This window comes from Sporosarcina sp. P37 (genome assembly GCF_002109365.1).
In the GTDB taxonomy this organism is placed as follows: Bacteria; Bacillota; Bacilli; order Bacillales_A; family Planococcaceae; genus Sporosarcina.
This window is the reverse complement of record NZ_CP015349.1, coordinates 2,232,878-2,347,442: the sequence shown is the minus strand read 5'-3', so window position 1 is coordinate 2,347,442 and position 114,565 is coordinate 2,232,878. Positions and strand designations below refer to the sequence as shown.

The following is a 114,565-nucleotide window of genomic DNA, read 5'->3' as shown; positions in this document are numbered from 1 at the left end:
GAAGTTTTTCGGCGGGCTGTTTTTCGGCCGGAAGAGGTTCTTCTGCCGGCTCTTCCTGTTCGTTTGTTTCCATGTTTGTCATATCGGATTCAGACACTGCACCGGCTTCGATTGGCTCTCCTGGCTCGTCAGGAGCTGTTTTTGGCTCTTCCAGTTCAATCGGCGTTTCAATGTCCGTCGGGCCGTCTTCACTTGCTACAGACGATTCTGGTGATACGATTTCTTCAGAAGCTGCATCCTGTCCGGCCGGCACTCCCAGCTCTTCTGGCGTTGTTTCCTGCGCTTCCAGTTCAATCGGCGTTTCAATGTCCGTCAGGCCGTCTTCACTTGCTACAGACGATTCTCGGGGTGCGATTTCTTCAGGCGCTGCATCCTGTTCGGACAGTGCCTGTGGATCGAGCGGTTCCAACGATTCCACCGGCTCTTCGGTGTGTAATGGTTCTTTTATTTCATTTTCATTTGTATGTTTATCTGTCATAGTCAGTGCTCCTATTGCACGCGTTAGCGAATGCTGTTAATCAAGCCCATCATTTGATCCGCCATCGTTACAGAACGCGCATTAAATTGATAGGCACGCTGCGTCGAAATCAAGTCCGCCATTTCTTTTTCATACTGAACGTTGGATGTTTCGAGTGCCTGGTTTTGCAAGCCGATCTGCTCTCTGCCGGCTCCGGTCATTTCTGTCAATAAATCATTTGCCGTGACGCCGAGTGCCGCCAGATCTTCCGGCAAACCGAAGTTTGTTGCGGACAGCTGAACCATCGAATCCGGCTTTTCAAGAACGGTGATGCCAAGGTCAAACGTTTCGCTGCCCTGCGGTGTTGTAACGAGCAGCATTCCGTTTGGCTTCACCTGATAGTCTGTGGCCTGTCCCGAAAAGACAATCGGACGTCCTGCGCTGTCCGCCACTGCCAGTCCTTCTTCATTGACCAGCATATTATTGCCGTTAGCTGCAGGTGACAGATAGAAATTCCCTTTACGCGAGTAAATGATTTCTTCCCCGCCGTCCGTCTGCTGAATCAAATTAAAATGCTGCTTTGGTTCGGTCAGAGCAAAGTCCAGCTGCCGGCCTGTCACTTGAACGGAGCCCACTTTCCAGTTCATCTGCAGGCTGCCCAAATGCGAGCCGCTGCCCATGCGGATTCCAAGGTCCGAGCGCCGGTCTGCCCGATCCGCTTTATCGTTCGTCATTTGCTGATACAGCAGTTCCTGAAATGTGGCGTCGGCGGATTTATAGCCATGTGTGCCCACATTGGATAAGTTATTGCCGATCAAATCTAGACGCTGCTGCAGCTGATTCATCGTATTGGTGGCTGCAGTCATGGTGCGAATCATATGCGGTCACTTCCTTTTCGCAAACTTCTGTATGTAGTCATTAATTAACCCTTCCTACTTCATTGACCGCTTTTTCCATGCTGCGGTCGTATGCCTGCAGAACTTTCTGGTTCGCTTCAAATGCACGGTAAGCTGTCAGCATATCCGTCATGGAGCGCGCAGCATCGACGTTGGAATCTTCAAGATAACCCTGCTGCATGGAGTACGTGCCGCCAGCCGGCAAAGGTAGTCCGTCTGCCGTTGTGAACACACCGTTGTCCCACTTCGACAAAGTGTCCGGTTCGTCAGCGTAGGCGATGCCGAGCGTTGCCACTTCCGTCTCCCCTGCATAGATAATCCCTGTTTCCGTCACGCGTATATCGTCACTTGCCAGTTCAATCCGGTTCCCCGCGTCGTCCAGGACATACAGCCCCGACGGATTCGTCAAGTATCCTTCTGCATTGACAGCGAAATTCCCGTTTCGTGTGTAGTATCGGCCGCCGTTTTCGCCTTCAAGCGTGAAAAAGACGGTGCCTGCAACGCCTGTTTCTTCATTGATTTCCATCGGTCCGTCAATCAATGCAATGTCTGTCGTCTGCTCAGTTTCGCGCAACTGTCCCTGGGCAAATAAAGGCAGCGTCTCCTGCATATAGACACCCGTCGACAATCCGCCTACATTAGATAGCCCTCTGAAATTCAAGCCTTTTTCCGTCGGCACCCTCATCGAATCCAAACGGGACATGAACATCTCAGGGAACGCGCGGATGCTTGACTGCTCGGCCTTATAGCCCGGCGTGTTGGCGTTGGCGATGTTATTTGACAGCATTTCTGTACGGCGCTGCTGTGCGATCATTCCTGATCCTACTGTATAAAATCCACGAAACATTTCATTTCACTCCTTTGCATCATCGTTTCAGATAAATCATTCTTTTTAGTATACACTACTTGCCGATTGCATGGCAGGTCAATTTATGCGGGACATAGTTTTGCTCATCGTGTCCAGCAGCAGCAGGCCTGTGCCTTCTGCAATGCAAGTGAGCGGATTTTCGGCTATGAAGACGGGCACGTTGAGATGTTCGGACAGCAGATTGTCCATCCCCGGCAGCAACGCACCGCCGCCCGTCAGGATAATCCCCCGCTGCGTAATATCGGCAGCCAGTTCAGGCGGAATTTGTTCAAGTGCGTCTTTTGCAGTCTCCACGATTTTGCTGATTGGCACGCGAAGCGCCCGGTGAATTTCTTCCGCAGTCACTTCGATCGTTTTAGGAAGGCCGGTAGCCAAATCGCTGCCGTGCACGTTCATCGCACTGGGCTTTTCTCCGTTCATCTGCACGAGGCCGATTTCTTTTTTCACTTGTTCTGCCGTTCGTTCGCCTATATAGACATTATGTTTTTTCCGTATATGCAGGATGATGCATTGATCGAAATGAAGGCCGCCGATGTCCGTCGTCTCAAAAGATACGATATCACCCATCGAAAGGACGGAAGCATCTGTTGTGCCTGCCCCCAAATCAACGATCATGTTTCCGGCCGGCTTTGAGATATCGATGCCTGCACCAAGCGCCGACACTTTTGATTCATTTTCAATGATCACTTGTCTGACGCCCGCCTGTGTCAGCACTTGCCGGATGACACTCTGCTCGACACGCGTCGTATCCGCCTTACAGCAAACTGTTACACGCGGTCTCGCTAATTTGCCGAGCGCCTGCTGGAGAAAGTGACTGAGCAGCATTTGGGCCTTTCCGAAATCTGCAATGTTTCCGTGCCGCATCGGCCGGATCATCTCAATATTCTCCGGTGCTCGGCCGATCATCTGATAAGCCTCTTCACCAAATGCCGCCGGTTCACCTGTGCGTGCATCCATCGCAATCATTGCAGGTTCATTGATGACCAAGCCCTTGTCTTTCATGTAAATCAATACATTGGCAGTACCCAAATCTATACCGATTTCTTTAGAAAACATCGTGACCGAGTCCCCTTCCCCGAGCATGCTGTCTGATTCCACTCTTTAGCTGTCTATTATACCATATTTCTACATTATATTGCATCGTTCGCATGATTCTGCCAAAACAAAAAGCCGCCAGCGGGTGACTGACGGCCTGTCATTTATTTAAATGCGATCGTTGCGCGGATGGCTTTTTGCCAGCCTTTGTAGAGGTCTTCGCGGACTGATTCTTCCATCTCCGGCTCAAACGGCCGGTCCAGGCGCCAGTGCTCCGCGATTTCATTGCTGTCTTTCCAGAAACCGACCGCAAGTCCTGCGAGGTAGGCCGCGCCGAGCGCAGTCGTTTCATTGATGGTGGAACGCTCGACCGGCACATTCAGCAGATCCGCCTGAAATTGCATGAGGAAGTTATTTGCCACCACTCCGCCGTCAACACGCAATGTTTTCAATGAAATCCCCGAGTCCGCTTCCATCGCGTCGAGCACGTCTTTCGTTTGGTAGGCAAGCGATTCCAGCGTCGCACGCACGAAATGCTCTTTCGTTGTTCCGCGCGTCAGACCGAATACTGCTCCTTTGACATCGCTGTCCCAGTACGGCGTGCCGAGCCCGACGAACGCCGGAACGACGTACACGCCTTCCGTTGATTTGACGCGCTTCGCATAGAGTTCGCTCTCAGACGAGTTACGGAACATCCGCAAGCCGTCGCGCAGCCATTGAATCGCTGAGCCAGCAACGAAAATACTGCCTTCAAGTGCGTATTCCACTTTGCCGTTGATGCCCCAAGCAATCGTCGTCAGCAGTCCGTTTTCTGACGTCACCGCTTTATCGCCTGTATTCATCAGCATAAAGCAGCCCGTGCCGTACGTATTTTTCACCATGCCGCTTTCAAAGCAAGCCTGTCCGAATAAAGCCGCCTGCTGGTCACCCGCAATGCCGGCAATCGGTGCTTCGTGCCCGAAAAAGTGTCTGGCGTCGGTCTGGGTGTAGATATCGGATGACTGGCAGACCGCCGGCAGCATCGTTTTCGGGATGTCGAGAATCGCAAGCAGCTCTTCATCCCACTTCAGTTCGTGGATATTGTACATCAGCGTGCGGGATGCGTTGGAATAATCAGTGACGTGCGCTTTGCCTCCCGACAGTTTCCAGATGATCCACGTATCGATCGTGCCGAACAGCAAATCACCATTCTCCGCTTTTTCACGCGCCCCTTCCACATTGTCAAGAATCCATTTTACTTTTGTGCCGGAGAAATAGGAGTCGATCAGCAGCCCGGTTTTATTGCGGAATAAATCATCATGACCGCCTTCCTTTAATTGCTCGCAAATGTCTGCCGTCTGACGGGACTGCCAGACAATCGCATGATACACGGGATCGCCGGTATGCTTGTCCCAGACAACGGTCGTTTCCCGCTGATTGGTGATGCCGATCGCCTCGATCTGCGTAGCGGCAATATTTTTTTCCGAGATGACAGCGGCGATGACGGACAGAATGGAACTCCAGATTTCATCCGCATTATGCTCCACCCAGCCCGCGTGCGGAAAGTACTGCGTGAATTCCTGCTGCGCAGTGTGGAAGATTACCCCTTTCTTATCGAATAAAATAGCCCGTGAGCTCGTCGTGCCTTGATCCAGCGCTAAGATGTACTTTTCTGTCATGATTCATTCCTCCCGTTGACTTGTTGCTGTCTATTATACATGTTTTGGGTGGGGAGTATGAGCGGATGAGGGGCTTTGAGCGGTTGACTTGCTGGTATGAGCGCTTGCGCGGGGCTTATGAGCGGATAGCGGGCTGCTATGAGCGGTGGCGCGAGGCTTATGAGCGGATAGCAAGTTGCTATGAGCGGTGGCGCGAGGCTTATGAGCGGATAGCAAGTTGCTATGAGCGGTGGCAGGGTTTATTGAGCGCTTCGCGTGTGACTATGAGCGGATGAGGGGCTTTGAGCGGTTGACTTGCTGGTATGAGCGCTTGCGCATGGGGTATGAGCGGATGAGGGGCTTTGAGCGGTTGACATGCTGGTATGAGCGCTTGCGCGGGGGGTATGAGCGGATAGCGGGCTGCTATGAGCGGTGGCGCGGGGATTATGAGCGGTCAGCACGCTACTATGAGCGCTTGCGGGGTTTATTGAGCGCTTACCGTGTGACTATGAGCGGTGGCGCGGGGATTATGAGCGGATAGCACGCTGCTATGAGCGCTTGCAGGATTTATTGAGCGCTTGCAGGATTTATTGAGCGCTTGCCGTGGGACTATGAGCGGATGAGGGGCTTTGAGCGGTTGACATGCTGGTATGAGCGCTTGCGCGGGGGGGTATGAGCGGATAGCGGGCTGCTATGAGCAGTTGAATGGGGCTTATGAGCGGATAGCACGCCGCTATGAGCGGTGGGACGGGACGTATGAGCGCTTGCAGGATTTATTGAGCGCTTGAAGCGTGACTATGAGCGGATAACACGCCTCTTTGAGCGGATGACGCGTTGCTATGAGCGAATCCCCCCTGCCAATGAGCGCTTCCAAATTTTTCATTGCGCTTACATCAACTAAGGACTACCCGAAAAGTCGGACGAAGATGACTTTCCGGGCAGTCCTGTTCGTTTGTAGGCTGCTTGTATGGTTACAGTGCATAAACTGCTTCGTTTTCAGTGAGTTAGGCATCTGCTTTTTGTGCTTCGTTTTCATTTTTCCATTTTTGGCGGGTGGCTTCTCCTCCGCGCAGGTGGCGGATGGATTTGTGATAGGCCAGAATTTCAGCGACTTTCCGTGACAGGCCGGGATCGACGTTCGGGAGACGCTCGGTTAAATCTTTGTGGACCGTGCTTTTGGAGTAGCCGGTCGCATTGGCCAGCGCGCGCACTGTCAAGTTTGTCTCAATCAGCAGCTTGCCCAGTCGTACGCAGCGTTTTCTAATTTGCTCGTGCACGCCCTCTTCCTTTCTCTTTGTTGCTTTACTCTATGCGGAAACAAATCTTGATATGACGGGATTTCAATAGTCTTTATTGATATACATTGAGCATTCATTATTTATTGAATCTTCTTTCTCCCCAAACTGGAGAATGATATACTCGAATGAACAGACGGGATACATTAGAGAAGGGGGTCGGATCTTGTATAAATTTGTTATGCCTGAAGTAATTTTCGGCAAAGGGTCTATCGATCAAGCGGGAGACGGCTGTGCACGGCTTGGGGCTCAGCGGGTGCTGGTCGTTTCTGATGACGGCGTGCAGGCGGCAGGCTGGACGGAGCGTGTGATGGAAAGTTGCTTGTCTGCCGGCTTGTCAGTCTCGTTATTTACGGGCGTCAGCATAAATCCTACGAGTGAAGAAGTAGAAGCGTGTGCCGGTCAATATATTCATGATTCATGCGATGCTGTAGTGGGAGTGGGCGGCGGAAGTGTCCTGGATGTAGCAAAGGCGGCGGCTATCCTGGCAACGAACGGCGGACATATACGGGATTATGAAGGGATTGATCATATTCACAGACCGCTTCCGCCACTCGTCATGGTGACGACTACCGCAGGTTCGGGTTCAGATGTTTCGCAGTTTGCCATTATTCTTGACCCGGAACGCAAGAAGAAAATGACCATCGTGTCAAAGTCTTTAGTGCCGGATATTTCAATCGTCGACCCGGCTGTTCTCTCTACTAAAAGTGCACGTCTCACCGCTTCAACGGGGCTTGATGTTCTGACACATGCGATTGAATCTTATGTCAGTATCGCATCGACTCCCCTGACAGATGTGCATGCAAAAAGTTCAATTCAATTATGCGCCAAATATTTGCGTGAGTCAGTTGCTTCTGCGGATAACCAATATGCCAAGGAACAGATGGCAATTGCCAGTCTTCATGCGGGGCTTGCGTTTTCCAATGCAATTTTAGGTGCAGTTCACGCGATTGCCCATTCTATTGGCGGGCATTACCCTTTCCTGCATGGTGATATTAACGCCGTCATGCTGCCTCATGTTATGAAATTCAATGCGTCTGCAGCACCGGGCCGGTTCAAAGATATTGCACATTTATTAGGAGAAAATACAGATGGCCTTTCCAGCAGTGAGGCAAGTGATCTCGCGATTGCCCATGTAGAACGGCTGGCCGTAGATATCGGTGCTCCGCTTACACTGACAGGTATGGGGTTCAAAGAAGAGTCTATTCCCATCATTAGTGAAATTTCATTGGAAGATGCCTGCATGATTACGAATCCCCGGATGATTACTGCTGATGAAGTCGCTGCACTTCTCTATCAGGCACTGTAGGTGATGAAAATGGATAAACGAGAAATGTTAGATTTATTGACCGGCGTTCAGTCCTCGAAGAAAAACTATTACTCCGAATTAAAAATGACAGTCGCTCAGCTGACGAAGAAAAACAGCCAGTTGGAAATAATGAATACATTAATGAAGAATTTTGCGATTTATTCGTCGGTTCAACAGATGGTGCAGCAGACATTCTATGATTTACAGGGGATTTATCCTGTGGATCAAATTGGAATTCTGCTGAAGTCTGCGCCGTCATCCAGGCCGGATTATACCTATCCCTCTGCTGAGGATTCACATCTGCAGATGCCTGGAAGCGCATTATGCGCACAAGTGTATTCGACAGGGACCGGTTTTATCGATTCTTCGGGTGAACCGCCTGTTACCACTTGCTTAACCCCGTTAAAAAGCGGCAGTTCGATCATCGGCATTTTCTATTTGACGAGCTGCTCCGACTTTGCACCGTCGAATGAAGATATGGACTTTTTTCATCAGCTGGCTGGCCAAATTACGGTTTGTTTAGAGAATGCGCGGCTTTACAGTGAAGTATTGACCAGTAAGCAGCAATGGGAGGAAACGTTCCGGGCGGTGTCAGACGGCGTGCTGATCATATCTGCTGAAGGTGAAATCCAGCTTCAGAATGATGCAGCTCTTCATGCGTGGCAGCTTCAAACAGGCGAGAATATTGAAGCCTTCATGAACATTGCGGACCGGACAGGCACTAATCTGCTTGAAAGGACTATTGCCACCGGACTGCCCCAATCCGCGGATCTTCATTATCAGCGGCAGCTTTATGATTGTTCCTGTTTTCCTTTGATTGATGAAAACGGCAGATGTAAAGCGGCGGTCATGTACAGCAAGAATGTCACGAGTAAAAGGGAGATGGAAGTACAGCTCATGCACTCCAATCAGTTAGTGGCGATCGGAGAAATGGCGGCGGGCGTGGCACATGAACTGAATAATCCGCTGACTTCCATTCTAGGCAACACGCAGCTGCTGCTGAGGAATCTGGACCCCCTAGATGCAGATTTTCCTCTTTTGGAGGATATTGATCTATGCGGAAAGCGGTGCCGAACGACTATTCGCAGCCTGCTGGCATTCTCCAGGCAGGAAAACAGTCCGCATACGGTATGCTGTCTGAATGACGCAGTCCATCAAGCGCTCGCACTGACCAAAAGACAATTTGAGAGTCAGAGGATTACTATTCATACCGAGCTGCCTTCATTTCCGCCGATACTCGGGAACATCCAGCAACTGAGTCAAATTCTAATCAACTTGCTGATCAATGCAAAAGATGCCCACGGACAACGCGAGCAAACCGAACGATATATTATGATTAAAACGCAGAAAGTGCAGGATACGATTGAACTGACCGTGACTGATAACGCCCCTCCTATTGCCCCGCAGATAATAGATGATATTTTTCATCCGTTTTTTACAACGAAGGACAGTGAAAACGGAACGGGTTTAGGCTTGTCTGTGAGTCTTGGTCTGGCACAGGCACATGGCGGTGAATTAACTTTCAAGCAGCTGGAATCCGATGTAAAGGTATTCCGTTTAGCACTTCCCATTTTTTCTGAAAGGCAGTGATCTTTTGGTCCATTTATTACTCGTTGAAGATGAAGTGGAATTGGCCCGATTTTTGACACGGCTTTTTTCTCTGAAAGGCTTTGAAGTAACACATGTGAAAAGCGGAGCGGAGTTTGACAAGCTGCAGGATATTTCGGGGTTTGATCTGGCTTTTCTTGATGTTCGGCTGCCCGACCGCAATGGCATAGACATCCTGCAAGTGATGAAGGAAAAGGCGCCTGCCTGTCCGTGTGTCATTATGACCGGCTACAGCACAGTTAAGCTTGCCGTTGACGCCATGCGGTTTGGAGCCGCGGACTTCATTGAGAAACCGTTTGATGATATTTCAAAGATTGAGGAACTGGCAGACACTTTATTGCGCCCGTCAAAATCATCCGATCCATCCGGCCAGGCTGACTATGAACGTCTGGCCGGGGAGCTGGGGATTTTCCTGGGGCAGTCTGAAGATTTGCATGAAGTCTACCAACTCGCCTATCGTGTGGCAAACAAACATATTAACATTTTGATTGAAGGAGAAACTGGCACGGGCAAAGAGATGCTGACCAAGTTCATCCATGCTGCGAGTCACCGTTCTGCTGGGCCTCTAATCAGTGTAAACTGCGGCGCTTTGTCTGAAACTTTGCTGGAAAGTGAATTATTTGGTCATGTGAAAGGCTCATTTACAGGTGCCTTGGGAGACAGAATCGGTTATTTTGAAGCTGCTTCAGCGGGGACATTATTTCTAGATGAAATTGCGGAGGCTTCTCCATCGACGCAAGTGAAGTTATTGCGCGTTCTGGAAACGGGGGAATATACTAAAACAGGCGGAACAGTTTCTGAAAAAACGGAGACACGCGTGATTGCCGCCTCCCATGTGAATTTGAAGACTGCCGTGCAGGAGGGAGCTTTCCGCGAAGATTTATTATACCGATTGGATGTCGTCAAACTTATAATCCCGCCGCTGAGAGAGCGCAAGATGGACATCCCGCACCTGATCACGCGTTTTCTGAAACAAAATGAAGAAGAATTGGTCTTCTCCGATGAAGCCTTCTCTGTCCTGCAGCACTATGAATGGCCGGGAAACATGAGGGAGCTCGCCAATACCCTTCGCCACATCGGTGCTGTTTCGCAAAAAGGAGCAGTTATTACACCGGCTCATCTCCCCTCAAAATTCACTGATCAGCAGTCTGCTCTTCCTGAAAGGCTGCAGCCGCCGGATTTTTTAGATGAGTGGAAGGACTTCACAAAAGATATCAATGCCGTTTATACAGGCGAAATGAATGTTGACTTGGAATCTGTACTGAGCCATATGAAAGCGATGGAAAAGAAACTTGCCAAAGCACTAATCGAAAAAACTCTGGCTGAAACAATCGGCAACCGAAAAGAAGCTGCCCAAAAGCTCGGGATTACAGACCGTAAACTGCGCTACTACTTGAATGAAGTGTAATTCTCTATTCACACCAAGAAGGCAGAGAAGGGATTCCCCCCTCTCTGCCTCCATTTATACTTACATTGCATCCCGAATAATTTGCTTCACTTGCTCGAGTGTCGGCTTTCGAGGATTTGTGACTGCTGTTACGTCTTTCATTGCGTTTTCCGCCAGAATATCAATATCTTCCTCTTTTGCCCCCATTGCTTTAAAGCCGCTTGGTATGCCGAGATCGCGCGTGAAGCGTTCGAGTGCAGTAATTGCACTTTCAGCGGCATCTCTTGTGCTCATCCCTTCCGTACGAACTCCCAGGTAGCCTGCAATTTCCGCAAATCTCTCCTGTCTGGAAATTAAATTGAACCGGCAGACGTGCGGCAATAGAATCGCGTTACATTCTCCATGCGGATAATTATAAAATCCTCCCATTTGATGCGCAATGGCATGCACATAACCGAGCGAAGCGTTGTTGAATGCCATGCCGCCCAGGAATTGAGCGTAGACCATCTGCTCTCGGGCTTCAATGTCCTCTCCATTCGCGACTGCGCGCGGCAAATACTTCGGAATGATTTTCATCGCTTGAATCGCACAAGCATCTGTCAGCGGATTTGCATTCGTGGAGACAAATGCCTCAATTGCATGTGTTAACGCATCTACGCCTGTTGCTGCAGTTAAAGCAACTGGTTTCTTGACCGTTAAATCAGGGTCGTTGATAGAGATCAGCGGTGTAATATGCTTATCAACGATTGCCATTTTCACTTTTTTCTCACTGTCTGTAATAATTGTGAATTTCGTCATCTCACTTGCCGTTCCAGATGTCGTATTGATCGCAATAAGCGGTGTGCTCGCATTCTCTGATTTGTCGACACCTTCATAGTCATGAATCCTGCCGCCATTCGCCGCTACCAGGCCGATGCCTTTTGCTGCATCATGTGAGCTTCCTCCGCCTAACGAAACAAGGGCATCACATTTTTCAGATTCGAATACAGCCAGTCCCTCTTCTACATTTCGATCCGTCGGGTTTGGTTCAGCTTCAGCAAAAATGGCTGCATCAATGCCTTCTTTGCGGATAATTTCTGCCACTTGTTCGGACATGCCCAGTGCATGCAAACCTGCATCTGTCACAATTAATGCTTTGCTGATCCCTAAGTCTTTTAATCTGACGCCTACTTCATTGATCGTTCCTCTTCCAAATAGGTTGATAGCCGGCATGTTAAATTGTGTTTGTTTACTCATGTAAATTCCCCCTCGTCTAGTTTTTTAAAAGAATCCTTGTTTGTTTTCATCGTAGCTCACCAGCATATTTTTCGTCTGCTGGTAGTGTGCAAGCATCTGCAAGTGGTTCTCACGCCCGATGCCAGATGCTTTGTAGCCGCCAAACGCAGCGTGCGCAGGGTATGCATGATAGCAATTCGTCCACACGCGGCCCGCCTGGATACCTCGCCCGAAGCGGTACGCGGTATTCACATCGCGCGTCCACACACCCGCGCCCAAACCGTACAATGTATCGTTCGCAATATCCAATGCCTCTTCTTTATCTTTAAACGTGGTGACAGACAATACAGGCCCAAAAATCTCTTCCTGGAAGATACGCATTTTATTATGTCCTTTAAAAACCGTCGGCTTCACATAATACCCTTCCGTTAAATCGCCTTCGAGTTTGTTCTGCTCTCCGCCTGCCAGACATTCTGCACCTTCTTGTTTTCCGATATCCAGATAAGACAGAATCTTTTCCAGTTGTTCAGCAGACGCTTGCGCACCCATCATGACCGTTGGATCCAGGGGATTTCCAGTCTTGATCGCTTGAACACGCTTCAGGGCACGTTCCATGAACTGGTCGTAAATAGATTCCTGAATCAGCGCACGCGAAGGACATGTACACACCTCCCCTTGGTTCAAAGCAAACATGACAAAACCTTCAACTGCTTTATCGAGGAACGCATCATCTTTCGCCATCACATCTTCAAAGAAAATATTCGGGGATTTCCCGCCAAGCTCCAATGTAACTGGTATCAGATTTTCAGAGGCGTACTGCATGATCAGACGGCCTGTTGTTGTTTCTCCTGTAAATGCAATTTTGCTGATGCGCGGATTGGATGCCAGCGGCTTTCCTGCCTCTACTCCAAATCCGCTGACTACGTTCAATACTCCTGCCGGCAGCAAGTCTTCAATTAATTCAACCAGCACCAAGATCGATGCGGGCGTTTGCTCGGCTGGTTTTAATACGATACAATTTCCTGCAGCCAATGCCGGAGCAAGCTTCCACACAGCCATCAGAATCGGGAAGTTCCAAGGAATGATCTGTCCCACAACCCCCAGCGGCTCATGGAAATGATACGCCACTGTGCCGTTGTCAATCTGGCTGACTCCGCCTTCCTGCGCACGGATTGCCGATGCGAAATAACGGAAGTGATCTGCTGCCAGCGGAATGTCTGCATTCAATGTTTCACGTATTGCTTTTCCGTTGTCCCATGTTTCGGCTACAGCGAGCATTTCCAAATTCTCTTCGATACGATCTGCAATCTTCAGCAAAATATTTGCACGCTCAGTAACCGATGTCTTTCCCCATGCATCCTTTGCTGCGTGGGCTGCATCCAAAGCCAGCTCAATATCTTCTTCTGTACCTCTTGCCACTTGAGTGAACACTTTCCCCGTCACAGGCGTTGTGTTATCAAAATACTGCCCTTTTACAGGTGCTGTCCATTTCCCGCCGATGAAATGATCATATCTCTTCTTAAAATGAATCTTCGCATGTTCAGTATTAGGAAACGCATAAACAGTACTTTCTGATGTTTGCACCATATCGCTTCACACTCCAGACTTTCATAGTTAGATTTTCGCAGCGCTTACGTTTTCGTCTCCTTTCTTTTCAGCCACCAATGAAAACGCTTACTATTATCTATTGCAATTTCCGTGCCAAGTGCAAGAATCGCATACTATTACGTTTTTTGTTGTGAAAGTTTCTTTATTTAGCCGAACTTTCGGCTGATCTGCCATTTCTGCGGCTGTTCACGACGATAATTCGTCACGCAAAAAAGCCATTCCGGGGGCTGGAATGGCTTGGTTGCTGTCGTATTAAAATGCCAGGAAATCATGCGGATTGACTGATACGCCGTCTTGCTGGATTTCAAATTGCAAGTGAACACCGGCTTCAGGATTCCATTCATTCTGTGTAGTCGTAGCAAGCACTTGACCCTGCTGGACGGTGTCGCCTTCTTTTACAAGCACACCTGTCAATGAACCGTAGACTGTTGTCTTGCCGTCAGCGTGTTTAATTCTGACTTCTGTTCCTTTGAATGAATCCACGATGACTTCTTCCACGGTACCGCTCATTGCGGCTACAGCTTCAAACGGCTCGCCGTCCATCGAGAGGGACAGGCCTTTGCTTGTAACATATGTCTGTTTGAATACGAGCAGCGCTTTTTCACGTACTGCTTCTTCAGCATCAGGATCATAAAATTCCTGTAAAATGGCGACTTGATCTAGTTGATCTTCATGAAATGGATACTTGAGTGTTTCTTTTGTTGCATTTGTTTCTACTGTAACATCTTTCTTTGGCTGATCTACTTTTGCTACTTCAGACGGTGCTGCATCTTCCGTCGTCAATGCGGTGTATCCCCATACCATGCCGATGAATAAGAGCGCAACGCTCGTATAAATGGCAGGCCAGAACCAGCCGTTCTTCATTTTCTTTTTCTCCTGAGAAGGGGCCTTTGGTTTTTCTTCTCGCATATTCATCACCTCACTTGCATTCTTTGCAAGTTACGGGGATTTTAAACATCGGTCTTCAGGTAAATTTATTTTTTGGATTTTTGTGCCTGTATAATAGTGGGCCAGAATCTGATCCGCCGTCCATCCTTTTTGCGCAAACGCCTCTGCGCCGTACTGGCTCATCCCTACGCCATGGCCATAGCCAACGGTCGTAATATGGACGATTTGATTGTTGACGTCATAGGCGATATTGAAATCAGTGGAGGCTAATTGAAGCTTTTCGCGAATCTGGCGTCCGCTCGTTTCATATTTACCTGAGATGATTTTCTGAACCCGGCCTGTCTGATTGCGCACTAGCTTCAGTTCGCGGAATTCATTGGCATCCCAGTTCAGTCCGAGTTTACGGTTCCATTCCGTAAGTGTCAGTTGCTGCTTTCTTTCTACAGTGGGTGCGACGTCTTCCTCGCCGGGACTCTCAACACTTTGAAGGTATTCAACCGGATTGCCGCTGAAATTTTGGGCGGCTTCCGTTTTTCCATTAGATGTAGAAAAAAACATGGCGGAGATGATTTCTTCTCCGTGAACGATGATTTTACCTTTCGTTGATTCTACTGCCTGACGAACTTTCTTTTCATTGTCTTTAAATGATTTGCCCCAGCGCTCTTTGCGTTCGGCTTCTGTGCGGTATACTTGCGCAGACACATCCTTTGCAATCGGCTTGGCCCCTTTATCAGTGTTTCTTGCGGCGTATGTGCGGGCGGCGATCACTTGGGCTTTTAAAGCCTCTTCATGGAAGTCAGCCGGCATTTCTCCGGCTACAACACCCACCACGTATTCTTCCAGTGGAATCGGCTCGTCCACCCCTATGACCGAAATCATTACATCGCAATAGGTCTCCTCTCGTTGGTCTGCCAGCTGCAGCTCTGGCGCTTGTCTTACAAGAATTGGAATAAAAAATAAGCTAAGAATAATGAATAAAAGGAGTAGTTTTTTGTACATACTAGACTATATGTTGAGGATGAAGAGGGTATTCCAAGACTTTTTCAGTCAAAAAACCATGAACAGCAAGCTGTCCATGGTTCTGTAAGTTACACTAATTGAGATTCAGTAATTTCCTGTTCAGAAGAAACACGGGTAATGTCTGCGCCTAGAGCTTTAAGCTTCTTATCGAAGTTTACATATCCGCGGTCCAAGTGAATGAGTTCAGTCACACGTGTAACACCTTCTGCTACAAGTCCGGCCAGGATGAGTGATGCAGCGGCGCGCAAGTCTGTGGCTGCGACTTCCGCTCCCTGGATTTTTGAAGGGCCTGAAACAATAACAGAACGTCCTTCGATTTTCACATCCGCGTTCATACGGCGGAATTCTTCCACGTGCATAAAACGATTTTCAAATACAGTTTCCGTCAGCACACCTATGCCTGTAGCTTTTAACATCAATGCCATCATTTGTGACTGCATATCTGTCGGGAAGCCAGGGTGCGGCATCGTCTTCAGGTCAACTGCCTTCAGCGGATGCGTCGCTGTTACACGGACCCCTTCATCCAATACAGTAATAGTTACGCCCATTTCCGTTAACTTAGAAATTAACGCAGTAGAGTGTTCAGGTACTGCATTTTCAATCACGACGTCTCCGCCGGTGATTGCTGCAGCCACCATGAATGTCCCGGCTTCGATACGATCCGGAATAATATGATGAGTAGATGCATAAAGTGTCGGAACACCTTCAATACGAATATTATCTGTACCTGCTCCTACTACTTTACCGCCCATTTCATTGATGAAGTTCGCCAAGTCTACAATTTCCGGTTCTTTAGCGGCGTTCTCAATGACGGTCGTGCCTTCTGCCAATGCAGCAGCTGTCATAATATTTTCCGTTGCGCCTACGCTCGGGAAGTCCAAATAGATTTTCGCGCCTTTTAATCGGCCGTCTACTTTCGCTTCAACATGTCCATGACCAAATGTAATTTCCGCGCCCATTGCTTCAAAGCCTTTTAAGTGCTGATCGATTGGTCTTGACCCAATTGCACAGCCGCCTGGTAATGCGACACGCGCAAACCCGTTACGCGCCAGCAGCGGTCCCATTACTAAAATGGATGCGCGCATTTTACGTACAAATTCAAATTGTGCTTCATCTGCCAGTCTGCCGCGTGAATCTACGATGACTTCCCCTTTTTCAGGGTCATGCGTAATTTTTGCATTTAAACTTTTGAGCACTTCATTGATTGTCCGAACATCTGACAGGTTCGGAACATCACGAATGACATTCACTCCTTCAGATGCCAATAAAGCAGCAGCCAAGATCGGTAATACTGCGTTCTTCGCACCTTCTACACGTACGTTCCCTTTTAAAGTACGCCCGCCGTTAATAATAATTTTTTCCACCAGTAGCCCCTCCGAGTCCAATTTATCCTTCACCCACAGCCTATTTTTCAAAAGTCGTCTATAAACATTTTCAGTGTTGTGTCCAAGTCTTTATTATTTACCATAATTCACATATAAAACATATACTATTGTACCTTGTAAAACTTCACTAAACAAGTATCTTCCGGCGCAGTTTTGCGTTATTTCTTGCGTGCTGTAGTATATGTGAGGATCTGACACAAAGTGCTTACATATGACTGATCTTTTTAAGCCACATTACACGTAATACCCCATATTCCTACAGTTTACACGCTTTCGATGTTAAATTTGTTTCACATATATTACAGATTGACAGCAGCTAAAGTATTTAAAATGAATAGTTTGGGCTTTTTCTTCCCAATTCTTCGCTCGGACTCCAGCTGCCATTGTCTTGCTATCATTGTGTATTTATCTTTTTTTAACTCAGATCAGTAAGTACTTTCAAACGTTTAATTTCTTTCAGCCAGAGTTCTGATTCCTGCTGTTGATTCTCGTAGAGCTTCAGCTGAAGGAAATCAAAACCAGGTTGCCCATCTCCCTGACCAATAGGATATGTCTAAAAAGAATTTTGATACGGTAGATCCAATTGCAATACTTAGCAAAATAAACAAAAGTTGTGTTTGGAATACGCGGTTTTTTCGAATGATCGCTTCCGGCAGAATTGCCTGCAGTGCGTAGAAGCTGACGCCGATGAAGAAAATGTGAGATACAATTGCGAGCAGCGGATTGCTGCCTAGCATGCTGTCCATTTCTGACACTCCTCTTACTCAAGATAAAGAAAACGGGCGGACAGAAAATCGTCTGTCCGCCCATTTTTATAAATTAAATACGTTGTTCATACACTTGCATGCGGTTGATCGCACGCTTCAAATCAAGCTCATATAAGCGCTGACTAAGATCATCGGATTTATTCTTCAAATCTTGTTCTGCTTTTTCTGCAGCTCTTTTTGCACGCGCAATATCAATGGACTCAGCCATTTCCGCACTCTGTGCCAATACAGTAACCACTTCAGGACGGACCTCAATGAAGCCTCCGTGGACTGCGACAGTTTCTGTTTTACCGTCTGTTTTCAGGCGGAGTGCACCAATTTGAAGCGGAGCGACCATTGCGATGTGGCCGGGAAGAACCCCGATCTCACCAGCTTCGGTGACTGCAATCACCATGTTCGCGTCCATTTCACAAACAGGGCCGTCGGGAGTGACGATATTCACTTTGATTTTACTCATTTTTTTCCCTCCTGGTCCCTTTTCTTAGACTTCTACGCCCATGCCTTTTGCTTTTTCGATAACTTCTTCGATACGTCCGACCAAACGGAACGCGTCTTCAGGCAAGTGATCATACTTACCTTCCAGAATTTCAGCAAAGCCTTTGATCGTTTCAGCAACTGGAACGTAAGAACCTTTTTGTCCTGTAAACTGCTCAGCAACGTGGAAGTTTTGAGACAGGAAGAACTGAATACGACGAGCGCGGTCAACAACCTGCTTGTCATCTTCGTCCAACTCATCCATACCCAAGATTGCGATGATATCCTGCAACTCACGGTATCGCTGAAGAGTTGTTTGTACTTCACGAGCTACACGGTAGTGTTCCGGTCCAACGATTTCTGCACTCAATGCACGTGAAGATGAAGCTAACGGATCCACAGCCGGGTAAATACCCATCTCTGAAAGCTTACGCTCCAAGTTCGTTGTAGCATCTAAGTGAGCGAAAGTTGTTGCCGGAGCTGGATCCGTATAGTCATCCGCTGGTACATAGATCGCTTGGATCGATGTAACCGATCCTTTATTTGTAGAAGTAATACGCTCTTGTAACTGACCCATTTCTGTAGCCAATGTCGGCTGGTAACCAACCGCAGAAGGCATACGTCCAAGAAGGGCAGAAACTTCAGAACCTGCTTGTGTAAAGCGGAAGATGTTATCGATGAACAATAGAACGTCCTGTCCTTGCTCATCACGGAAATATTCAGCCATTGTCAAACCGGAAAGTGCTACGCGCATACGTGCACCAGGCGGCTCGTTCATCTGACCGAATACCATTGCCGTTTTCTTGATAACGCCTGAATCTGTCATTTCAAAGAACAAGTCATTACCTTCACGAGTACGTTCTCCAACACCTGCGAATACGGAAATACCTCCGTGCTCTTGTGCGATGTTGTTGATCAATTCCTGGATTAGAACTGTTTTACCAACTCCCGCACCACCGAAGAGTCCGATTTTACCACCCTTGATGTATGGTGCAAGCAAGTCAACAACTTTAATTCCAGTTTCAAGAATTTCTACCTCAGTGGAAAGGTGTTCGAATGTTGGTGCAGAACGGTGAATTGGATCACGTTGTGCATCAGCAGGAATTGGCTCTGCTAAGTCGATTTCCTCGCCTAGTACGTTAAATACACGTCCGAGTGTAATGTCACCGACTGGAACTGAAATAGGCGCACCTGTATTTTCTACCGGTGTTCCGCGTTTCAGACCGTCTGTCGAGGACATCGCAATCGTACGAACCGCATCGTCACCAAGGTGAAGTGCTACTTCTAAAGTCAACACCTCGACCACTCCATTGGAACGATCGATATTAACCTTCAATGCGTTATAGATCGCTGGAAGCTGACCGTCTTCGAATTTAACGTCAACAACCGGACCCATAACTTGAAGAATATGTCCATTACTCATGCTTTTCCCTCCTGTCTTACTCTTTCAAATCTATTATTCGAGTGCTGCCACGCCGGCTACGATTTCAGTGATTTCCTGAGTGATCGCCGCTTGACGTGCACGGTTAAATTGTAATGTTAACGAATCGATTAGTTCAGACGCGTTGTCTGTCGCCGTCTTCATCGCTGTCATACTGGAAGCATGTTCGCTCGCTTTTCCATCGAGTACCGCTCCATAAATGAGGCTCTCCGTGTATTGCGGGAGAAGTGTTTCGAGAATCGCTTCTGCTGAAGGCTCGAACTCATAAGATGAAGTAGCCGATACGGATGAAATATCTGTGAGTGGAAGCAATTTACGTTCAGTTGCTTCGTTGGAGATGGCGGAGATGAAATGGTTGTAATACAAGTACACTTCATCATAGACGCCTTCTGTGAACATGCCAACAGCCCGATTCGCGATATCTTTTACTTCTTCAAAACGCGGGTGATCCGAAAGTCCGATCAGGCTTTCTTCGATCTGGAAGCCCAGACGGCCGAAGAATTCATAGCCTTTACGGCCGATTGCGATAATGACCACTTCGTCTTTCGACTTGTGGCGCTGTTCGATTGCGCGGGTAACAGCACGGAAAATATGTGCGTTATATCCACCAACCAGTCCGCGGTCAGAAGTAACTACGATGTACGCAGTTTTCTTCACGGGACGTGCAGTCAATAGAGGGTGCCCGGAATCTTTCGTTACAGCTGCAATGGCACCGACCACTTCTTCCACTTTATCCATGTACGGAACGAATTTCTTCGCATTTACCTCTGCACGGTTCAGTTTGGAAGCAGATACCATTTGCATCGCTTTCGTGATTTGACTCGTCTTTTTCGTTGAAGCAATACGGCTTTCTATCTCGCGTAAGGACGCCACTGGCTATTCACCACCTTTATTTTAAGATCCATTCAATAAAAATTACGCTTCAGAAGTCACGAAGTTTTTCTTGAATTCTTTGAACGCTGCGCTCATTACGTCATCAGCCGGAAGATCTTTTGTAGTACGGATGTGGTCATACACTTCCGTGTGGTTGGATTCTAGCCAGCTAGTGATTTCACTTTCAAAGCGCAATACGTCTTTTACTGGAATATCGTCAAGGTAACCGCGTGTCAGTGCATATAGACTGATTACTTGGTACTCGACTTTCAACGGCTTGTTCAAGTCCTGCTTCAAGATTTCAACTGTGCGCTGACCGCGGTCCAGTTTCGCTCTTGTGCTTGGGTCCAGATCCGAACCGAATTGTGAGAATGCCTCTAGCTCACGGAATGCTGCCAGGTCCAAACGAAGTGTACCCGCAACTTTCTTCATTGCTTTAATCTGTGCTGATCCACCTACACGGGATACGGAAAGACCGGCGTTGATCGCTGGACGTACACCCGAGAAGAACAAGTCAGACTGCAAGAAGATTTGTCCGTCTGTGATAGAGATAACGTTTGTTGGGATATAAGCGGAGATATCTCCAGCCTGTGTCTCAACGAACGGTAATGCTGTGATTGAACCTGCTCCGAGGTCGTCATTCAATTTTGCAGCACGCTCAAGTAGGCGGCTGTGCAAGTAGAAGACATCCCCTGGATATGCTTCACGGCCCGGAGGACGACGAAGAAGCAACGAAAGTTCACGGTAAGCTGCTGCCTGTTTAGATAGGTCATCATAAACGATTAGTACGTGCTTGCCTGCGAACATGAACTCTTCTGCCATCGAAATACCTGTATATGGTGCCAAGAATAGCATTGGCGACGGGCTTGATGCAGATGCAGTTACTACGATTGTGTAATCTAGAGCACCGTTTTTACGCAGTGTTTCAACGACTCCACGAACAGTAGATTCTTTTTGACCAATAGCAACATAGATACAGATCATGTCCTGGTCTGCCTGGTTCAGGATGGCGTCAATTGCAACAGTAGTCTTACCTGTTTGACGGTCACCGATGATTAATTCACGCTGTCCGCGGCCGATTGGAACTAGAGCGTCAATCGCTTTGATTCCTGTTTGCAGTGGTTCGTGAACTGATTTACGCGCCATAACCCCTTGTGCCGGGCTTTCGATAGGGCGTGTTTTTGTTGTGTTGATCGGACCTAGTCCATCAACTGGCTGTCCAAGTGAATTGACGACACGGCCGATCAATTCTTCTCCGACTGGTACTTCCATAATACGACCTGTACGACGAACTTCATCGCCTTCTTTAATGTCTGTGTATGGCCCAAGGATAACGATACCTACGTTATTCGCTTCCAAGTTTTGTGCCAGACCCATTACGCCGGTAGAGAACTCAAGAAGTTCCCCCGCCATGACATTGTCGAGGCCATGAGCAAGTGCGATACCGTCACCTACACGGATTACAGTACCTGTTTCACTTACTTCCATTTCAGACTGATAATTTTCGATCTGCTGCTTAATCAGACCGCTAATTTCCTCAGCTTTGATGCCCATGTATGTCACCCCTCTTAATTCAAATTAATTGATTAATTGACGTTCAAGACGCGCTAACTTCGCGCTGATGCTGCTGTCGTAAATTTGATTGCCGATCTGAAGGCGAATGCCGCCGATCAGGCTAGGATCAATTACGTTTTCGATATGCAATGATTGTTTCCCTACTTTGTGCGCGAACGCAGCAGAGATCGCTGTACTTTCTTCATCAGAAAGCGGGCGTGTAGAGAAGACTTTCGCTTCGGCAACTCCAGAAGCTTCGTTAGCGAGCTCTTGGAAGTCTTCGATTAGATTGCTGATTTCTCCGATACGGCCTGCATCGATCAGCACGTAAAGTGTGTTCAATACAAGCTGGTTCGCTCCGCTGAATAGCTGACCAATCAATTCTTTTTTCTTTTGAATAGAGAACTTCGGTGAGATTAACATCTCGTCAAATTGCTTTTCTTCAGCGAACACTTTTTTTAATTCTTTTAGATCTGACTGCACAGCAAGCGTTTGCTGCTTTTCCTGTGCGGCTTCAAACAATGCAACGGCATAACGTTTTGCGATTACCGATTGGCTCATCGCCCTTCGCCTGCCTTCACAATCGTTTCTTCGATCAATGCGCGGTTATCTTCTTCGGAAATTTCTTTCCCAAGAACTTTAGACGCAGCCAAGATAGAAAGAGATACGAATTCTTCGCGAACTGCTGCAACTGCTTTCTCTTTTTCTGTAGCGATTTCGAGAGTTGCAGATTCTTTCATACGGTTTACTTCAGCGCGTGCAGCCGTAATCAGCTCTTCACGTTGAGTGTCACCTTGTTTCTTCGCTGTTTCAACGATAGATTGTGCGTTGTCACGTGCTTCTTTCAATAGCGCACGCTGTTCTTCAAGAAGCTTTGCAGATTCTTGACGGCTTGCTTCGGCCTGTTCGATCTCCGTGGCGATTAATTGCGCCCGCTGATCCATCACGCCCATTAACGGACCCCATGCAAACTTCTTCAGAAGTACCATGAGAATCGTGAAAAATACGACAGTGACGATGATGTCACCCAAATTGAGTCGTTGGTTCAAACTAGCTAAAAATCCTGCGTCAGCTTCTGCTGATAAAAGGACGAAGGTATCCAACACGATTGTTTCACTCCCTTCAAGAGCTCATGACTCTTTCGTTTCAATGTTCTGCCGTTACCGGCAAAATTATTCTATGTTCTGTTCGTTCATGCATTTGTTTCACCACATAAAGCATGGCGAAGAACATTACTACGTGCTTCGCCATATTGCGCAATAATTATTTGTTCATTACGATAAACGCGATAACAGTTGCGATGATTGGAAGTGCCTCAACCAATGCAACCCCGATGAACATTGTTGTTTGAAGAACGCCGCGTGCTTCTGGCTGGCGAGCGATCCCTTCAACTGTCTTAGAAACGATCAAACCGTTACCGATACCTGCACCAAGTGCACCTAGACCAACTGCAATAGCTGCTGCTAATAAACCCATACCCATAGTGTATTTCCTCCTAATATTTTGTGTAGTTTTGTTCCCCTAAAATAGGGTAAATATATGTTTAGTGGTCCGTGCTGACTTTGTGAGCCATATAGACCATCGTTAACATAACAAAGATAAATGCCTGGATTGCCCCGATAAATACCGAGAATCCGAGCCATGCCAGTGCTGGAATCACAGCTCCGGCTAAACCGAAGATACTGGAAGCACCCAATGCTGCAAGCAAACCGATTAAGATTTCACCTGCGAAAATGTTACCGTAAAGACGAAGACCGAGTGTCAGCGTATTTGCGAATTCTTCAATGATTTTTAGTGGAGCCAAGAATGGAATCGGCTGGAAGTATGTTTTGAAATACCCGCCTACTCCGAGCTGCTTCACACCATAGAAATGCGTTAACGCAACAACTGTAGCAGCGAGGGTTAACGTGATAACTGGATCGGCTGTCGGTGATTTCCACCAAAGTTGGTCATCCCATACGATTGCGAATGGAAGTCCGAGCATATTCGCCACGAAGACAAACATGATTAACGTAATACCCAGCACGTGGAAGCGGCCTCCCGTTTTCCAGTCCATGTTATTTTTGATGATGCCTTTGACAAAGTCCATTACCCACTCCATGAAGTTTTGCATACCCGTCGGTTTCATTTGAAGACGCCGCGTAGATGCAACTGCAATCAGGAAGACTACCAGACAAGTCACAAATAACATCAAGATATTCGATGGGTTGAACCCGATTCCGAATAAAATAAACTGAGGATTTTCATGATTCACGTTTTTGTTCACCTCCCCTTGCTAGTAAAGTGTCAATGCTTCCAATGGAACAGCAGATGACCAGTAAACAGCAATGCGTAGGGTATCATTAACCCGATTACCGTGCTGATCAAATCGAACTCCTCCGGCATTACGAGTGCAATGGCCGCAGCCGCTACACCTGATGCAAAACGTAAACCCATACCTAATGACTTCGCACGCGTTTCTTCCGTAATCGAACGGTCAAACCGCTCCATACGCCGTAATAAAATCCAAAAGTTATACATACCGAAAAGTGAACCTAAGATGAGTCCCGCGAAGATAGTACGGTAGTCCAATAAGAACCAGCCGAGCACGAACAATGCTAGCAAAAAAAAGAAACTCTTCTTTTGCTGTTTGAATATTTCCTGCATACTTTGCATTGTCGATTCTCCCAATTCGTATTTGGATTCCAGCGTCTGAAGTGTTCAGTAGTTCCCGACGATTGTCGAGAGAGATGAGTCTTTGTCGTTTTGATCTTGTTTCAACGACATAGATTCCTTGCAAAGGAACCTGGAAATTGTAAGTGAATCGCCTGTACCGTCCACCAGGTGACGTTGCTATGAGCGACATCCGCAAATGGTTGGTTTTTGGCGTTTCTGAGTGAAGACTAGAAACTTCTAAAACATCATTTTTGTACTCAACATATGTATGAGTTCCTTATCAATCTTACCCTTTGTTAGCATACAATAGGGGGTTTTTTATGTCAATTGATTCAGGTGAATTAATTCACAATGCGTTCTCTTTGTCAAACATTCGACATATTTGTTTTTCAATTTTTGCTTGCATTTTGTGACGTGTTGTTAGGGGGGTATTATTTACGTATTGAAGAGTGAAATTTGTGGATTGTATTGGTTTATTAATTTGAGAGGCCGGCAGTGTGTCGGGGTGGGGATTTGCGCTTCGGAGGGGACGCTTTCCCATGGGCCCGCGCTGAGCCAACCAAGTCGCAGGCTCCTTCTGGTTGTCTCACCTGTCGGGCTGATCCATCGGGAGTCGCCCCTCCTGCGCTTCAATCCCTTGCAATGAGAGAGGGAGGTACTTATTGTTGTGCATTGAAGCTAGGCTGCAATCGACTTACTAGATTAACAGGTAAGTAATCTTGATTTGCACTTGAACTTGAACTTAAATAACTCCAAAACAAGTACTGTTTCACACTCTACCGTCAGTAAGTGATTCAAGTGCAATCACTATAAAATTAGGAGTGAAGCGGAAGCGAAAAGGAGCACATCTTTGCTTTGACAGGTGAAACACCCTTCGAGCGAAGGGTGTTTCACCGCCCGCCCTCCGGAAAGCGTCCCCAGCTGGAGCTTCAATCCCGAACCACAAGCCCTTCTTACTTTCCTCTTACCATTTTACTTACATGCAGAAAAAAACAGCAGAGGAAAAGTCTCTGCTGTTTTGATTGTTATTATAATGAAGAAAGATATTTGAGTAACGATTCTACTATTCGCTCTGACGCATGGCCGTCGCCGTATGGATTGTGGGCTTTGGACATTTTTTCGTACTCTGCGTGATCGGACAGAAGTGCATCGGACAGTTGGAAGATATCTTCCTCTTCCGTTCCTGCCAGGCGCAGCGTTCCTGCATCTATCCCTTCCGGACGTTCAGTCGTGTCACGCAGGACAATGACAGGCTTGCCAAGTGAAGGCGCTTCTTCCTGGATGCCGCCGGAGTCGGTAAGGATGATGTGTGAACGGGCTGCGAAGTTATGGAAATCCAATACTTCCAACGGTTCAATCAAGTGAACGCGGTTGTTGTTGCCAAGCAATTCATCCGCCACTTCACGCACTGCCGGATTCATGTGCACAGGGTAAATCACCTGGATGTCGTCATGTTTGTCGAGCAGACGGTTGATCGCACGGAACATATTGCGCATCGGTTCGCCCAGGTTTTCTCGGCGGTGTGCGGTCAATAGAACTAAACGGTCGTCGCCGAGTGTATCGAAAATCGGATGATGATAATCCGGGTCAACTGTCGTTTGCAGTGCATCAATCGCCGTATTGCCCGTGACGTAGATGCGGTCTTTATTTTTGCCTTCATCTATCAGGTTTTGTGCTGACTTTTCAGTTGGCGAAAAATGAAGATCAGCGATGACGCCAGTCAATTGACGGTTCATCTCTTCAGGATACGGTGAGAATTTATTCCACGTCCGCAATCCTGCTTCCACGTGGCCCACTGAGATTTGATTGTAGAAAGCTGCCAGACTGCCGATGAAAGTAGTTGATGTATCGCCGTGGACGAGCACGATATCCGGCTTTGCTTCTTTCATTACTTTGTCCAGACCTTCGAGGCCCCGAGTGGCTACGTCGATCAGTGTCTGGCGGTCTTTCATGATATTCAAATCATAATCGGGTGTTATTTTGAATGTTTCCAGCACTTGGTCAAGCATTTGACGATGCTGGGCAGTGACTGTGACAATCGACTCGATTTGATCCGGATGTTTTTCCAGTTCCAGCACGAGCGGTGCCATTTTAATCGCTTCCGGTCTTGTGCCGAAAATCGTCATCACTTTCCACTTTTTAGTCAATGTTTGTTCCCTCCATTATTTTGTGCCGAATAAACGGTCACCAGCGTCACCCAGTCCAGGTACGATATAGCCGTCTTCATTCAGCTTTTCGTCCAATGCTGCGATGTAGACATCTACATCCGGGTGTTCTTTCGTCAATATTTCGACGCCTTCAGGAGCAGCGACGAGACACATAAATTTGATGTTGACCGCTCCGCGTTTTTTCATTGAATTGATGGCTTCGACTGCTGTTCCGCCTGTCGCAAGCATCGGATCCACTACGATGAATTCGCGCTCGGCAACATCAGAAGGCAGCTTCACAAAGTATTCAACCGGTTTTAGTGTTTCCGGATCACGGAATAACCCGACGTGTCCCACTTTTGCAGCCGGAATTAAATCGATAATGCCGTCCACCATGCCGATTCCCGCACGCAAGATCGGCACAATCCCCAGCTTCTTCCCTGCCAGCACGCGGGACTTCGCTTCGCAGACTGGTGTTTGAATTGTGATTTCTTTAGTTGGAAGTTCACGTGTGATTTCAAATGCCATCAGTGTTGCCAACTCATTCACGAGCTCGCGGAATTCTTTCGTTCCTGTATCTGCCTTTCGTATAAACGTCAATTTGTGCTGAATTAATGGATGATCAAAAACATGTACTTTTCCCATTGGTATCGCTCCTTTTCGGAATATCTTGTACATTATAACAGAAATCACGCGACAGGCGCAGTGAACATATGCGAATTGTTGTGACGAAAGAGCAAAGTGTCTCTCGATGCTGGATAAACTTGGCGGATGGATGGTCATTGTTGGGCTGGAATGGGGTGTGAGTGTTTGACTGTGGACTTGGGTTGAGCGCTTGGACTATGAGCGGTGGCGGACATGGGTTGAGCGCTTGGACGCGGGCTTTGAGCGCTGGCAGACCTGGGTTGAGCGCTTGGACGTGGGCTTTGAGCGCTGGTGGACCTGGGTTGAGCGCTTGGACGTGGGTTATGAGCGCTGGTGGAGGTGGATTGAGCGCTTGGTCGCGGGCTATGAGCGCTGGTGGAGGTGGATTGAGCACTTGGCCACGGGCTATGAGCGCTGGCGGATGTGGGTTGAGCGCTTGGACGTGGGCTATGAACGGTGGCGGAGGTGGATTGAGCGCTTGGACGCGGGCTTTGAGCGCTGGCAGACCTGGGTTGAGCGCTTGGACGTGGGCTTTGAGCGCTGGCAGACATGGATTGAGCGCTTGGACGTGGGCTATGAGCGCTGGTGGACCTGGGTTGAGCGCTTGGACGTGGGTTATGAGCGCTGGCGGACCTGGATTGAGCGCTTGAGCATTAATCCCAAGCAACCAAGCACTCCCCCGCCCCAACGGCTCCTGCACAAAATCATCCCGATAAAAAACGCCCGACACGGTGTCGGGCGCTGGCTTATTACTTATATAGAGGGTGCTGATCTGTCAGTGCTGTAACTGCTTTGCGTGCTTCGTCTTTTGCTGACTGGTCTTCGTGGTTTTTCAATAAAGTTGCAATGATGCGTCCCACTTCTACCATGTCTTCCTCTTTGAAGCCGCGAGTTGTGACTGCTGGCGTACCGATACGGATACCGGAAGTGACGAATGGTCCTTCTGTGTCGAATGGTACAGTGTTTTTGTTTACTGTAATACCGATTTCGTCAAGTACGTGCTCTGCCACTTTACCTGTAAGGTCAAGTGATTTCAGTTTTACCAGGACAAGGTGGTTATCTGTGCCGCCTGAAACGACGTCGATTCCTTCTTCCTGCAATTTTTTAGCCAATGCTTCCGCGTTTTTCTTCACTTGCTGTGCATAGGTTTTAAATTCCGGCTCCAATACTTCTTTGAATGCCACCGCTTTTGCAGCGATTACGTGCATCAAAGGACCGCCTTGAACGCCTGGGAATACAGTTTTGTCGATTTTTTTGCCGAATTCTTCAGCTGTTTCTTCATTCAATAAAATGATCCCGCCACGTGGACCACGCAATGTTTTATGCGTAGTAGATGTCACGAAGTGTGCGTGCGGCACTGGATTTGAGTGCTCGCCTGCTGCCACAAGACCTGCGATGTGCGCCATATCCACCATCAAGTATGCACCGACTTCATCCGCAATTTCACGGAATTTCGCAAAGTCGATTTCACGCGGGTATGCACTTGCACCTGCAACGATCATTTTCGGTTTGTGTTCAAGTGCTTTTTGACGAACGTCTTCGTAATCAATCATCTCTTCTTCTTTAGTTACACCGTATTCTACGAAATTATATAGTTTTCCGGAGAAGTTAACCGGTGAACCGTGCGTCAAGTGACCGCCGTGAGAAAGGTTCATCCCAAGAACTGTGTCGCCCGGCTCAAGAGCTGTGAAGTATACTGCCATATTCGCCTGTGCACCGGAGTGCGGCTGTACGTTTGCATATGCTGCGCCGAAGATTTCTTTTACACGGTCGCGTGCGATGTTTTCCACCACGTCCACATGCTCACATCCGCCGTAGTAGCGCTTGCCCGGATAGCCTTCAGCATATTTATTAGTTAAGTATGATCCTTGTGCTTCCATAACTGCTTCTGTTACGAAGTTTTCAGATGCAATCAGTTCGATGTTTGAGTTTTGACGGTTTTTTTCAGCCATGATTGCTTCATAAATTGCTGCATCTTCACGCTGTACATTACTTAAGTCCATTGGTTAGTATCCCCTTTATTCTGATAATTTTATATCTTGTTACATTGTACACGGTTTATTCGTATTGCGCACGACTTCCGCCAATCAATTTTGGACGTGTTGTCGCAAGCGTGATCACTGCTTCACCAATTTGTTTAATGGAGGTGCGGATCGGTACTGCGACCGGCTTTAACTGCATGCCAATTAAGGTTTGGCCGATATCAATGCCTGCACTGGCCTGTACGGATTCCACGACGACAGGGTCGTTAAATTGCTGATAGGCACAGGTCGACATGGAGCCGCCTGCTTTAAACACCGGTACAACAGAAACAGGTTCCAGATGAAATTTTTTCGCTGTCTTTCGTTCCATTGTCACTGCTCGGTTAATGTGTTCGCAGCCCTGGAATGCCAAATGTACACGGTATTTATTTGCAAATGCCTGAAGTGGTGCGAATAATGCTTCTCCTATTTCAAGTGCGCCGTTCGTGCCAATACGGGCGCCCGCTACTTCGGAAGTCGAGCAGCCGACGACAAACATCGTCTCTTCGGCAGGCGGTGCTTGTTCGGCAAATTCGGTCAATGCCTGTTCCAGCTGCAGTTTCCATAGTTCAATAGCATCCACTTGTTCCACCTGCTTTCTTCAGTTCTCTTCCAGTTTCATCATTTTCTCGATACGGCGCTCGTGACGTCCGCCTTCAAATTCTGTTTCAAGCCATGTGCTGACAATTTCACGTGCAAGCCCCAGTCCAATTACGCGCTCGCCCATCGCGATGATGTTGGAGTCATTGTGGCCGCGTGTTGCTTTTGCGCTGAATACGTCGTGAACGAGCGCACAGCGAATGCCTTTGACTTTATTGGCGGAGATTGACATGCCAATACCCGTGCCGCAAATCAGGATCCCGCGGTCTGCTTTTCCATCTACGACGGCGTTGGCTACCGGTACTGCATAGTCAGGGTAGTCGACGGAATCGCCCGAGTCGGGTCCGTAGTCGGTGTATTCTATCTCGAGTTCGGTTAATAGATTGGTGATCTCTTTTCGGAGGTTATTGCCACCGTGGTCTGAAGAAATTGCTACTTTCACTGTTCACCCTCATTTCCATTTTTACTTATCGCTTATTCTATCATTGTTCGATAAAAAAATCATCGGTTTTAGTGTACAACTTTTGAATTTCTCATTTTTTATTTGTGAATTATCGTTATAAAGGCGAATGTTACGGGGTTGGAGTTGATGTAATGTACGTCTTTTTTATGGAATGAAGAGTTTTGAGGGCTGTTGCTCGATTGGTTGTTGGGGGTTGGAGTTAGCGAGTGTCCGCTCTTTGGACCCGCGCAGGCACGTGGGGGATTGCCTTTCGTCATGAGCCAGCTGGCGAAAAGCCTGCTGGCTCATGACTTCGGCCGACCCCGCAGTTGTGCCTACGCTGCTGAGTGGAGGCAATCCCAGTACTCTTTTAAAGGAGAGGGAGTGCAGTGCGTAGCCATCCGCCAGCACCGAAGTAAGTTTAATGCCGTTCTGGCTCTAGTTTTGGGTCGTTGCTCGACTCATTGTCGGGTATTGTAGTTAGCAACTGTCCGCTCTTCGGACCCGCGCAGGCACGTGGGGGATTGCCTTTCGTCATGAGCCAGCTGGCGAAAGTGCGCGCCAGTTGTCTCATGACTTCGGCCGACCCCACAGTTGTGCCTGCGCTGCTGAGTGGAAGCAAGCTAGGTTACTTTTTTAAAAGAGAAGAAGTTCAGTGACTACTAAGCGACTGGCGTATGCTTTGGCAAATGATATGTCATAATCCGCTTTTTCCTAAACTTTACAAACAGCAGTGAGTTTAATGCTGTTCAAGCTCTGGTTTTTGGGTCGTTGCTCGACTCATTGTCGGGTATTATAGTTAGCAACTGTCCGCTCTTTGGATCCGCGCAGGCACGTGGGGGATTGCCTTACGTCATGAGCCAGCTGGCGAAGAGCGTGCCAGTTGTCTCATGACTTCGGCCGACCCCGCAGTTGTGCCTGCGCTGCTAAGTGGAGGCAATTCAAGTACTCTTTTAAAAGAGATGAAGTTCAGTAACTACTAGACGACTGGCGTATGCTTTGGCAAATGAAGTGTCATGATCTGTTTCCCCCTACCTAAACGGAGGCGCCTTACAAGCGGTAGGCGTAGCGATGAGACTGACAGGCGCTTTTCCTGTCTGGCTCATTGCGGAAGCCATCCGCCAGCGCCGCAGTGAGTCCAAAGGGGTTCAGTCACTTGGTGTTGGGCCGTTGCTCGATTGTTTGTCGGGTGTTGAAGTTAGCGAGTGTCCTCTCTTCGGACCCGCGCAGGCACGTGGGGGATTGCCTTACGTCATGAGCCAGCTGGCGAAAGTGCGCGCCAGTTGTCTCATGACTTCGGCCGACCCCGCAGTTGTGCCTGCGCTGCTGAGTGGAGACAATCCAAGTACTTTTTTAAAAGAGAAGAAGTGCAGTGACTGGTTGACGACTGGCGTATGCTTTGGCAAAAGACGTGTCATTTTTTGCTCTCCCCTAACTAAACGGAGGCGCCTTACAAGCGGTAGGCGTAGCGATGAGACTGACAGGCGCTTTTCCTGTCTGGCTCATCGCGGAAGCCATCCGCCAGCGACGCAGTGAATTCAAAGGCGTTCTGTCACTTGGTGTTGGATCGTTGCTCGATTGTTTATCGGGTGTTGAAGTTAGCGAGTGTCCACTCTTCGGACCCGCGCAGGCACGTGGGGGATTGCCTTTCGTCATGAGCCAGCTGGCGAAGAGCGTGCCAGTTGTCTCATGACTTCGGCCGACCCCGCAGTTGTGCCTGCGCTGCTGAGTGGAGACAATCCAAGTACTTTTTTAAAAGAGAAGAAGTGCAGTGACTGGTTGACGACTGGCGTATGCTTTGGCAAATGAAGTGTCATGATCTGCTTCCCCCTAACTAAACGGAGGCGCCTTACAAGCGGTCGGCGTAGCGATGAGACTGACAGGCGCTTTTCCTGTCTGGCTCATCGCGGAAGCCATCCGCCAGCGCCGCAGTGAGTTCAATGCCGTTCTGTCTCTGGTTTTGTGGTCGTTGCTCGATCGGTTGTCAGGGATTGAAGTCAGCGAGTGTCTGCTCTTAGGACCCGCGCAGGCACGTGGGGGATTGCCTTACGTCATGAGCCAGCTGGCGAAGTGCGTGCCGGTTGTCTCATGACTTCGGCCGACCCCGCAGTTGTGCCTGCGCTGCTGAGTGGGGGCAATCCAAGTACTCTTTTAAAAGAGATGAAGTTCAGTGACTACTAGACGACTGGCGTATGCTTTGGCAAATGAAGTGTCATGATCTGTTTCCCCCTACCTAAACGGAGGCGCCTTACAAGCGGTAGGCGTAGCGATGAGACTGACAGGCGCTCTTCCTGTCTGGCTCATCGCGGAAGCCATCCGCCAGCGCCGCAGTGACTTCAATAACGTTCCCCTTCTCCCCCTACAATGACCGCAACTGGTGTAATCCAGTTATAATGCAAAAAAACAACCCCAAGCGCAGTGCCTCAGGGTTGTCCTATTTTTCAGCCTGATGTTCGGTCGAATTTGCGGATGACTTTGTACAGCTCCTCGGATTGTTCTTTGAGCTCCAGTGCCTTGGTTTTAGTCTGGTCTATCGATGCCACTTGTTCTTCAGTGGCGGCGCGCACTTCTTCTGCGCCGGCTGATGTGTGCTCTGCAATCGAAGCAACTTCCATGGATTGCGCGGCTGTGCGTTCGATAGTCTGCATCTGATTGCCGACGATCTGCGTGATTTCTTCCACAAAGAGAGCCATGGTCTGGATGGTCGCTGTCATCGTTTCCACATTTTCATTTGTCTGGGTGGCGCGTTCGGCTTCTGTTGAGGCTGTTTTCACTTGTTTATGCATTTCTGCAACGACTTGTTTGACGTCAGCCTGGATTGTCTGAACCAGTCCGGAAATCATTTGGACCGCTTTGGCGCTTTCGTCTGCCAGATTGCGCACTTCTTCTGCAACTACGGCGAATCCTTTGCCGTGTTCACCAGCCCGTGCCGCTTCGATGGATGCGTTTAGTGCGAGCAAGTTCGTCTGGCCTGCAATGCTGCCGACCAGTTCCACGATTTCTCCAATTTTATGCGCATTTTCATCGAGCACCCGAATGGTTTCCAATGAATGCTCGCTTTGGTCGCTCATTTGATGGATTCCCGCCAATACGGCATGGAAAATTTCTGTTGTGGCATGCAAATCCCGCAGCATCATTTTGGATTGTGCAGACGACTGATCTGCGCGGTTATTGACTTCCATCGCCAACTGCCGGATATCTTCGATGGCCTGCACCGTTTCCCGTATGGCTTCGGATGTATTTTCCGCTCCGTTTGAAATTTCCGAGATGGTCCGCGCAATGGCGTCGGACTGTCCTGCCGCGGCGCTCGTCTCTTTCGTCAATGAGTCGACCGATTCCGCTGTTGCCTGGAAATTGGATTCAATCTGTTCGATAATGCTGCGCAAATTCACGACAACTTGCTGGAATGCACTGGAGACGGAATGAATTTCATCCGAAGAATTCGGCAGTTCGATATCAGTGCCGATCTTTCCGTCCGCGACCCGCATAGCGGCTGTTTCAAGACGCTGCAGCGGCTTTGTTAAAATCACGCTGAACAGCGCCGCTAAAATTCCGGACCACATGACGCCCATTGCGTACGTTACTAGCTGAAAGATGAACGGTTTTACATTCGGGAAGAACGTTGGCTGCACCCAATTAATAAAGACCGCACTTGTTGTATAGGTGATGACTGCGAGTATTACTATAAATAATACAAGCTTTTTCCGCAGTCCCACTTTTTTCGGTTCATTCATGAATTCCCCTCCGCTAGCTGCCGGATGACTGAGTCAATAAGTTCTGTCAGCTCATTGAATGTCGTGCGGTATGTAGCCAAATGCCCCCCGTACGGATCGTGAACGTCGGTTCCTGGCACCGCACCTGCATACTCTTTTAATGTAAACACTTTTTCTTTCATTTCAGGAAAACGGCTGTGCAGGAAATCCCGATGGCTTGCTGTCATCGTCAGGACGAGATCCGCCCACTCCATCTCGGACGCTTTGAGTTCATTGGAATAGGGTGTAAAGGAAATCCCTGCTTCCGTCAGCAATTGTGCGGAATTTACGGAAATCGGCAAGCCGTCCATCGCGTGTATTCCTGCAGATTTCGCTGTAAGTCCGGGTACATTCGCATGATTAAGCAATGCCTCCGCTAAAGGACTTCTGCACGTATTGCCTGTACAAATAAAATAAATATTCATTTTCTTCACCTACTTTACAGAATACCGGATTTATGTGAAAAAAGAAACACAATTCTTCAAATGATAAAGGACATTACACCCATGCCGATTAATGCAATTCCAGCCAACCGCCTAATTGCTTTTCCATTAATCAGCCGAATACGGCCAGTTGACAAAAATGCTACTACGCTAAAAAAGCCGGCAAAGAAACCGGACGCCAGAATGAACAGCCATTTATTCATCTGCATCATTCCAAATGTCACGCTGACAGCGAACGCATCCACACTGACCAGCATAGCGAGAAAAAACGGAGAAATCTTTTCGATGAGTGACGGCTGCTCAGAGTCATCGAGCAAAATGTGGAGACCGATCAGCGAGAGTAATACGCCGGACAGCGCGTGGCTCCACTCGGTGAAGTAAATCACTATCCATTCTCCCGTATAAAATCCAATAAGCGGTAACACCATATTCAGTATAATCGTCCACAGCGTGATCATCAATCTGCCCCGCCGCAGCTGGAGAAGCGTATAAATAATTAGAATATCGATTGTCGTAACGACAGCCGCTATGATTTCTAACAAAGACTAAGCCCCCTTGCAGTTCGCATATGTTCATCCTATGCGGGGGCCAAAGGGGGCTATTCATCGTTAACAGCTATTATTCAGTAAAACGTCTGCCGTCTGATGCTTTGTTCAAACGATTCATGACCGCCGCGCCGATACCGGAAAGATCTGTCTCAATCGCCAGGATGATATCTGCTTCTGTATGATCACACTGACGGATTGCTTTATACAGACTCGATGCCATCGCTTCACGGCTGTCAATCGGACCTGTGGAAAAGTACCAATCCGCATGTTCTGTGTATAACTCATCCGGACCGATGATTGCGGCGCGTTTGTTTTGCCGATGAATAGCGGCTAGCGCGTTCTCGATATAAGCGGCATTCGGCTCGATGACGAACAGCGGTGCTTCAGGTGCATAATGCGTATACTTCATGCCAGGTGCACGCGGTGCCGATGACGGATCCGCAGGCTGCGTTGCCAGATGAACAGGACCAATCAATTCTTCCAGCTGTTCTTTAGTAATTCCGCCGGGACGCAGAATAACGGGAGGCGTGACCGTGATATCCAAAATAGTGGATTCCACGCCAATTCCCGTCTCGCCGCCATCCAAGATCAGCGGCACTCTTCCGATCAAGTCATGGTAGACGTGACCGGCTTCTGTCGGACTCGGCTTTCCGCTGCGGTTTGCGCTCGGTGCAGCCAGCGGCATATTCAGCTTCCGCAGCAGCTGCAAAGCCACCGGATGGTCCGGCATACGGATTGCCACCGTGCTGAGCCCTGCCGTTACGACATCCGCAATAACGCCGGGCTTTTTCTCCATAATCAATGTCAATGGACCCGGCCAGAATGCATCCATTAATTGATGCGCAATCTCCGGCACGTCTGTCGCGTATTTGGTAATGTCTGACTGATTGCCAATATGTACAATTAACGGATTATCAGACGGTCTTCCTTTTGCCTCGAAGATCCGCCGAACCGCCTGCTCGTCTGTCGCAATTGCCCCGAGACCATAAACTGTTTCAGTCGGGAATGCAACAATCCCTCCAGAAGTCAGGATATCCACAGCTTGTTCATAGATTTCATCGTTATCCACTAGGTTATCCACTTTTTCTTGCGTAGTGTCCATATGCTCAACCCCTTTTTATACACATTCTCTGAATCTTATCCACAAAATTTGTGAATAGTTTTATTTGAACAGTGATTTTATCCACTCCCAAATGAAAAATCTAACAGGTTCTTCTTCTGTTTCAGTTACACTTGCTTCATCAGGAAAACAGACATTCGGAAACAATGCGCACCACCAGTTATCTCCCCTGCCGGCACCGATTTTCACTACATACGCATCATAAACATCCTGTGGCTGAATGAATGATCCGACGCGCTTCGGCGGAATCAATGCGGCACTGTGCTCGATTGAAACCGTCGCGCCATTCACCTGCGACTGTGCGATGTCAAGTATCGCCGGCTGCAGCGCCTGAAGTTTATCATGGATTTCCTGCTGATTGACAGATTGATTGATTGCCTGCTCAAGTAACGGTGCAATTTTTTCCTGCACGTTCTGCTTCACTTGCTGGTCTGCTGCCGTATTTGAATTAGCCAGAATGCGGAACTGCGTGGCATCGCTTGCCGTCATATGCTGGCCAAATACGAGCAGCACCCCTTGAATCGTCAGCAGTATAAGTACAAATTCTATAAAAGCCACTAGTTTTGAAGTATACGTTGGTTGTTGGTTCATCGGATAATCTTGTAACATGTCATCCCCTCCTGCACTCTATCTTGACCCGCAGGAGAGGATTTTATTCATTGAATCTCACAAAATATCATTCGTTCTTTTTTATTGATATCTTCTGCGATCTCGACAGTTGCTTCGGGAAACGCATGCTGGAGGTATTCCTGAACGATTTTGCCTTGCCTGTATCCTATCTCAAAGCCGATCAGTGCAGGGCGATTCATCAGAGGAGGCAAGTTTTGCGCCAGTCTGCGGTAATAATACAGCCCATCTTCTTCAGCAAATAATGCGCTTTGCGGTTCGAACGCATAGACAGTCGGTGACATTTCTGCCTTCTCGTCCTCTGCGATATACGGCGGATTGGACAGGATAATATCCCAGGATTGCTGTTGCAGCGGCTCTTCCATATCACCTTGCACGAATGTAATATCCGCTTCATTGCGCTGTGCGTTACGCTGCGCCACTTCAAGAGCGGCTTCACTGAAATCTGTGGCCGTCACGCTGGCGCTCGGACGCTCTTTTTTGAAAGCGACCGCAATTGCCCCGCTGCCCGTTCCGATATCCGCCACCTGAATGACTTTATCGCCAAATAAGCGGTTGGCGCGTTCTAGCGCATAATGAACAAGTTCCTCTGTTTCAGGACGCGGAATCAGTACATGTTCATTCACCTCGAATGAATAGCCGTAAAAGGATTCCTCACCTAAAATATATTGAATAGGCTTGCCAGCCAGCAGTTCTTTGACGATATCCCAAAATTGCGAGCAAGTTTCATAGGGAATGATCTCACGTAAACTGGCAAGATAGCCGGCGTGGCTTTTGCCGGTGACTGCGCGCATGGCCAGTTCGGCAGCATGTGTATCCATTCCGCGGGCATACAATAAATCCTGCGCCCGCTTTACCGATTCCAGCATCGTTTTAGTCATTGCGATCCAAACTTTCCAGGCGGCGGGCCTGTTCTTCGATAATCAGCGCGTCGATTACTTCATCCAGCTTCCCTTCAATAATCTGGTCGAGTTTTTGAATCGTTAAGCCGATTCGATGGTCAGTGACACGATTTTGCGGAAAGTTGTACGTGCGGATCCGTTCTGAACGGTCGCCGGACCCTACAGCCGATTTTCGCTTTTCATCGTATTCTGCCTGTGCTTCCTGCATGAATTTGTCATAGACACGGGCACGCAGCACTTTCATCGCTTTTTCTTTGTTTTTTATTTGTGATTTTTCATCTTGAATCGATACTGTCGTTCCTGTGGGCAAATGCGTCAGACGCACGGCGGACATCGTCGTGTTGACAGATTGTCCTCCTGGCCCGGATGAAGCGAATGTGTCGGTACGGATATCCTTTTCGTGGATTTCAATTTCCACTTCCTCCGCTTCCGGCAGACAAGCGACTGTCGCAGTGGATGTATGGGTGCGGCCGCCGGATTCCGTTTCTGGCACACGCTGTACGCGGTGTGCGCCGTTTTCGTACTTCAGCTTGGAATACGCGCCTTTTCCGTCAATCATGAAAATAATTTCTTTAAAACCGCCCAGTTCTGTAGGAGAGGAATCAATGACTTCCACTTTCCAATGGTTCATTTCCGCGAAACGTGTATACATGCGGTACAGGCTGCCTGCGAATAAAGCCGCTTCATCCCCGCCTGCTGCACCGCGGATTTCCATAATGACACTTTTATTGTCGTTGGGATCTTTCGGAATGAGCAACACTTTCAGCTGTTCTTCAAGCTGCTCGATACGGTCTTCCAGCTCATCCATTTCCATTTTGACTAATTCTTTCATTTCATCATCCAACGGTTCGTCGAGCATTTCTTTAGCATTTTTATATTGTGTCTGAACTTCTTTATATTCACGATATACGTCTACAGTTTCTTGCAAGTCGGATTGTTCTTTGGAGTAATTCCGCAGTTTCTCAAGATCATTGACGATCTCGGGGTCACTAAGTAGTTCATTTAATCGGTCATATCGGTCTTCTACTGCTTGCAGTCTGTCGAACATAGTAGTTTCACCTCTTCTGAAATGTTGAATACTGATTTATTTGTATGACAGAACCGCCTATCCTCGTGCGTGCGGATAGACGGCGTGTCGTTTATTTTGCGTGCTCTGCGCGGCTTACCGGCACTTCATGGTGGTGGCGGCACCGCGGCTCATAAGCTTCAGATGCGCCAACCAGAATAATTGGGTCGTCCTGGCATGCAGGCTGTCCGTCAATTAGCCGCTGCGTCCGGCTCGAAGGCGAACCGCAGACAGTACAGACTGCCTGGAGTTTTGTCACCAATTCCGCCACAGCCATCAATTGAGGCATGGGACCGAATGGCTCTCCTCTGAAATCTTGGTCAAGCCCTGCAATGATGACACGAAATCCCCGATCCGCAAGACTGATTGCGACATCTAAAATTTCCTCGTCGAAAAATTGTGCTTCGTCAATGGCGACCACATCGAAATCATCTGAGACGAGATCCGGTATTTCACTCGCTTTGGCAATTGGATTGGCGATAGTCGAAGAACCGTCATGACTGACCACGGCCTCTTCACTGTACCGGTCATCAATAGCCGGTTTAAATACCGCAATCTTTTGCTTGGCAAATTCCGCCCGGCGAATCCGGCGAATCAGCTCCTCCGACTTACCTGAAAACATACTGCCGCAGATGACTTCCATCCAGCCGCCTTGCATTGAAACGTACATGGTCAATCCCCTTTCGATGTTGTGTGTATATGTATGAGTTAGTTGTTAAGTTTTGTTTGTTTATGAGCGGATCGCGTGCTGGTATGAGCGCTTGGATCAGGCTTATGAGCGGATCACGCGTTGGTATGAGCGCTTGGATCGGGATTATGAGCGGATCGCGTGCAGCTATGAGCGCTTAGACTGGGATTATGAGCGGATCGCGTGCAGCTATGAGCGCTTGGACCGGGATTATGAGCGGATCACGTGCGGCTATGAGCGCTTGGCCAAGTCTATGAGCGGATCACGTGCGGCTATGAGCGCTTAACCAGGTTTGAGAGCGGATCGCGCGCAGCTATGATCACTTACCCCGGCTTAATGAGCGGATCACGTGCGGCTATGAGCGCTTGGCCAAGTTTATGAGCGGATCACGCGCAGCTATGAGCGCTTGGCCAAGTTTATGAGCGGATCACGCGCGGCTATGAGCGCTTACCCCAGCTTAATGAGCGGATCACATACTAGTATGAGCGCTTCTGCATGTGTTATGAGCGGTCGCGTCCTCCGCGAACGCGATTACCAGAGAAAATTATAAAAATACCCGTCTGGCACGACTGCACCTGACGGGTATCTGGCTTTTATTACTTTTGTTCTTCTGACTTGATGCCGTATTTCTTGTTGAAACGGTCGACACGGCCGTCCGCTGCAGCAAACTTCTGGCGTCCAGTGTAGAATGGGTGACATTCTGAGCAAACTTCTACTCGAATATCCTCTTTTACAGAACCTGTTTCGAATGTATTGCCACATGAGCAAGTTACTTTTGCAAGTTTGTAATCGGGATGAATTCCTGCTTTCATCGGTCTCTCTCCTCTCGCCCTGAACCATCTGGAACAGAGTATGAATTTAGGCGTTTTATCGGCCAGTTGCCAATAAAACGGATCGATGCCGTACACGGCCCGTGTGTGTCAGCCGTATATGCAGTGTACAGTAAAACCGTACTTGATTAGTATAGCAAAATTCGATATGTTGTGCAACTGTTTGATTTGGGTTTTTATTGGATAGCTACACACTGTATTGAGTAAGGTTTTTCATGTTCGGCGGAGGCTATCTTCCATCTTTTCGCTGCGGCTGTGCACTTCGCTTTTCCCGGCAGTTTGAAAGACAAAGCACTTACTGCCGCGACTGCTGCATCAGATCAGTCCCTTGCCCTTCTTACTTTTCATTTCTTCATTCAGCTTATCGAAAAATTCATCGTTGTTCTCAGATTGCCGAAGTTTTCTCATGAAGCGCTCGGTGAAATCCTGGGAGTCTGAGAAAGTTTTTCTGATCGCCCAGAGTCTGTCCAGATTTGCTTTCGGGATGAGCAGCTCTTCTTTTCTTGTACCTGATCGGCGGATATCGAGTGCAGGGAAAATTCTGCGTTCAGCCAGGCTGCGGTCAAGGTGCAGTTCCATGTTACCGGTTCCTTTGAATTCTTCGTAAATGACTTCGTCCATACGGGAGCCTGTTTCAATAAGCGCTGTGGCCAGGATCGTTAAGCTGCCGCCTTCTTCAATATTACGCGCGGCACCAAAAAATCGTTTAGGGCGATGGAAAGCCGCCGGATCGATTCCCCCGGAAAGTGTCCGGCCGCTTGGCGGGATGACCAGGTTGAATGCACGTGCCAAACGAGTAATGGAATCCATCAGGATGATGACGTCGCGTTTACTTTCGACGAGACGCATTGCGCGTTCAAGTACCAGTTCTGCCACTTTTACATGATTTTGCGGCACTTCGTCAAATGTGGAACTGACAACGTCTGCTTTTACAGAACGTTCGATGTCTGTTACTTCTTCCGGACGTTCGTCGATTAACAGCACAATTAATTCCGCTTCCGGATGATTCGTCGTGATCGAGTTGGCGATTTCTTTCAGCAGCGTTGTTTTTCCCGCTTTTGGCGGTGCGACAATTAATCCGCGCTGACCGAAACCGACAGGCGATACGAGATCCATGATGCGTGTAGAGATATTATTTTTAGCTGTTTCTAATTTGATTTGACGGTCTGGATATAAAGGTGTCAGCGCGGGAAAATGTACGCGCTCGCGAGCCACTTCCGGATTTTGACCGTTGACGGCTTCCACTTGCAGCAAGCCATAGTACCGCTCATTTTCTTTTGGCGGACGGACTTTTCCTGTTACTTTATCGCCATTACGCAAGTCGAATCGGCGAATTTGGGATGCGGAAATGTAGATATCTTCCGAACTGGATGAGTAATTGATCGGACGCAGGAAACCGTATCCTTCTGATTGAATAATTTCGAGAACGCCTTCCATGAAAAAGAAACCTTCTTGTTCGGCGCGAGATTTCAATATAGCAAAGATTAATTCTTTCTTCGTCAGTTTGCTATAGTTGGTGATTTTAAATTGCTTCGCGAGAGAATACAGCTCCTTGAGCGTCATGTTCTCGAGGTCGGCAAGAGTAATCATTGTCATCTGTGCGTACACCACTCTTCATTTTTATTATGGAAGTTTCGGCACAGTAAATAGAAAGGAGAGTACGAGATGTACTTCCTTTCCAAAAATGCCGTACATTATGGATTTGAATAGTTTTAGGAAATAGAAACCCGGCTGTAACACCGGGTGTTGAGGGAGTTAGTCTTGCATCACAAGAAGAGGCTTTTTCGCAATGCTGTGGCGACCTTCTACGAAACGGATCGTTCCTGATTTAGAGCGCATAACGATAGATTGTGTACGGCAGTACGAGCCTTTAAACTGCACGCCGTCCATCAGCTCGCCGTCTGTTACGCCGGTTGCCGCAAAAATACAGTCGTCTCCTTTTACCAAATCATCCATCATGAGAACTTGGTCTACGTCAATGCCCATTTTGATGCAGCGGGCTCTCTCTTCATCATTTGAAGGGACCAGACGTCCTTGGATTTCTCCGCCCAGACATTTTAAACCGACTGCTGCGATTACGCCTTCAGGAGCGCCGCCTCTGCCGAATAAAATATCCACACCTGTATCATCGAAAGCCGTGTTGATGGCAGCTGCTACGTCGCCGTCTTCGATCAGCTTGATGCGTGCGCCCGCTTCACGGATTTCCTCAATAATTGCCTGATGGCGTTCACGGTTCAAAACAGATGCCACTAGGTCGGATACTGATTTGTTCTTCGCTTTTGCGACAGCTTTCAAGTTATCTGTGACACTTGCGTCGATATCAATTTTACCGACTGCTTCAGGTCCGACTGCAATTTTATCCATGTACATATCCGGTGCATTCAGCAAGTTTCCTTTGTCTGCAACCGCAAGAACAGCAAGTGCATTCCATCCGCCTGCCGCTACGATGTTTGTGCCTTCCACTGGATCTACCGCGATATCTACAGCCGGGCCGTGACCTGTTCCGAGTTCTTCACCTATATACAGCATCGGCGCTTCGTCCATTTCACCTTCACCAATGACGACTACACCTTCCATTGGGATTGTATCGAATACCGTGCGCATTGCTTCTGTTGCCGCGTCATCTGCTTCATTTTTCAAACCGCGTCCCATCCAGCGCGCCGCTGCTACAGCCGCCGCCTCTGTCACACGTACTAGTTCCATTGATAAACTGCGTTCCATAATGTTTTGTTCCTCCTGTTTGCGGTAAGGCGCGTATTGCGTATTACCTTTCATTTGCCTACGTCCGCATCCATTTTTACTGCGTTTTGGCAGTGGATGTGTCGTTTAAATCTATTATACACCTTTTGGCAATTAGCGTCACTCCGAAATCGAGGATTGCACCGGCACTTTCACTTTATTGATGTCTGCACCAAGGTTTTTCAGCTTTTGAATAATCTTGCCGTATCCTCGTTCGATGTGCTCAATTTCATGAATTTCTGTCTCACCGGTGGCCAAAAGTCCTGCAATCAATAAAGCGGCGCCTGCACGCAAGTCTGTCGCTTCAACAGTTGCAGCGTGCAATGGTGTCGGTCCGGTAATAATTGCCGAACGCCCTTCCACCCTGCCGTCTGCATTCATTCGGCGAAGCTCATCGATTTGCTTAAAGCGCGCCGGATAGATGGTGTCTGTCAAAATGGAAGAACCTTCCGCTTGTGTCGATAACACGCCAAACGGCTGCTGAAGATCTGTCGGGAAGCCCGGATACACCAGTGTCTTCACATCGACCGCCTCCAGCTTTTCTGGCTTAGGAATGAAAATTTGTTCTTCTCCCACTTCCACTTTGACGCCCATTTCACGAAGTTTCGCAGTCACTGCTTCCACGTGCAGCGGGATGACATTATCAATGGTGATGCCATCCCCGATTGCTGCGGCCATGATCATGTGAGTGCCCGTTTCAATGCGATCCGGAATAATCGTATGCTTTGTGCCGTGCAATGTTTCTACTCCTTCAATACGGATGACGTTTGTGCCTGCGCCCTTAATATTCGCACCCATATTGGAAAGCAGCGTCGCAACGTCAATAATTTCAGGTTCTTTTGCAGCATTTTCAATGACCGTTTTGCCTTTCGCCTTAACAGCCGCCAGCATAATATTAATCGTCGCGCCAACGCTGACAACATCCAGATAGATTTTCGCACCGCGGAGTTCATCTGCCCGCAGATAAATCGCGCCATGTTCATTCTCCACTTTCGCGCCGAGTGCTTCAAAGCCTTTAATATGCTGATCAATCGGACGCGGGCCCAGGTGGCAGCCGCCCGGTAATCCGATGACCGCGTGTTTGAACTTGCCGAGCATCGCACCCATCATATAATACGATGCACGCAGTTTTTTCACGTTACCGTTTGGCAGCGGCATGGAAATGATTTCTGACGGATCGATAGTCATCACGCCGTCTTTCAATTCTACGCTCCCGCCAATTTCTTCAACTAATGCCTGCAATGTGTAAACGTCAGAAATTTCGGGAAGTCCTGCAATCGTTACCGGTGAGTCGGCCAGAATAGCAGCGGGAATGAGGGCAACCGCGCTGTTTTTTGCACCGCTTACTCTGATGGTTCCTTGCAGCCGTTTTCCGCCTTTGATTTTGTAAACGTCCATTTCAAGCTCCTTTTGTTCCATCACTTATTCGTTCTGGTTTCCCAGTCTTTCAAAAACTGATCAATACCTTTAGTCGTTAACGGATGAGCAAAAAGACTTTGCAACACGTTGAATGGAGTCGTCGCAATATGTGCGCCGGCAAGTGCTGCAGCTGTAATATGCTGCGGGTGTCTGATGGAAGCCGCAATAATTTGCGTATCCAGGTCGTGAATTGTGAAGATATCTGAAATTGTTTCAATCAGTTCTGTCCCATTTTGGCCAATATCGTCCAGGCGTCCGATGAACGGAGAAACATAAGTCGCACCTGCGCGCGCTGCCAGCAATGCCTGATTGGCGGAGAAAATCAGTGTGACATTCGTTTTGATTCCTTCAGCCGCAAATACCGAACAAGCCTGTAAACCTTCAGGCGTCATCGGCAGCTTCACCGTAATATTGTCTGCCAGTGCCGCAAGCTTGCGTCCTTCTTCAATCATACCTTCTGCATCTAGTGAAATTACTTCCGCGCTGACAGAACCCGGAACAAGCGCTGTAATTTCCTTTAAACGGTCATGGAATGAAATGTTTTCCTTTGCGACAAGCGACGGATTGGTCGTAACGCCAGAGATAATCCCCCAGCTGTGCGCTTCTTTGATTTCTTCAAAATTTGCAGTATCTATAAAAAATTTCACGTGTATTGTCCTCCTAGTTATGAATCGTTCATTTACTGAAAAGCAAAAGAAGGAGACGTATTGCGCTCCTCCTTTGTCCTGTCTTCACTCTATCATTACGCTTGCTGTGAACTTCCAAATTCACGCATTTTTCCGATGACCGTTTCTTTAATAGCTTCACGCATCGGCGCAAGGTATTTACGTGGATCATAGACTTTCGGATCTGCCTGCAATGTATCACGCACAGCTTGCGTACCCTGAATTTGGTTTTCTGTGTTGACGTTAATTTTAGATGTGCCTAATGAAATTGCACGCTGAATATCTTTTGTCGGGATTCCTGTACCTCCGTGCAATACTAGCGGAATATCTCCCTGTTTGGAGATCTCTTCCATTTCTTCAAACCCCAGATTCGGCTCTCCTTTATATGGGCCGTGTACAGAACCAAGTGCAGGCGCCAGGCAGTCGATGCCTGTTTTCTCTACCAGTTCTTTACATTCGGCAGGATCTGCATAGATGACACCGTCCGCGATGACATCATCTTCCTGTCCGCCTACGACGCCAAGCTCAGCCTCTACAGATACATTATGCTGCTTTGCTAATTCTACCACTTTTTTTGTAATAGCAATATTCTCTTCAAGCGGTTTAGAAGACGCATCAATCATGACAGAAGTGAAGCCTGCTTCGATTGCTTCCTGACACTTCTCAAAGCTGGACCCGTGATCCAGGTGAATAGCAACAGGCACCGTTGTGCCATAGTCTTCCATTAATCCTTTTACCATCATGACAACAGTTTTGAAACCGCCCATATAGCGCGCCGCACCTTCTGAAACGCCTAAGATGACAGGTGATTTTTCTTCTTCAGCGGCCTGCAGGATCGCCTGTGTATATTCTAAATTGTTGAGGTTAAACTGGCCGATCGCGTATCCTTTTTCTTTCCCCTGAATCATCATTTCTTTCATCGAGACGAGTGGCATGCAAAATTCCTCCTTGGGTTCATACGAATTATAATGTATTTTTATAATATTAATTTCTACCTGTAAGCATATCAAATTCACGCCATGATTACTACTGTCAGGCGCCTTGCAGCTGCAACCTTTTTAATACGGTATTGCGTACGTCAAATATATCAAATGGCTTAGTGAAATGATGATCGATGCCAAGTCTGTCTGCTTCTTCCGTCAGTTCCACTTCACTGTATGCCGTCATCATCATGACAAGCGCCTTCGGTGAGATATTTCTAATTTCCTGAAGCACTTCGACGCCATTCATCCCCGGCATCTTCATATCCAGCAGCACACAGTCGGGATGATGCTGCCGGACAATTTCCAGCGCCTCTTTTCCGTTTGACGCGAGCGATGTTTTTATATCCGCTGACTTAAATATTTCTTCCAGTAACAACCGGATACCCGGCTGATCATCTACAATTAATAAATGCTTCATACCCATCTCCCCCAATACGTGAATTTCCCCTGTGTTTCCCCCGTGTTCTCCAGCATTCCATAAATCAACTCATTAAATCCGATTATTATTATACGTATATAGCTATAATTCGTCGGCATAAAAAATATTTAAATATGAGTACAACCTGTTTTTACTAGTTTAACTCATTTTTACTCTATTGTGTATTATTCTAAATACTCACAAGATTTCCTTTATTATTTTACATTTACTTTTGCACTTCTACCTTTTGTCGCCTATACTGAGATTTTGGAGGGATTTCCGTGAAAATATTGACGACACAAATCAGAGGACTTCTGGAGAGAATTGCAGAAGGCCAAGAACAAGAAATTGAAGATACAGCCCGTCTGCTTGCGCAGGCACTTGTTGGCGAAGGGCGCATCATTTTGGCGGCTTTTGGTGAAATGGAGGCCATTGCGTCCACTGCATTGGAAGGCGCAGAGCCAATGAACGGCGCAGTCCGCTATACGAAAGAGCTCGAACTGACCACCGCAGACCGCGTGTGGCTGCTGGCACGAAATGCAGATCATCCTGCTGCACTAGAATTGGCAGAACAGCTGTCTGATCAATTCGTCCCATTCGCCGCACTAGCCGCAGATAAAGACACTGACGACAATGAACTTTCCTCCCTTGCGTTCGCTTATATTTCGACAGGTTTAAAAAAAGGGCTGATACCGGGTCCGACAGGCGAACGAATCGTCCAGCCGCACGCACTCGCCGCACTATTCGCCTACGAGGCAGTAAAGCTCGCAATGGACGACATGCTGGCGGATGAAGACGATTTATAAAACAAATTTGCCGTCATTGGATTAGGATGCGGGACTTATGCACTTGTTTTTTTCTTGAGTGCCCATGATGGGCCAGCTAATTCATGCGGTCACTAAACGTATTTGAGATTCATGTACAGATTAATCTGCTGACTAACTTTCATTTCCTTTATTAGTCCGTATGCAGCATACAAAAATGCCGCCAGAAGAACTCTCTTCTGACGGCATTTTTTTAGTTTCGGTGTTCCAGTGCTGCACGGATAAACTCGCGGAACAGCGGCTGTGGAGTAGTTGGACGGGAAGCGAATTCCGGGTGGAACTGGCAGCCGAGGAAAAATGGATGATCCTGCAATTCCATAATTTCGATCAAACGGCCATCCGGGCTGATGCCCGATACGATAAATCCTGCTTCTTCCAGCTGCGCGCGGTACGCTAAGTTAATTTCATAACGGTGGCGGTGGCGTTCATAAACCAGCTCCTCACCGTATGCATTGTATGCCTTTGTGTTTTCAGACACTTTACATGGATAAGCACCCAGACGCAATGTGCTGTCTGCTTCACTAGCTGTGCGGCAATCCGGGTGGAATGTTGTAATTTTATATTCTGTCTCTGTATCAAACTCTAAAGAATGAGCGGATTTCAGACCAAGCACGTTACGCGCAATTTCAGTGGCAGCCAGCTGTAAGCCAAGGCTGATGCCGAAGAACGGAATTTTCTGTTCACGTGCGTATGTGATCGCTTCGATTTTTCCGTCGATCGCACGGTCGCCGAAGCCGCCCGGCACAAGAATTCCGTCAGCGTCCCCGAGAAGTTCCGCCACGTTTTCTGAAGTGACGTCTGCTGAGTTGATCCACTGGATATCAACGTCTGTGCTGAATGCGTACCCTGCATGGCGCATTGCTTCCACTGCTGAAATATACGCATCTTGTAATTCTACATATTTACCGACAAGCGCGATTTTCACTGTTTGCTTCAATGATTTTACCAGTTTCACAAGTTCCTCTACTTCAGACAGTTCAGGCTGCGGTGTTTCAAGACCCAGGAAGTCAACAACAAGCTGGTCCATATTTTGTTCGTGAAGGCGAAGCGGCACTTCGTATAATGTTTCTGCGTCAAGCGCTTCGATTACTTCTTCTGGCTTGATGTTACAGAACAGCGCGATTTTGTCTTTCATTTCCTGCGGTACCGGGTATTCGCTTCGCACGACGATCATGTTCGGCTGAATTCCGAGACTGCGCAATTCTTTCACGCTGTGCTGTGTCGGCTTTGTTTTCATTTCCCCTGCTGCATGAAGGTATGGAATTAATGTGTTGTGGATATACATGACATCATCTTTTGCTAAGTCCGTCTTCAATTGGCGGATTGCTTCGAGGTACGGCAATGACTCGATATCTCCGACGCTGCCCCCGATTTCTGTAATTACCACGTCTGCATTCAGCGTTTCGCCCGCACGTTTGACCAGTTCTTTGATTTCATTTGTAATATGCGGAATGACCTGGACTGTCGCGCCTTTGTATTCGCCGCTGCGTTCTTTGCGCAATACAAGATCATAAACTTTCCCCATTGTGACGTTTGAATACCGATTACATTTGATATCGATGAAACGTTCGTAGTGGCCGATGTCAAGATCCGTTTCCGCCCCGTCTTCAGTGACGAAAACTTCACCGTGCTGGTATGGGCTCATCATACGCGGATCGATGTTAATGTACGGGTCGAATTTTTGGTTGGTAACTTTCAAACCGCGGTTTTTCAGCAAACGTCCGAGTGACGCCGCATTGATTCCTTTACCAAGAGATGAGACGACTCCGCCTGTAATAAAAATATATTTTGTCATGTGTAGTTCCTCCATTTGTTCTTTTTACATGCTGTCAGGGTGGATATAAAATCAAAAAAGCGCCCCATTTGTAGCGTAACTACAATAAGGAGCGCGTATACACGAATTCATGTGTCCTTTTCAGGAGCCCATACAAATCTTATATTTTTGGGCCGGAAAAGTCAAGTCTGATTATTCCTCTTCCTCGTACTCTTCTTCCTCGTCCTCTTCATCTTCTTCGTCGATGTCGAGTTCTTCTTCAGGAATAACTTCCAGGTCGTCGTCAGGATCGATTAAATCTTCTTCGATCTCGATAACGTCCTCGTCTTCTTCCTCGTCATCCACGTCATCGTCTTCTTCGCCAAGTTCCACATATTCTTCGTCGAAGATTTCTTCTTCGTCGTCATCTTCTTCGATTTCATCTTCATCATCGTAATCTTTTTTCTTCTTTTTCTTTTTGCGCACTTTTACGACTGGCGCTGTCTCTTCTTCGATCTGATCGACCGGATACCATTCGCGCAAGCCCCAGCGGTTGTCCTGAATTGCGAGGAATCTGCCGTCGATGTTCAGATCTGTGTAATATTGAAGGACCTTTTCTTTCAATTCTTTATCTGTGATACCCGTTAGCTTACGGAATTCTTCCATTAATTCCTGTAACGTAAGAGATTCCCGGCGCTCTGTAAGAATCTGGTAGGTAATATTAATTAATGATTCTTCCAATAGTTCTTCTTTTGTCATGTCATGGATATTCAATGTATGGCACGTCCTTTCTTCTATGAATCACGCGCGGACCGGCCAAGTCAGCAAGTGATTTGGCCGATTCACGTTTTCTTTTGTAACTGCTGTGCATAGTTTACATTATATACAGTTTTTCTTCCAATATGCTACATTCTTTTACTTCTCTTAATATTTCTGTATTCATTTATAGTCAGATACCCTAAATAGACCGATGCAAATGCAAAGGGAAATGCACCCAGCCCGCTCTTGTAGAGGACGAGTGTGAGAATAATTAATAAAGCTATTATAATCGCGTGATAATACCATCTCACATTCAACACGTCCCTTTTCTTAGTTGTTATCATTATACTGACAAAATTGCTAATTTATCCACTTTGAAGGCAATGAATTTTATGTATCTGATAAATATACAATGGGAAGCCTTGAATACTCATTCATTACCTCGCCCTTCATTGCCGCTAAGCGGGGGGACTTCTATCTATGCAAAAAAGGATGTCAACAGAAGTTATGGCTTCTGAGACATCCTTTTCTGCGGGTTATTACATATTACGGCGGTATTGCCCGCCTACTTCATATAAAGCGTTAGTGATTTGGCCCAGACTTGCCACTTTAACGGTTTCCATCAGTTCGGCGAAGACGTTGCCTCCTGAAACTGCAACTTGCTGAAGGTTCGCCAGCGCTTGCTCTGATTTATCTGCGTACGCAGCCTGGAACGCGCGCAGATTGCGGATCTGTGCTTCTTTTTCTTCCTTCGTTGCGCGTGCCAGTTCCATGTTATCGATATCGTCTTCAGACGGCGGATTCGGGTTCAAATACGTATTGACACCGATGATCGGCAGCTCGCCTGAATGTTTTTTCATTTCGTAGTACATGGACTCTTCCTGGATCTTTCCGCGCTGATACTGCGTTTCCATAGAACCGAGTACGCCGCCGCGGTCATTCAGGCGGTCAAATTCCTGCAGGACCGCTTCTTCCACCAGGCTCGTCATTTCCTCAATAATGAATGCGCCCTGCAGCGGATTTTCATTTTTGGATAAGCCGTGTTCTTTCATGATGATCATCTGGATTGCCATCGCACGGCGCACTGATTCTTCTGTCGGTGTCGTAATTGCTTCGTCGTATGCGTTTGTGTGCAGCGAGTTACAATTATCCTGGAGCGCCATCAATGCCTGCAGCGTGGTACGGATATCGTTGAAATCAATTTCTTGCGCATGTAAACTGCGGCCTGATGTCTGAATGTGATATTTCAGCTTTTGGCTGCGCTCATTGGCACCGTATTTATCGCGCATCGCAACCGCCCAAATTCGGCGTGCGACACGGCCGATTACACTATATTCCGGATCGAGGCCGTTCGAGAAGAAGAACGACAGATTCGGTGCAAAGTCGTCGATATGCATGCCGCGGCTCAAGTAATATTCTACGTAGGTGAAGCCGTTTGCGAGCGTAAACGCCAGCTGTGAAATGGGATTTGAGCCTGCTTCTGCGATGTGGTAGCCGGAAATCGACACAGAATAGTAATTGCGCACTTTTTTATCGATGAAGTACTGCTGGATATCCCCCATCAGACGCAGCGCAAATTCCGTGGAGAAAATACAAGTATTCTGTCCTTGGTCTTCTTTAAGAATATCCGCCTGCACGGTTCCGCGCACAGTCTGGAATGTTTTTTCGCGCACGTCCGTGAATTCTTCAACAGTCAGTGTACGGCCCAGTTCATCTTCTTTTTTCCGCACTTGCTGATCGATTGCTGAGTTCATGAACATTGCCAGGATAATCGGAGCCGGTCCGTTGATTGTCATCGAAACAGAGGTCATCGGCGAACAAAGATCAAACCCGTCATAGAGTTTCTTCATATCTTCCAGCGTACAGATGCTGACTCCTGACTCTCCTACTTTCCCGTAAATATCCGGACGTTCATCCGGATCTTCCCCGTACAAAGTTACAGAGTCGAACGCTGTCGATAAGCGTTTGGCATCGTCATCTTTTGATACGTAATGGAATCGGCGGTTCGTTCGCTCCGGCGTTCCTTCCCCGGCGAATTGCCGGCGCGGATCTTCCCCTTCACGTTTGAACGGGAAAACACCTCCCGTGTAAGGGAATGAGCCCGGCACGTTTTCGCTGTATACCCAGCGCAGAATTTCACCGTAGTCCTTGAACTTCGGCAAAACTACTTTCGGAACTTTCAAGCCCGACAGGCTGACTGTGTTGAGCGACGTGCGAATTTCTTTGTCGCGGATTTTGACGACATATTCATCCTGCTTATATGATTCTTTTAAAGCTTCCCAATTTTTCAGCGTCTTTTTGGATTCGCCTGTCAGCTGCTCTTCTATGCCTTCTTTTAAACTATTCAATGAAGCAAGCAGCGCTTCATTGGAATCCGCTTCTTTCACTGATTCAATGGCACCTTCAAGCTGGAACAGACGCCGTGCCAGTTCTTCCTGCTGTGCAGATTTGACGTGGTAATTGCGGACAGCAGATGCGATTTCACGCAAGTAATGACTGCGGTCAGGCGGGATGATTACAGTCTGTTTCTGATCTTTGACAGTTTCCGCGTAGCTGGTCGTCCAGTCGGAATCAGTGACCGCATTCAGTTTGTCGATTAGTGCAGCAAACAGCGTATTCGTCCCTTTGTCATTGAACTGACTCGCAATGGTTCCATACACAGGCATTGACTCAAGATCTTCATTAAATAATAAATGGCTGCGCTGATACTGTTTGCGCACTTGGATTAATGCATCTTCCGAACCTTTCCGCTCGAATTTATTGATGACAATTAAATCGGCAAAGTCGATCATATCGATTTTCTCAAGCTGTGTCGGCGCACCGAATTCGCTCGTCATGACATACATTGAGACATCGGAGATATCCGTAATGCGCGCGTCCCCCTGACCGATCCCGCTCGTCTCAACAATGATCAGATCATAGCCGGCCGCCTTCGTAACATCCAGGACGTCATGAATGGCAGTCGTCAGTTCGGAACGGGAGCCTCTTGTCGCGAGGCTTCGCATATAGACGCGATTATTGAATATGGCATTCATGCGGATGCGGTCTCCAAGCAATGCGCCGCCTGTCTTTTGCTTCGTCGGATCGACGGAAAGAATAGCTACCCGTTTATCCGGGAATTCACGCAAGAAACGGCGGATTAATTCATCAGTCAATGAACTCTTACCCGCACCGCCTGTACCAGTGATTCCAAGTACGGGGGTTTGTTTGGACTTTTCGCGCGCATGTTCGAGTAATTGCTCGGTTGCTTCGTTTTTATGCAGATGATTCTCTTCAACGTACGTAATCAAGTTTGCCAGAATGCCAGGCGTTTCAGCCGTCAGGTTTTCGAGGTTGGCTTCTTCGCTTTCGGGAGTCGTGGAGAAATCGGATAGTTCCATAATTTTATTGATCATGCCTTGTAAACCCATTTTCCGGCCGTCTTCCGGTGAAAAAATCCATTCAATGCCGTAATCATGCAACTCTTTGATTTCCTTCGGGATGATGACTCCTCCGCCACCGCCGAAGATCTTAATGTGGGAAGCGCCCCGTTCTTTCAATAAATCATACATATATTTAAAATATTCGACATGCCCGCCCTGATAGGATGACATCGCAATTCCCTGCACGTCTTCCTGAATGGCAGCGTTTACAACTTCCTCAACAGATCGGTTATGCCCGAGGTGGATGACTTCTGCTCCAGTCGACTGCAAAATTCTCCGCATAATATTGATGGATGCATCATGTCCGTCGAACAAACTGGATGCCGTCACAAAACGAATATGATGTTTCGGTTTATAAATTTCTTCAGTAGCCATTTTGCTTTCCGCCTTCCTTGCATGCTGACTGCCGCCCGGGAGATGTCCCGCGGCGGAGTTCGCAAGTTATTTACCCAAACCTTTGATAATTTGATCTGTTTGTACTTCGATGTAGCGCTGCAGTGTATACTCTTTACGCAGTGCCCATCTTCTGAATGACCACATTTGGCCTGAAACGAGGATATGATGAGCTGTCAATGATACTTCATCCGGTCCAATGCGCAGATTTCCTGCTTCCATGCAGCGGCGGATGATTTTCTCGAACTGTTCAACCATTTCCAGTTCTTTTGTGAGCACGTAACGCAGTGCTTCGCTCGGCAATGACTTGGATTCCTGATACATGACGAGAAATTCATCTGACATTTGATCAATGACTTCATAATAACGGGCTATTGCCGCGCGCAAGCCTTCCACCGTCTTATCATTTGTGTCGAGCTCGGACAGACGAATCCTCACTTCGTTATAGATGTTGTCACAGACCAGATACAGAACATCTTCTTTTGTACGAATATATTCATATAGTGTGCCGATGCTGAAGCCGGCTTCTTTGGCGATTTCACGTGTTGTTGTCCTGTGAAATCCTTTATCGATAAATAGTTTTACAGCTCCCCGGCTGATTTGTTCCCGTCTTTTCTGAATGAGTTCTTCATCTTTGACGGTAGATTTTACTTCATGTTTTGCCATTGGGTGTACCCCCTGTTATTTCGTCAGCATGCGAGAGATGACGAGACGTTGAATTTCCTGCGTTCCTTCATAAATTTGCGTGATTTTCGCGTCGCGCATATAGCGCTCCACCGGATAGTCTTTCGTATAACCATAGCCGCCGAATACTTGAACGGCTTCTGTTGTGACTTTCATCGCCGTATCGCCGGCCATCAATTTTGCCATAGCGGATGCCTTACCGTACGGCAGATCGTTTGATTCAAGCCATGCCGCCTGATAAGTCAACAGACGGGAAGCTTCCGTAGCGGTTGCCATGTCTGCAAGTTTGAAGCTGACCCCCTGATTGGCTACAATCGGCTTGCCGAACTGCACACGTTCTTTCGAGTAGTCGATTGCCGCATCCAGGGCGCCCTGTGCGATTCCGACTGCCTGTGCTGCAATTCCGTTACGGCCTCCGTCAAGTGTTTTCATAGCGATAATGAATCCGTCGCCTTCTTCTCCGAGGAGGTTTTCTTTCGGTACGCGGCAGTTGTCGAGTACGACTTCTGTTGTCGGCGATGAACGAATGCCCAATTTTTTCTCTTTCTTACCTACTGAGAAGCCTTCAAATGTACTTTCAACGATGAATGCGCTTGTTCCTTTATGTTTGGATTCAGGATCCGTTACCGCAAAGACAATGTATGTGTCGGCAATTCCGCCGTTCGTGATGAAGATTTTCGAGCCGTTCAGCACGTAATCGTCACCGTCAAGCTTTGCCGTAGTTTTCATGCCGCCAGCATCTGAGCCTGAGCCTGCTTCTGTCAGACAGTATGCGCCCATTTTGGAGCCTTCAGCGAGCGGGCGTAAGTATTTTTGTTTTTGCTCTTCATTGCCATATTTGAACAGCGGCCATCCTGCTAGTGATGTATGTGCGGAAAGGACAACTCCTGTAGATGCGCAGACACGTGACAGCTCTTCCACTGCGATCACATAGGCCAGGTAGTCGCTGCCGATGCCGCCGTACTCTTCAGGCCACGGAATTCCTGTCAGTCCGAGTTCGGCCATCTTACGGAAAATATCCATGTCGAATGTCTCGTCTTCGTCGCGCTGTGCTGCGGTTGGTGCTACTTCTTTTTGTGCAAAGTCCCGTACCATTTTGCGAATCATTTCGTGTTCTTCTGTCAGTTTAAAGTCCATTATACTCCCACCCTTTTGTTTGATTAATGAAATTTTCATGGCTGGCGGACCGCGCCATCGGAAACCAAGACCACGCGATTCCGTCGGCTGGCCTTGCCAATCCGCCGCCCATCCGCGCTATTACATCAGACAGGCGCTCTCTGTGCGTCATCCATCCCCTGTTCGTCAGCCTGTGATGTGTTTGGCGATGACTACTTTTTGGATTTCGCTTGTGCCTTCGTAGATTTGGCATACTTTCGCATCGCGGAAGTAACGTTCTGCCGGATAGTCTTTTGTGTAGCCGTAGCCGCCAATTACTTGAACGGCTTCGATGGAGTTGTCTACTGCAGTCTGTGCTGCAAATAATTTGGCCATGGAGGCTTCTTTCCCGCACGGTTTGCCTTCTGCGCGCAGCCATGCCGCACGGTAGACGAGCAGTCGGGCGGCTTCTGTTGCGGTTGCCATATCGGACAGTTTGAAGCCGATTCCTTGATTGGCTGCGATTGGTTTGCCAAATTGTTCGCGTTCTTTGGCGTAACTGACTGCAGCTTCAAGTGATGCTTCCGCTATGCCGAGTGCCTGCGCTGCGATGCCGATGCGGCCGACGTCCAGATTGGCCATGGCGATTTTAAAGCCGCCGCCTTCTTCACCGAGTCTGTTTTCTGCAGGTACTTTCATATTATCGAAGCTCAGCGCAACAGTCCGCGAGCCGTGCAATCCCATTTTCTTTTCATCTTTGCCGATGGAAAGTCCCGGTGTGTCACGGTCGACGATGAATGCCGTGATGCCATATGTTCCTTTGTCAGGCGCGGTGTTTGCGAAGACGATGTAGACGTCCGCTTCTCCGCCGTTTGTGATGAACATTTTAGAACCGTTAATGACGTAGTAGTCATCCACCCGCTTAGCTGATGTTTTCAATGAGCCTGCATCTGATCCCGATGATGCTTCTGTCAGGCAGAACGCGCCGAGGTATTCACCAGACGCCATCTTCGGCAAATAGCGGTTCTTTTGTTCTTCTGTGCCGAAGTAGAGGATTGGATTCATGCCAACAGAAGTATGGACGGACAGAACAACACCCATGACTGCACTTACTTTTGACAGTTCGTGAATGGCGATAATGTATGACAGAAAGTCCATTTCTGAACCTCCGTATTTCTCAGGCGCTGTAATCCCCATCAATCCGAGCCCGCCCATTTTCTCCAGCAATTCACGAGGAAATTCCCCTTCTTCCATTCGTGGAATCCAAGGCTCGATCTCGTTTTTTGCAAAGTCCCGGACCATTTGACGCATCATTTGTTGCTCTTCTGTTAACATGAAATCCATTCTTTTCACCTCTTGCTTTCAGCTTAATAAAATTATTCGTATGAGTAAAATCCGCGGCCCGTCTTTTTACCGTACCAGCCCGCTTTGACGTATTTACGGAGCAGCGGACACGGACGGTATTTCGAGTCTCCAAATCCTTCATACAAGGTTTCCATAATATACAAACATGTATCGAGTCCAATGAAATCTGCCAGCTGCAGCGGCCCCATCGGGTGATTCATGCCCATTTTCATGACATCGTCGATTGCTTCTTTCGTTGCGACGCCTTCATACAGTGTGAAGATTGCTTCGTTGATCATCGGCATAAGCACACGGTTTGCAACGAATCCCGGATAATCATTTACTTCCACCGGTGTTTTGTTGAGCTTCTTTGTCATGTCTTCCACTGCTTCATAGACATCATCGTCTGTCGCAAGGCCGCGAATGACTTCCACAAGCTGCATCACCGGCACCGGATTCATGAAATGCATGCCGATGACTTTACCGGGACGTTTCGTTGCCGCACCGATTTCTGTAATCGGCAATGAAGAAGTATTTGTTGCGAGAATCGTATGAGACGGTGTGATTTCATCCAGCTCTGCAAATATTTTTGATTTTACTTCCATATTTTCGACTGCTGCTTCAATCACGATATCGGCATGTTTTGCATTTTGCAGATCTACCGACTTCGTGAAACGGCCAAGGATCTCTTCTTTCTCTCCCTCAGTCATACGGCCCTTTTCCACGTTACGCGATAAGTTTTTCTTAATGACCTCAAAACCGCGGTCATGTGCAGCTTCATTAATATCGTGAAGTGTGACTTCATAGCCTGCCTGTGCACAGACCTGGGCGATCCCTCCGCCCATTTGGCCTGCGCCGATTACGAATACTTTCTCGATTGTCATCTGAAATGCCTCCCGGTCAGTTTGATTTTGGTACTTCAATCATGATGGCATCACCTTGGCCGCCGCCTGAACAAATTGCCGCAATGCCGATTCCGCCGCCGCGGCGTTTCAGTTCATTCGCCAAAGTTAGAACGACGCGCGCCCCGCTTGCGCCGATCGGGTGGCCAAGTGCCACTGCCCCGCCATTGACATTGACTTTTTCTTCATCGAGTTCTGCGATTTGCGAGCTTGCAAGCGCAACGACCGCGAACGCTTCATTAATTTCATATAAATCGATATCATCTGTTGTCTTTCCCGTTTTTTCAAGAAGTGCGTTGATTACATGCCCCGGTGTTTCAGGGAAACGTTCCGGTTCAATCGCTACTTCTGCGTGCCCCAGAATGACAGCCAGCGGTTCTTTTCCTTGTTTTTTCGCTTCGTCTTCATTCATCAGCACGACAGCACATGCTCCGTCGTTAATGCCTGGCGCGTTTCCTGCTGTAACACTTCCGTCTTTACCGAATGCCGGACGCAGTTTTGCCAATGCTTCGAGTGAACTGCCTCTGCGCGGGCCTTCGTCTTCTGTGATGACTGCCGGGTCACCTTTTCGCTGCGGAATGCTGACAGGCACAATTTCATCTTCAAACCATTTATTATCGATTGCGTTCAGTGCGCGCTCATGGCTGCGAAGCGCCCATTGGTCCTGTGTTTCACGGCTTAATGAGAAATCATTTGCTGTCCTGTTGCCGTATGTGCCCATGTGGACATTGCCAGGAGAGAATGAACAAGTCAAACCGTCATAGATCATGCCGTCTACCAATGTGCTGTCACCCATTTTCAATCCTGAGCGGACATTGGCGTAGTACGGCGCGCTGGACATTGACTCCATGCCGCCTGCCACAATGACTTTCTCGTCGCCGAGACGGATCAGCTGATCAGCAAGCGTGATGCTGCGCATTCCGGAAGCGCAAACTTTATTGATCGTTTCCGTTTTAACCTGATACGGAATGCCGCCCTTTACAGCCGCTTGACGAGATGGAATTTGCCCCTGTCCTGCCTGCAGCACAGTCCCCATGATGACTTCATCCACTTGGTCGCCCTGTATGCCCGCACGCGATAATGCCTCTTTGATTGCGATCCCGCCTAGGTCACTTGCAGACAGTGATTGCAGCGCACCGCCTAATTTTCCAAACGGTGTTCTGGCACCCTGTAAGATTACTGTTCTCATTGTTTCATTCCCCCTATTTTTATATTGACTGAACGCTCGCTCGATATTCGCTAATAAGATAAGAGGGTACAAGTACCCTCTTAGTAAACTAGCATTCTTCTTGTCAGCGTTTTAGATATTCTAATTGTACGTTATTGCCGCGTTATTCGCAATAATTTTAATTCGATGTTTCGTCGCTGTTATTCAGTGCTTCATCCGCAGTTTCGGCAGTTTCAGCAGATGCGGCCAATTCAGGCACCGCGACGGAGACTTCAGGCTCCTCTGCGATTTCTGGTTCAGTTACTGTCTGTTCCTCTCCGAAAATGGAGCGCTCTAACAGTTCTGCGATGTCATATGTTCCGACTTCATCTTCCACTTCCACAGCCTTCGTTCCGTCAGACAGCATCGTTAAGCAGTACGGACAACCCGAGGAAATGATGCCGGGACTGACTTCAAGTGCCTGTTCTGTACGTGCTACGTTGACGCGCTGGCCTGCATCTTCTTCCATCCACATCATACCGCCGCCTGCGCCACAGCACATGCCGTCCTGGCGATTACGTTTCATTTCCACCAGCTGGACGCCCGGGATCGCTTTGAGAATTTCTCTTGGCTGATCATAGACATCGTTATAACGGCCCAGGTAACAGGAGTCGTGGAATGTGATCGTTTCATTGATCGCATGCTTTGGAACCAGTTTGCCTGCCATGACGAGTTCATACAACAGCTCCGTATGGTGTTTGACAATCGCCTGCAGTCCGAAATCCGGATATTCATTCTTGAAGATATTATATGCGTGCGGATCGATCGTGACAATTTTCGAAACGTTCGCTTTTTCAAACTCTGCAATATTGGCAGTCGCCAATTCTTGGAATAAGAACTCATTTCCGAGACGGCGCGGTGTATCACCCGAGTTTTTCTCTTTATTGCCGAGAATCGCGAAGCTTACGCCTGCTTCATTCAGTAAGTGTGCGAATGACAGCGCGATTTTCTGTGAGCGATTATCGAATGCACCCATGGAACCTACCCATAGTAAGTATTCGAAGTCTTCTCCAGCTTTTTTCGCTTCTTTCACTGTCGGGATGTGCAAGTCAGGACGCGCATCTCTCCAGTTTTCCTTCTCTTTTCGGTTAAGGCCCCACGGATTTCCCTGACGCTCGATGTTTGTCATCGCGCGCTGTGCATCCGCGTCCATCTTCCCTTCCGTCATAACAAGGTAACGGCGAAGGTCGATGATTTTGTCAACGTGTTCGTTCATGACAGGACATTGATCTTCACAGTTACGGCACGTCGTACATGCCCAGATTTCCTCTTCTGTGATGACATCGCCAATCAATGAAGGATTGTACAACTCATCAACTGTCACTCCTTCTGCCGCAGCAGCAAATGCCAGCTGATTCCCCTGTGTATTATTAAACATGAGTTGCGGCACCCAAGGTTTTTGCTTCGTCATGACAGCCCCTGTGTTTGTCAGATGATCACGCAATTTCGTAATCAGATCCATCGGTGACAGCATTTTCCCTGTTCCCGTTGCCGGACACATATTCGTACAGCGTCCGCATTCCACACAAGCATAGAAGTCGATCATTTGCGCCTGTGTAAAATCGGTAATTTTGCCCACACCAAGCGGCGGCATTTCCTCTTCGTCCTCAACTTCTTCAAGCGCTTCAAAATCGATAGGCTTCAGACGGCCTGCATGGTCGAGGCGATGGAAATAAACGTTGGCCGGACCTGCGATTAAGTGCGCGTGCTTGGATTGCGGCACATATACAAGGAACGTCAGAAGCGTCAGTAAGTGTACCCACCAGCCGACAAAGAAGATAGTGACGGCTGCGCCAGTCGGCAATCCGCTGAATACTGAAGCGATTATGGACGCCATCGGTTCTGTCCAAGTCGTCCCCTCATTATGCCAGATCATGTTCGCGCCGTTTGCAACGAGTGTGGAAAGCATCAGCAATCCGATGAAAATCAGGACCAGTCCGGATTTCCAGCCTCTTTTCAGACGAACAAGTTTTTCCATATAACGGCGGTAGAATGCCCATACTACCGCAACCAGAATGACGAATACGACAATCTCCTGGAAGAATGTGAATGCCGGATACAGCGGGCCAAGCGGCAAGTGCGATCCCGGCTTTAATCCTTTCCAGATAAGATCGATTGCACCAAATTGGACGAGCAGGAATCCGTAGAAGAACATCACGTGAATGGCCCCGCTCTTTTTATCTTTCAATAGTTTCTTTTGTCCGAATACGTAGACCCAGATTTTTCTGAGACGTTCTTTGACGTTGTTGTCAAATTCTTCTTTTCTACCAAGCCGAATGAATTCGTACCGGGTTTTCAGCAGATATAGAAATAGCCCGACGCCGTACACGACGACTGCTACAAATAATATCCAGTTTGCGATGAGTAGTATGTTCATCTCATTTTCCCCTTTCTTTTTTCTCCTGCAGTTCCCTTGTAAGAAATCGCTTACAATTTAATTCTATGTATAGTGTAATAATGAATGAGCATTCAGTCAACTGTTTTTTATGATTTTATTTTTCATTTTACAGCCGTTGAAGTCAGCAAGTATTGTCCAGCTTATGATTCGCGGATGTAAAAATTACCATGCGGAGACGATTTAATTTTACAAGCAAAACCAAGTTCTGTGCGGATTTTGTTGCGTCATCACCCCGTATCCGCTGCCGATGATCGGGATTGCCTGGCCTGCCATGCCCCTTTCGTTTTATTATATACCATATTAGCAGACTTCTGAATATTATGTTAACATTTCCGTAATATTACGCGAGCACGGGAAAGGAGTTTTGGTTATGTATCGGTTATATGCGCGGCTGTTTCAGAAAAGTTTTAAGGCGGGAATGAATTTTCTGCCTTGGCGGGAGCCCGAACTGCTGCAAGGGCTGGGGAGTCTGGAAGGCCTAGCCGGAAAAGTAAAAAGTTTAGGGATTGGCAGTGTCCTGATTGTGACAGACCGCGATATCGCGAAGCTCGGTCTGATGGATGTATTGCTGGTCGGGCTGAATTCACTTGGCATCAACTATCTGGTCTATGACAAAACGGTGCCGAACCCGACCATTCACAATATCGAGGAAGCGCGCAGTCTGTATCTCGCGAATGAATGCGAAGCGCTGATTGCGTTTGGCGGAGGTTCTCCGATCGACTGTGCAAAAGCGGTCGGTGCCCGGATTGCAAGGCCACAGAAAAAGATTCCTCAATTGAAAGGCCAGCTGCATGTCCGCAGACGGATCCCTGTGCTGTTTGCGGTGCCGACGACTGCGGGCACCGGCAGTGAAGCGACGCTCGCAGCGGTAGTGACGAACAGTGAGACGCATGAAAAATATGCGATTAATGATACGTCGCTGATTCCCCATTACGCTGTCCTTGATCCCTTGCTGACCGTGAAACTGCCGAAAGCGATAACCGCGGCAACTGGCATGGATGCGCTGACGCACGCAGTGGAAGCGTATATCGGCAGAAGCAATACGAAGGAAACGCGGGAAGACAGCCGCGAAGCCGTGCAGCTCGTGTTCACGAATTTATTCGAAGCTTACCGCAATGGAGGGAATTTATCGGCGCGGGCGAATATGCAGCGGGCTTCCTATCTGGCCGGCAAAGCATTCACACGCGCTTATGTAGGAAATGTGCACGCCATCGCACACACGCTCGTCGGGTTTTATCAAATGCCGCACGGACTCGCGAATGCGATTATTTTACCGCATGTACTGGAATACTATGGCGAATGTGTATACGAACCCCTTTCCGAGCTGGCGGATTTGATCGGAATCACCAGCCGTACTGACACGAAGCGGATGAAGGCAGAGAAATTCATCAGTGAAATTCGGGCACTGAACCGCGCGATGAATATTCCTGACCGGGTGAACGGGATTGTTCAGGAGGATATTCCGCTGATGGTGAAGCGGGCATCGGCGGAAGCGAATCCGCTGTATCCCGTGCCGAAGATTTTAAGCAGAAAAGAATTTTCGGAGCTGTATGATGTGATTCGGGTGTGATGATTGAGCGGGGTGGGATGAGCGGTTGGCCGGGGGGTATGAGCGCTTGACTCGAGGGTATGAGCGCTTGGCCAGGGGGTATGAGCGCTTGGCCAGGGGGTATGAGCGCTTGACCCGGGAGTATGAGCGCTTGACCGGACTTTATGATCGCTTGGCCAAGGGGTTTGAGCGGTTGACTCGGGAGTATGAGCGGTTGGCCGGACTTTATGATCGCTTGGCCAGGGGGTATGAGCGCTTGACCCGGGAGTATGAGCACTTGGCCGGACTTTATGATCGCTTGGCCAAGGGGGATGATCAGTTGACTCGGGAGTATGAGCACTTGGCCGGACTTTATGATCGCTTAGCCAGGGGGTATGAGCGCTTGACCCGGGAGTATGAGCGCTTGGCCGGACTTTATGATCGCTTAGCCAGGGGGTATGAGCGCTTGACCGAACTTTATGATCACTTAGCCAGGGGGTATGAGCGCTTGACCGGACTCTATGAGCGCTTGGCCAGATGTATGAGCGCATGGCCCGACTCTATGAGCGCTTGACCCAGATGTATGAGCGCTTAGCCCGACTCTTTGATCACTTAACCTAGGCATATAAGCAACCCCCTCCCGCATACTACTGCTCACCCAAAATCTATCAACGCAAGACTATTGATATATCAAAAAAGAGGCCGGGGATATTCCCCCCGGCCTCTGTCTGTTGTGATTCACTTGTCTTTTTTGTCGTTCGTGCGGAATACTTTTGCGCTGCGGACGTATTCATTGTCGGGAATCCCGAGGCGCGCGTTGACGATGCGTGCTGCTACGAATAAGTAGTCCGATAAGCGGTTTAAGTATCGGCCCACCACCGGTGATACGTCGTCGGCTGCGTTCATCAGTGTTACTGTAACGCGTTCAGCGCGGCGTGTGACGGTGCGTGCGATGTGTAAAGTCGCAGCGGCAGGTGAACCGCCCGGGAGGATGAACCGTTCCAATTCGGGAGCTTCTTCCATTAATTTGTCAATCCGCTGTTCCAGAACGGTTATAGGCTCTTCATCCAGCTTATAGTGACGCTCTTTCATGACGTTTGCCAAGTCGCCGCCGCCGTCAAATAATTCATTTTGAATGGTTTCGAGGTCAGTCAGGATATCTGCAAACTTTTCTTTTTCCAGCTCTGTCATTGCTTTGCCGATGAATGAATTCAGTTCATCGATTGTGCCGTACGCTTCTACGCGCAAGTCATCCTTCGCCACGCGCCCGCCGATCAAACTGGTTGTGCCTTTATCGCCTGTCTTTGTGTAGATTTTCAATTCACTTCACTCCTTTTATTGTGTGGGGAATGCCATACCAAATTCTCGTAACGCCTGTCGCCTCAGCAAATAATTGCTGATACAGACGGCCGCACCGGTCGCGCAGTTCACGCTGTCCGGCATCTAATGGGACGATGCCGCGGCCGATCTCTGTCAAAATGAAAACCGTGTCAGGGCCGCTGACATCACGCACGGCCTGACTTGCTTCTGTTTCGGTCAATGCAGTATTCATCAGCCATTCATGCAAACCCGTAATGACAAGACATTCGCCGGGAGCTGCGGATGCTGTTGTCTCCATTGTACAGAAACATGCAGCCGTATCGCCAACCCAACGTCTTACATAGTCCGTTTTGCCGTTATAGGCACCTCCGATAAAGACGTGCATCGCTTCCCCTCCTTCATTTCCTGCTCGTCTGCCCATTCGAGCTGCCAGATCGAGCCGTTCGGTACGTTCCACTCCCAAAATGACCGGCTGAGCGGAGCGAATGTATCCAGCACTACGCGGATCACGCCGCCGTGCGTCACCGCCACTGCTTCATTCGGCAGTTCGGACAGCGCGTTAAGCACACGGGCTTTCACTTGTTTGAGCGTTTCCCCGTTGCGCGGCGGTACGTGCCACGGATCATCCAGCCAGTTTCGATAGTCTGGATCATGTTGTAATTGCTCATATGTCTGCCCTTCAAAATCCCCGAAGCTGCACTCGCGTAAACGACCATCTGCCGTGTACTTTGCCTGCGGAAAATAAATCGAAGCGGTCTGGCGTGTTCTGCTCAGATCACTGCCGTACACATGGCGGACAGCAACCGGGAATTCAACAGCCTCTCCATCAGCAGATGCGAGCTCACTATCCGTCCAGCCGCAATATTGCCTGCTTTCATTCGCAGCCGTCTTTAAATGCCGAACGAGAAATAAACGATAAGGACGAGCCATAGCAGCACCTCCATTCCTTCAATAAATGCACCGCACAGATCTCCCGTGGCGCCGCCGAAATGTTTGACGGTCCACCGTTTATAGAGCCAGACAGACAAAGTCATGACGAGCAGCATGACAGGAATGAGAAGAAATGACTGATAGTACACGCTCAGGAGAATGATTGTCAATACACTGACAGCAAATGAAGCGAGCAGCATAGGCCCCCGCAGAAAGTTCTGTTGAAAGAAATGCGCAATTCCGCTTGATTTCGCTGTTTTTGTCCGTGTGAAGTAGACGACTAGCGCAGCGCGTGATAAAACCGGTACCGCAACGAGTAATACCCAGCCATTTGCCAGCTGAAGAATCTCCATAAAAATACCGATTTTCAGGCCAAGCAAAATGAGCAAGGACAAGGTGCCGAATGCGCCGAGCTGCGGATCTCCCATAATCTTCAAACGTTTTTCCCGGTCCTGATAAGAAAAGAATGCATCACCGAGATCTGCAAAACCGTCCGCATGCAGGCCGCCTGTTGCGATGAGTCCTGTCAGCAAAATAAGTACCGCTGCAAGAAAGCTGTTGAAATCACCTGTGATATACGCAGCGCCCGCCAGCAGCAATCCGATTCCGCCGCCTGCGAACGGCAGCGCGATGTACATGCCGGACACTTCTTTCTTCCCGAGCGGCAGTTCTTTATTGACAGGAAAAGACGTGAAAAACTGGAGCGCTAATAAAATGCTATTCATCTTCCCGCCCCTTTACGCCAAAATGGATTGAATCAACGGCCAGTTGATATGCTTTTTCACATGGTCTGCCCATTGTTCATAGACATCAACCCCAGCCGCCGCGGGCTGTGTTCTGCGGTCCATGTCTTCTTCCGGAATTCCGTGGTTCTCCAGCACCGGAATGACACCTGCGACCGGGATGCCTGTGTATTGTTCAATGAATGCGACACCTTCTTCAAAATACGAAGCATCGCCGTAAAATTTATTGATAATTATTGCTTTGACGCGGCTGCGCCTCTCTTCTGACAGCAGCTGCAGCGTACCAATGACCGATGCGAACGCGCCGCCTTTTGAAATATCTGACACGAGCAGGACAGGCACATCGGCTAATTCCGCCACACGCATATTTGTCAGTTCACGGTCCATCAGATTGACTTCCGCGGTACTCCCCGCCCCTTCCATAATGAGCGCATCGTACTGATTGGACAGATAATTAAGCGCCTGCCGAATGGCATCGAATCCCTTATCGAACCACTTTTCACGAAATACGTGCCCGTCTGTCCCGCCTGCCGGAACACCCATGAATAATACGTCAGCCTGTAAATTCGCTCCAGGTTTCATTAAAATGGGGTTCATTTCGGCAACCGGTTCTGTTCGCGCGGCTTCTGCCTGCTGCAGCTGCGACCGGCTGATTTCACGGCCGTCCGGCAATGTTTCGGTGAAGCCTGACATGTTTTGCGATTTAAAAGGTGCTACATGGACACCTTCATTCGCAAGCAGCCTGCATAACGCGGTGCAGATCATCGTTTTGCCGACGTCTGACGCAGTGCCGACAACCATTAAACCTTTCATAATAGAGGCGCCCCTTTCCAGACAATCGGAATGCCATGATCCATTTCGATGGCTGTGTCCGCTATTTCTACGATGTTTTGATGCAGCCTGCCGATTGTCTGCCGGTACAGCTCGGTCTCCTCTTCGTACTGCGGCCATTCGTCGAGTACTTCATTGGAAACAATTACGAGTTGGCTGACAATTTCTTTCATTTGTCTGATGGTATGTAATAAGCGCTGCTGCTTCTGCTCCAGACACCCCGGGCGGTGCACACAGGGGCGGCCTTCTTCAAATCCTTCGTACAGCTCATTTGCCAGCCACGTTGTCAGACAATCCCATAGCACAAGGTCACCGGAACGCAGTAACGGCAGAACTTCATGAAGATTTACGGGCTGCTCGATCGTCTGCCAGTTTGCATGGCGGCGGTCTTCCTTGTGCTTGTCGATCCTTTGTTTCATCTCCGCATCGGTCGCTTTACCGGATGCGATATAGACGAGGCGGCCAGCTGCCTGATTAACGAGCAGATGCTCCGCGTAGGCACTTTTCCCGCTTCGCACCCCGCCGCTGATAAATGTCAGTGTTCCTTGAACCAAGTCTCCATCGCCTCCCGCAGCCTTTTCATCATCGTTTCGGATTTCATTCCAATTCGCAGCCAGCGTCCGTCCATGCCCTTGAAGTTTTCAGAGTGGCGCAAGACCATTCCTTGGGCCAATAACTCCCGGTACAGCAGATTGGCGTCGCATGTTGGTTTCATGACCAAATAATTAGCGGCAGAATCAATCACTTCACAGCCGTGCGAATGTAAAAACTCCTTCATCTTCAGACGCTCTTGCCTTGCATGCTCGATTGCCTGGCGCCGATATGCCTCTTCCTGCAGACACAGCACACCGATTTCCGCAGCGATTCCATTGACATGCCAATGAGAGGTCCGGCGTTTTAATGCTTCAATCCGTCTGGGATGTGCAATTAAATAACCTAACCGAATGCCGGGAATTGCATACATTTTCGTCATCGAGCGGACGACCATCAGGCGTGGACAGCTTGCGGCGTACCGGATAAATGAGCGGTTTTCATCCACAAAGTCAATGAAAGCTTCGTCAAGCACGATATCTGTGTCACTCTGTTCAGCTGCCCTGATGATGGTCCATAATACGTCTGTTGACGGCAGCAGCCCCGTCGGATTATTCGGCGTGCACAAATAAATTGCATCTGCTTCCGGCAGCGCTTTCAGAATCTGCTCCATGGGCAGCTGGAAATGATCAGCTTCGACACCCTGAAGCTGCACCACTTCTGCTCCGTTCGCTTCCAGCGTAGCCCTATATTCAGAAAAAGTCGGATTGATTACGATGACACGTTTGCCTTCATAGCGTCCTGCGAGCAGCGACAGTATTTCGGCCGCCCCGTTGCCGACGAGAACCTGTTGCTCTTCTGTATGATGATAGGCGGCAATGGCGGATAAAAATGGCTGCCCGTCCGGATCAGGATATCCGGCAAGTGTTGCCAGCAAGTCAGGCCACGCGTCCGCTACAGATGGCGGAGGTCCTGCGGGATTGCAGTTCTCGCTGAAATCGAGAACGTGATCGGGCATCGGGATATTCAACGACGCATACAGTCTTTTACTGTTTGCGCCGTGTTCAGGTAATTGCATAGAAAACGACTCCTATCACTGTGCACAGCAGCCAGAAAATCCACGACACAACTTGCATCTGATGGATTGTTGAGCGTATGTGCCGCATATTAGCGACGACTGGCGGTCCAAGCACTGCTCTTTCCGACAGGATGCCGCGATACGTACTGCTTCCGCCCAATTGAATATTCAGCTGCCAGGCCGTCGCTGCTTCGAGATAGCCGCTGTTCGGGCTCATATGCCGTTTCGCATCGCGCAGCCAGCCGCTGATCCGCTGTTTTACAGGGCGTCCGCCTTCATTCGGTGTACACAGTATAATGAGTACACCGGTAATTCGGGAAGGAATCCAGTTGAACAGATCATCCATGCGTGCAGATATTTTTCCAAACTCCCGGTAACGATCATCTTTGTAGCCGATCATCGAATCCAGCGTGTTGACTGCTTTGTAAAGCCACAGACCGGGTGCGCCGAGCAAGAACGCCCAGAATAACGGCGCGGTAATTCCATCCGAAGTGTTTTCCGAGATGGTTTCTATCGCCGCACGGGAAATCGCACTTTCATCCAGTTTTTCCGTATCCCGGCCGACAATCCAGCTCAATTTCTCCCGCGCTTCTTTTATATCTCCCGACTGCAGCGGCTCATAGACGAGAAGGGCTGCGTCACGAAGACTTTTTTGTGCCAGTCCGGCTGCGATCAGCAAAGCTTCAGCCGCAATGCCCGCGAATATATTCAAGCGGTAGGCGATACTGATGAACCAAATGACAAGAACGAATGTCCCTATGCAAATGAGCAGCCACAGAACTCCGCCTTTCACCGTGCGCATGCGGCCTTTATTCAGCAGTTTCGTCAAATTGCCGATTGTCGTCCCTAACCACTTGACGGGATGCGGCCAATTCGGCGGATCACCAATGAGCCGGTCAAGCACCATGCCAATCGCAATGGCAATTATATGTGCAGGAATCATTGCCTTCCCCCTGTTGCCGCCCGATATGAATGAATAGCCCGCACGGTGCAGTCATAGACACCTTTACCAATCAGTTTTCCAGGCTGTGTAATCGGTCCGGCATACGGCAGCTTCGTTCCCTGCTGCGTGGATGCAATGAGCAGACTGTCTGTCGAAGTGCCTGTCGCAACCGTTCCTGATTCGGGATCTTTCACTTGCTCGTCCGCCAAAGCTTTCGTTTTCGCTTCTGTCGCCGTAACAAGTGCCTGAACGAACGCTTCGTCGCTCAATACTCCGTTGATGAACACCCATGTATTAATCGTGCCTATATAATTAATATCTTCACGCTGCCACGCCTTGGAAACATCCACCGCATTTCCGACACCGGCTGTTACTACGACGACAATCGAGCCGAAGTCCGCTTCATATTCATGCACTTCGACGTGCTCCGGACTGACCGCAGTCATCATCGCAACTGTGTCTGTCAAATGATACCCATGCGAACGCAAAAACGCCGTGTTTTCCCTTTGCACGTCATCAATCATGTAATCCGCAGGCACACCGCGGTTCACAAATGTCCGGTACCAGCCAACGCCTGCATTATGAACAGCAGATGAAATAGTTTTCAGCGGCTGGCTTGATTGCAGCAGCACATGGTCTTCCTGTACAGTCACATCTGCTTTAGTCACGAAGAATCGCTGCTCTTCCTCCTGCAAATTCGGCAATATCGTCATTTGCGGCTTCGGCATTTCAGGATGGGGCTGCGTTTTTACTCGCGCATGGTAGACAGAATGAATTTCCTGTTCAAGGACCACATCCTGAGGCACGCCAATCGCCGACACTTCCCCGCCCTTCATCAGCAGCAGGCGGTCACAATAGAGCGCCGCAAGATTAATATCATGAAATACCGAGATGACTGTGATGCCCTTCTGTCTCGCCTGATTACGGATGGTATCAAGCAATTGCTGCTGATGGGCGATGTCCAAATGATTCGTCGGCTCATCCAGCAACAGCACGGGGGCTTGCTGTGCCAGCGCCTGCGCAACGAACACCCGCTGCTGCTCGCCTCCTGACAACAGTTCAATTGCGGTATCTGAATAGCGTGTCACGCCTGTATGATCCATCGCTTCCTGAACCGCTCGCTCATCCAATTCAGACCAGCTGGAGAAAATTCCCGACTGATACGGGTAGCGGCCGAGTGCCACCGTATCTTTCACCGAATGGGAGAAAGCATGTGCATGAAGCTGCGGCAACACTGCGACTTGCTGTGCGAACTGTTTTTGAGAATACGCACCGGACGGTTTTCCGGCAATCATCACCTTGCCGCTTTGTTTCGGCAAAATACCTGAAATGATTTTCAATAAAGTAGACTTCCCGCTGCCATTTGGCCCTAAAATCCCGAGAACTTCTCCTTTTTCCACGTGGAACGACACATTTCGCACAATCGGTTCTTTGCCGTAGCCCCCCGATAAGTTTTCTACTTGCAACATAATTACATCGCTCCTTTTCTGCGCTGCTTGTAAAAGATATAGGCAAACACCGGAGCGCCAATGAATGCCGTAATGACACCGACCGGTAATTCAGCCGGCGAAATAACCGTCCGCGCTACCAGATCGCAAATGATTAAAAGCGAAGCGCCGTTGAATAATGACAGCGGCAGCACGTGACGGTGATCCGACCCCCACAGCATGCGCGTCATATGCGGCACGACCAGTCCGACAAAGCCGATAGTTCCGGACACCGCAACTGCAGAGCCTGTCAATACCGAGCCGCCGAGCAGAATCATCAATTTACGCTGTTTTACATTAACGCCAAGATGATGCGCACGCTCTTCGCCGAATAATAACGCGTTCAATTCCCTGCGGTTGAGCCACAAAATAAACGAGCCGGCAATGAAAAACGGCAATACCATCGTAATATATTTCCAGCCCCTCATCGACACGCTGCCAAGCAGCCAGCCGACAATCTGACGAAGCTCTTCCTGTGTCAGCGCAATCATCAGAGAGAGTACCGATCCAAGAAACGATCCAAAAATGATCCCCGTTAAAATAATGGTTTCCATTTTCATTGACCGGTCAATCATCCGGGCAAAGCCGATCACAAGGAACATGGTGACTGCTGCACCGATCATACTGAAAACAGGTAAAGTAAACGTGCCCAAAACCGGTAAGGATATACCAAAAAAGAGTGTAATCACAGCGCCTACAGAGGCACCGGACGACACTCCGAGGGTATATGGATCCGCTAATGGATTTTTCAGCAGCCCTTGAAACGCAGCTCCTGAAATGGCCAATGACGCGCCAACGATTCCCGCCAGCAGTACGCGAGGCATACGGATTTTCCACAAAATATTGCTGGCGGTCGCATCCGTTTGATTCCATAGCGTCTCTATTGGTATTTTCACCGTGCCGATCGATACACCGAGCCAGATTGCCACAAGAAGTGTGGCAATCGACACGGCATAGGCGACAGCTGTTTTACTCACCGAATACCTCTGGATAGACTGCTTTCGCAAAAGCTTCTAATCCGTCAGCCAGACGTGGGCCTGTCCGGCTTGTAATATCTTCATCCAGTTGAATAACCTGATCTTCTTTAACTGCAGTGACTGTGTCAAATCCGTCGCGTGTTTTAATATTTTCCACAACGTTCGGGATATAGCTGTAGATTGCCAGAATCACGTCTGGGCTTTCATCCACAATCGTTTCCGGACTGATCATAATCCAGCCTTCTTCTGTCACAATATTTTCTGCATTAATCATATCTAGGAATTGCTGCGGGAATGTCCCTTTACCTGGAGCATAAATTTCTGGTGCATCAGAGTTTTCAACAAACACACGCTTTTTGTCTGTAATGTCTGCTGCTTTCTTTTTGATGTCTTCCACTTTTGCTTTCATATCTTCCACGACTTGATTGGCTTCTGCATTTTTATCCATTACTTTACCGATCGTTTCAATCGTTTCATATGTTTCTTCAAATGTTTTTGCGTTCTGTATAACAATTACCGGAATGCCTGCTTCACGGACTTGGTTCAATCCTTCTTCGTTTGATCCCATCATCATTTCATTTGCAAATACTGCATCCGGCTCCAATGAAATAACTTTTTCCACGTTGACTGTGAAGTCCCCTACTGTATCCAGCTTCGTCGCTTCTTCTGGATATGTATCGTTTTCTGTTACAGCAATTACTTTATCGCCGGCATCGATGCCAAACAGAATTTCCGTATTGCTGGGCAGTAATGAAATAACTGTTTCCGGTGCTTTTTCAAATGTAATTTCTTCACCAACAGCGTCCTTCAATGTATATGGATAACTGGTGTTATCTGCAGACGCTTCCGAGTCTGTATTTGTTTCTTCGCCAGCCTGATTTTCATCTGCCGGTTTTTCTTCTTTTGTACTGTCGTTTCCACACGCCGCAAGCAGTAATACCGCAAGCATCGCTGTAAGCAACAGCTGCCAAAACTTCTTCATTTGTATTCCTCCTCTGAAATGGGTAATGCATTACGCTGGCCGCAGACACGAAAAAATCCTTCGACAGTTTCGAAGGATCAGGCGGAATGAAATCAAGTGATTTCGCCCACTGTGCCTATCCTCGTAGGTTGCTGCGGAACTTCTTTTCTTAAAGGCAGGTGACCTGGCTTGTGCACAGTGCACTTACAGTGGCGGGACCGCATCGGATTTTAACCGATTTCCATTTTCATCTCTAGGAAAGAGAACCTTTTCGAAAGATATGTAATTGCACCTTATTATACCGGTAATCCCGGGGGTTGTACAGAGAGAGCCGCAGAGTTTGACGTATTGCGGAATAATGCATAGAATTCCGGCTGCAATGCCGCAGTGCCGGTATTTCGGGCCCGCACTATGGAAACAGGCCACCGCGTCATCGTGCCCTGCCAACGCGCTATTACGCTTTACGGCCGCACTGCCTGTAAACAAAAGAAGTTACACCATGCGGAAAGACGTAAAAACAGCCGCCCCATGCATGGGACAGCTGTTTGTATTTTATTTACATTCTTTCCGGTGCCTGAACGCCTACCAGTTTCAAGGCGTTGGCAATTGTTGTGCTTGCGGCAGTGATGAGGGCCAGACGTGCTTCGGACAAGTCTTTGTTTTCTGGATCCAGCACTTTGTTGGCGTTGTAGAAGCTGTGGAATGCAGCCGCCAGTTCCTGGATGTATGTTGTGACCCGGTGAGGTGCGCGCAAACGTGCTGCATCGCTTACCAGTCTTGGGAAATCACCCAGTTTTTTCAGCAGTTCCAATTCTTTTTCATCTTGCAAAAGCGTGACATGTTCAGTTGATGCCTGCATATTTTGTTCTTTCGCCTGACGCAGGATTGAGCAAATGCGCGCGTGCGCGTACTGTGCGTAATAGACGGGGTTTTCATTGGAATTAGAAACTGCCAAGTCCAGGTCGAAGTCCATTTGTGCATCACCCGAACGCATAGCGAAGAAGTAACGGACAGCGTCAAGGCCTACCTCTTCCACAAGCTCGCGCAACGTGACCGCTTTCCCTGTGCGTTTGCTCATTTTGAACTTTTCTCCGTCTTTATAAAGCTGAACCATCTGCGCCACTTCTACTTCCAGTGTATCGCGGTCATAGCCAAGCGCCTGGATTGCCGCTTTCATACGAGGAATATAGCCGTGGTGATCCGCTCCCCAGATGTTGATAAGTTTATCGAATCCGCGGCGAAGCTTGTCTTCATGATACGCGATATCCGGCGTTAAATAGGTGAATGACCCGTCTTGCTTGATCAGCACACGGTCTTTGTCATCTCCAAACGTTGTAGAACGGAACCAAGTCGCGCCGTCTTCTTCATACACATGGCCGTTTTCACGAAGCTTTTCCAAAGCGACTTCGATTTTGCCGTTTTGATATAATGAAGTTTCTGAGAACCAGTTATCAAAATGAACACGGAAGTCTTCCAAGTCCTGTTTCAGTTTGTCGAGCTCAATAGTTAAGCCGTATTCACGGAAAAATGCCAGACGCTCTTCTTCCGGAACATGTACATAGCGGTCGCCGTGCTCATCGACTAGAGCCTTTGCGATCGTAATGATATCTGCGCCGCGGTAGCCGTCTTCAGGCATTTCCTTTTCAAGGCCAAGTGCTTCGAAATAGCGGACATCGATTGACAGCGCCAAGTTATTGATTTGATTTCCGGCATCATTGATATAGTATTCGCGTGCTACGTCATAGCCAGCTTTGTCGAGAATATTACATAATGAATCACCTAGAGAAGCTCCGCGGGCATGGCCTAAATGCAGGTCCCCTGTTGGATTCGCTGAAACGAATTCCACTTGGATTTTCTCATTTTTGCCACTGTCAGAACGGCCGTAGTCTTCTCCTTGATCAAGGACAGATTTCACGATATCGCCCAGGGTGTCTGTTTTCAGCCGAATATTCAGGAAACCGGGCCCTGCAATTTCAATGGTCTGAATAGCTGTATCAGACGTGTCAAGATGCTCCAAAATACTTTCGGCGATTGTGCGCGGCGGCTTTTTTGCCAGTTTCGTCAACTGCATAGCGATATTCGCTGCATAATCACCGTTTTCTTTACTTCTGGGTGATTCCAGTTTGATTTCCGGGATATCTGAAGCTTCCACCAGTCCCGATTTTTCAATTGCCTGTTTTAATGCTTCTTTAATTTCATGTTGAATCTGCTCTACTGCATTCATTGTGCTACCTCCGAGTAGGTTATTGTCAATTGATATTTTCCTAATAAATTTCCTTCTGAATGTAAATCATACGATACCGCAAAACGTCCGGGTTCCCATTGAAGCTCATTCGTATGAACGGCTAAATCCATAACGGCTGGTCCATTTCCGTACGTCCCGAATCGTACATCGTCCGGCCGGAATGGCAGCCGCATCTGTACGCCGCCCTTACGCATGATGAAGGCATCGTCTGCATGTAATTTTACTGTCGTTCGGACTGCCGGCATTCCTTCTGCCTGCTCTTCAAACAATAAATAAGCCTGTCCCTTTTTCTCAATAATCTTTCCCGTCGCCTGCATATTATGTGTTTCCGCTGACTGTCCGGGGTGTTGAATAGTAGAACGGAGTTGAACGTCCAGTTTTGGCGTTTCCATTCGTTCACCGCCTTATGTAGATAGATTCCCTCATTATACACTTCTTCTGGCTTCACTTTCAATGTTCCATGTCTAAACTTTTCCTGCCTTCCGTTTAATCCGTCCAAAACCGTACCATACTGTCAAAAGACACTGAATGGAACGGGATGTGATGTGCAATGAAACGTACCGACTATGTAAAGTCCGCGAATCGCAAAAAACTGAAGAAGATCACTCTGTCGCTGTCAATCACGCTGCTGACTGCAGTGGTGACCGTCATGATCGTATTGCGGCTATATGCTCAGATACTCGGCGCTCCTTCGTTAAGCGTTCCAAAAGCATCGTTGTTTTTGGATCATAACGGGCATCAGATCGGGGATCATTTTTCACAGCAAAGGCGTTATTGGATGAAGATTTCGGATATATCGCCCTTTTTAGCGGATGCATTCGTTGCGACGGAAGACCGGAAATTTTATTCGCATCATGGATTTGATTATAAACGGATCGCGGCTGCGGTTTTAAAAGATGTTAAGACGATGAGTAAAGCCCAGGGAGCAAGTACCATCACTCAGCAGTATGCGCGAAATCTTTATTTAACGCATGAAAAATCGTGGACACGTAAAATCCATGAGGCGCTCTTTGCCTATCGTTTGGAAGTTTTCTATGATAAAGATACAATTTTGGAAGGTTATCTGAATACTGTCTACTTCGGGCACGGGATGTATGGTGTCGAGGCGGCAAGCCGGTTTTATTTCTCGAAAGCGGCAAAAGATCTGACGCTGGAAGAAGCGGCGACAATTGCGGCAATCGCAAAAGGACCTTCCATTTATTCACCGCTTGATCATCCCGAAAATTCACGGGAACGCCAGCTGCTGGTGCTCAATCAAATGGAACATTATGATTATATATCTGCGGCACAAAAGGAACGCGCGATCGAAGAGAAAATCGTGCTAAAAACAGACAGCTGGAAAGATATGAAGCAGGTGGCGCCTTACTTTCTTGATGCCGCATGGCAGGAGGCGGAAGATATACTGCTTGCAAAAGGCCGCGCACCTGCTGAGGGCGGCTGGCAAATCCGCACGACATTGAACCAGCAGCACCAGCAGGCCGCGGAAGCAGCTATTAAAGAATATATGCCGAACAATGATTTGCAGGTTGGCTTTATTTCGATGGCCGCGGATACCGGCTTCGTGACTTCAATGACGGGCGGCGTAGATTTTGCCGACAGTTCATTTAACCGTGTAACGCAGGCAAAACGGCAGCCCGGGTCTGCGATGAAACCGATTTTGTATGCAGCCGCACTGGAAAAAGGAATGAATCCCTTGACGTTCATGACGGCAGAGAAAACCATCTTCACCTATGATGAGGGCCGTTCAACTTATGAGCCAAGCAATATTAACGGTGAATTTGCGGCTAAACCGATTTCATTGGCACAGGCCATTGCAATCTCCGATAATGTTTTTGCGGTCAAAACGCTCGAACAAGTCGGCTATAAGCCATATACGAAAATGGCACAGCGGCTCGGGATCAATGTTGCGTTTCCTGAATCCCCTGCTGTAGCGCTCGGCACTTCTGAACTGACACTGCTTGAAATGACGACGGCGTATAACCGCATCGCTTCAGAAGGAAAACAAGTTGAGCCGCATATGATTCTGTCGATTACCGATGCAAACGGCAAACTCGTGTACGAGCATCCGTCGAAAAAGCTGAAACAAGTAATGTCGGAGCAGGATGCGTTTGTGCTGACACATTTAATGACAGGCATGTTCGATCCGGTTTTCAATGATTATTTATCCTCCACCGGCTTATCGATGCGTCCAAAACAGACGCGCCCTTATGCGGCAAAGTCCGGAACGACCATATCCGATCAATATTTGATTGGGTTTTCCCCTTCATTAACTGCCGGTATTTGGACAGGATTTGACCGCGGGAAACAGCTCGAGAATCTGGAGGACAAAGCTGCATCAAAAAAAATTTGGATTGATTTCATGGAAGCAGCACACGAAGGTACGGCCCCGCAGCCATTCCTCCCCCCTTCAGGTGTACAGGGCGTGATTGTAGATATCGAAACTGGCGGAATCGCAGTCAATGAATGTCCGAAGCAGCGATTGATGTATTTGAAAGATAAGGACGTGCCGAAGAAATTATGCACGGACCGTTCGCTGCGGGAAGAGCACGCGGGTGAGCAGGAGAATTCGAAGCTAGAGTTATTCCCGTTTTCGTTTTTTGAGTGATTTATTGCGGGCGGTGTTTGGGGCGGGTATGAGCGCTTGGGCGTGGGCTTTGAGCGGTTGCGGATGTGGATTGAGCGCTTGACCGCAGGCTATGAGCGCTGGCGGATGCGGGTTGAGCGCTTGACCGCGGGCTATGAGCGCTGGCGGATGCGGGTTGAGCGCTTGGCCGTGGGCTATGAGCGGTTGCGGATGCGGGTTGAGCGCTTGACCGCGGGCTATGAGCGCCAGCGGATGCGGGTTGAGCGCTTGGGCGTGGGCTTTGAGCGGTTGCGGATGTGGATTGAGCGCTTGACCGCAGGCTATGAGCGCTGGCGGATGCGGGTTGAGCGCTTGGACGTGGGCTATGAGCGCTGGCGGATGCGGGTTGAGCGCTTGACCGTGGACTATGAGCGCTGGCGGACACGGGTTGAGCACTTGACCATGGACTATGAGCGCTGGCGGATGCGGGTTGAGCGCTTGGACGTGGGCTATGAGCGGTTGCGGACACGGGTTGAGCGCTTGACCGTGGGCTTTGACCGCTGGCGGATGCGGGTTGAGCGCTTGGCTGCGGACTATGAGCGCCAGCGGACACGGGTTGAGCACTTGACCATAAACTATGAACGCTCAACGGCCACTTCCGCCCCCTTTTCCAATAGAAAAAAGCCTCGTTCTCCGTATCCGCGGAGAACGAGGCTTTTTTGACCGATGTATACTTATTGAATGAATTCGCCCGCTTGGGTTTTGTGGCTTCATCAATCGACAGAATATACAGCGGTTGTCCTAGATTACAGCAGCAAAGCTGTATATTTAGTTTACTTCCTTTCCTGCAGACATTCAACCTCAAAGAGCAGGTAAAGTAAATTGTCACATTTTTGACGTATTTGACGAAAGTACGCAGGATACATTACTTATTCCGGCAATTATTCCGTACGCAAACCTTCATGTAATTCAGGTGTACTGCGTTCCCATAATTCCGCATTATGCGACTGCAGGAAGTCCTTTAGAATCTTTTTTGAACGGTCATCCATATCGTCTACGATAATATGGCGCTTCATCGACTTGTCCATTCGATTGACGTGATCCGCCAATAATTTATAGCCGCGTCGCTTTTCACGGTTGATGACCATTTCACACGCCGTGATCCCCGCATAATAAGGTCCTTCTTCACGGTAATCAATGGTTACCCAGACAAGCCAGTACGGTTTGCCGCCTTCTGAGTCTTTCCGGTCAGTCGTAAACTTAATGCCGCGTTCTGTATCACTGCGGGCATGCATCGCGCCCATTTCCACTTGGGCAGTGCCTGCTTCTACGTCAATGATCACCGGCGAAATGTTTTCCAGCGACAGCGACCCGATGCCGAATCCTTTATGACCGTCTGTCGGGTCGTTTTTTATGATGGTAAAGCCTAACTTTGGTTTTGAATTTTGCTCACTTGCCATGTAAATCCTCCTCCGTCTCTGTTATTATATGTACTATACCTGAATTTTCTGCCAAGGAGGAAGCAAAATGCCATACGTAACAGTAAAAATGCTTGAAGGCCGCACAGATGATCAAAAACGTGCGCTGTGCGAAAAAGTTACACAAGCCGTTGTAGAAACGACTGGCGCTACTACTGACAGCGTAACAGTTTTCATTGAAGAAATGCCAAAGAATCACCTTTTCAAAAATGGTAAACTCGTCAGTGAACAGTAAACGGCGAAAAGGATTCTCACCACGAGAATCCTTTTTTTCGTCTGATCAGCTGACTGAAGTTACTTGCATTTCTTCAATAAATGCAAACGCCTGGTCAAATTCCTGATCGGTGAAATTCAGTTTATTTTTTACGATACGCACTTTGGCAATTTGGTCTTCCTTGTCCAGCTGATCGAAAAACAGCAGCGTGGAAACCAGCTCAAGGAACCGCGATGATTTTTCATTCAGCCGCCCGATACAGTCCGACAGCTGTGTTTTCGGCGCATCCGCTGTTGTAAGGAACTTTGAGCCTTCTTCAGTCACCTGATAGCAGTATTGCTTATAGGACCCCTTGTCTTCAAACCGCTCCGCCAAAAAGCCCATTTCACATAATTCTTCCACCCGTAATGTCAGTTCTTCCGAGTAAGGACCGTACATATGGAGCTCGTACTTCTCCGCAAACGGGAAATTCATTTTCTTCAATATATAAACCATCTTCTGCATTTTCTTCCGGCCATTTATTTCATTCGCCAACGATACAAACTGAACGATTTTTGCATGCTCTTGCAGCAAGTCGCCCACCCCTCTCTTAACTTCGTAACAACTCTAAAATCTTGTCGTGCAATGCATTTCCGTCTGCCAGCAAGTCTTCAGGATAATAAATTTTATGGTCTGTTCTGCGTTTTCCCGAAATCGCGTCCACAACATCAGACATGCGGGACAGTTCACGCAAATCGCCGTTCTTCATTTGTAAATAGATAGGTACGCGTTCATTTTCCTCACCCGGACGATAAAAGTCGTATGGCAAGTCAGATGATGAATCAGTCACCAAATAGTAGTCTGGGTCCAGCCCTGCTTCTCTGAATAAGGCATTCAGCTCACCGAACCTCATATATTGGGCAGCCGGGTCAAACTCGGCATACTGAAACAGCCTTCTGTTGACGAAGCGATCACAAAGATCAGCCAAAATCGCGTCCTCTTCTTCCATCCACAGCTGGAAATACGTCAATAGCACCCCTTCGTCAAGCGCTATGTATTCTTTTAATCCGAATTCTTTTGTAAAAAATGAAATAAAGTGAATCGGGTCTTGCTTAAATGCATACCCCGTTTCGAATAAATATCTCGCCCTGTGCAAAATTTTCATCAAAATGACTTCTGCACTGCGTGACACTGGATGGAAATACACTTGCCAGTACATTTGATAGCGGCTCATGATATAGTCTTCCACCGCGTGCATTCCGCTATATTTAATGACTACCTGTTCTTCAGTCGGACGCATGACGCGCAAAATCCGCTCCATATCGAAATGACCATAGGAAACGCCGGTATAATACGCATCGCGCTGGAGATAATCCATTCGGTCCGCATCGATTTGACTGGAAATCAGACTGACGACCAGTTTATCGGGATATGTTTTGTCAATAACATCCGCCACTTTTTGTGGGAAATCCGGCGACACACGACGCAGCACTTCATGGACTTCTGTCTGTTCCAATAAAATTTGCTGAGTGAATTGTTCGTGATCCAGATTAAATACTTTTTCAAAAGCGTGCGAAAACGGACCATGGCCCAGATCATGCAGCAATGCCGCACAAAGAGCGACCAGCCGCTGCTCCTCATCCCATTCTTCTCTCCCGCTGAAGCCGTCGTCGAGAATTCTCCGCACGATTTCATAGACGCCGAGCGAATGCTGAAAGCGGCTATGCTCCGCGCCGTGGAAAACCAGGTACGTGGTGCCGAGCTGGCGTATCCTGCGCAGCCGCTGGAACTCACGCGTGTTGACCAAATCCCAGATCACACGGTCCCTGACGTGTATATAGCGGTGCACGGGATCCTTAAACACCTTCTCTTCAAGCAGTTTTTCGTTTTGGTACGCCATGTCGTCACCTCATCCTTCATTCGTTCCAGTATAACAAAAAACGACGGAACGTGACATAGTACACTATGACGGATTTTATCCGGGATTGTACACGGAATATGAAATTCAGGAGAGTGACTTAGTATCTAGGAGAAGATAGCGGCTGGACTTGAATCACTCCCTGCAAATTGTGTGTAAATTATTTTTGTCATTGAACTTTAGTTATTTCAATGGCAAGTACCTGTATAACACCAATTACCATTCTCAATGAACTTCTATATGTATCACCTACTCACACTGCAATGGATTGGCGCGAAGGAGGGGCGATCAGCCGGATCAGGTGAGACAACAAAAGAGAGCAGCGCGAACTGGCTGGCTCACCGCGGGTCCTCGGGAAAGCGTCCCCTCCGAAGCGCAAATCCCCGCTCCAACACCCTGCCAGCCTAGCCCATTCAAGAACAAGCAACCTCCCAACCAACCGATTCCATGCCCATTTTATTACCATCTTGATAGAATTTTGTGACTCTCTGAATAAAAGATTCCATACGTGGTCATAATGGCAGTAGAAAGAGAGTACAAGACAGGAGGCATGGAGATGGTGAAAGTTAGACAAGACGCTTGGTTAGAGCAGGATGATGAATTATTGGCAGAAACGGTATTACGGCATGTAAGGGAAGGCAGCACGCAGTTAAGTGCATTTGAAGAAGTAGGTGACGCATTAAACCGGACAGCCGCAGCTTGCGGATTCAGATGGAACGCGGTCGTGCGAAGAGAATACGAAGAGGAACTTTCGGAAGCGAAGAAAGAGAGAAAGCAAACATTGCGTGTACTAGGTACAGATTTTAAAAGACGCAACCAGCAGATGTACAATCCGGAGACCGGAGCAGACGGTCAGGAGAAAATCCAAGTACCGCTATCCGCTTTATCCCTGGATACCGTAATTGCCTATTTAATCCGTATGCATCATAACGGAGGTGCCGACACAGATGCGCTTCGCTGGAGACAGACTGCGAAAACAGCGACCGAACAGCTGAAGGCAATGGAAGCAGAACTGGAAGAATTGAAAAAAGAAAACCGCACGCTGAAAGACGATTATGAGCAGTTTGTTCAAATCATGAATCGCGCGCGCCGGCTGATCGCACTCAATGAAGAAAGCGAACACGTCGCACCGGTCTTTAAAATGGAACCAAACGGTAACCTGGTATCATCAAAAGAGCCGCCAATCAATAATTGATTGGCAGCTTTTTTTCGTTCTATGACAGCATCTTTTGATTCCGGTCAAAGACGCGCTGCAAATAAAAACCGTACAAATCCATTTCCTCGTCCGTCAATCCGCCGTGCTGCACGTCATCCGTCAGCGACCGCAGCAGCAATTGCAGACGAATGACAACTTCACTGACCGTCATCGGTGTGCCGGTTATTTCTGATAATGAAGCCATTGTATCAGGCTGAATTACAGGATAGCTGAATTTTGTCTGCTGACCCTGTAAGCCGTTGTCATAGACTTCCTTAATCAGTTCCGCACGGCGGGACCCGCTGCCTTCTATACACAGATAGACTTGCACAGCGACTCCCTGACGCAAACGCCGCTGAGAAATTCCGGCAAACTTCTTGCCATCGACGCTTAAATCATAAGATCCCGGACAATAGGACCCGACAATTTCATAGGCTTCAATTCGCTCACCGAGTTCTGGAAACAGCAGCTGCACGAATGACAGCATAGCTTCGTAGCCTACTGGAATATCAATTGCAGATTTCTGCTCGGAAAAAATTAAAGAAATATTCAATATCCCTTCATCCAGAACGACTGCCAGGCCGCCCGAATTGCGGACAATGGCCTGATAGCCGTGCTGTTTGATGCCTTCCATCGCCTGCTGAATAAACGGCATGCGATGATCCTGGATACCTAGCACGATCGTTCGGTCATGCACCCACGTTCTGACGACAGGCGCACTTTGCTGCTGTCCGACTAATTGGCATAATGTATCATCCATGGCGAACGACTCTAGCGCCGACCGGCTGCGTGCTGTGATCGATTCGTCGATAAAACGCCAAGCCGGCTGATTCAATAAATGTTTATCTTGTGACATGTCTAGTTCTCCTATGGTGGTTAGTCTGGTATGTATAGACGTTTCACAATTCGGCGTGATTACAGGCTTTGTGCCGCTGTGATAATAGAAAGCTTGTAAACATCTTCCGCAGAACAGCCGCGTGACAGGTCATTGACGGGACCGTTCAAGCCTTGAAGAATCGGGCCGATTGCTTCATAGCCGCCGAGACGCTCCGTTAATTTATAGCCGATATTGCCGGCATCCAAAGTAGGGAAAATAAAGACATTTGCATCACCTTTAATAACGGATTCCGGCGCTTTTTTCGCTGCAACACTTGGAACGTATGCTGCGTCAAACTGGAATTCTCCGTCAATCAATAGGTCAGGCGCCAATTCTTTTGCAATTTTTGCCGCTTCCACAACTTTTTCTGTCTCTTCTGTCACTGCAGAACCTTTTGTTGAAAAGGACAGCATCGCCACACGCGGATCGATTCCGAAAGCCTTTGCAGTTTTCGTACTTTCCACTGCGATTTCAGCCAGCTCCTGTGCTGAAGGATTCACTGTGATGGCACAATCCGCAAAAATCAAGCGCTCTTCTTCTTTCATCATAATGAAAGCTCCGCTTGTTTTGGAAATACCCGGCTTCGTCTTGATGATCTGCAGCGCGGGACGAACTGTGTCTGCTGTCGAATGTGCAGCTCCGCTCACTAAACCGTCTACACGTCCTGTATAGATTAGCATAGTTCCGAAATAGTTTACATCTTTCAGTTGTTCGCGCGCCTGCTCAATGGTTGCTTTGCCTGCACGTCGTTCAACAAACTTTTCTGCCAATTCTTCAAAATAGGAAGCGCTTGCAGGGTCAATCAATTGAATTTCGGAAATATCGAAACCTCCGTCTTCCGCCGCTTTTTTGACAGCCTCTTCATTCCCCAGTAAAACAGGTGTGACAATCCCCTCTTGCTGAAGATGTACAGCTGCTTCCAGTATTCTGACGTCTTCCCCCTCAGGCAATACAATCGTCTTTCCTTTACCTTCCAACGTATTACGAATACCTTCAAAAAGATCTGCCATGTGTAATTCCCACCCTTTGTTATATTTTCCTTTTCATCATACATGAAATGCCAATATAATTCACTAGGGAATTCAAAGTTTTCAGACACCTGACGGGAACATGCACAATTTTGTCATACCTTGTCCGCAGCTCTGTCTTTATCCTTAACGTCCAAACATCGTTTATGATACACTTGAAATAGAACTTACTTTGAACTAAAAAGGAGACTGAATTCAAGTGAACGAAGCAGCTATTACATTAGACGGTTGGTACGTACTTCATGATTTCCGCACAATGGACTGGGCCTCTTGGAAACTGATTTCCAAAGAAGAGCGCCAGGCAGCAGTCAATGAATTTCTGGCCTATTTAGAGCGTTTGCAGCAAGCTGATGACGCAAAAACAGGCAGTCATGCATTTTACACAGTAGTCGGTCAAAAGGCGGACTTCATGCTGATGACATTGCGTCCGACAATGGATGAATTGCAGCAGCTGGAAGCAGAATTTAACAAACTGACGATCGCAGATTACACGATTCCGGCGTATTCTTACGTATCTGTCGTTGAATTATCAAACTACCTCGCAGGCGAATCTGACGAAGATCCGTACCAGAATCCATATGTACGTGGCCGTTTGTATCCTGAATTGCCGCGCAGCCAGTATGTTTGTTTCTATCCAATGGACAAGAAGCGAGAAGGCGATGACAACTGGTACATGCTCAACATGGATGACCGTAAAAGTTTGATGCGCAGCCACGGCATGATCGGCCGCGGTTATGCAGGTAAAGTAAAACAAATCATCTCCGGATCTGTCGGTTTTGATGATTACGAGTGGGGCGTTACGCTGTTCTCAGACGACGTACTTCAGTTCAAGAAACTTGTCTATGAAATGCGTTTTGACGAAGTCAGCGCGCGCTACGGCGTGTTCGGCTCATTCTTCATCGGGACAATTCTCGAAGCAGACAAGCGTGCAGCATTCTTTGAAGTATAATACGTAACGACCAAGCCGCGAACAAATGACTTCGCGGCTTTTTTGCGTGAAAATACGATGAAGTTAAAACGGCTCACTATATGCTGAATGTCACTTTCTGCTTTCCGGAAGAGACAGGCGGCTGAGCCGTCTTCTCCCCTTCATCCGCTCATAAATATGCTGCAAGCGATCATAACTTCACGGCAACCGATCAATGCAGCCGGCAAGCGATCATATACTCCGGGCAACCGCTCATAACTTCCCGCAAGCGATCAATCTTCGGCCTCAACCGCTCATAGAGACAAAAAGTAAAGCGGAGGAGTAGAAAGGCAGCGACTTCATTCATAACTCCCCTTCATCCGCTCATAACTATGCTGCAAGCGATCATAACTTCACGGCAACCGATCAATGCAGCCGGCAAGCGATCATATACTCCGGGCAACCGCTCATAACTTCCTGCAAGCGATCAATCTTCGGCCTCAACCGCTCATAGAGACAAAAAGTAAAGCGGAGGAGTGGAAAGGCAGCGACTTCATTCATCACTCCCCTTCATCCGCTCATAACTATGCCGCAAGCGATCATACACAACGGGCAACCGCTCATAACTTCACGCAAGCGATCAATCTACCGACTCAACCGCTCATAGAGGCCCCCGTTCATCTCGCACACAAAAAACTTCATTCATACCGAACCCGCCGTTTACATAGGATACAACCAAGGGGGTTTTGCTTTGGCTGTCCGCGACAACCGAAAAGGGAATTGAAGCGCCTGTCCGTCTGATGCGGGCGGAAGCAAAATGCAATGAAAAGCCTGGAATGCCCTGAACAATAGCAAGCCCAGTGGAATACCGGCCGCTTTATATCGCATGGCTTCTCCCCCCTGCACCACAAGATTACCCGCTTGTATAACTAACAGATTTGGAAAGGATGTTGAAATGGTTCAATATTATTGGAATCCTGGCTATGCCAATCCAGGCTACGCCCAGCAGCAAATAACACCGCCACCCCCCTCTGCACCCGGCGGAAGACCAGGCACGCCTCCGTTTAGAGAGGAATCATACATCGAAAATATTTTAAGGCTCAACAGAGGTAAGCCTGGTGTTTTCCATTTTTCATTCGAACGGGCAATGGAGACGGGTACGAATACGAAAGCAGTAACCGGAATGGTGGAAGCTGCAGGACGCGATCACGTCATCCTCAGCGAAGCCAAGACAGGACGGCGCTATCTGTTCCCAATGATTTACTTCGATTACGCAGAGTTTCCTGAAGAAATCAATTACTTCAATCAGTCGACGTAAATTCATAAGAAAAAACCGCTCATATGATGTGAGCGGTTTTCTTGCGTCAATTTCCAAATTTCACTGCGGCAATAATCAGCATGATCCAGCCAAGGATGAATGCCACGCCGCCAATTGGCGTAATGGCGCCGAGTATGCCAATTCCCGATAAGCTGAGCACATACAGGCTTCCAGAAAATATAATGATTCCGGCTAAGAGTAAATAGCCCGCCCAGGCAAGCTGCGTTGACGGTCCGAGCAATGAGCTGTTCATCAGTATACCGATGACAAGTAATCCGATGGCATGAAACATTTGATATTGTACTGCGGTTTCCCAGACAGCCAGATAATGTTCGGACAAGCGATCTTTCAGCGCATGTGCACCGAATGCACCGAACGCTACCGCGATGGCCGCATTAATGGCTCCTGCGATAATAAAAAATGGCATAATAACTCCTTCTTTCTAACGAATCTGCTTACTGTCTTCAGTTTATCATAACGATACAGCTGAAATTGACAGGTATTTGAACGGTTTGTGGCACTGTCAGAAATCAAACAGCGATTCCCCGTTGGCATCCGCTTCCCGCAGCGGCTGTTCATTCAATGAAGTAACCGGCGCGGTCTGCACAGAGCGCACTTGTGCCGGCTGTGAAACCAGTTTTGCAGCCGGTGCATCGTTGAGCATCAGATTGCACAGCGTCCTGACCGCGTAAATCGCTTCTCTTCTTGATGTGTCGTCCTGCGCCTGTTTTGCCAAGTTCACTTGCTGCTCGATTTCTCCAAGCAATTGTTCAGCTGTAATCATCGTAATCCCGCTCCCTTTTTCGGTTCAAACTGCATGCACTCCATACCTGAAGAGCGCTTCACTACAATAGACGGCAGCATTTTCGTCTTAAATCCATATGCCTTGCAGCCCCGCGGACTTGCCGGGTCCCATGTCGTGTAAAAGTAGATACATTCAAAACAGTTAACTGCCATTGTTCCACTTCCTTTCTGGTTGTTCATCAAGTAGTCTGCGCCCAGTCGATCGGCTTCCTGCCCCACTCCCGCAAATAATCATTCGTTCTGGAAAACGGACGGCTGCCGAAAAAGCCCCGTGACGCACTGAACGGGCTCGGATGCGGGGATTCAATAATCGCATGCCGTCTCCGGTTGATCAGCGCCGTTTTCTCCTGGGCATGCTTTCCCCATAAAATGAACACGATCGGCTCTCTGCGCATGGACAGTTTACGGATGACTTCATCGGTAAACTGTTCCCAGCCTTTGCCTTTATGTGAAGCCGCCGCTCCTTCGCGCACGGTCAGCACGGTATTCAATAATAATACACCTTGTTTCGCCCATCCTGTCAACATCCCTTCTGCAGGGACCGGCACATGAAGGTCTGACGAAAGTTCTTTAAAGATATTACGCAGGCTCGGCGGCAGCTTCATGCCGGGCTGTACGGAAAAACTCATGCCGTGCGCCTGGTTCGGGCCATGATAAGGATCCTGCCCTAAAATCACCACGCTGACATCACGGAATGGTGTCAATTGAAAAGCCGTCCACATATCAGTCATCTGCGGATAGATGACATGCGTCGCGTATTCTGCGCGCAAAAACGCGCGCAGCTCCTGATAATAAGGCTTCTCAAACTCATCCTTCAGTACCATGTCCCAGTCATTATGAAATGCAACAGTCATATACCTCACTCCTTCACTTCTATATCCAGCTGATAGCCGGCGAATGAAAACATTTCCTTCAGCGTCTTTTCCGCATTCTTTTCCGCCGACTCCAGTACTCCTTGTGCTGATGCTTCTTTGAGTATGATTGCTTTAGCTTCATTCGCCAGTTCATATCCTTCTTTTATATCTGCTTTTCCCCGGAACAGCCCTTCTACTGAATAGACTTCAGCCTGTTCGAAATACAGTTCTGCCCCGCCGAGAAATTCAGCGGGCGGAATGGTCAGCCTGATGCGTTTTTCTTCTTCATCCACTTGCATATCCTGTTCAGTGATTTCGCTGAGATCAATTCCGGCTTTGACTGATCCCGGTATGACAACGAGTAAGTTCCGTTTCGTTCCGGGGAAATTAACACCTATGCTATGACCGAATAATTCATTATCTGTGCGTTTTACCAGCACTTTTGTATACGATTCCGCTGTCGTCAGCTGCTGCAGTTCCTGAACACGCTCAACGAAAGCGGTTTTTTGCTCTGAAAACGTAGAACCCAGTCTCATTAAATAAAATCCTGCAATAGGCAGAGTGATAAGTGCAATGATCAGTATCAAAATCAGTAAAACATACGCTTTTCTCCATGAAGACCACAGCGTGAAAGCGAGTTCCAGAAATCCTGTCTTACGGCGTTTGCGCTTTGGCTTTTTCCGCTCATCGAATGTAACCGATGATTGCGCGCCGGCCTCTCGTATTTCCTTTTTCCCTCTTTTTGACGAATCATGCTTATACATAGCTTTCACCCCCTCTGCTAACCTACTAATCTGACACTTTCCTTTTATACGTTCTGCCGGCTCATAGGTTTCATCGGGGAAGCGTGCACCATAGCGCCGCTTTCTTGACATTCATCATACCCGAATTAATTGTATTTCGACAATTAGTTGTATAAAATGAATAACATAAAAATGCAGCTAATGAAGGAGACGTTTTATTATGTCCTTGAAGAAAACTTTGACGATTGCAGGCTCGGATACTTCAGGCGGCGCGGGCATCCAGGCGGATCTGAAGACATTTCAGGAACACGGCACTTACGGCATGACTGCAGTGACAGTCGTCGTGACGATGGATCCTGATCAGCAATGGGCACATAGTGTTTATTCGTTGCCGATTGATGTGGTAAAGGCCCAATTAAAGACAGCGTTATCCACCGGCATCGATGCGATCAAAACAGGCATGCTGAGCACGGAAGAGATTATCCGGACAGCAGGCGAGGCGATTGATGAATCAGGACTCGACCACGTGGTCATTGATCCGGTCATGGTCTGTAAAGGCGAAGACGAAGTGCTGAATCCAGGCAATACGGACGCAATGATCAAGTATCTGGTGCCGAAAGCAGAAATTGTGACGCCTAATTTATTTGAAGCGGGTCAGCTGGCTTCTATGAAAACGCCAAAGACAATTGATGATATGAAAGCGGCGGCACAGAAGATACATGAACTTGGCGCCCGAAATGTCGTCATCAAAGGCGGCAAACAGCTCGATCATACGGCAGCAGTCGATTTATTCTATGACGGCAGCACGTTCACTTTACTGAAATCCGAAAAATCCGATACGTATAATAATCACGGCGCAGGCTGTACGTTTGCGGCAGCGATTACGGCAAATTTGGCGAACGGTATGGCGATCAAGGATGCAGTCATTGAATCGAAACGGTTCGTGGCAGCTGCAATCGCGCACGGCTGGAAGCTCAATGAATATGTAGGACCTGTCATGCACGGAGCGAAAAACCGCTTCGATGCGCCGCAGGTAAAGCTTCAGGAAGTATAATGAATGCATGAAAGTCAGGAGACCTCCTGACTTTTTTGTGAGCCGTCTGATTTCATTCAAACGATAATTTCTATATACTATCAATAGAGAGAGTGCAGCGAAATGACTGCAGTCAGTAGGAGGATGGGTATGCAAACTGTTGAAGTGAAACATTTACAGGAGTTACTGGACTCCTTTGCAAATAAAGATGTTTATATACATTTGGAAACAACGAACGGATCGTATGCCTCTCATTTTCAGGAGGGCTTTTTCAATGCGGGCGCATTTATCCGCAATATCATTATCCGCTATGAACTTGGAAAAGTGGCCGGCGAATCACCGCACCGCATCGGACTGAAATTGCCGAGCGGCTGGATTTACGCCCAAGGCATTACACACTATACACTCGATGAACATAACCGTTTATTAATGGCGGGGCTTGGGCCTGACGGAAAACTGGCGGTTGCGCTTGAAATCAGCGAAACGCCATTTGCTTATTAAGAAGGGAGTTTTTTTCATGTTGCAAAAAGAACGACATGTTTTGGTTATATACCCTCACCCTGATGATGAATCATTCGGAAGCGCCGGAACGATTGCGGAATATATCGAAATGGGGGTACCGGTTACTTATGCCTGCCTGACACTTGGCGAAATGGGGCGGAACCTCGGCAATCCGCCATTTGCGAACCGCGAGACACTGCCGCAGATCCGCAAGCAGGAATTGCTTGATGCATGTGATGCGATGGGATTGACGGATTTGCGCATGATGGGACTGCGTGACAAAACGATTGAATTTGAAGACCCTGAAAAACTTGTACAGATGATGACTGACCTGATCGAAGAATTGCAGCCTTCCTTGGTTATTACATTTCATCCGACACTTGCAGTACATCCGGATCATAATGCAACGGGTGCTGCGGTCATCGAAGCGATGAACCGCATGCCGGAAGCGGACCGTCCCGTGCTGTACCTGAAAGCTTTTGACAACCATACAGTCAGCCTGCTTGGCGAGCCGGATGTCGTGCATCACACAAAAAATTCGGCGGATAAAAAAATCGCCGCATTGCGCGCACATGCGTCCCAAACAGTCTGGATGCTTCCCGACATGGAAAAGCGCTGGGCGGCTAAAGATGAAGAAGCACTTGACTGGCTGCATAATGAAACATTTTATATTCATACATTCGACTAAAAACCGCAGGAGCTCTGCGGTTTTTAATTTATTAACAATATAATGGAGATAGAATAAAAGCACCGCAGCTCTGCGCTTCAGTTGAAATTTTTCCAATTCGATTAACCGGCTGAATCTGCCCGGTCAACGTATATTGTCTGCCATGTTATTTTTCTTCCAATTCTTTAATAAAGGCATACAGACCTTGCAGTTTTTTCTCGAATAACTCGATATTTAACGCACGGTCCATTTGAATTCTTGCTGTGTTTTGTGCCTGCACAGCCAGCTGCATGTTTTTCCCTGCTTCTCCAATCGCCTTCTGATAGCGGTGCCGGATGTCTTCAATTAATTTCTCCGACTGTTCATCTTCCGCACACAGCGGCACGATATCGACTAATTCATCACGCGGGCTTTCTGCATCATAAGCATGCGGCTGCGTTGAATCAAACACGCAGACAGACAGCTCCGGAAACAGCACCAAATCGATGCTTGCGGGATCCAGTCCGCACCAGCCGTAAAGCACGTCGACCCCGCGGCGCTTCGCTTCGTCACCAAGCGCACGCATCATAGTAGACTTTCCGGTACCGGGCAGGCCTTTTATGAGCAGTCTCCGTTTCACGCGTTTAGTAATGGACGGAATGAAATCATGTGCACTGCCTACGGACAGAGAGCCGACAATGCGATGCGAGATATGTGCCGGTTTGGCGAGTTCAATTGTACCGAAAATTTCCTGCTTTACCTCTTCTATGATCTCTTCGTGACGCGCCCAGTCCATTCGTGCGATATTGACCGCTTCCCATTCATCATGAATCGCTTTTGCCTTCTGCAATAAGGACAAAGACTTTTCAAAGCGGCTTCCCTCTTCTTTTATAAGCCGGCTCACTTCATCGTGCCGATGAAGAAGCTGATCCTGATGATAGACGTCATAAAAGCAAAATACTTTATGGCGGCTGCCAAGATCTGTCGGCTCGAATGATACCGGATGGGATGCCTGCAAAATGAACAGCTCGAGCTCCTTGATGAAAAGTGCATCAGTTTTATCCACATGGCCAGGGTTCATAAAGCGGTCTACTGCATAGCCCCTGTTGACAAAGTAAACAGCTAAATCATTCAGCACTTGCGACAGCGAATGGGTAGGCAGACACTTCAGGAAAATCGTTTTCTTTGATTCTGCAAGCAGCTCTTTGTATTTATGCTGCACGCCTTGTCCTGTATAGGCCGTTCCCATATATTCTGTAATATAACCGTATATACTGATCATCCTTTCTTTCTTCCCTTTATTCTATGTATGGATAAATAAAAAAAGCACAGCGCAATCGCTTATGCTCCTTTATAGTGTAATAAAACTTTCTCATCCGTCTGCCGGGTAATTTTCAATAACAGCCGTTTGCATTGCGGCAAGGCAATCTGAATAAGCTGCCCTGAGAAAAATACGACTATCAGCGTACCGATGCCTACCGGACCGCCAAGTAAAAAGCCAATCAGCGTTACAGCCGCTTCAATGGCTGTACGCACCAGGCGGAGACTCCAGCCGAATTTATCGACAAACAGCAGCATGAGACTGTCACGCGGGCCTGCTCCAAGATTGGGTGAAACATATACACCGACTCCGTAAGACAAAACAAATACGCCCAGAATGAAACAGACGATTTGTACGGACAGCGAATCCACGTCGGGCAAAAGCCAGTTGAAGAAGTCGATAAATAATCCGATGAGCAGCATATTAAGCCAGGTACCGAGCCTTGGCCACTCTTTTAAAAAGAACGAAGTGACTGTGACAATCAGAAAGCCTGTCAAAATGCTCCACGATCCGATAGTTAATCCGATATTCTGATATAAACCGAGGTGCAGTACGTCCCACGGTGCAATTCCAAGCCGCTGACCTTTAATCATCAGCGAGATTCCAAGTGACATGATCATCATGCCGCCGATGAAGAAAATCCACCGCCACGCTACTAAATTACGCATATACATTCTTCTTTCTTCTAGTTGTCAATACCTTCATTGTAACAGAAACAGCACGGATTGTTATGAGCTTATTTCACAAGGTCACTGAATTGTGCTTTTGTAACGCTCGCTAAGTCATCCGGTGACAATTTCATCTGCAAACCGACTTTGCCGGCACTGACATAAAGATAATCAAGAGTTTCTGCCTGGCTGTCAATGAAAGTCGGCAGCTCCCGCTTCATGCCGACCGGCGAACAGCCTCCCCGAACATAGCCGGTTTCTTTCGTCAATTCTTTCATGGGCAGCATGTCAATTTTCTTGAAACCTGCTGTTTTTGCAGCCTTTTTCAAATCCAGTTCTTCTGCTACCGGAATGATGAAAACCAGTAGATCTGTTTTACTCGCCATTGCCACTAATGTTTTGTAGACGTTCTCTGCAGGTTCATTGGTTTTATTCGCAACTGATACCCCGTCGTTCTGCCCGTCTTCCGTTTGATAGCTGCGGATCTCATGTGCAATTCCTTCTTTTTCGATGATGCGAATTGCATTCGTTTTAACAGACTTCTGTTTTTTTGCCATATTTGTAACATCCTTTCTGTCCGTACTGATCGAGCGCATGGTTATGTAAAAACAAAAAAGCCCGTTTCACTGGGTTCCAGCAAAACAAGCTTTCGCTTTTCAGTCCAACCGTTTACACGCTGACATTCATTCGGGGCTGATCGATTTGGTACTGATTCATTTTCGCCTGGTTTTGGACTTGATAAATGGTAAATGCATGGCTGTACTGCAGCTGCATCCGAGTGGGTCCTTCCGTCGCTCCAGCTGTTTTCCCGCCGATTGCCGCCAGCTGTTCACGTATCGTTTTGGCGCGGTTATGTAACGCCAGCTGCAATTCTGCTTCTGAAATTTTTGCTGATGCTTTACCCGCCAGCTGATAATCAGCGGTCGTTGGGGGTGTTTCCGAGTACGCTTCTCTTCGCACTTCACGCCACAGTTCAATCGTTTCATCCAGATTATTGCCTAGAGGAATCGGGATGTTTTTAACTAGGCCGCCGTCAAGTCTTGTAAGATCCTTCTTCGCATCTGCTTCCCGTTCAACAGATTCTGAGTTGCCCCGCAGCAGCGCTATCAGATCTTCTTTGGTTTTTTGTGCCTGTTCACGGAATTCTGTCTGACGTTCATATGCATTTTCGGCATTCTTCCTGCGGACTGCGTCATACCGCTGCAGTTGTTCGGCAGCACCCGCAAACCCCAATACAGCATTCATCGCATCCACCTCCGAATAGAAATTTCGCCACAACAATCTATTATACTCAGTTTACGCAATAGTGTGTAAAATACAATCCATCTTAGGAATGGATTTGACAATGTCTTTTATTTCATCTTACCCATTTGCCGCACGTTTCATACCAGCTGTCCATACTATGCGGGTGGAAGTGATTAGTCCATATGCAGGGAGATGTGTATTTTAGATACCCTTTTTCAATGACAATAAACGCACACGCTGCATGAAGCGGCATGTGCGTTTATGTGCGATCACGGTTTAGCGGAAATCAGCACTCACTGCTCTTTATTGATCTTTGGCGGTGTCTCCCCCGGTATTTCCGGTTTTGTGAGCGGCGGTTCTTCCATAAACTTTGTTTCAATCTTTTCTTTTGGCACGGACGCCTTGCCATTCTTTTCTTCGAGCCGGTCAATCGTCCGCTCAATCGTCTTATTTAATGTAGACAGCGCAACAATCGTATCCCCTGTCTGTGCCTGCAATTCTTTCTCCGCCGTGTAAAATTCCATATCACCGTTCGCACGGATAATATACAGCAACACAGAGCGGTCATCCCGTTCACGTAAATATTGCGTATAGCTATATTGTTTCGTCAGCAGCGTTTTACGGAATACATGCCCTTGATGAATGCGCTCATCCAATTCATGAATTGACAGATTAGGCGTGAACAGGAACTGGCCCGTCGCAAGGTTGAACTGCCGGTCAGCGCTTCGCTTATGTGTCGTTGTCTGAAACAGCGATTCTCGCCCCAGATCCGGCGTGAAATCGGCACATACATGCGAATTATACGAATCCGTTTTTGTCATAGCCAAAATATAACGGTACGGCGTCAAATCCAGGTGATAGCCCGTATGCTCGGATAAAATATCCCCCATATATGTCGGAATTCCTTGTTTTCGCGCGTTGGACAGGCCTCCCCATGAATCTTCCATAATCAGCACTTTATGACCTGCGCCTTGAATGGATTTCGCCAGTTCCGCCACAAAACGGGTGCTGCCGATGAGCACGACACCCGTTTCTTCCGGTGTCGTCAAATTAAGCTTCTTGGCCAGCCAGCCAATTGAGAAGCCGTGCAGGACTACCGTTGCAAATACAAGCGCAAAAGTTAACGCTGTGAGCAGCTCGGCATCTTTATATCCATTTTCAAGCAAAATGGATGCGAAATAGCCTGACACCGTCAATGCTACAATTCCACGCGGTGCAATCCAGCCAATTAAGGTCTTTTCCCGGACGTTTAAATCCGTTCCGATGGTCGATACCCAAATGGACAGCGGTCTGACGACAAAAAGCATCGCCAATACATACAGCACAATTTTCGGGTTCGCTATCTCAATCAGTATATGCGGATCAAGAGAAGCCGTCAGCATGACAAAAATTCCTGAAATGAGCAAAACCGAGATGTTTTCTTTGAAATGCCGGATATCCTGCAGTGTCGTCAAATGCATATTTGCCATCGTCAGCCCCATGGCAGTTACCGCAAGCAAGCCGGTTTCATGCATGATTTCATCAGACAATACGAAGACAAACAGCACTAAACCGAATAGAATCGGCGCTTTTAAAAATTCAGGAACCTGGCCTTTTTCAAATGCTGAACCTAAAATACGGCTCGTTCCCCATCCGATGAATACCGAGAACAGCGAAGCGCCTACGAACAGCAGCATGGCCTGCGCCGTCACTTCACTATTCATGAACCTGATTACTTCAAAGGCGAAGACCGCCAAAAGTGCACCAAACGGGTCAACAACAATACCTTCCCATTTCAAGATGGCGGCGGCACGCGGCTTTAGACGCGCCTGCCGCAATAAAGGTAAAATCACCGTCGGACCTGTGACAATAAACAATCCTCCGATGATGAACGCCACTTCCCATGACAATCCTGCAATATAATGCGCAGCCAGTGAGCCTGCAATCCATGCAATAAACGCTCCGAACGTAACGATTCGCGCAACAGGGCGCCCGAAGCCTTTAATCTCCCTGAAATCGAGGTTTAAACTGCCTTCAAATAGAATAATTGCAACTGCAAATGTAATAATCGGTGAATATAAATCACCCATTGATTGTTTCGGATTCATCAGACCAAATATCGGACCGACGAGCAATCCTGCAATCGCCATCACGACAATGGCCGGCATTCTAGTCCGCCACGCCACCCATTGCGATCCTACTCCAATTAGCACGACCAGCATCAAATCCATGATCAATGAATTGAACATCAGACAGCCCGCCTCCTTCCCTATTTTCAAGCCGTTCTGTACCGCCCGTTCCTCATTGTAATAAACTATTCTCCTTTTTCATAGGGTAAGAGGAACGAAGCAGGTTCAGAAAGGGTGGTTCCAATCGAAAAACAAGTCCAAAAAAAAATCGCGATCTATCTATCCATAACAGACGGCAAAGGAAGTTATCCTCTGCGACGTGCACGTAAGCTGGCTAATACATTGAAAAATGAAGCGGAGATCATCTTTTTATATGATCAACATACTCCGTTTCCTGATGAAAATTTCACCTGTCATAAAGTAATCGGTCCTTCTTCTTTCATTACGCAGGTAAGCAAGCTGCAGCCTGATCTTTTGATTCGCGACGCGGGTCCAAGCAATAGAGATGAAATGTCCAAGCTGGTGGAACTCGTACCAAGCATTCTGCATTTTGATGACTTTGGTGACGGCGGGCAGCTGACAGACTGGGTCATTCAGACGCTGTATCCTGAAACACAGGAACTGTGCGCTGACCATTATATTACTGGCCCCGACACGTTCATCACGGATGCATCTTTGCATCCCTACCGTCATGCGGGCTTAAAAAGAAAGCCGCCGTCCTCTTCATCCCGTCTCGTTATTTCATTTGGTGATGAAGATCCGGGCAATCTGACATTCCGGGCATTGCGGCATTTGAAACAACTGCAGATTCCATTGTCAGTCACAGTTGTCCTCGGCGATAACTATAAACATGATGTAAGTGAAATACAAATGATGGCATTGAGCCGACGTAACACGAGAGTTGTACAGGCTCCGGACAACCGTGCCGAGCTGTTCTCCGAAGCTGATATGATTTTATGCGATGCATGCTATACCCCCTACGAAGTCGCTGTCATCGGGGTGCCTTGCATTGTACTTGCCCAAAACGAGTTCGAATCAAATCTTGGCTTCCCTACTGAGAAAAATGGTTTCATTCATCTTGGACTCGGCCGCAAAGTGACACAGTCGAATTTGCTGAATGCGATCATGGAACCGCTGCTGCATGATGCACGCAAAGAACGCGCGATCAAGCGTCAGCTGCAGATTGACATTGGCAGCGGAGAGGAAAAGGTGCTTGAGGCAATCCGTTATTTGTTGGAGTTTCCTAAACGGACAAGGCTGGATATGTTACACTAAGGGAAAACCTATGATTGGAGTTTTCCCGTATGACAAAAGATCAGCTGGAGCAAGAGATTGCAGAACTCAAGATGGACTATATCAGTCTGCAGGGCGATGTGGAGAAGCTGGAGTCAACCGGTCATGTGAAGATGATCGAAAACGCCGAACGCCGTCTTGCCCGTATGGAAGAACGGCTGTCAGAACTGAATAAGCAGCTTGCAGAAGCGACGGATTAACAGGCACGACCTCCATTATTTAGATGATGGAGGTCGTTTTTTGGTTTGCAATGGGTTAGTCCAGCCGTGCAGAATTTTGTATTCTTTGCAGGTGTTTTCTGCACCGCTCCTTGCCATGCTGCTTAGCGTTTCTTAGTATATGCATGGGAGTCATCTTTGTACGCTGTGCCTCATCAAAAAAAGCCCACAAGGCAGTGGGCTTAGGCTATTACGTATTCTTGTGCTGCTTCGTCTTGTACGAGCATCTCTTTCAGATACTTCTTTGCGCGGAACAGGCGTGATTTCACCGTGCCGATTGATACACTCATCAACCCGGCAATTTCCACGAGCGAATACTGGTTTACGTAGAAATATTCGATCGTTTTTCGGTAGATGCCATCCAGCTCGCTGATTTTCTGCTGCACCAAAGAGGAAATATCGCTTTGTTCCATCAATTCTGCAGGTGTTTTTGCATTGCTGGGAACCAAATCAAGAATCGGAACGTCTAATGTATCAGGCTGATTCATCACGTATTGGCTGTGACGCACATTTTTTCTGTAGCGATCACGGAATGTATTCATGCAAATGGTTGTCAGCCAAGCCTTCATACGGTTGACTTCACTCATTTCACCGCTGTAGCGTACGACTTTCACCCACACGTCCTGCATAAGATCTTCCGCTTCTTCTTTATTGCGGGTTAATTTTAGACATAAATGATATATATAGCGACCATACTCTTCGTATAATGCGTTCAAGTCCGTTTTCATAAGCAAGTACCTCCGTTTTGTAACTGGTACCCTTATTATGACTGACACACATTATTTGAACTATCGCTTTCTCTTTCAGTAACCTTACAATTATGTAAGGTTACTTGACACCTTCTATGCTTCCACGGCTTCTTCCTGCTCTTGCTGTTTCGTAATTCTTAATCGCGAAATACGTGCTCTGTCCATCTCCTCGACTTCAAACAACAGTGTATTATAGTTGAACCATTCTCCTTCTTCTGGAATATGGCCCACCTCCTGAAATACAAAGCCGCCGATGGTATCGTGGTCTGTCGGCAGTTCGACATCGAGCAATTCAATGACATCTTTAATATCCAGACGCCCTTGACAGATCAAACGGTTTTCTTCTTTCTCAAAGACCATCGAATCTTCTTCTACGTCTGTTTCGTCCTCTATGTCCTGCCCAATCATTTCTTCAATAATATCTTCCTGCGTGACGATTCCGAGCGTTCCGCCATATTCATCAAGCACAATCGCCATATGTTTCTTCTGCGTCAGCATCCGTTTGAATACGAGTTCCACACTGGCGGTCTGCACGACAAACAGCGGCTGGCGGTCAATCATATCTCCAAACGTCCGTTCCGGAAACATGGACCATTCGATGAGCATTTTAGAATAAAAAATACCGACGACACGGTCGATACTTTCCTCGTATACAGGATATCGCGTATAGAAATATTGCAGCACGACGTCACGCACATCTTCATACGTCGAATCCATAGAAAGTGAAACAATATCTGTCCGGTGTGTCTGCATAACATCCATGACATCTTTATCGCGGAAGTCAAGCACGCCTTTCAGACGAATTGATTCATCCTGTCCGAACGTTCCTTCAGTCGAAGCAATATCAACCATGGAACGCACATCTTCTTTCGTCAGTGTTGCTTCTGTCACAGCACCTTTTGAAATCAGACGCACGAAGAAGTTCGTAAACAGCGAAAGAATCAAAGTCAATGGAATCAATAATTTCACAAGCACCGTAATAGGCGGCGCGACGATATAAGCAATCCGGTCCGCAAATGTCGCGGCGATGGTTTTCGGCAATACTTCGCCAAATATAATTAGGATGACAGTCAATATCCCCGTCAGTAATCCGATGCTCAATCCTTTATCGATCGCGATCATCGTCACAATCGTCGGCATCAAAATATTCACGACATTATTGCCGATTAAAATGGCCGTAATCATACGATCCGGCTTTGAAATCAATTGTCTTAACTTAACAGATTTTTTATCTCCCTGATCCGCGCGCAATTGTATTTTCATGCGATTGACGGCAGTCAGAGCGGTCTCGCTCCCCGATAAAAAAAAGGACAAGAATAAACATAGTCCCAGTGCAATAAACAATTGCGTCTCCTCCAGCATTTCCTCATTTATTTGTTATCAGTCATGGTAATCCGTTCATAATCATTCAATACTTCTTATTGGGTTATTATATCATAAATATAAACCGTGCCGCTAATACTATATACAGATTAGACGCTCACTTTTATCATTTGGTTCCCTTTCCCGGAAGCGTCTAAACCTTACGGCGCACGAACTTCTGCTATAATGTGGAATAGAAAACAGTCCAGAGAAAAGAGGGTTTGCAATGACTTCATTACAATCATTGGATCAATATTTTACAGATCACCGCGACCGCCACTTGAAAGAGCTGACGAATTTCCTCGCGATTCCGAGCATTAGCGCATTATCAGAACATCAGCCGGATATGCAGAAAGCAGCGGAATGGCTCGCAAATGAATTCGAAAGCATCGGACTCGAAAACGTCTCGATTGAAAAAACAGCGGGACAATCTGTTGTCTACGCCGACTGGATGCACGCGGAAAACCAGCCGACTATCCTGATTTACGGCCATTATGATGTACAGCCTGTCGATCCGCTTCATTTATGGGAGACGCCTCCATTTGAAGCAACTATTCGTGATAATAAATTATATGCGCGCGGAGCAAGCGATGATAAAGGGCAAGTGTTTATGCACAGCAAAGCAATTGAAGCGCTGATGAATGTCGAAGGGAAACTGCCCGTCAACGTCAAATTAATTATTGAAGGTGAAGAAGAAATCGGCAGCCCCAGTCTGGAAGAATATATCCGAAATAATCAGGACAAATTGGCAGCGGATTTCATCGTCATTTCGGATACCGGCATGTATGCTCCCGGACAGCCTGCGATTTGCTATGGACTGCGCGGTTTAGCAGGCGTGCAAATTGACGTTAAAGGACCTAAAGGAGACCTGCACTCCGGTTTATACGGCGGCGGTGTTCAAAATCCTATTCATGCACTCGCTGAAATTCTGGCTTCATTCCGTGATGCGGAAGGCACGATCGCAATTGACGGTTTTTACGATCAAGTACGCGATCTGACGGAAGAAGAACGTGCAGGCTGGGCAGCTCTTGATTTTGATGAAGAAGCCGTCAAAAAGGAAGTCGGCGTCAAAGAATTGACTGGCGAACCGGGTTACACTTACACAGAACGTACGTGGGCGCGTCCTACGCTCGAAATCAACGGGGTGTTCGGCGGATTTTCGGGGGAAGGCATTAAAACCGTCCTGCCGTCAGAAGCCGGAGCAAAAATTACATGCCGTCTCGTTCCCGACCAGGAACCTGATGAAATCGTAGAAAAACTGCGTGCTCATATTGCAAAACATGAACCCGTTGGCTGCGAAGTGACAGTGACGGAGTTCGATAAAGGGAAGCCTTACCTGACGCCCTATGACCACGAAGTAATCCAAGCTGCCGGAAGGGCTTATGAGCAAGTTTACGGCGTGCCGACTGTCTACACACGCGGCGGCGGCTCCATCCCAATCGTAGCGGCATTCGATGAAATTCTTAAATTGCCGGTCGTACTAATGGGATTCGGCCTGGACACCGAAAACTTCCACGCACCGAATGAACATTTCCACTTGGAAAACTTCGATAAAGGACTGCGCGTAATCAGCAGTTATTATGGAGAGATTGAAAAGCTGGGGTTATGAGCGGATGCGGGGATGGATTGAGCGCGGGCAGAGGGGCATTGAGCGCTTGGCCTGACGCTTTGAGCGCGGGCGAGGTGGCATTGAGCGCTTGGCCCGACGCATTGAGCGCGAGCGAGGGGGCATTGAGCGCTTGACCTGGCGCATTGAGCGCGAGCGAGGGGGCATTGAGCACTTGGCCCGACGCATTGAGCGCGAGCGAGGGGGCATTGAGCGCTTGGCTCGACGCATTGAGCGCAGGCGAAGAGGCATTGAGCGCTTGACCTGGCGCATTGAGCGCGCGCGAGGGGGCATTGAGCGCTTGACCTGGCGCATTGAGCGCGCGCGGAGAGACATTGAGCGCTTGGCCCGACGCATTGAGCGCTTGCCGAAGGACATTGAGCACGTGGCCCGATCCATTGACCACGCAACCCATTTCCCCTATACAAAAACAGGCTGCTCCTATTTTTAGGAGCAGCCTGTTTCATATTTTATTCCTCTTCTTCGTCGCTGCCAAAATACGTGATGATTTCTTCAACTGGCTTACGGGGTGCAGCTTTAGGCAATGAATCAAAGTAGCCGAACTGCAGCATGCTGATGATACGCTCCCCTGCCTGTACACCCAAACGTTCACGGAACTTTGGATGATCAATGAACGGCGGCGTTTTCCAGCACGTCCCTATCCCTTTATCCCATGCAAGCAATTGAATATTCTGGATCAGTGTGCTGGCTGCTGCATAATCCTCCAGCCGCTCTTTTTGGCGCACGTCTTCAGGGACGATGACGAAAACAGCTGCACTGGCAGTCGAGAATTTCTTCATTTGTTTTTCAAGATCCTCGTCAGAAAGCTGTTTCCAATTTGCAACACCGAACTCCTTTAAGACGTCCAAAAGCTGTTCATACTGTCCGCCTGTTGCGACAATCATACGCCAAGGATTACGGTTTCCGTGGTTTGGTGCCCAAACGGCATCTTCTATGATTTCCGGGATGATCTCTGGTTCGATCGGCTGTCCGTTAAAGTTCTTGATAGAGCGCCGTGTGACAATGGCCTCTCTCACCGATAATGCTTGTTCATTCACACTCAACCTTCTCCTTTGCTATAAGTATCTGCTACCTAGTATACCCTAACTTGGCAGTCTGTTGCTAGAGGCTATGAGAAGCACTTTGATGCAGAGTTGGCTAATTATGAGAACTTATCATTCACTTTGAAGAAAATATATTTCGCATTCGGCGAGTATGCATAGGAATCCTTATAATCCCACGTTCTGTGATAGGCGTTATACGTATGTGCATTGACGAGAGACATATCCCCATCTTTCGCTGTCACAATGGTCGTATGATCGAATCGTCCGTCGCCCTGAAAATCATAACAAATGAGATCACCGATTTGCAGTTCCTGCGGCGTGCCCACTTGCCTTGCCGTCAATCCTTTCGTGGAAGTCGCTAAATACCAGCGCATGGAGTGTGCCGTGGTGAAACTGAAACTCCACGTGCCTTTGTACATCCACCAGCCCTTTTCACGATTCGGTGCTCCATGCATCGGTGCCCCGCCCGCTAATAGACATTGTGAAATATAGTTCGTGCAATCATCATCAAAACTCGGAAAAGCCGGATTTCTGCTGTCCCACCATTTATCTGCATAACGTACTGCCGCCTGACGGTCGTACAAAAAAATCCCTCCCTGCCACATCATATGACAGAGGGGGACGTTCAATTAATGCTGAAGCACTTTTGATAAAAAATTTCGGGCCCGTTCCGTATCGGGATTGGTGAAAAACTTCGCAGGCGGTGCCTGTTCGACGACTTTGCCGTCTGCCATGAAAATAATTTCATCACAAATTTCTTTGGCAAATCCCATCTCATGCGTGACGACAACCATCGTCATACCATCTTCCGCCAATTTACGGATCGCATCAAGCACTTCTGTGACCATCTCCGGATCGAGTGCCGACGTCGGCTCATCAAACAGCATGACTTGAGGATCCATCGCAAGTGCCCGGGCAATTGCAACACGCTGCTGCTGCCCGCCTGACAACCGGTTTGGATAGGCATCGAATTTATCGCCCAGACCTAGGGAGGTCAACAATTCCCTGCCCCGCTCTTCCGCAGCACTTTTGCTTATCCCTTTGACGTTGATTGGTGCCAGCGTGACATTTTGCAGCGCCGTAAGGAATGGGTAAAGGTTAAAACTTTGAAAGACGAAACCGATCTCGGTACGCGCTTTATTAATATTCACTTTTTTATCATGGATAGAAACTCCGTCTACAACGATTTCTCCGCTGTCGATCGGCTCCAGCGCATTAATCGTGCGGATCAGCGTAGATTTTCCTGCCCCGCTCGGACCAATGACGGCCACTACGTTCGATTTAGGTATTTCCAGCGTGACGTCCGTCAGCACCTGGTTCATACCAAATGTTTTAGTAACATGTTTGATAGAAATCATATCCGGCACTCCTTCACATCAGACTTCATGAATTTTCTCTGGCTAATAATTTTTGTTCGATTGCGCGAATAATCATGGACAACGTGAATGTCATCGCAAAGTAAACGAAGCCTATGAATGTCCATATTTCTATGGAACGCATCGTAGTGGCAACCAGGTTCTTTGCGTTCAGCGTCAATTCCGTCGCGCCGATGACCGAGATCAAAGACGAATCTTTAATTAGCATGATGAATTGTGAAGCAAGCGGCGGCAGAACCCTCCGGAACGCCTGCGGCAGAACGATCAGGCGCATTGCCTGCCAGTAGGTCATACCTGACGAACGGGCAGCTTCCATCTGACCTCTTGGCACACCCTGTATTCCTGAACGAACGATTTCTGCAATAAAGGCGGCAGTGAAGACAGCGAGTCCGATAATCGATGCCCAGTAGGAACCGAGTTTTAAAAATTGACCGAGTACAAAGAAAATCCATATCAGCAGCACCAGCAACGGCACGCCGCGCATGACTTCTACATAGGCTGAGGAAAGAATACGGATGAATCTATTGCGGGAAATTCTGCCCATTCCGATAATAATCCCGAGCGGAATGGCCAGCAATAATGCAATCGCCGAAATTTCAAGTGTTTTCAGCGCCCCTTCAATAAAGATATCCATATTTTGCGATATTACACTGAAGTCATATTCATAGCCGCCCATATTACTCTTCCGTTACCTTATCTAGCCAGTCGCTTTCTTCAAACCAGCGATTTCTTGATTCCAGTTCTTCCGGGCTGTCAACGTAGCTGTATAAGAATGAATTCAACCATTGAATGGTTTCAAAATCATTTTTCTTCACTGCGATCCCCAAGTTTTCAGCGGACAGCAAGCCCTCAAGCTGATGAACTTTTCCTTCATGCTCCAGGCGCCATACTGCGATAGCAGGTTCGTCATAGACGACTGCATCTGCCTGCCCTGACCCCATTGTAGTTGCGGCCAATGGGAAATCTTCAAAATCTACTACTTCTGCATTTTTAAACTGGGACTTTGCCAGCAATGCACCTGTAGTTCCGATGCCTACAGCAATTTTATTGCCCTTTACGTCAAGCTCTTCCCAAGACTTAATGCCTTTGTTTTCAGCTGGCACCATGACCGCCTGGCCTGTTTTGTAATAAGGATTCGACATGCTCATTGACAGTGCGCGGTCTCCGCGAATCGTCATACCTGCGATGACCATATCGACTTCACCTATCTGCAGAGCCGGTCCTAAGCCGTCAAATGCAAATTGCTTAAATTCTACTTCTGTATTCAACGCTTCTCCTACTGCATTTGCCAGATCGATATCGTACCCGATAAATCCGCCTTCTGTGCTTTTCATTTCAAAAGGGAAATAACCCGGTGCAATTCCGACAACCAACTTTTTGTTGTCTTTAATATTCTTCAACGTAGATTTTTCTGTTGAACCTGCTCCCCCGCTGTCATTGCTGCAGCCTGCAATAACTAATGCCAAGATCAGCAGCAGTGCTGAAACCATCTTCTTCATACATTTCCCCTTCTTTCGCTCTGTTAGTAAAAATCTTCTAAATTAAAACAATTATAAGTTATCGCCAAGCGCCTGTCTACAAGTATATGAATATGATTACTTCTGCTTCAATATACGGCTGGCACTTGTAACTTTTAATATCTCTGTTATTTAATATACGTTATAATGAATAAATATACAATAGCTAATAGTTTTAATGCAGACAAGCAGGGGGTATTTATGTATAGAAAAGTTCTTTCGAAATAAAAAGCAGCGGTCCCTGAAGATTTCCTTCAAGAACTGCCGCTAATTGTATGGAGCATAGGGGGCTCGAACCCCTGACCTTTGCACTGCCAGCGCAACGCTCTCCCAGCTGAGCTAATGCCCCTTGGTTCTGGTACAATATAAAGTATAGCAACTGAACGGCAAAAAGACAATAGGCAAGAAAGGCGGTAAAGATCATGCAACATAAAGAGAACGAATTAACCGAGACTGTTCCGCTCTGTGACGCCAGAGGTTCTCTGAATCCAGAATCTATTGGATATGCGCGAAAACCTCTAGTAACAAGCAATCTAAAAGGCCGTTTCATGAAAAAGAAACGCTGGAATCATTGGTGCATTTACGGAGAAGACGTGATGTTGACTGCCGCGATTGTCCACCTTGACCATAAAGCAATTTGCCTGATTTACATACTGAACTACGAAACCCAGCGCTTCTATGAAAAACATGTAGCACTGCCTTTTTCAAGACGCGTCAAAATGCCCGAAGAGGCGCTCGGCAATATCAAATTTATACATGACGATTTAACCGTCCAGCTCGTTCATATGCAAGGTGAAACGCATCTATCTATCGTCATTCCCGATTTCGATAATGAACTGCTGCATGCTGACCTGCATATCATTCATCCGGAAAAAGATGAATCATTAAATGTGGTCATACCTAAAAACCGGGATGACTTTCACTTTACATCCAAACATACGATTTTACCGACGGGCGGATACGTGCGGATGGGCGATCGCCGATATGACTTTAATCCTTATTACAGCTTTGCAGTCTATGATTATGGACGGGGTATATGGAACAGCCAAACAAATTGGGATTGGGCGATGGCTTCACAACGGACAGGCGGCAAGCGGGTTGGTTTGAATTTCGGGGGCTCATGGACGGACGGCACCGGTTTGACGGAAAATGCGGTATTCATTGAAGGCGTGATGCATAAAATTCATGAAGACGTTCTGTTTAAGCGCGATAAGGAGGATCCGAAGAGTCCGTGGAAAATCATGACAAAGTTTTCGGATGACATTCAGTTAACGTTTAAACCCTTTTTCCAAAAATCCACACTCGATCATTATCTCGTGCGCAAAATGTCCGTGAATCAATCCGTCGGTTATTATCATGGAAAAATCCGTTTGCCTTCGGGACAAGTATTGCCAATCCGCCAATTGCTCGGTTCTATTTTGGAGCGGAAATATCACTAATATATTCTTACATCCATTCCATTTCCTCATTTGTAAGGCTAACTTGGTTTAGAGAGCCGCTTTTCAGGTGATAATATAAGTACCATATCTATAGAAAGGGTGGCTCTCATGTCATTTATGCGAATGATATCTATTGTAGGCTTTTCATCTATTTTAATTCTCGGCGGATGTTCTTCTAAGGATGAAGCACCGGATAATGATGATCCCGCACTAGGTTATGAAGATGAAGATAAAGGCAGTACAATGAACACGGGTGACGGTTACGGCTTCACGGACTTTGATTTGACAATCAAGAAAGATGATAAGAAGATCGAAACGGATTATGAAGACGTAAAGCCTTCCGATGCGGAGTATGTCAATGAGTTCCAAGAAGTGGATCTCGAAGGGAATGAAGCGATTGACGATATGCATAAAATGTTTATGGAAATTTTAATTGACAGCGAAACGACAGAAGAAGAAGCCATTGACAGGATCTTGCAGTGGTACGGACTTGATGACTATGATGAATTCAAGCTGGATGTAGAGTTTACCGACGACAAGTCTCTCCATATTGATAATAAGAAATAATACAGAAAAGCCATTTACTAGACTGACCTAGCGATATGAGACACATATAAAACACCATGATTAGGCTGCTTTGACACCATATTTTATCGGTGTCAGGTAGCCTAATTTTTCTTGGATACGTTCTTCATTATAATAATTTAAATAGGCAATTACTCGTTCAACTACAATATTATTGCGTAATGAATTAAATTTAACGTATTGAAATTCTTCAGATTTCAGACTCGAATGAAATGATTCAATCACCGCATTGTCCCAACAGTTTCCTCGACGTGACATGCTGCCGATCAGGTCGTTATCCTTGATATAGGCTTGATACGCGTATGACGTATACACACTCCCTTGATCCGAATGTATAATCACTCCTGTGGGGTGGTTTCTCGCAGCTAGTGCCGCCTTTAACGTGTCAATTACGAGTGGTGTCTGTTGATGGTCGTATAATTTGTAAGCAACAATTTCATTATTGTATAAATCCATAATGGTTGAAAGATATTTTGTCGTACTACCATACTGGATATAGGTGATGTCGGTTACCCACTTCTGATTCGGTTCACTAGCTGTGAAATTACGTTTAAGAAGATCTGGGGCAATTATGATACTTTCCCCTTGAGATTTCCACTTTCGTTTAGGCTTGATACGACACTGTAAGTTATGCTTTTGCATGAGGCGTTGAACCGTATTGCGATTCAATTCTATGTTGTATTCCTGCTTTAGAAATGCTTTGATTTTTCTATGTCCATTCCGATATTTAGTGCGTTTACACAATTCTATAATAGCCTCCTCTTCCACTGAAAGAGACTTATCCGTTTCCTCCAGACGCCACCTATAGTAGGTAGCTCGTGGTACTCCTAATGCGGATAAAATGGCTGTTATTGTATACTTCTTTTTTAGTTTTTCCACAATCTGAAGAACTATTTCTTTCTCAATCTCCTTTCGATCTCCATGTACTTTTTTAGAATCTCATTCTCCATTTTTAAATGAGACATCTGTCGTTCTTTCTTGTCCGCTTCACTCGAAAGTTCTGGCCCATGACCGAAGGTATATTGTTTACCTATCGGTTGATCAAAACGATATATTTCATTTGCACGATACCATCTCATCCAGGTTTCAATCTGGGATTTATTTTTGACTCCGTGCTTCTCCATAATTTCTTTAGTTGTTAATTCCCCACTCAATTTATCTTTGACAACTGCCCATTTTACTTCGCTTGAATATACGTTTTTGCCCACGCAAAAACACCTCCGTTGTAAGTACTTTTTACAAGTGTACCACTTCGAAGGTGTTTTATATTGTCTCAAAAATTTAGGTTAGCCCATACCCGAAGTGCGGATAAATGGCTTTTTTCTGCGGATTTACAAATTTCATTCATCATGATGCAGCATGCCATAAAATACACCTTTTTGTTTCAGCAGCTGATCATGGCTGCCGGATTCGATGAGCTCCCCGTCTGCCAGTACATATATTTTGTCCGCCTGTCTGATTGTGTTCAGGCGGTGAGCGATGACGAAGCTCGTTCTGCCCGCCATGAGACGCTCCAGTGCTTCCTGAATAGCAAGTTCGGTTACCGTATCAATGCTGCTCGTTGCTTCGTCCAGCAGCAGCAGGGCAGGATCAGCGACCAGCGCCCGCGCAATGGACAGCAGTTGTTTTTGGCCTTGCGAAATTTGTTCACCGCCCGCTGTAAGGACAGTATCATAAGCTTCCGGCAGTTTGCTGATGAAAGTGTGAGCATTGGCTTTCTTTGCCGCTTCTATCACTTCCTCATCTGTTGCATCGAGTCTGCCGTAGCGGATGTTTTCGCGCACAGTAGCTTCAAACAGAAACGGATCCTGCAGAACAAATGCCATCTGGCTGCGGACAGTTTGACGCGGCAAATCATTGATTGGGATGCCGTCAAGCAAAATCTGTCCGCTGTCGGCATCATAGAAACGTGACAGCAGTTGCATCACGGTCGTCTTCCCTGCTCCTGTCGCACCGACGAAGGCTGCGGTTTCTCCAGGTTTTACATGGAAGCTGAGTCCTCTAATGACGGCTTCTTCTCCATAGCCGAATGTCACGTCTTTAAACTTCACGTCGCCTTGCAGCGTTTCCGTCAACTGTCCAGCTTCATCTTTTTCCACAGGCTCATCCATAATTGCAAAAACCCGCTCGGCACCTGCAATCGCAGACAGCACCGTATTAAATTGATTGGCAAGATCATTGAGCGGACGGGTGAATTGCCTTGCGTACTCACTGAAGATGACGATCGTCCCGACAGTTACGCCGCCGTATCCAGTCACCGCGAGCAATCCTCCGACACCTGCTACGATCGCAAATGACATATTGTTCAGCGTGTTCATGACTTTCGGTATGAACCCTGAGTATGTCTGCGCCCAGAAGCCCGCCGTGCGGAGAGATTCGCTTTTCTGCGCGAATTCGCTGATGACATTCTGTTCCTGCGAAAATGCTTTTACCACACGCTGACCCGAAACCGTTTCTTCAATCATGCCATTTAACTCGCCGAGCGCCCGCTGCTGCTCTTTGAATAAAACGCCTGTGCGTCTCGTGATCCAGCGCATCGCAAAGAACATCAGCGGCACAATAATCATCGTCAGAAGCGTTAATAGCGGACTGAGATACAGCATAATAGACAGCGTGCCGATCAATGTCAGCAGACTTGAAAACACTTGGATAAACGAGGAGTTCAGTGTCTGGCTGACATTCTCAATATCATTTGTCACCCGGCTCATCAGTTCACCGTGCTGCCGTTTATCGAAGAAACGGATAGGCAGCTTCTGCAAATGACCGAATAACTGTGTACGCAGGCGATAGACTGTCTGCTGCGCAATACCGACCATCCAGTAATTCTGTAAATAGGTGGAGACTGAAAACCCTGCATAGATGAGCAGCAGCAAACCGATCTGCACACCCAGCCCGTCCGTTTTCTTCGGAATGACAAAGTGATCGATAATAGTTCCGATCATAAAGGGACCGGCAAGCGCAAGAGCAGAACTGATGAAAACAAGCGCAAGTACAGTAATCAGTAAACCCCGCTGCTGGTCGATCAGCCGCCAGATTCTTGCGAGCACTGATTTCCAATTGCTTGCTTTCTGGATTTTTTTGCGCTGTACTTTGGTCAGGTCCTCTTTTCTAATAGCCGGTTCATAGCCGAATGGTTTTCGCATGATGCACTCTCCCCCTTCTGTTGTGATTCTGCAATTTCACGATAAAAAGAAGAGGATTCGAGCAGTTGTTCATGCGTGCCATGGCCGACAATTTGTCCGTCAGAAAGCAATAGTATTGCATCGGCAATTTGCGCAGTCTGAATCTTTTGCGTGACAATCAGCATCGTCGTATCTTCTTCCCGCAGCGCTTCCCAAAGTGCTGACTCTGTGTTGACATCAAGCGCGCTCGTGCTGTCATCCAAAATCAGCAAAGACGGCTTGCGGATCAATGCCCGTGCAATCGACAGGCGCTGCTTTTGTCCGCCCGATAAATTCACGCCGCGCTGACCGACACGCGTTTGATAACCTTCTGTAAACCGCATGACAGATGAGTGAATCTGCGCCTTTTTCGCCGCTTCTTCAATTTCATCCGAAGTGGCGTCAGGTTTGCCCCATGCCAGATTATCTGCGATGGATCCTGTAAAGAGCATCGATTGCTGCGGGACGTAACCGATCTGATTGCGCAATGTATGCAGCGGCCAGTCTTCAATTTCCCTGCCATCGACCCATACGCTCCCTTCTGTCGCGCGGAACATACGGGGAAGCAATTGCAGCATCGTCGATTTGCCTGAACCTGTGGCGCCCATAATGACTAATTTGTCACCAGCGGGCACTTCAAATGTCACATCACGCAGTACGTCTTCGGCAGTTCCCGGATAGCGAAACGACACATGGTCGAAACGGACTGACACTGCGCCAGGATGAATAGCAGTTTCTGCCTCTAGCCTTTCCAATTCATCATCCATGACCAGTAACTCTTCCATTCGTTCAGACGATGCTTTGGCACGCGAGAAGATGACAATTAAAAAAGAGAACATGGAAAACGCGCTCGTCATCCTTAATGTGTAGTTGACAATTGCGACCACATCGCCGACAGGCATATCGGAGTTCCGGACTTCCTTTGCTCCAAACCAGAGTACTGCCATGAAACTGACATTCATGATAAACAGCAGGACCGGCAATATTAATTCCATTAAACGCATCGCATGGACGCTGTCTTTCTTCAGCGCGGAAGCAGCTTTTGAAAATCGTTCCGTTTCAAAAACACCGCGCAAGTACGCTTTAATGAGACGAACTGCCTGCAAGTTTTCCTGGACGAGCCGATTGACTGCGTCCAAACGGCGCTGGACCAGCCCAAATAAGCGCACTCCTTTTCTCGCCATAACAATCAGGAATACCGCCAGAAACGGTGCTCCTATCAATAAAAACACTGCGAGCTTCGGACTGACAATGAATGCCATGATGAGACTTCCAAGCACCATAAGCGGCGCACGCGCCATAATGCGCAGTCCCATGAACAGCGCATTTTGTGTAAATGTCACGTCACTTGTCAGCCGTGTAATGAGGCTCGATGTCGGAAAGCGCAAAAATGCAGCCAATGAAAGCGTCTGAACACGCTGAAACAGAGCCTGACGCAAATCAAAGCCAAAGCTTTGCGCAGCATGAGCGGCAAAATACGAATTAACGACACCCGAAAAGAGCGCCACGAAGGCAAGCGCCATCATGACACTCCCCCAAATCAGCACAGTGTTCAAATCTTCTTTCATAATTCCGTCATCTATAATTCTGCCGATCAGCAACGGCTGGATTAATTCAACCGATAGTTCAAGTAACATCAATAAAATGGCAATGAGCATCGGCCATTTATAGGGCCATGCATAACGAAACACCGTCTTCAACTGGCTCACCCCGATCTGTCTGTCCATTCATTATGTCATATAGAAAGACAGCATGTACAGACGCAAGATCTATACTTCTTCGTGATCGTATTGTTGAATAGGCTCTGGCGGCGGGGCAGTTTCCTTTTTGCGGTTACCGCCAATTGACAGCCAGACAACCCCCAGAAGCATAATGGCCGCACCGCTAATTTGCCAAATTCCCATGGCCTGGCCGAGCCAAAAGACGGAAACAATCATTGCCGTGAGCGGTTCAAAGCTCGACAGCACACTTGTTTCAACAGGCGATATGAACGTCATACTTTGCAGGAACAAAATAAAAGCAAGTGTTCCCATAATGATAACGAGCAACAGCATACCCATTGCAGGACCGTTCAGCAAGACACCCAGATTCATGAAAAACATCGGCAGATTGATGATAAACAGCGCAACCCCGCCAATGAACATGCCCCAGCCAACCACCAGCAAAACACCCCATTCCGCCATTAGGACGACGGGATACAGCGTATAAAACGTGAAGGCGAATCCGACAATAACCCCCCACACAATCGCGGACGTGTTTAATGAAATACTGGAAAATGACCCATCAGTCAATAATAAAATTAAGCCAAACAGCGCAACTGCCATGCCGATGACCTGACTGCCCGGCGGAAAGGATTTCTGCAGGATGGACAATAGAATAATGATATAAACCGGCGCCACGAACTGGAATAATGTTGCGACCACCGCATCACTATGTGCAATCGTCTGGACGAATCCAAACTGTACGCCGAGCATTCCGATGATACCGAACAGCACCATTTTACGAAGCCACAACTTCTGACGCATCGGACGTCCAATTTGTACCCCCCTCCCTTTCAGCAATAACAGCACAGCCGCGCCTGCAATCGTCAAACGCAAGATTAACATCATAGAAACTGACATCTCACTATGATCCAAAATCCACTCCATCATAGGTCCTGTAGCACCCCACAACATAGAACCTATGATAATCATCATAATTCCTTTCAGTCGCAACATTAGCCATCACCCCTATCAAAATACTTCTCATTTTAACTTTATAGTATAAAGTTCACATATAAGATATAGACACAACTGGAAATTCATTTATAATAGTTATATAGTAGAATCGGAAAGGAGTACCTCTATGAATACTATTAGCTTGCCTGAAGCGAATAAACATCATGCGTTAGTCGATAGTCTGGATAAATACCAATTAGTTACACATACAGATGGCGAAGGACTAATAACCTATGCCAATCAAAATTACCTAAATGTCAGCGGCTGGACCCCGAAACGGATTATCGGTAAATCCTTCTGGCAAATGTTTTCGGACCATCCCGAGAATCAGGTGATCGCCAATTCGATTTGGGACCGTTTGCTGACCGGCAAAGCATGGTCTGGGAAAATAGAAAAAATGACCCGTGGAGGCGAACCATTCTTTGTCAATACGCTGGCCGTTCCTAACGTGTCAAGCACCGGCGAACTGCAATCCGTCTTCTTCCTGGAGTTGGATATCACCGAAGATATCCGATTGCAGGAAAAATTGGGCGACATTGCGTTTATCGATGTGGAAACCGGTCTGATGAGCCGCCATAAATTAGAGCAAGTAGTCAATGAATCCATCGCAGCCGGAACGCATTTTTCATTCGTTTATTTGACAATCGATCATTACTTCACTATGAAAGAGCTGCAATCCCAGGAATGCGAGACGCAGCTGATCCAAGAATTCACCAATCGGCTGAAACGTTACTTCCAGGACAGCCCTATCGCGCGCATCGATACGAACAGTTTTGTTGTTCTGACAGCTTTCGGTGATTGGTATATTCAAGGTTTCTATGATTTTCTGAAACAGCAGCCGATCTACCTCAGCCGTAATGCGCAGACGCTGTCGATCAGCGGAGGAATTGTGCGTTTCCCTGAAGATCAGCAGACGTATATGCAGCTGTATACAGTGGCAATGACTGCAGCGAAAGACGTGATCAGTCAAGGGGGCGGACGAATTGCATCACTATCTGCGCAGTCACATAAAATTTTGAACCGCCGTCTGGAAATCGACCGGAAGATGCTGACGGCACTCGACCGCAATTCATTGCACGTCGCCTACCAGCCTCAATTCGATGTAGCAAGTGATCAGATTACGTGCTATGAAGCGCTTGTACGCTGGGAAGATGATGAGCTTGGTGTCATCAGCCCCGATGAATTGATTCCGATTGCGGAAGAAAATGGCCTCATTGAAGAAATCGGCGCCTATGTGGCGGAAGAAGCGATGATCTTCGCGACAAAATGGCATGTTGCCGGTAATGATATGAGTAT

The 114,565-nt window shown here is 47.9% G+C and carries 120 protein-coding genes, 1 tRNA gene and 1 riboswitch (2 of these 122 cut by a window edge); of the genes, 28 read left to right on the top strand and 93 right to left on the bottom strand.

From position 1 onward, the window contains the following. The 5 genes from SporoP37_RS17690 to glpK form a co-directional block, all read right to left on the bottom strand. On the bottom strand, positions 1–478 hold the 5' portion of the coding sequence (locus tag SporoP37_RS17690; protein ID WP_335696958.1) for a DNA-directed RNA polymerase subunit beta. The gene continues 284 nt to the left of window position 1, outside the view; the window shows 478 of its 762 coding nt (coding positions 1–478); its start codon is at positions 476–478; its stop codon lies beyond the left edge, outside the window. A 23-nt stretch (positions 479–501) separates the two neighbouring features. After that, positions 502–1,335, bottom strand: a complete 834-nt coding sequence (locus tag SporoP37_RS12010) for a flagellar hook-basal body protein (protein WP_085431046.1) — start codon at positions 1,333–1,335, stop codon at positions 502–504. A 40-nt stretch (positions 1,336–1,375) separates the two neighbouring features. Further along, on the bottom strand, positions 1,376–2,200 hold the full coding sequence (locus SporoP37_RS12005) for a flagellar hook-basal body protein (protein WP_085431045.1): 825 nt from the start codon (positions 2,198–2,200) through the stop codon (positions 1,376–1,378). A 78-nt stretch (positions 2,201–2,278) separates the two neighbouring features. After that, a complete protein-coding gene (locus tag SporoP37_RS12000) occupies positions 2,279–3,277 on the bottom strand; it encodes a rod shape-determining protein (protein WP_085431044.1) in 999 nt (332 codons plus the stop codon). A gap of 143 nt (positions 3,278–3,420) precedes the next feature. Continuing rightward, the gene (gene glpK, locus SporoP37_RS11995) at positions 3,421–4,914 is read right to left on the bottom strand and encodes a glycerol kinase GlpK (protein ID WP_085431043.1); all 1,494 of its coding nucleotides are present in this window, start codon (positions 4,912–4,914) and stop codon (positions 3,421–3,423) included. Positions 4,915–4,979: 65 nt separating this feature from the next. On the opposite strand from glpK, the gene SporoP37_RS17320 reads away from it, so the two are divergent. The 3 genes from SporoP37_RS17320 to SporoP37_RS17025 all read left to right on the top strand — a co-directional run bounded on the left by SporoP37_RS17320 (position 4,980) and on the right by SporoP37_RS17025 (position 5,681). Continuing rightward, positions 4,980–5,189, top strand: a complete 210-nt coding sequence (locus tag SporoP37_RS17320; protein ID WP_143565479.1) for a hypothetical protein — start codon at positions 4,980–4,982, stop codon at positions 5,187–5,189. Then, positions 5,144–5,434, top strand: coding sequence for a hypothetical protein (locus SporoP37_RS17030; RefSeq protein ID WP_157118636.1), 291 nt, complete (start codon positions 5,144–5,146; stop codon positions 5,432–5,434). Before SporoP37_RS17320 ends, SporoP37_RS17030 begins: the two co-directional genes overlap by 46 nt. 109 nt (positions 5,435–5,543) lie before the next feature. Next, entirely contained in the window at positions 5,544–5,681 is a 138-nt protein-coding gene (locus SporoP37_RS17025) for a hypothetical protein (RefSeq protein ID WP_155961347.1), read from the top strand. A 216-nt stretch (positions 5,682–5,897) separates the two neighbouring features. Here the strand turns inward: SporoP37_RS17025 and SporoP37_RS11990 are convergent, their stop codons facing one another. Further along, positions 5,898–6,170, bottom strand: coding sequence for a sporulation transcriptional regulator SpoIIID (locus SporoP37_RS11990; protein ID WP_081243871.1), 273 nt, complete (start codon positions 6,168–6,170; stop codon positions 5,898–5,900). A 133-nt stretch (positions 6,171–6,303) separates the two neighbouring features. Here SporoP37_RS11990 and SporoP37_RS11985 point away from each other — a divergent pair, with 133 nt between their 5' ends. The 3 genes from SporoP37_RS11985 to SporoP37_RS11975 are packed head-to-tail and all read left to right on the top strand — an operon-like array spanning position 6,304 to position 10,513. Further along, positions 6,304–7,497, top strand: coding sequence for an iron-containing alcohol dehydrogenase (locus SporoP37_RS11985; protein WP_304442455.1), 1,194 nt, complete (start codon positions 6,304–6,306; stop codon positions 7,495–7,497). Between the two features lie 9 nt (positions 7,498–7,506). Then, positions 7,507–9,087: a GAF domain-containing sensor histidine kinase gene (locus SporoP37_RS11980; protein WP_158233650.1), complete on the top strand. Its 1,581-nt coding sequence runs from the start codon at positions 7,507–7,509 to the stop codon at positions 9,085–9,087. 4 nt (positions 9,088–9,091) lie between these two features. Continuing rightward, positions 9,092–10,513, top strand: coding sequence for a sigma-54-dependent transcriptional regulator (locus tag SporoP37_RS11975; RefSeq protein WP_085431041.1), 1,422 nt, complete (start codon positions 9,092–9,094; stop codon positions 10,511–10,513). Positions 10,514–10,573: 60 nt separating this feature from the next. Here the strand turns inward: SporoP37_RS11975 and SporoP37_RS11970 are convergent, their stop codons facing one another. From SporoP37_RS11970 to upp, 17 genes are all read right to left on the bottom strand, one after another. Beyond that, positions 10,574–11,728, bottom strand: coding sequence for an iron-containing alcohol dehydrogenase (locus SporoP37_RS11970; protein ID WP_081243868.1), 1,155 nt, complete (start codon positions 11,726–11,728; stop codon positions 10,574–10,576). Between the two features lie 24 nt (positions 11,729–11,752). Next, positions 11,753–13,294, bottom strand: a complete 1,542-nt coding sequence (adh, locus tag SporoP37_RS11965) for an aldehyde dehydrogenase (protein ID WP_085431040.1) — start codon at positions 13,292–13,294, stop codon at positions 11,753–11,755. 273 nt (positions 13,295–13,567) lie between these two features. After that, a complete protein-coding gene (locus SporoP37_RS11960) occupies positions 13,568–14,230 on the bottom strand; it encodes a M23 family metallopeptidase (protein ID WP_081243866.1) in 663 nt (220 codons plus the stop codon). Between the two features lie 24 nt (positions 14,231–14,254). Further along, entirely contained in the window at positions 14,255–15,202 is a 948-nt protein-coding gene (gene spoIID, locus SporoP37_RS11955; protein WP_085431039.1) for a stage II sporulation protein D, read from the bottom strand. Positions 15,203–15,291: 89 nt separating this feature from the next. Next, positions 15,292–16,587, bottom strand: a complete 1,296-nt coding sequence (gene murA / locus SporoP37_RS11950; protein ID WP_081243864.1) for a UDP-N-acetylglucosamine 1-carboxyvinyltransferase — start codon at positions 16,585–16,587, stop codon at positions 15,292–15,294. 533 nt (positions 16,588–17,120) lie between these two features. After that, a complete protein-coding gene (locus SporoP37_RS11945; RefSeq protein WP_081243863.1) occupies positions 17,121–17,354 on the bottom strand; it encodes a DUF1146 family protein in 234 nt (77 codons plus the stop codon). Between the two features lie 73 nt (positions 17,355–17,427). Beyond that, complete coding sequence (locus tag SporoP37_RS11940) at positions 17,428–17,832, bottom strand: F0F1 ATP synthase subunit epsilon (RefSeq protein ID WP_081243862.1); 405 nt, start codon at positions 17,830–17,832, stop codon at positions 17,428–17,430. Between the two features lie 24 nt (positions 17,833–17,856). Further along, positions 17,857–19,272, bottom strand: a complete 1,416-nt coding sequence (gene atpD, locus SporoP37_RS11935; RefSeq protein ID WP_081243861.1) for a F0F1 ATP synthase subunit beta — start codon at positions 19,270–19,272, stop codon at positions 17,857–17,859. A gap of 33 nt (positions 19,273–19,305) precedes the next feature. Further along, on the bottom strand, positions 19,306–20,163 hold the full coding sequence (gene atpG, locus SporoP37_RS11930; protein ID WP_081243860.1) for an ATP synthase F1 subunit gamma: 858 nt from the start codon (positions 20,161–20,163) through the stop codon (positions 19,306–19,308). A gap of 42 nt (positions 20,164–20,205) precedes the next feature. Next, positions 20,206–21,717, bottom strand: coding sequence for a F0F1 ATP synthase subunit alpha (gene atpA, locus SporoP37_RS11925; RefSeq protein ID WP_081243859.1), 1,512 nt, complete (start codon positions 21,715–21,717; stop codon positions 20,206–20,208). A 24-nt stretch (positions 21,718–21,741) separates the two neighbouring features. Continuing rightward, positions 21,742–22,278: a F0F1 ATP synthase subunit delta gene (locus SporoP37_RS11920; RefSeq protein ID WP_085431038.1), complete on the bottom strand. Its 537-nt coding sequence runs from the start codon at positions 22,276–22,278 to the stop codon at positions 21,742–21,744. Further along, entirely contained in the window at positions 22,275–22,826 is a 552-nt protein-coding gene (gene atpF, locus SporoP37_RS11915; protein WP_369821980.1) for a F0F1 ATP synthase subunit B, read from the bottom strand. Before atpF ends, SporoP37_RS11920 begins: the two co-directional genes overlap by 4 nt. Positions 22,827–22,980: 154 nt before the next feature. Next, entirely contained in the window at positions 22,981–23,193 is a 213-nt protein-coding gene (gene atpE, locus SporoP37_RS11910) for a F0F1 ATP synthase subunit C (protein ID WP_029053447.1), read from the bottom strand. A 67-nt stretch (positions 23,194–23,260) separates the two neighbouring features. After that, positions 23,261–23,971 (bottom strand): F0F1 ATP synthase subunit A, encoded by a 711-nt coding sequence (atpB, locus tag SporoP37_RS11905; protein WP_081243857.1) that lies wholly within the window; start codon positions 23,969–23,971, stop codon positions 23,261–23,263. 32 nt (positions 23,972–24,003) lie between these two features. Next, positions 24,004–24,372 (bottom strand): ATP synthase subunit I, encoded by a 369-nt coding sequence (locus SporoP37_RS11900; protein ID WP_085431037.1) that lies wholly within the window; start codon positions 24,370–24,372, stop codon positions 24,004–24,006. Between the two features lie 1,028 nt (positions 24,373–25,400). Further along, on the bottom strand, positions 25,401–26,519 hold the full coding sequence (wecB, locus tag SporoP37_RS11890) for a non-hydrolyzing UDP-N-acetylglucosamine 2-epimerase (protein ID WP_085431036.1): 1,119 nt from the start codon (positions 26,517–26,519) through the stop codon (positions 25,401–25,403). 15 nt (positions 26,520–26,534) lie between these two features. Further along, a complete protein-coding gene (upp, locus tag SporoP37_RS11885; RefSeq protein WP_081243853.1) occupies positions 26,535–27,164 on the bottom strand; it encodes a uracil phosphoribosyltransferase in 630 nt (209 codons plus the stop codon). A 190-nt stretch (positions 27,165–27,354) separates the two neighbouring features. Between upp and SporoP37_RS11880 the strand changes: the two genes are divergently transcribed. Beyond that, positions 27,355–27,951 (top strand): hypothetical protein, encoded by a 597-nt coding sequence (locus SporoP37_RS11880; protein ID WP_143565478.1) that lies wholly within the window; start codon positions 27,355–27,357, stop codon positions 27,949–27,951. Here SporoP37_RS11880 and glyA read toward each other — a convergent pair. The 4 genes from glyA to SporoP37_RS17020 form a co-directional block, all read right to left on the bottom strand. After that, positions 27,914–29,167 carry a serine hydroxymethyltransferase gene (glyA, locus tag SporoP37_RS11875; protein WP_081243851.1) on the bottom strand — a complete coding sequence of 418 codons (1,254 nt, stop codon included), beginning with the start codon at positions 29,165–29,167 and terminating at the stop codon, positions 27,914–27,916. The genes SporoP37_RS11880 and glyA overlap by 38 nt on opposite strands. A 55-nt stretch (positions 29,168–29,222) precedes the next feature. Further along, positions 29,223–29,768 (bottom strand): TIGR01440 family protein, encoded by a 546-nt coding sequence (locus SporoP37_RS11870; RefSeq protein WP_198160077.1) that lies wholly within the window; start codon positions 29,766–29,768, stop codon positions 29,223–29,225. 18 nt (positions 29,769–29,786) lie between these two features. Beyond that, positions 29,787–30,227: a ribose 5-phosphate isomerase B gene (gene rpiB / locus SporoP37_RS11865; protein ID WP_085431033.1), complete on the bottom strand. Its 441-nt coding sequence runs from the start codon at positions 30,225–30,227 to the stop codon at positions 29,787–29,789. Positions 30,228–31,474: 1,247 nt separating this feature from the next. Beyond that, positions 31,475–31,645, bottom strand: a complete 171-nt coding sequence (locus tag SporoP37_RS17020; protein WP_157118635.1) for a hypothetical protein — start codon at positions 31,643–31,645, stop codon at positions 31,475–31,477. A 53-nt stretch (positions 31,646–31,698) separates the two neighbouring features. Here SporoP37_RS17020 and SporoP37_RS17015 point away from each other — a divergent pair, with 53 nt between their 5' ends. Continuing rightward, a complete protein-coding gene (locus tag SporoP37_RS17015; RefSeq protein WP_143565477.1) occupies positions 31,699–31,920 on the top strand; it encodes a hypothetical protein in 222 nt (73 codons plus the stop codon). Here the strand turns inward: SporoP37_RS17015 and SporoP37_RS17315 are convergent. Beyond that, complete coding sequence (locus SporoP37_RS17315) at positions 31,880–32,044, bottom strand: hypothetical protein (protein ID WP_155961345.1); 165 nt, start codon at positions 32,042–32,044, stop codon at positions 31,880–31,882. The genes SporoP37_RS17015 and SporoP37_RS17315 overlap by 41 nt on opposite strands. A 53-nt stretch (positions 32,045–32,097) precedes the next feature. On the opposite strand from SporoP37_RS17315, the gene SporoP37_RS17310 reads away from it, so the two are divergent. Beyond that, a complete protein-coding gene (locus SporoP37_RS17310; protein ID WP_085431032.1) occupies positions 32,098–32,319 on the top strand; it encodes a hypothetical protein in 222 nt (73 codons plus the stop codon). 349 nt (positions 32,320–32,668) lie between these two features. Here the strand turns inward: SporoP37_RS17310 and SporoP37_RS11855 are convergent, their stop codons facing one another. The 8 genes from SporoP37_RS11855 to SporoP37_RS11820 all read right to left on the bottom strand — a co-directional run bounded on the left by SporoP37_RS11855 (position 32,669) and on the right by SporoP37_RS11820 (position 39,355). Then, positions 32,669–33,961: a methyl-accepting chemotaxis protein gene (locus SporoP37_RS11855; protein WP_085431031.1), complete on the bottom strand. Its 1,293-nt coding sequence runs from the start codon at positions 33,959–33,961 to the stop codon at positions 32,669–32,671. Further along, the gene (locus SporoP37_RS11850; RefSeq protein WP_081243846.1) at positions 33,958–34,404 is read right to left on the bottom strand and encodes a low molecular weight protein arginine phosphatase; all 447 of its coding nucleotides are present in this window, start codon (positions 34,402–34,404) and stop codon (positions 33,958–33,960) included. The genes SporoP37_RS11855 and SporoP37_RS11850 overlap by 4 nt, the downstream gene beginning before the upstream one ends. Before the next feature lie 56 nt (positions 34,405–34,460). Next, complete coding sequence (locus tag SporoP37_RS11845; protein WP_081243845.1) at positions 34,461–34,964, bottom strand: manganese efflux pump; 504 nt, start codon at positions 34,962–34,964, stop codon at positions 34,461–34,463. 76 nt (positions 34,965–35,040) lie between these two features. Then, a complete protein-coding gene (locus tag SporoP37_RS11840) occupies positions 35,041–36,072 on the bottom strand; it encodes an L-threonylcarbamoyladenylate synthase (RefSeq protein ID WP_081243844.1) in 1,032 nt (343 codons plus the stop codon). A gap of 60 nt (positions 36,073–36,132) precedes the next feature. After that, positions 36,133–36,699 (bottom strand): stage II sporulation protein R, encoded by a 567-nt coding sequence (locus SporoP37_RS11835; protein ID WP_085431030.1) that lies wholly within the window; start codon positions 36,697–36,699, stop codon positions 36,133–36,135. Positions 36,700–36,746: 47 nt separating this feature from the next. Next, complete coding sequence (gene prmC, locus SporoP37_RS11830; protein WP_085431029.1) at positions 36,747–37,598, bottom strand: peptide chain release factor N(5)-glutamine methyltransferase; 852 nt, start codon at positions 37,596–37,598, stop codon at positions 36,747–36,749. Then, the gene (prfA, locus tag SporoP37_RS11825) at positions 37,591–38,667 is read right to left on the bottom strand and encodes a peptide chain release factor 1 (protein ID WP_085431028.1); all 1,077 of its coding nucleotides are present in this window, start codon (positions 38,665–38,667) and stop codon (positions 37,591–37,593) included. Before prfA ends, prmC begins: the two co-directional genes overlap by 8 nt. A gap of 91 nt (positions 38,668–38,758) precedes the next feature. Next, complete coding sequence (locus SporoP37_RS11820; RefSeq protein ID WP_081243840.1) at positions 38,759–39,355, bottom strand: thymidine kinase; 597 nt, start codon at positions 39,353–39,355, stop codon at positions 38,759–38,761. Between the two features lie 52 nt (positions 39,356–39,407). Between SporoP37_RS11820 and SporoP37_RS11815 the strand changes: the two genes are divergently transcribed. Continuing rightward, on the top strand, positions 39,408–39,659 hold the full coding sequence (locus tag SporoP37_RS11815) for a hypothetical protein (RefSeq protein WP_085431027.1): 252 nt from the start codon (positions 39,408–39,410) through the stop codon (positions 39,657–39,659). A 310-nt stretch (positions 39,660–39,969) separates the two neighbouring features. Here the strand turns inward: SporoP37_RS11815 and rpmE are convergent, their stop codons facing one another. The 7 genes from rpmE to SporoP37_RS11780 form a co-directional block, all read right to left on the bottom strand. Next, entirely contained in the window at positions 39,970–40,185 is a 216-nt protein-coding gene (gene rpmE, locus SporoP37_RS11810) for a 50S ribosomal protein L31 (RefSeq protein ID WP_081243838.1), read from the bottom strand. 333 nt (positions 40,186–40,518) lie between these two features. Beyond that, positions 40,519–41,799, bottom strand: coding sequence for a transcription termination factor Rho (gene rho / locus SporoP37_RS11805; protein ID WP_081243837.1), 1,281 nt, complete (start codon positions 41,797–41,799; stop codon positions 40,519–40,521). A 159-nt stretch (positions 41,800–41,958) separates the two neighbouring features. Beyond that, positions 41,959–42,924 (bottom strand): class II fructose-bisphosphatase, encoded by a 966-nt coding sequence (gene glpX, locus SporoP37_RS11800; RefSeq protein ID WP_081243836.1) that lies wholly within the window; start codon positions 42,922–42,924, stop codon positions 41,959–41,961. A 138-nt stretch (positions 42,925–43,062) separates the two neighbouring features. Then, entirely contained in the window at positions 43,063–44,340 is a 1,278-nt protein-coding gene (locus tag SporoP37_RS11795; RefSeq protein WP_081244846.1) for a UDP-N-acetylglucosamine 1-carboxyvinyltransferase, read from the bottom strand. A 20-nt stretch (positions 44,341–44,360) separates the two neighbouring features. Beyond that, entirely contained in the window at positions 44,361–45,008 is a 648-nt protein-coding gene (gene fsa / locus SporoP37_RS11790; RefSeq protein ID WP_081243835.1) for a fructose-6-phosphate aldolase, read from the bottom strand. Between the two features lie 95 nt (positions 45,009–45,103). Next, entirely contained in the window at positions 45,104–45,961 is an 858-nt protein-coding gene (locus SporoP37_RS11785) for a class II fructose-bisphosphate aldolase (protein WP_081243834.1), read from the bottom strand. 97 nt (positions 45,962–46,058) lie between these two features. Beyond that, entirely contained in the window at positions 46,059–46,427 is a 369-nt protein-coding gene (locus SporoP37_RS11780; RefSeq protein ID WP_081243833.1) for a response regulator, read from the bottom strand. 281 nt (positions 46,428–46,708) lie between these two features. Between SporoP37_RS11780 and SporoP37_RS11775 the strand changes: the two genes are divergently transcribed. After that, on the top strand, positions 46,709–47,233 hold the full coding sequence (locus SporoP37_RS11775; protein WP_081243832.1) for a DUF2529 family protein: 525 nt from the start codon (positions 46,709–46,711) through the stop codon (positions 47,231–47,233). Between the two features lie 211 nt (positions 47,234–47,444). On the opposite strand, the gene SporoP37_RS11770 is transcribed toward SporoP37_RS11775, so the two are convergent. The 9 genes from SporoP37_RS11770 to SporoP37_RS11730 all read right to left on the bottom strand — a co-directional run bounded on the left by SporoP37_RS11770 (position 47,445) and on the right by SporoP37_RS11730 (position 61,187). After that, positions 47,445–49,046 carry a CTP synthase gene (locus SporoP37_RS11770; RefSeq protein ID WP_085431026.1) on the bottom strand — a complete coding sequence of 534 codons (1,602 nt, stop codon included), beginning with the start codon at positions 49,044–49,046 and terminating at the stop codon, positions 47,445–47,447. A 171-nt stretch (positions 49,047–49,217) separates the two neighbouring features. Continuing rightward, complete coding sequence (gene rpoE, locus SporoP37_RS11765; RefSeq protein WP_081243830.1) at positions 49,218–49,778, bottom strand: DNA-directed RNA polymerase subunit delta; 561 nt, start codon at positions 49,776–49,778, stop codon at positions 49,218–49,220. A gap of 524 nt (positions 49,779–50,302) precedes the next feature. Continuing rightward, positions 50,303–53,560, bottom strand: a complete 3,258-nt coding sequence (gene icmF, locus SporoP37_RS11760) for a fused isobutyryl-CoA mutase/GTPase IcmF (RefSeq protein ID WP_081243829.1) — start codon at positions 53,558–53,560, stop codon at positions 50,303–50,305. A gap of 66 nt (positions 53,561–53,626) precedes the next feature. Further along, on the bottom strand, positions 53,627–54,244 hold the full coding sequence (locus SporoP37_RS11755; protein ID WP_081243828.1) for a TetR/AcrR family transcriptional regulator: 618 nt from the start codon (positions 54,242–54,244) through the stop codon (positions 53,627–53,629). Positions 54,245–54,259: 15 nt separating this feature from the next. Then, positions 54,260–55,399 (bottom strand): acyl-CoA dehydrogenase, encoded by a 1,140-nt coding sequence (locus SporoP37_RS11750; RefSeq protein WP_085431025.1) that lies wholly within the window; start codon positions 55,397–55,399, stop codon positions 54,260–54,262. A gap of 165 nt (positions 55,400–55,564) precedes the next feature. Further along, positions 55,565–56,701: an acyl-CoA dehydrogenase gene (locus tag SporoP37_RS11745; protein ID WP_085431024.1), complete on the bottom strand. Its 1,137-nt coding sequence runs from the start codon at positions 56,699–56,701 to the stop codon at positions 55,565–55,567. A 32-nt stretch (positions 56,702–56,733) separates the two neighbouring features. Continuing rightward, positions 56,734–57,585, bottom strand: coding sequence for a 3-hydroxybutyryl-CoA dehydrogenase (locus SporoP37_RS11740; protein WP_081243825.1), 852 nt, complete (start codon positions 57,583–57,585; stop codon positions 56,734–56,736). Between the two features lie 16 nt (positions 57,586–57,601). Next, the gene (locus tag SporoP37_RS11735) at positions 57,602–58,792 is read right to left on the bottom strand and encodes an acetyl-CoA C-acetyltransferase (protein WP_081243824.1); all 1,191 of its coding nucleotides are present in this window, start codon (positions 58,790–58,792) and stop codon (positions 57,602–57,604) included. A gap of 157 nt (positions 58,793–58,949) precedes the next feature. Then, positions 58,950–61,187 (bottom strand): (Fe-S)-binding protein, encoded by a 2,238-nt coding sequence (locus SporoP37_RS11730; RefSeq protein WP_085431023.1) that lies wholly within the window; start codon positions 61,185–61,187, stop codon positions 58,950–58,952. Between the two features lie 391 nt (positions 61,188–61,578). Here SporoP37_RS11730 and SporoP37_RS11725 point away from each other — a divergent pair, with 391 nt between their 5' ends. Both SporoP37_RS11725 and SporoP37_RS11720 read left to right on the top strand, forming a co-directional pair. Then, positions 61,579–62,778, top strand: a complete 1,200-nt coding sequence (locus tag SporoP37_RS11725; protein ID WP_085431022.1) for an iron-containing alcohol dehydrogenase — start codon at positions 61,579–61,581, stop codon at positions 62,776–62,778. Between the two features lie 46 nt (positions 62,779–62,824). Then, positions 62,825–63,310 (top strand): hypothetical protein, encoded by a 486-nt coding sequence (locus SporoP37_RS11720; protein WP_143565471.1) that lies wholly within the window; start codon positions 62,825–62,827, stop codon positions 63,308–63,310. 164 nt (positions 63,311–63,474) lie between these two features. On the opposite strand, the gene SporoP37_RS11715 is transcribed toward SporoP37_RS11720, so the two are convergent. The 13 genes from SporoP37_RS11715 to SporoP37_RS11655 all read right to left on the bottom strand — a co-directional run bounded on the left by SporoP37_RS11715 (position 63,475) and on the right by SporoP37_RS11655 (position 75,174). Further along, positions 63,475–64,056: a cob(I)yrinic acid a,c-diamide adenosyltransferase gene (locus SporoP37_RS11715; RefSeq protein WP_081243817.1), complete on the bottom strand. Its 582-nt coding sequence runs from the start codon at positions 64,054–64,056 to the stop codon at positions 63,475–63,477. 1 nt (position 64,057) lies between these two features. Continuing rightward, positions 64,058–64,441, bottom strand: coding sequence for a bifunctional adenosylcobinamide kinase/adenosylcobinamide-phosphate guanylyltransferase (locus SporoP37_RS11710; RefSeq protein ID WP_231293240.1), 384 nt, complete (start codon positions 64,439–64,441; stop codon positions 64,058–64,060). Then, positions 64,393–64,986, bottom strand: a complete 594-nt coding sequence (locus SporoP37_RS11705) for a histidine phosphatase family protein (RefSeq protein WP_085431020.1) — start codon at positions 64,984–64,986, stop codon at positions 64,393–64,395. The genes SporoP37_RS11710 and SporoP37_RS11705 overlap by 49 nt, the downstream gene beginning before the upstream one ends. After that, positions 64,947–65,711 (bottom strand): adenosylcobinamide-GDP ribazoletransferase, encoded by a 765-nt coding sequence (locus SporoP37_RS11700; RefSeq protein WP_085431019.1) that lies wholly within the window; start codon positions 65,709–65,711, stop codon positions 64,947–64,949. The genes SporoP37_RS11705 and SporoP37_RS11700 overlap by 40 nt, the downstream gene beginning before the upstream one ends. 12 nt (positions 65,712–65,723) lie before the next feature. Further along, complete coding sequence (locus tag SporoP37_RS11695; RefSeq protein ID WP_085431018.1) at positions 65,724–66,542, bottom strand: cobyric acid synthase; 819 nt, start codon at positions 66,540–66,542, stop codon at positions 65,724–65,726. Next, positions 66,539–67,114 carry a bifunctional adenosylcobinamide kinase/adenosylcobinamide-phosphate guanylyltransferase gene (locus SporoP37_RS11690; protein ID WP_081243813.1) on the bottom strand — a complete coding sequence of 192 codons (576 nt, stop codon included), beginning with the start codon at positions 67,112–67,114 and terminating at the stop codon, positions 66,539–66,541. The genes SporoP37_RS11695 and SporoP37_RS11690 overlap by 4 nt, the downstream gene beginning before the upstream one ends. Continuing rightward, positions 67,096–68,169: a threonine-phosphate decarboxylase CobD gene (gene cobD / locus SporoP37_RS11685; RefSeq protein ID WP_085431017.1), complete on the bottom strand. Its 1,074-nt coding sequence runs from the start codon at positions 68,167–68,169 to the stop codon at positions 67,096–67,098. Before cobD ends, SporoP37_RS11690 begins: the two co-directional genes overlap by 19 nt. Then, positions 68,156–69,109, bottom strand: coding sequence for an adenosylcobinamide-phosphate synthase CbiB (gene cbiB, locus SporoP37_RS11680; RefSeq protein ID WP_085431787.1), 954 nt, complete (start codon positions 69,107–69,109; stop codon positions 68,156–68,158). The genes cobD and cbiB overlap by 14 nt, the downstream gene beginning before the upstream one ends. Then, positions 69,109–70,581, bottom strand: coding sequence for an adenosylcobinamide amidohydrolase (locus tag SporoP37_RS11675; RefSeq protein ID WP_085431016.1), 1,473 nt, complete (start codon positions 70,579–70,581; stop codon positions 69,109–69,111). Before SporoP37_RS11675 ends, cbiB begins: the two co-directional genes overlap by 1 nt. Positions 70,582–70,583: 2 nt before the next feature. After that, a complete protein-coding gene (locus SporoP37_RS11670; protein WP_081243810.1) occupies positions 70,584–71,576 on the bottom strand; it encodes a FecCD family ABC transporter permease in 993 nt (330 codons plus the stop codon). Further along, positions 71,569–72,558 (bottom strand): ABC transporter substrate-binding protein, encoded by a 990-nt coding sequence (locus SporoP37_RS11665; protein WP_085431015.1) that lies wholly within the window; start codon positions 72,556–72,558, stop codon positions 71,569–71,571. Before SporoP37_RS11665 ends, SporoP37_RS11670 begins: the two co-directional genes overlap by 8 nt. A gap of 136 nt (positions 72,559–72,694) precedes the next feature. After that, positions 72,695–72,823: riboswitch (cobalamin riboswitch) on the bottom strand. Positions 72,824–73,093: 270 nt separating this feature from the next. Then, on the bottom strand, positions 73,094–74,761 hold the full coding sequence (argS, locus tag SporoP37_RS11660) for an arginine--tRNA ligase (protein WP_085431014.1): 1,668 nt from the start codon (positions 74,759–74,761) through the stop codon (positions 73,094–73,096). Then, positions 74,758–75,174 carry a YwiB family protein gene (locus SporoP37_RS11655; protein ID WP_085431013.1) on the bottom strand — a complete coding sequence of 139 codons (417 nt, stop codon included), beginning with the start codon at positions 75,172–75,174 and terminating at the stop codon, positions 74,758–74,760. Before SporoP37_RS11655 ends, argS begins: the two co-directional genes overlap by 4 nt. A 158-nt stretch (positions 75,175–75,332) precedes the next feature. On the opposite strand from SporoP37_RS11655, the gene SporoP37_RS11650 reads away from it, so the two are divergent. Next, complete coding sequence (locus SporoP37_RS11650) at positions 75,333–77,387, top strand: transglycosylase domain-containing protein (RefSeq protein WP_085431012.1); 2,055 nt, start codon at positions 75,333–75,335, stop codon at positions 77,385–77,387. A 42-nt stretch (positions 77,388–77,429) separates the two neighbouring features. Then, positions 77,430–78,068 (top strand): AAA family ATPase, encoded by a 639-nt coding sequence (locus SporoP37_RS11645; RefSeq protein WP_143565472.1) that lies wholly within the window; start codon positions 77,430–77,432, stop codon positions 78,066–78,068. A 218-nt stretch (positions 78,069–78,286) separates the two neighbouring features. Here the strand turns inward: SporoP37_RS11645 and SporoP37_RS11640 are convergent, their stop codons facing one another. After that, positions 78,287–78,805, bottom strand: a complete 519-nt coding sequence (locus SporoP37_RS11640; protein WP_081243804.1) for a YwhD family protein — start codon at positions 78,803–78,805, stop codon at positions 78,287–78,289. Positions 78,806–78,872: 67 nt separating this feature from the next. Between SporoP37_RS11640 and SporoP37_RS11635 the strand changes: the two genes are divergently transcribed. Further along, on the top strand, positions 78,873–79,058 hold the full coding sequence (locus tag SporoP37_RS11635; RefSeq protein WP_081243803.1) for a 2-hydroxymuconate tautomerase: 186 nt from the start codon (positions 78,873–78,875) through the stop codon (positions 79,056–79,058). Between the two features lie 45 nt (positions 79,059–79,103). Here SporoP37_RS11635 and SporoP37_RS11630 read toward each other — a convergent pair whose 3' ends face one another. Continuing rightward, positions 79,104–79,610: a YwgA family protein gene (locus SporoP37_RS11630; protein WP_081243802.1), complete on the bottom strand. Its 507-nt coding sequence runs from the start codon at positions 79,608–79,610 to the stop codon at positions 79,104–79,106. Positions 79,611–79,626: 16 nt separating this feature from the next. Next, complete coding sequence (locus SporoP37_RS11625; protein ID WP_085431010.1) at positions 79,627–80,916, bottom strand: HD domain-containing protein; 1,290 nt, start codon at positions 80,914–80,916, stop codon at positions 79,627–79,629. A 574-nt stretch (positions 80,917–81,490) separates the two neighbouring features. Here SporoP37_RS11625 and SporoP37_RS11620 point away from each other — a divergent pair. Continuing rightward, on the top strand, positions 81,491–82,129 hold the full coding sequence (locus SporoP37_RS11620) for an RsfA family transcriptional regulator (RefSeq protein ID WP_081243800.1): 639 nt from the start codon (positions 81,491–81,493) through the stop codon (positions 82,127–82,129). 19 nt (positions 82,130–82,148) lie between these two features. On the opposite strand, the gene SporoP37_RS11615 is transcribed toward SporoP37_RS11620, so the two are convergent. Next, on the bottom strand, positions 82,149–82,985 hold the full coding sequence (locus SporoP37_RS11615; protein WP_081243799.1) for an octanoyl-[GcvH]:protein N-octanoyltransferase: 837 nt from the start codon (positions 82,983–82,985) through the stop codon (positions 82,149–82,151). A 59-nt stretch (positions 82,986–83,044) separates the two neighbouring features. Then, a complete protein-coding gene (pta, locus tag SporoP37_RS11610; protein ID WP_081243798.1) occupies positions 83,045–84,016 on the bottom strand; it encodes a phosphate acetyltransferase in 972 nt (323 codons plus the stop codon). A gap of 217 nt (positions 84,017–84,233) precedes the next feature. On the opposite strand from pta, the gene hemQ reads away from it, so the two are divergent. Both hemQ and gerQ read left to right on the top strand, forming a co-directional pair. Continuing rightward, on the top strand, positions 84,234–84,983 hold the full coding sequence (hemQ, locus tag SporoP37_RS11605; protein WP_081243797.1) for a hydrogen peroxide-dependent heme synthase: 750 nt from the start codon (positions 84,234–84,236) through the stop codon (positions 84,981–84,983). 913 nt (positions 84,984–85,896) lie between these two features. Then, positions 85,897–86,259 carry a spore coat protein GerQ gene (gene gerQ, locus SporoP37_RS11600; RefSeq protein WP_085431009.1) on the top strand — a complete coding sequence of 121 codons (363 nt, stop codon included), beginning with the start codon at positions 85,897–85,899 and terminating at the stop codon, positions 86,257–86,259. Between the two features lie 46 nt (positions 86,260–86,305). Here gerQ and SporoP37_RS11595 read toward each other — a convergent pair whose 3' ends face one another. From SporoP37_RS11595 to SporoP37_RS11575, 5 genes are all read right to left on the bottom strand, one after another. Continuing rightward, on the bottom strand, positions 86,306–86,686 hold the full coding sequence (locus SporoP37_RS11595) for a DUF423 domain-containing protein (RefSeq protein WP_081243795.1): 381 nt from the start codon (positions 86,684–86,686) through the stop codon (positions 86,306–86,308). 96 nt (positions 86,687–86,782) lie between these two features. Then, positions 86,783–87,043 (bottom strand): YwdI family protein, encoded by a 261-nt coding sequence (locus SporoP37_RS11590; protein ID WP_085431008.1) that lies wholly within the window; start codon positions 87,041–87,043, stop codon positions 86,783–86,785. Continuing rightward, a complete protein-coding gene (locus SporoP37_RS11585) occupies positions 87,040–87,216 on the bottom strand; it encodes a uracil-DNA glycosylase (RefSeq protein WP_081243793.1) in 177 nt (58 codons plus the stop codon). The genes SporoP37_RS11590 and SporoP37_RS11585 overlap by 4 nt, the downstream gene beginning before the upstream one ends. A gap of 26 nt (positions 87,217–87,242) precedes the next feature. Next, the gene (locus tag SporoP37_RS11580; protein WP_081243792.1) at positions 87,243–87,917 is read right to left on the bottom strand and encodes a uracil-DNA glycosylase; all 675 of its coding nucleotides are present in this window, start codon (positions 87,915–87,917) and stop codon (positions 87,243–87,245) included. 5 nt (positions 87,918–87,922) lie between these two features. Next, the gene (locus SporoP37_RS11575; protein WP_085431007.1) at positions 87,923–88,681 is read right to left on the bottom strand and encodes a DUF4230 domain-containing protein; all 759 of its coding nucleotides are present in this window, start codon (positions 88,679–88,681) and stop codon (positions 87,923–87,925) included. A gap of 199 nt (positions 88,682–88,880) precedes the next feature. Here SporoP37_RS11575 and thiD point away from each other — a divergent pair, with 199 nt between their 5' ends. The 3 genes from thiD to bshB2 all read left to right on the top strand — a co-directional run bounded on the left by thiD (position 88,881) and on the right by bshB2 (position 90,882). After that, positions 88,881–89,714: a bifunctional hydroxymethylpyrimidine kinase/phosphomethylpyrimidine kinase gene (thiD, locus tag SporoP37_RS11570; RefSeq protein ID WP_085431006.1), complete on the top strand. Its 834-nt coding sequence runs from the start codon at positions 88,881–88,883 to the stop codon at positions 89,712–89,714. A gap of 129 nt (positions 89,715–89,843) precedes the next feature. Then, on the top strand, positions 89,844–90,194 hold the full coding sequence (locus SporoP37_RS11565; protein WP_081243789.1) for a YojF family protein: 351 nt from the start codon (positions 89,844–89,846) through the stop codon (positions 90,192–90,194). Positions 90,195–90,210: 16 nt separating this feature from the next. Next, positions 90,211–90,882 (top strand): bacillithiol biosynthesis deacetylase BshB2, encoded by a 672-nt coding sequence (gene bshB2 / locus SporoP37_RS11560; protein ID WP_085431005.1) that lies wholly within the window; start codon positions 90,211–90,213, stop codon positions 90,880–90,882. Between the two features lie 145 nt (positions 90,883–91,027). Here bshB2 and SporoP37_RS11555 read toward each other — a convergent pair whose 3' ends face one another. The 5 genes from SporoP37_RS11555 to SporoP37_RS11535 all read right to left on the bottom strand — a co-directional run bounded on the left by SporoP37_RS11555 (position 91,028) and on the right by SporoP37_RS11535 (position 96,302). Next, the gene (locus tag SporoP37_RS11555; RefSeq protein WP_085431004.1) at positions 91,028–92,122 is read right to left on the bottom strand and encodes a hypothetical protein; all 1,095 of its coding nucleotides are present in this window, start codon (positions 92,120–92,122) and stop codon (positions 91,028–91,030) included. Between the two features lie 59 nt (positions 92,123–92,181). Continuing rightward, positions 92,182–92,829, bottom strand: coding sequence for a YczE/YyaS/YitT family protein (locus SporoP37_RS11550; protein WP_085431785.1), 648 nt, complete (start codon positions 92,827–92,829; stop codon positions 92,182–92,184). A 68-nt stretch (positions 92,830–92,897) separates the two neighbouring features. Continuing rightward, on the bottom strand, positions 92,898–93,386 hold the full coding sequence (ybaK, locus tag SporoP37_RS11545; RefSeq protein ID WP_081243786.1) for a Cys-tRNA(Pro) deacylase: 489 nt from the start codon (positions 93,384–93,386) through the stop codon (positions 92,898–92,900). A gap of 112 nt (positions 93,387–93,498) precedes the next feature. Continuing rightward, positions 93,499–94,074 (bottom strand): hypothetical protein, encoded by a 576-nt coding sequence (locus tag SporoP37_RS11540; RefSeq protein WP_081243785.1) that lies wholly within the window; start codon positions 94,072–94,074, stop codon positions 93,499–93,501. Between the two features lie 293 nt (positions 94,075–94,367). Then, entirely contained in the window at positions 94,368–96,302 is a 1,935-nt protein-coding gene (locus SporoP37_RS11535; protein WP_081243784.1) for a cation:proton antiporter, read from the bottom strand. A gap of 114 nt (positions 96,303–96,416) precedes the next feature. Here SporoP37_RS11535 and SporoP37_RS11530 point away from each other — a divergent pair, with 114 nt between their 5' ends. Together SporoP37_RS11530 and SporoP37_RS11525 are read left to right on the top strand one after the other, a co-directional pair. Then, positions 96,417–97,457: a hypothetical protein gene (locus SporoP37_RS11530; protein WP_085431003.1), complete on the top strand. Its 1,041-nt coding sequence runs from the start codon at positions 96,417–96,419 to the stop codon at positions 97,455–97,457. 29 nt (positions 97,458–97,486) lie between these two features. Next, the gene (locus SporoP37_RS11525) at positions 97,487–97,675 is read left to right on the top strand and encodes an SE1832 family protein (protein WP_081243782.1); all 189 of its coding nucleotides are present in this window, start codon (positions 97,487–97,489) and stop codon (positions 97,673–97,675) included. 200 nt (positions 97,676–97,875) lie between these two features. On the opposite strand, the gene SporoP37_RS11520 is transcribed toward SporoP37_RS11525, so the two are convergent. Together SporoP37_RS11520 and SporoP37_RS11515 are read right to left on the bottom strand one after the other, a co-directional pair. Next, on the bottom strand, positions 97,876–98,421 hold the full coding sequence (locus SporoP37_RS11520; protein WP_081243781.1) for an RNA polymerase sigma factor: 546 nt from the start codon (positions 98,419–98,421) through the stop codon (positions 97,876–97,878). 114 nt (positions 98,422–98,535) lie between these two features. Beyond that, complete coding sequence (locus tag SporoP37_RS11515; protein WP_081243780.1) at positions 98,536–99,804, bottom strand: hemolysin family protein; 1,269 nt, start codon at positions 99,802–99,804, stop codon at positions 98,536–98,538. A 226-nt stretch (positions 99,805–100,030) separates the two neighbouring features. On the opposite strand from SporoP37_RS11515, the gene SporoP37_RS11510 reads away from it, so the two are divergent. Then, on the top strand, positions 100,031–101,413 hold the full coding sequence (locus SporoP37_RS11510) for a dipeptidase (RefSeq protein ID WP_081243779.1): 1,383 nt from the start codon (positions 100,031–100,033) through the stop codon (positions 101,411–101,413). On the opposite strand, the gene SporoP37_RS11505 is transcribed toward SporoP37_RS11510, so the two are convergent. The 7 genes from SporoP37_RS11505 to SporoP37_RS11475 all read right to left on the bottom strand — a co-directional run bounded on the left by SporoP37_RS11505 (position 101,373) and on the right by SporoP37_RS11475 (position 105,716). Then, complete coding sequence (locus tag SporoP37_RS11505) at positions 101,373–101,816, bottom strand: ribosomal eL19 family protein (protein WP_085431002.1); 444 nt, start codon at positions 101,814–101,816, stop codon at positions 101,373–101,375. The two genes, SporoP37_RS11510 and SporoP37_RS11505, sit on opposite strands and share 41 nt — an antisense overlap. Before the next feature lie 64 nt (positions 101,817–101,880). Further along, on the bottom strand, positions 101,881–102,468 hold the full coding sequence (locus tag SporoP37_RS11500) for a nitroreductase family protein (protein ID WP_081243777.1): 588 nt from the start codon (positions 102,466–102,468) through the stop codon (positions 101,881–101,883). 104 nt (positions 102,469–102,572) lie between these two features. Continuing rightward, positions 102,573–103,058 carry an amidase domain-containing protein gene (locus SporoP37_RS11495; protein WP_231293238.1) on the bottom strand — a complete coding sequence of 162 codons (486 nt, stop codon included), beginning with the start codon at positions 103,056–103,058 and terminating at the stop codon, positions 102,573–102,575. Between the two features lie 45 nt (positions 103,059–103,103). Next, a complete protein-coding gene (locus tag SporoP37_RS11490) occupies positions 103,104–103,832 on the bottom strand; it encodes an amino acid ABC transporter ATP-binding protein (RefSeq protein WP_081243776.1) in 729 nt (242 codons plus the stop codon). Positions 103,833–103,857: 25 nt separating this feature from the next. Continuing rightward, the gene (locus SporoP37_RS11485) at positions 103,858–104,484 is read right to left on the bottom strand and encodes an amino acid ABC transporter permease (protein ID WP_232329751.1); all 627 of its coding nucleotides are present in this window, start codon (positions 104,482–104,484) and stop codon (positions 103,858–103,860) included. Positions 104,485–104,527: 43 nt separating this feature from the next. After that, positions 104,528–105,349 (bottom strand): transporter substrate-binding domain-containing protein, encoded by an 822-nt coding sequence (locus tag SporoP37_RS11480; RefSeq protein ID WP_081243774.1) that lies wholly within the window; start codon positions 105,347–105,349, stop codon positions 104,528–104,530. Positions 105,350–105,643: 294 nt separating this feature from the next. Further along, positions 105,644–105,716 (bottom strand) — tRNA-Ala (locus tag SporoP37_RS11475). Positions 105,717–105,789: 73 nt separating this feature from the next. On the opposite strand from SporoP37_RS11475, the gene SporoP37_RS11470 reads away from it, so the two are divergent. Further along, entirely contained in the window at positions 105,790–106,806 is a 1,017-nt protein-coding gene (locus tag SporoP37_RS11470; RefSeq protein WP_081243773.1) for a DUF2804 domain-containing protein, read from the top strand. Between the two features lie 123 nt (positions 106,807–106,929). Then, a complete protein-coding gene (locus SporoP37_RS11465; protein ID WP_158233662.1) occupies positions 106,930–107,373 on the top strand; it encodes a YusW family protein in 444 nt (147 codons plus the stop codon). 60 nt (positions 107,374–107,433) lie between these two features. On the opposite strand, the gene SporoP37_RS11460 is transcribed toward SporoP37_RS11465, so the two are convergent. The 4 genes from SporoP37_RS11460 to SporoP37_RS11445 all read right to left on the bottom strand — a co-directional run bounded on the left by SporoP37_RS11460 (position 107,434) and on the right by SporoP37_RS11445 (position 113,269). Continuing rightward, positions 107,434–108,599 (bottom strand): IS3 family transposase gene (locus SporoP37_RS11460; RefSeq protein ID WP_099662801.1). Its coding sequence is split into 2 segments (ribosomal slippage): positions 107,434–108,323 and positions 108,323–108,599, totalling 1,167 coding nucleotides; the frame shifts between segments, so codons are not numbered across the junction. 132 nt (positions 108,600–108,731) lie between these two features. Continuing rightward, positions 108,732–110,534 carry an ABC transporter ATP-binding protein gene (locus tag SporoP37_RS11455; protein ID WP_085431001.1) on the bottom strand — a complete coding sequence of 601 codons (1,803 nt, stop codon included), beginning with the start codon at positions 110,532–110,534 and terminating at the stop codon, positions 108,732–108,734. Then, positions 110,486–112,252: an ABC transporter ATP-binding protein gene (locus SporoP37_RS11450; protein ID WP_085431783.1), complete on the bottom strand. Its 1,767-nt coding sequence runs from the start codon at positions 112,250–112,252 to the stop codon at positions 110,486–110,488. Before SporoP37_RS11450 ends, SporoP37_RS11455 begins: the two co-directional genes overlap by 49 nt. Before the next feature lie 69 nt (positions 112,253–112,321). Then, positions 112,322–113,269: a DMT family transporter gene (locus SporoP37_RS11445; protein WP_085431000.1), complete on the bottom strand. Its 948-nt coding sequence runs from the start codon at positions 113,267–113,269 to the stop codon at positions 112,322–112,324. Between the two features lie 127 nt (positions 113,270–113,396). Here SporoP37_RS11445 and SporoP37_RS11440 point away from each other — a divergent pair, with 127 nt between their 5' ends. Further along, on the top strand, positions 113,397–114,565 hold the 5' portion of the coding sequence (locus SporoP37_RS11440; protein WP_085430999.1) for a sensor domain-containing protein. The gene runs 484 nt beyond the window's last position; the window shows 1,169 of its 1,653 coding nt (coding positions 1–1,169); the start codon lies at positions 113,397–113,399; its stop codon lies beyond the right edge, outside the window.

What these genes read in the sequence shown, in the direction of transcription:
- SporoP37_RS11455 (WP_085431001.1), bottom strand. Translation starts at nt 110,534, where the DNA reads ATGCGAAAACCATTCGGCTATGAACCGGCTATTAGAAAAGAGGACCTG.
- spoIID (WP_085431039.1), bottom strand. Translation starts at nt 15,202, where the DNA reads ATGTACAAAAAACTACTCCTTTTATTCATTATTCTTAGCTTATTTTTT.
- SporoP37_RS11520 (WP_081243781.1), bottom strand. Translation starts at nt 98,421, where the DNA reads ATGAAAACGGACTTGAACGCATTATACGAAGAGTATGGTCGCTATATA.
- SporoP37_RS11740 (WP_081243825.1), bottom strand. Translation starts at nt 57,585, where the DNA reads ATGACAATCGAGAAAGTATTCGTAATCGGCGCAGGCCAAATGGGCGGA.
- SporoP37_RS17015 (WP_143565477.1), top strand. Translation starts at nt 31,699, where the DNA reads ATGAGACTGACAGGCGCTTTTCCTGTCTGGCTCATCGCGGAAGCCATC.
- SporoP37_RS11575 (WP_085431007.1), bottom strand. Translation starts at nt 88,681, where the DNA reads ATGTATAAGCATGATTCGTCAAAAAGAGGGAAAAAGGAAATACGAGAG.
- SporoP37_RS11595 (WP_081243795.1), bottom strand. Translation starts at nt 86,686, where the DNA reads ATGCCATTTTTTATTATCGCAGGAGCCATTAATGCGGCCATCGCGGTA.
- SporoP37_RS11820 (WP_081243840.1), bottom strand. Translation starts at nt 39,355, where the DNA reads ATGTACGTTTCAATGCAAGGCGGCTGGATGGAAGTCATCTGCGGCAGT.
- SporoP37_RS11985 (WP_304442455.1), top strand. Translation starts at nt 6,304, where the DNA reads ATGATATACTCGAATGAACAGACGGGATACATTAGAGAAGGGGGTCGG.
- SporoP37_RS11490 (WP_081243776.1), bottom strand. Translation starts at nt 103,832, where the DNA reads ATGATTTCTATCAAACATGTTACTAAAACATTTGGTATGAACCAGGTG.
- SporoP37_RS11750 (WP_085431025.1), bottom strand. Translation starts at nt 55,399, where the DNA reads ATGGACTTTAAACTGACAGAAGAACACGAAATGATTCGCAAAATGGTA.
- SporoP37_RS11705 (WP_085431020.1), bottom strand. Translation starts at nt 64,986, where the DNA reads ATGGCTCGTCCTTATCGTTTATTTCTCGTTCGGCATTTAAAGACGGCT.
- SporoP37_RS11780 (WP_081243833.1), bottom strand. Translation starts at nt 46,427, where the DNA reads ATGAAGCATTTATTAATTGTAGATGATCAGCCGGGTATCCGGTTGTTA.
- SporoP37_RS11795 (WP_081244846.1), bottom strand. Translation starts at nt 44,340, where the DNA reads ATGGACGTTTACAAAATCAAAGGCGGAAAACGGCTGCAAGGAACCATC.
- pta (WP_081243798.1), bottom strand. Translation starts at nt 84,016, where the DNA reads ATGGCAGATCTTTTTGAAGGTATTCGTAATACGTTGGAAGGTAAAGGA.
- SporoP37_RS17025 (WP_155961347.1), top strand. Translation starts at nt 5,544, where the DNA reads ATGAGCGCTTGCGCGGGGGGGTATGAGCGGATAGCGGGCTGCTATGAG.
- atpD (WP_081243861.1), bottom strand. Translation starts at nt 19,272, where the DNA reads ATGAGTAATGGACATATTCTTCAAGTTATGGGTCCGGTTGTTGACGTT.
- SporoP37_RS12005 (WP_085431045.1), bottom strand. Translation starts at nt 2,200, where the DNA reads ATGTTTCGTGGATTTTATACAGTAGGATCAGGAATGATCGCACAGCAG.
- SporoP37_RS11900 (WP_085431037.1), bottom strand. Translation starts at nt 24,372, where the DNA reads ATGCAAAGTATGCAGGAAATATTCAAACAGCAAAAGAAGAGTTTCTTT.
- SporoP37_RS11510 (WP_081243779.1), top strand. Translation starts at nt 100,031, where the DNA reads ATGACTTCATTACAATCATTGGATCAATATTTTACAGATCACCGCGAC.
- SporoP37_RS11580 (WP_081243792.1), bottom strand. Translation starts at nt 87,917, where the DNA reads ATGACTGTTGCATTTCATAATGACTGGGACATGGTACTGAAGGATGAG.
- SporoP37_RS11710 (WP_231293240.1), bottom strand. Translation starts at nt 64,441, where the DNA reads ATGCACGTCTTTATCGGAGGTGCCTATAACGGCAAAACGGACTATGTA.
- SporoP37_RS11540 (WP_081243785.1), bottom strand. Translation starts at nt 94,074, where the DNA reads ATGAATGCTGTATTGGGGTTTGCGGGTGCTGCCGAACAACTGCAGCGG.
- SporoP37_RS11585 (WP_081243793.1), bottom strand. Translation starts at nt 87,216, where the DNA reads ATGGCAGTTAACTGTTTTGAATGTATCTACTTTTACACGACATGGGAC.
- SporoP37_RS17020 (WP_157118635.1), bottom strand. Translation starts at nt 31,645, where the DNA reads ATGACACGTCTTTTGCCAAAGCATACGCCAGTCGTCAACCAGTCACTG.
- SporoP37_RS11485 (WP_232329751.1), bottom strand. Translation starts at nt 104,484, where the DNA reads ATGGATATCTTTATTGAAGGGGCGCTGAAAACACTTGAAATTTCGGCG.
- SporoP37_RS11920 (WP_085431038.1), bottom strand. Translation starts at nt 22,278, where the DNA reads ATGAGCCAATCGGTAATCGCAAAACGTTATGCCGTTGCATTGTTTGAA.
- SporoP37_RS11840 (WP_081243844.1), bottom strand. Translation starts at nt 36,072, where the DNA reads ATGGACACTACGCAAGAAAAAGTGGATAACCTAGTGGATAACGATGAA.
- SporoP37_RS11620 (WP_081243800.1), top strand. Translation starts at nt 81,491, where the DNA reads ATGGTGAAAGTTAGACAAGACGCTTGGTTAGAGCAGGATGATGAATTA.
- SporoP37_RS11850 (WP_081243846.1), bottom strand. Translation starts at nt 34,404, where the DNA reads ATGAATATTTATTTTATTTGTACAGGCAATACGTGCAGAAGTCCTTTA.
- cobD (WP_085431017.1), bottom strand. Translation starts at nt 68,169, where the DNA reads ATGCAATTACCTGAACACGGCGCAAACAGTAAAAGACTGTATGCGTCG.
- SporoP37_RS11695 (WP_085431018.1), bottom strand. Translation starts at nt 66,542, where the DNA reads ATGAAAGGTTTAATGGTTGTCGGCACTGCGTCAGACGTCGGCAAAACG.
- SporoP37_RS11770 (WP_085431026.1), bottom strand. Translation starts at nt 49,046, where the DNA reads ATGACAAAATATATTTTTATTACAGGCGGAGTCGTCTCATCTCTTGGT.
- glyA (WP_081243851.1), bottom strand. Translation starts at nt 29,167, where the DNA reads ATGGACTTAAGTAATGTACAGCGTGAAGATGCAGCAATTTATGAAGCA.
- SporoP37_RS11745 (WP_085431024.1), bottom strand. Translation starts at nt 56,701, where the DNA reads ATGGATTTCATGTTAACAGAAGAGCAACAAATGATGCGTCAAATGGTC.
- SporoP37_RS11785 (WP_081243834.1), bottom strand. Translation starts at nt 45,961, where the DNA reads ATGCCACTCGTCTCGATGAAAGAAATGATGATTCAGGGGAAAGAAAAA.
- SporoP37_RS11445 (WP_085431000.1), bottom strand. Translation starts at nt 113,269, where the DNA reads ATGTTGCGACTGAAAGGAATTATGATGATTATCATAGGTTCTATGTTG.
- SporoP37_RS11970 (WP_081243868.1), bottom strand. Translation starts at nt 11,728, where the DNA reads ATGAGTAAACAAACACAATTTAACATGCCGGCTATCAACCTATTTGGA.
- SporoP37_RS11725 (WP_085431022.1), top strand. Translation starts at nt 61,579, where the DNA reads ATGTATCGGTTATATGCGCGGCTGTTTCAGAAAAGTTTTAAGGCGGGA.
- SporoP37_RS11655 (WP_085431013.1), bottom strand. Translation starts at nt 75,174, where the DNA reads ATGGAAACGCCAAAACTGGACGTTCAACTCCGTTCTACTATTCAACAC.
- SporoP37_RS11535 (WP_081243784.1), bottom strand. Translation starts at nt 96,302, where the DNA reads ATGTTCAATTCATTGATCATGGATTTGATGCTGGTCGTGCTAATTGGA.
- SporoP37_RS11980 (WP_158233650.1), top strand. Translation starts at nt 7,507, where the DNA reads ATGGATAAACGAGAAATGTTAGATTTATTGACCGGCGTTCAGTCCTCG.
- SporoP37_RS12010 (WP_085431046.1), bottom strand. Translation starts at nt 1,335, where the DNA reads ATGATTCGCACCATGACTGCAGCCACCAATACGATGAATCAGCTGCAG.
- SporoP37_RS11855 (WP_085431031.1), bottom strand. Translation starts at nt 33,961, where the DNA reads ATGAATGAACCGAAAAAAGTGGGACTGCGGAAAAAGCTTGTATTATTT.
- SporoP37_RS11945 (WP_081243863.1), bottom strand. Translation starts at nt 17,354, where the DNA reads ATGGACAGCATGCTAGGCAGCAATCCGCTGCTCGCAATTGTATCTCAC.
- atpA (WP_081243859.1), bottom strand. Translation starts at nt 21,717, where the DNA reads ATGGGCATCAAAGCTGAGGAAATTAGCGGTCTGATTAAGCAGCAGATC.
- SporoP37_RS11480 (WP_081243774.1), bottom strand. Translation starts at nt 105,349, where the DNA reads ATGAAGAAGATGGTTTCAGCACTGCTGCTGATCTTGGCATTAGTTATT.
- SporoP37_RS11835 (WP_085431030.1), bottom strand. Translation starts at nt 36,699, where the DNA reads ATGTTACAAGATTATCCGATGAACCAACAACCAACGTATACTTCAAAA.
- SporoP37_RS11675 (WP_085431016.1), bottom strand. Translation starts at nt 70,581, where the DNA reads ATGTTGCAAGTAGAAAACTTATCGGGGGGCTACGGCAAAGAACCGATT.
- SporoP37_RS11635 (WP_081243803.1), top strand. Translation starts at nt 78,873, where the DNA reads ATGCCATACGTAACAGTAAAAATGCTTGAAGGCCGCACAGATGATCAA.
- SporoP37_RS17315 (WP_155961345.1), bottom strand. Translation starts at nt 32,044, where the DNA reads ATGACACTTCATTTGCCAAAGCATACGCCAGTCGTCAACCAGTCACTG.
- prfA (WP_085431028.1), bottom strand. Translation starts at nt 38,667, where the DNA reads ATGTTCGACAGACTGCAAGCAGTAGAAGACCGATATGACCGATTAAAT.
- bshB2 (WP_085431005.1), top strand. Translation starts at nt 90,211, where the DNA reads ATGTTGCAAAAAGAACGACATGTTTTGGTTATATACCCTCACCCTGAT.
- prmC (WP_085431029.1), bottom strand. Translation starts at nt 37,598, where the DNA reads ATGACTAAAACGATGCTGGAATCGGTAAAGCGGGCGCAGGATTTATTG.
- adh (WP_085431040.1), bottom strand. Translation starts at nt 13,294, where the DNA reads ATGGTGCAAACATCAGAAAGTACTGTTTATGCGTTTCCTAATACTGAA.
- SporoP37_RS11960 (WP_081243866.1), bottom strand. Translation starts at nt 14,230, where the DNA reads ATGAATATGCGAGAAGAAAAACCAAAGGCCCCTTCTCAGGAGAAAAAG.
- glpK (WP_085431043.1), bottom strand. Translation starts at nt 4,914, where the DNA reads ATGACAGAAAAGTACATCTTAGCGCTGGATCAAGGCACGACGAGCTCA.
- rpmE (WP_081243838.1), bottom strand. Translation starts at nt 40,185, where the DNA reads ATGAAAGCAGGAATTCATCCCGATTACAAACTTGCAAAAGTAACTTGC.
- SporoP37_RS11755 (WP_081243828.1), bottom strand. Translation starts at nt 54,244, where the DNA reads ATGGCAAAACATGAAGTAAAATCTACCGTCAAAGATGAAGAACTCATT.
- SporoP37_RS11665 (WP_085431015.1), bottom strand. Translation starts at nt 72,558, where the DNA reads ATGAAGAAGTTTTGGCAGCTGTTGCTTACAGCGATGCTTGCGGTATTA.
- gerQ (WP_085431009.1), top strand. Translation starts at nt 85,897, where the DNA reads ATGGTTCAATATTATTGGAATCCTGGCTATGCCAATCCAGGCTACGCC.
- atpE (WP_029053447.1), bottom strand. Translation starts at nt 23,193, where the DNA reads ATGGGTTTATTAGCAGCAGCTATTGCAGTTGGTCTAGGTGCACTTGGT.
- icmF (WP_081243829.1), bottom strand. Translation starts at nt 53,560, where the DNA reads ATGGCTACTGAAGAAATTTATAAACCGAAACATCATATTCGTTTTGTG.
- SporoP37_RS11615 (WP_081243799.1), bottom strand. Translation starts at nt 82,985, where the DNA reads ATGTCACAAGATAAACATTTATTGAATCAGCCGGCTTGGCGTTTTATC.
- SporoP37_RS11525 (WP_081243782.1), top strand. Translation starts at nt 97,487, where the DNA reads ATGACAAAAGATCAGCTGGAGCAAGAGATTGCAGAACTCAAGATGGAC.
- SporoP37_RS11515 (WP_081243780.1), bottom strand. Translation starts at nt 99,804, where the DNA reads ATGCTGGAGGAGACGCAATTGTTTATTGCACTGGGACTATGTTTATTC.
- SporoP37_RS17310 (WP_085431032.1), top strand. Translation starts at nt 32,098, where the DNA reads ATGAGACTGACAGGCGCTTTTCCTGTCTGGCTCATCGCGGAAGCCATC.
- ybaK (WP_081243786.1), bottom strand. Translation starts at nt 93,386, where the DNA reads ATGGCAAAAAAACAGAAGTCTGTTAAAACGAATGCAATTCGCATCATC.
- SporoP37_RS17320 (WP_143565479.1), top strand. Translation starts at nt 4,980, where the DNA reads ATGAGGGGCTTTGAGCGGTTGACTTGCTGGTATGAGCGCTTGCGCGGG.
- SporoP37_RS11625 (WP_085431010.1), bottom strand. Translation starts at nt 80,916, where the DNA reads ATGGCGTACCAAAACGAAAAACTGCTTGAAGAGAAGGTGTTTAAGGAT.
- SporoP37_RS11565 (WP_081243789.1), top strand. Translation starts at nt 89,844, where the DNA reads ATGCAAACTGTTGAAGTGAAACATTTACAGGAGTTACTGGACTCCTTT.
- argS (WP_085431014.1), bottom strand. Translation starts at nt 74,761, where the DNA reads ATGAATGCAGTAGAGCAGATTCAACATGAAATTAAAGAAGCATTAAAA.
- SporoP37_RS11470 (WP_081243773.1), top strand. Translation starts at nt 105,790, where the DNA reads ATGCAACATAAAGAGAACGAATTAACCGAGACTGTTCCGCTCTGTGAC.
- SporoP37_RS11700 (WP_085431019.1), bottom strand. Translation starts at nt 65,711, where the DNA reads ATGAATAGCATTTTATTAGCGCTCCAGTTTTTCACGTCTTTTCCTGTC.
- SporoP37_RS12000 (WP_085431044.1), bottom strand. Translation starts at nt 3,277, where the DNA reads ATGTTTTCTAAAGAAATCGGTATAGATTTGGGTACTGCCAATGTATTG.
- SporoP37_RS11555 (WP_085431004.1), bottom strand. Translation starts at nt 92,122, where the DNA reads ATGATCAGTATATACGGTTATATTACAGAATATATGGGAACGGCCTAT.
- SporoP37_RS11640 (WP_081243804.1), bottom strand. Translation starts at nt 78,805, where the DNA reads ATGGCAAGTGAGCAAAATTCAAAACCAAAGTTAGGCTTTACCATCATA.
- rho (WP_081243837.1), bottom strand. Translation starts at nt 41,799, where the DNA reads ATGACAATGATTACTCTTGCCGACCTCGAGAACATGACGCTCAAGGAG.
- glpX (WP_081243836.1), bottom strand. Translation starts at nt 42,924, where the DNA reads ATGGAACGCAGTTTATCAATGGAACTAGTACGTGTGACAGAGGCGGCG.
- SporoP37_RS11465 (WP_158233662.1), top strand. Translation starts at nt 106,930, where the DNA reads ATGATATCTATTGTAGGCTTTTCATCTATTTTAATTCTCGGCGGATGT.
- upp (WP_081243853.1), bottom strand. Translation starts at nt 27,164, where the DNA reads ATGGGAAAAGTACATGTTTTTGATCATCCATTAATTCAGCACAAATTG.
- SporoP37_RS11590 (WP_085431008.1), bottom strand. Translation starts at nt 87,043, where the DNA reads ATGATTACAGCTGAACAATTGCTTGGAGAAATCGAGCAGCAAGTGAAC.
- thiD (WP_085431006.1), top strand. Translation starts at nt 88,881, where the DNA reads ATGTCCTTGAAGAAAACTTTGACGATTGCAGGCTCGGATACTTCAGGC.
- SporoP37_RS11650 (WP_085431012.1), top strand. Translation starts at nt 75,333, where the DNA reads ATGAAACGTACCGACTATGTAAAGTCCGCGAATCGCAAAAAACTGAAG.
- SporoP37_RS11550 (WP_085431785.1), bottom strand. Translation starts at nt 92,829, where the DNA reads ATGCGTAATTTAGTAGCGTGGCGGTGGATTTTCTTCATCGGCGGCATG.
- SporoP37_RS11730 (WP_085431023.1), bottom strand. Translation starts at nt 61,187, where the DNA reads ATGAACATACTACTCATCGCAAACTGGATATTATTTGTAGCAGTCGTC.
- SporoP37_RS11940 (WP_081243862.1), bottom strand. Translation starts at nt 17,832, where the DNA reads ATGAGTAAAATCAAAGTGAATATCGTCACTCCCGACGGCCCTGTTTGT.
- SporoP37_RS11735 (WP_081243824.1), bottom strand. Translation starts at nt 58,792, where the DNA reads ATGAGAACAGTAATCTTACAGGGTGCCAGAACACCGTTTGGAAAATTA.